Source organism: Klebsiella sp. 54, from assembly GCF_018223875.1.
Lineage (GTDB): Bacteria > Pseudomonadota > Gammaproteobacteria > Enterobacterales > Enterobacteriaceae > Klebsiella > Klebsiella quasipneumoniae.
In genome coordinates this window covers 112611-219121 of sequence record NZ_JAGRRA010000015.1, presented here as the reverse complement: position 1 = coordinate 219121, position 106511 = coordinate 112611, and the positions used below count along the sequence as shown (strand labels likewise).

The 106511-nt window shown below is 57.9% G+C and carries 97 protein-coding genes, 2 tRNA genes, 3 other RNA genes and 1 other annotated feature (1 of these 103 only partly in view); of the genes, 61 read left to right on the top strand and 41 right to left on the bottom strand.

The window, feature by feature from the left end; all coding sequences use genetic code 11:
- The 3 genes from nirB to KHQ24_RS23760 form a co-directional block, all read left to right on the top strand.
- A partial coding sequence (nirB, locus tag KHQ24_RS23770; RefSeq protein ID WP_211777507.1) for a nitrite reductase large subunit NirB occupies positions 1-3576 on the top strand: 3576 nt, incomplete at its 5' end.
- Positions 3576-6182, top strand: a complete 2607-nt coding sequence (locus tag KHQ24_RS23765) for a nitrate reductase (RefSeq protein ID WP_126065618.1) — start codon at positions 3576-3578, stop codon at positions 6180-6182. The genes nirB and KHQ24_RS23765, both read left to right, overlap by 1 nt.
- A gap of 153 nt (positions 6183-6335) precedes the next feature.
- Positions 6336-7718 carry a YchO/YchP family invasin gene (locus KHQ24_RS23760; RefSeq protein ID WP_057215924.1) on the top strand — a complete coding sequence of 461 codons (1383 nt, stop codon included), beginning with the start codon at positions 6336-6338 and terminating at the stop codon, positions 7716-7718.
- Here KHQ24_RS23760 and narL read toward each other — a convergent pair.
- Positions 7715-8365, bottom strand: coding sequence for a two-component system response regulator NarL (narL, locus tag KHQ24_RS23755; protein ID WP_002910198.1), 651 nt, complete (start codon positions 8363-8365; stop codon positions 7715-7717). The genes KHQ24_RS23760 and narL overlap by 4 nt on opposite strands.
- Before the next feature lie 10 nt (positions 8366-8375).
- Positions 8376-10154 (bottom strand): nitrate/nitrite two-component system sensor histidine kinase NarX, encoded by a 1779-nt coding sequence (gene narX, locus KHQ24_RS23750; protein WP_017900764.1) that lies wholly within the window; start codon positions 10152-10154, stop codon positions 8376-8378.
- A 311-nt stretch (positions 10155-10465) separates the two neighbouring features.
- Between narX and KHQ24_RS23745 the strand changes: the two genes are divergently transcribed.
- The 5 genes from KHQ24_RS23745 to narI all read left to right on the top strand — a co-directional run bounded on the left by KHQ24_RS23745 (position 10466) and on the right by narI (position 18918).
- Complete coding sequence (locus tag KHQ24_RS23745; protein ID WP_017900765.1) at positions 10466-11854, top strand: NarK family nitrate/nitrite MFS transporter; 1389 nt, start codon at positions 10466-10468, stop codon at positions 11852-11854.
- A gap of 404 nt (positions 11855-12258) precedes the next feature.
- Positions 12259-16002 (top strand): nitrate reductase subunit alpha, encoded by a 3744-nt coding sequence (locus KHQ24_RS23740; RefSeq protein ID WP_023318562.1) that lies wholly within the window; start codon positions 12259-12261, stop codon positions 16000-16002.
- Complete coding sequence (narH, locus tag KHQ24_RS23735) at positions 15999-17534, top strand: nitrate reductase subunit beta (protein ID WP_004203183.1); 1536 nt, start codon at positions 15999-16001, stop codon at positions 17532-17534. Before KHQ24_RS23740 ends, narH begins: the two co-directional genes overlap by 4 nt.
- Positions 17531-18241 (top strand): nitrate reductase molybdenum cofactor assembly chaperone, encoded by a 711-nt coding sequence (narJ, locus tag KHQ24_RS23730; protein ID WP_004203182.1) that lies wholly within the window; start codon positions 17531-17533, stop codon positions 18239-18241. The genes narH and narJ overlap by 4 nt, the downstream gene beginning before the upstream one ends.
- Positions 18241-18918 carry a respiratory nitrate reductase subunit gamma gene (gene narI / locus KHQ24_RS23725; RefSeq protein WP_002910189.1) on the top strand — a complete coding sequence of 226 codons (678 nt, stop codon included), beginning with the start codon at positions 18241-18243 and terminating at the stop codon, positions 18916-18918. The genes narJ and narI overlap by 1 nt, the downstream gene beginning before the upstream one ends.
- Here narI and KHQ24_RS23720 read toward each other — a convergent pair.
- Entirely contained in the window at positions 18915-19811 is an 897-nt protein-coding gene (locus KHQ24_RS23720) for a DMT family transporter (protein WP_211777506.1), read from the bottom strand. The two genes, narI and KHQ24_RS23720, sit on opposite strands and share 4 nt — an antisense overlap.
- Positions 19812-19918: 107 nt before the next feature.
- Here KHQ24_RS23720 and KHQ24_RS23715 point away from each other — a divergent pair, with 107 nt between their 5' ends.
- Positions 19919-20362 carry an Lrp/AsnC family transcriptional regulator gene (locus KHQ24_RS23715; RefSeq protein ID WP_004203179.1) on the top strand — a complete coding sequence of 148 codons (444 nt, stop codon included), beginning with the start codon at positions 19919-19921 and terminating at the stop codon, positions 20360-20362.
- 116 nt (positions 20363-20478) lie between these two features.
- Here the strand turns inward: KHQ24_RS23715 and KHQ24_RS23710 are convergent.
- The 6 genes from KHQ24_RS23710 to KHQ24_RS23685 all read right to left on the bottom strand — a co-directional run bounded on the left by KHQ24_RS23710 (position 20479) and on the right by KHQ24_RS23685 (position 22540).
- A non-coding RNA gene (locus tag KHQ24_RS23710) (RtT sRNA) lies at positions 20479-20610 on the bottom strand.
- 43 nt (positions 20611-20653) lie between these two features.
- A non-coding RNA gene (locus KHQ24_RS23705) (RtT sRNA) lies at positions 20654-20785 on the bottom strand.
- Between the two features lie 43 nt (positions 20786-20828).
- Positions 20829-20913: transfer RNA gene (locus tag KHQ24_RS23700), tRNA-Tyr, on the bottom strand.
- Positions 20914-20952: 39 nt separating this feature from the next.
- Positions 20953-21037 (bottom strand) — tRNA-Tyr (locus tag KHQ24_RS23695).
- 159 nt (positions 21038-21196) lie between these two features.
- Positions 21197-22039, bottom strand: a complete 843-nt coding sequence (gene purU / locus KHQ24_RS23690) for a formyltetrahydrofolate deformylase (protein WP_004203178.1) — start codon at positions 22037-22039, stop codon at positions 21197-21199.
- 42 nt (positions 22040-22081) lie between these two features.
- On the bottom strand, positions 22082-22540 hold the full coding sequence (locus KHQ24_RS23685) for a YchJ family protein (RefSeq protein ID WP_211777505.1): 459 nt from the start codon (positions 22538-22540) through the stop codon (positions 22082-22084).
- Between the two features lie 112 nt (positions 22541-22652).
- On the opposite strand from KHQ24_RS23685, the gene rssA reads away from it, so the two are divergent.
- The 3 genes from rssA to galU all read left to right on the top strand — a co-directional run bounded on the left by rssA (position 22653) and on the right by galU (position 25758).
- A complete protein-coding gene (rssA, locus tag KHQ24_RS23680; RefSeq protein WP_053810222.1) occupies positions 22653-23555 on the top strand; it encodes a patatin-like phospholipase RssA in 903 nt (300 codons plus the stop codon).
- Positions 23556-23644: 89 nt separating this feature from the next.
- Complete coding sequence (gene rssB, locus KHQ24_RS23675; protein ID WP_004203169.1) at positions 23645-24658, top strand: two-component system response regulator RssB; 1014 nt, start codon at positions 23645-23647, stop codon at positions 24656-24658.
- Positions 24659-24855: 197 nt separating this feature from the next.
- The gene (gene galU / locus KHQ24_RS23670; RefSeq protein ID WP_043519787.1) at positions 24856-25758 is read left to right on the top strand and encodes a UTP--glucose-1-phosphate uridylyltransferase GalU; all 903 of its coding nucleotides are present in this window, start codon (positions 24856-24858) and stop codon (positions 25756-25758) included.
- 121 nt (positions 25759-25879) lie between these two features.
- Here galU and hns read toward each other — a convergent pair whose 3' ends face one another.
- Entirely contained in the window at positions 25880-26287 is a 408-nt protein-coding gene (gene hns, locus KHQ24_RS23665) for a histone-like nucleoid-structuring protein H-NS (RefSeq protein WP_002910103.1), read from the bottom strand.
- Positions 26288-26847: 560 nt separating this feature from the next.
- Here hns and tdk point away from each other — a divergent pair.
- Positions 26848-27465: a thymidine kinase gene (gene tdk, locus KHQ24_RS23660; protein ID WP_025999297.1), complete on the top strand. Its 618-nt coding sequence runs from the start codon at positions 26848-26850 to the stop codon at positions 27463-27465.
- Between the two features lie 146 nt (positions 27466-27611).
- Here the strand turns inward: tdk and adhE are convergent, their stop codons facing one another.
- A complete protein-coding gene (gene adhE / locus KHQ24_RS23655) occupies positions 27612-30287 on the bottom strand; it encodes a bifunctional acetaldehyde-CoA/alcohol dehydrogenase (protein ID WP_004203165.1) in 2676 nt (891 codons plus the stop codon).
- Between the two features lie 77 nt (positions 30288-30364).
- Here adhE and KHQ24_RS23650 point away from each other — a divergent pair, with 77 nt between their 5' ends.
- From KHQ24_RS23650 to KHQ24_RS23615, 8 genes are all read left to right on the top strand, one after another.
- The gene (locus tag KHQ24_RS23650) at positions 30365-30550 is read left to right on the top strand and encodes a hypothetical protein (protein ID WP_032425908.1); all 186 of its coding nucleotides are present in this window, start codon (positions 30365-30367) and stop codon (positions 30548-30550) included.
- A 213-nt stretch (positions 30551-30763) separates the two neighbouring features.
- On the top strand, positions 30764-31411 hold the full coding sequence (locus tag KHQ24_RS23645) for a YchE family NAAT transporter (RefSeq protein WP_002910095.1): 648 nt from the start codon (positions 30764-30766) through the stop codon (positions 31409-31411).
- A 743-nt stretch (positions 31412-32154) separates the two neighbouring features.
- Positions 32155-33789: an oligopeptide ABC transporter substrate-binding protein OppA gene (gene oppA / locus KHQ24_RS23640; protein WP_004203164.1), complete on the top strand. Its 1635-nt coding sequence runs from the start codon at positions 32155-32157 to the stop codon at positions 33787-33789.
- An 85-nt stretch (positions 33790-33874) separates the two neighbouring features.
- A complete protein-coding gene (gene oppB, locus KHQ24_RS23635) occupies positions 33875-34795 on the top strand; it encodes an oligopeptide ABC transporter permease OppB (RefSeq protein ID WP_002910089.1) in 921 nt (306 codons plus the stop codon).
- A gap of 14 nt (positions 34796-34809) precedes the next feature.
- On the top strand, positions 34810-35718 hold the full coding sequence (oppC, locus tag KHQ24_RS23630) for an oligopeptide ABC transporter permease OppC (protein WP_004145396.1): 909 nt from the start codon (positions 34810-34812) through the stop codon (positions 35716-35718).
- Between the two features lie 11 nt (positions 35719-35729).
- Entirely contained in the window at positions 35730-36743 is a 1014-nt protein-coding gene (locus KHQ24_RS23625) for an ABC transporter ATP-binding protein (protein ID WP_004151853.1), read from the top strand.
- Entirely contained in the window at positions 36740-37744 is a 1005-nt protein-coding gene (gene oppF / locus KHQ24_RS23620) for a murein tripeptide/oligopeptide ABC transporter ATP-binding protein OppF (protein ID WP_211777504.1), read from the top strand. Before KHQ24_RS23625 ends, oppF begins: the two co-directional genes overlap by 4 nt.
- Positions 37745-37798: 54 nt before the next feature.
- Entirely contained in the window at positions 37799-38626 is an 828-nt protein-coding gene (locus KHQ24_RS23615) for an ion transporter (RefSeq protein WP_004203160.1), read from the top strand.
- A gap of 63 nt (positions 38627-38689) precedes the next feature.
- Here KHQ24_RS23615 and KHQ24_RS23610 read toward each other — a convergent pair whose 3' ends face one another.
- Together KHQ24_RS23610 and cls are read right to left on the bottom strand one after the other, a co-directional pair.
- Positions 38690-39019 (bottom strand): HI1450 family dsDNA-mimic protein, encoded by a 330-nt coding sequence (locus KHQ24_RS23610; RefSeq protein WP_002910079.1) that lies wholly within the window; start codon positions 39017-39019, stop codon positions 38690-38692.
- A gap of 34 nt (positions 39020-39053) precedes the next feature.
- Positions 39054-40514, bottom strand: coding sequence for a cardiolipin synthase (gene cls, locus KHQ24_RS23605; protein WP_004203158.1), 1461 nt, complete (start codon positions 40512-40514; stop codon positions 39054-39056).
- A gap of 143 nt (positions 40515-40657) precedes the next feature.
- Between cls and KHQ24_RS23600 the strand changes: the two genes are divergently transcribed.
- Positions 40658-40831: a YciY family protein gene (locus tag KHQ24_RS23600; protein WP_023290120.1), complete on the top strand. Its 174-nt coding sequence runs from the start codon at positions 40658-40660 to the stop codon at positions 40829-40831.
- Between the two features lie 278 nt (positions 40832-41109).
- Here KHQ24_RS23600 and KHQ24_RS23595 read toward each other — a convergent pair whose 3' ends face one another.
- Both KHQ24_RS23595 and KHQ24_RS23590 read right to left on the bottom strand, forming a co-directional pair.
- Complete coding sequence (locus tag KHQ24_RS23595) at positions 41110-41757, bottom strand: YceI family protein (protein WP_074404044.1); 648 nt, start codon at positions 41755-41757, stop codon at positions 41110-41112.
- A 680-nt stretch (positions 41758-42437) separates the two neighbouring features.
- Positions 42438-42734, bottom strand: a complete 297-nt coding sequence (locus KHQ24_RS23590) for a YciI family protein (protein ID WP_002910042.1) — start codon at positions 42732-42734, stop codon at positions 42438-42440.
- A 210-nt stretch (positions 42735-42944) separates the two neighbouring features.
- Between KHQ24_RS23590 and tonB the strand changes: the two genes are divergently transcribed.
- Entirely contained in the window at positions 42945-43697 is a 753-nt protein-coding gene (gene tonB, locus KHQ24_RS23585; RefSeq protein ID WP_065904576.1) for a TonB system transport protein TonB, read from the top strand.
- 43 nt (positions 43698-43740) lie between these two features.
- On the opposite strand, the gene KHQ24_RS23580 is transcribed toward tonB, so the two are convergent.
- From KHQ24_RS23580 to pfkB, 3 genes are all read right to left on the bottom strand, one after another.
- Positions 43741-44613: a fructosamine kinase family protein gene (locus KHQ24_RS23580; protein ID WP_004203150.1), complete on the bottom strand. Its 873-nt coding sequence runs from the start codon at positions 44611-44613 to the stop codon at positions 43741-43743.
- A 105-nt stretch (positions 44614-44718) separates the two neighbouring features.
- Positions 44719-45003 carry a type V toxin-antitoxin system endoribonuclease antitoxin GhoS gene (gene ghoS, locus KHQ24_RS23575; RefSeq protein ID WP_064149766.1) on the bottom strand — a complete coding sequence of 95 codons (285 nt, stop codon included), beginning with the start codon at positions 45001-45003 and terminating at the stop codon, positions 44719-44721.
- Positions 45004-45096: 93 nt separating this feature from the next.
- A complete protein-coding gene (gene pfkB / locus KHQ24_RS23570; protein WP_004203145.1) occupies positions 45097-46029 on the bottom strand; it encodes a 6-phosphofructokinase II in 933 nt (310 codons plus the stop codon).
- Positions 46030-46385: 356 nt separating this feature from the next.
- Here pfkB and KHQ24_RS23565 point away from each other — a divergent pair, with 356 nt between their 5' ends.
- The 10 genes from KHQ24_RS23565 to ihfA all read left to right on the top strand — a co-directional run bounded on the left by KHQ24_RS23565 (position 46386) and on the right by ihfA (position 55247).
- On the top strand, positions 46386-47144 hold the full coding sequence (locus KHQ24_RS23565) for a DUF481 domain-containing protein (protein WP_004203142.1): 759 nt from the start codon (positions 46386-46388) through the stop codon (positions 47142-47144).
- Positions 47145-47413: 269 nt separating this feature from the next.
- Positions 47414-47647 carry a hypothetical protein gene (locus KHQ24_RS23560; protein ID WP_004203141.1) on the top strand — a complete coding sequence of 78 codons (234 nt, stop codon included), beginning with the start codon at positions 47414-47416 and terminating at the stop codon, positions 47645-47647.
- Between the two features lie 431 nt (positions 47648-48078).
- The gene (gene thrS, locus KHQ24_RS23555; protein ID WP_017900777.1) at positions 48079-50007 is read left to right on the top strand and encodes a threonine--tRNA ligase; all 1929 of its coding nucleotides are present in this window, start codon (positions 48079-48081) and stop codon (positions 50005-50007) included.
- 3 nt (positions 50008-50010) lie between these two features.
- Complete coding sequence (gene infC / locus KHQ24_RS23550) at positions 50011-50553, top strand: translation initiation factor IF-3 (protein WP_004189469.1); 543 nt, start codon at positions 50011-50013, stop codon at positions 50551-50553.
- Between the two features lie 92 nt (positions 50554-50645).
- Positions 50646-50843 (top strand): 50S ribosomal protein L35, encoded by a 198-nt coding sequence (rpmI, locus tag KHQ24_RS23545; protein WP_001124225.1) that lies wholly within the window; start codon positions 50646-50648, stop codon positions 50841-50843.
- Positions 50844-50893: 50 nt separating this feature from the next.
- Positions 50894-51250 carry a 50S ribosomal protein L20 gene (gene rplT, locus KHQ24_RS23540; RefSeq protein ID WP_000124850.1) on the top strand — a complete coding sequence of 119 codons (357 nt, stop codon included), beginning with the start codon at positions 50894-50896 and terminating at the stop codon, positions 51248-51250.
- 118 nt (positions 51251-51368) lie between these two features.
- Positions 51369-51493, top strand: a sequence feature (Phe leader region).
- The gene (gene pheM, locus KHQ24_RS23535) at positions 51374-51418 is read left to right on the top strand and encodes a pheST operon leader peptide PheM (protein WP_001386830.1); all 45 of its coding nucleotides are present in this window, start codon (positions 51374-51376) and stop codon (positions 51416-51418) included. It overlaps the preceding feature by 45 nt.
- Before the next feature lie 63 nt (positions 51494-51556).
- On the top strand, positions 51557-52540 hold the full coding sequence (gene pheS / locus KHQ24_RS23530; protein ID WP_002909105.1) for a phenylalanine--tRNA ligase subunit alpha: 984 nt from the start codon (positions 51557-51559) through the stop codon (positions 52538-52540).
- 15 nt (positions 52541-52555) lie between these two features.
- Positions 52556-54943, top strand: a complete 2388-nt coding sequence (gene pheT, locus KHQ24_RS23525) for a phenylalanine--tRNA ligase subunit beta (protein ID WP_017900778.1) — start codon at positions 52556-52558, stop codon at positions 54941-54943.
- 4 nt (positions 54944-54947) lie between these two features.
- Positions 54948-55247, top strand: coding sequence for an integration host factor subunit alpha (gene ihfA, locus KHQ24_RS23520; RefSeq protein WP_002909098.1), 300 nt, complete (start codon positions 54948-54950; stop codon positions 55245-55247).
- A gap of 52 nt (positions 55248-55299) precedes the next feature.
- Here the strand turns inward: ihfA and KHQ24_RS23515 are convergent, their stop codons facing one another.
- From KHQ24_RS23515 to KHQ24_RS23505, 3 genes are read right to left on the bottom strand one after another with little or no spacing between them, the layout of a single operon-like run.
- On the bottom strand, positions 55300-55653 hold the full coding sequence (locus tag KHQ24_RS23515; RefSeq protein WP_004203134.1) for a RidA family protein: 354 nt from the start codon (positions 55651-55653) through the stop codon (positions 55300-55302).
- The gene (locus KHQ24_RS23510) at positions 55650-56915 is read right to left on the bottom strand and encodes a D-amino acid dehydrogenase (RefSeq protein ID WP_322966467.1); all 1266 of its coding nucleotides are present in this window, start codon (positions 56913-56915) and stop codon (positions 55650-55652) included. The genes KHQ24_RS23515 and KHQ24_RS23510 overlap by 4 nt, the downstream gene beginning before the upstream one ends.
- A gap of 37 nt (positions 56916-56952) precedes the next feature.
- A complete protein-coding gene (locus tag KHQ24_RS23505) occupies positions 56953-57867 on the bottom strand; it encodes a LysR family transcriptional regulator (RefSeq protein WP_004203130.1) in 915 nt (304 codons plus the stop codon).
- 276 nt (positions 57868-58143) lie between these two features.
- Here KHQ24_RS23505 and KHQ24_RS23500 point away from each other — a divergent pair, with 276 nt between their 5' ends.
- Both KHQ24_RS23500 and btuC read left to right on the top strand, forming a co-directional pair.
- A complete protein-coding gene (locus tag KHQ24_RS23500; RefSeq protein WP_004203129.1) occupies positions 58144-59577 on the top strand; it encodes a hypothetical protein in 1434 nt (477 codons plus the stop codon).
- Between the two features lie 121 nt (positions 59578-59698).
- A complete protein-coding gene (gene btuC / locus KHQ24_RS23495) occupies positions 59699-60676 on the top strand; it encodes a vitamin B12 ABC transporter permease BtuC (protein ID WP_004203127.1) in 978 nt (325 codons plus the stop codon).
- A 45-nt stretch (positions 60677-60721) separates the two neighbouring features.
- On the opposite strand, the gene KHQ24_RS23490 is transcribed toward btuC, so the two are convergent.
- Positions 60722-61522 (bottom strand): MetQ/NlpA family ABC transporter substrate-binding protein, encoded by an 801-nt coding sequence (locus tag KHQ24_RS23490; RefSeq protein ID WP_004203125.1) that lies wholly within the window; start codon positions 61520-61522, stop codon positions 60722-60724.
- 236 nt (positions 61523-61758) lie between these two features.
- Here KHQ24_RS23490 and KHQ24_RS23485 point away from each other — a divergent pair, with 236 nt between their 5' ends.
- From KHQ24_RS23485 to selO, 4 genes are all read left to right on the top strand, one after another.
- Positions 61759-62310 (top strand): glutathione peroxidase, encoded by a 552-nt coding sequence (locus tag KHQ24_RS23485; RefSeq protein ID WP_004203124.1) that lies wholly within the window; start codon positions 61759-61761, stop codon positions 62308-62310.
- A complete protein-coding gene (gene btuD / locus KHQ24_RS23480) occupies positions 62310-63059 on the top strand; it encodes a vitamin B12 ABC transporter ATP-binding protein BtuD (RefSeq protein ID WP_004203123.1) in 750 nt (249 codons plus the stop codon). The genes KHQ24_RS23485 and btuD overlap by 1 nt, the downstream gene beginning before the upstream one ends.
- Before the next feature lie 81 nt (positions 63060-63140).
- Positions 63141-63605 (top strand): NlpC/P60 family protein, encoded by a 465-nt coding sequence (locus KHQ24_RS23475; RefSeq protein ID WP_002909082.1) that lies wholly within the window; start codon positions 63141-63143, stop codon positions 63603-63605.
- 113 nt (positions 63606-63718) lie between these two features.
- A complete protein-coding gene (gene selO / locus KHQ24_RS23470) occupies positions 63719-65161 on the top strand; it encodes a protein adenylyltransferase SelO (protein WP_043519800.1) in 1443 nt (480 codons plus the stop codon).
- A gap of 29 nt (positions 65162-65190) precedes the next feature.
- On the opposite strand, the gene hemP is transcribed toward selO, so the two are convergent.
- From hemP to KHQ24_RS23450, 4 genes are all read right to left on the bottom strand, one after another.
- Entirely contained in the window at positions 65191-65370 is a 180-nt protein-coding gene (hemP, locus tag KHQ24_RS23465) for a hemin uptake protein HemP (protein ID WP_023290103.1), read from the bottom strand.
- Positions 65371-65524: 154 nt separating this feature from the next.
- On the bottom strand, positions 65525-66571 hold the full coding sequence (gene aroH, locus KHQ24_RS23460) for a 3-deoxy-7-phosphoheptulonate synthase AroH (RefSeq protein WP_004203118.1): 1047 nt from the start codon (positions 66569-66571) through the stop codon (positions 65525-65527).
- Between the two features lie 154 nt (positions 66572-66725).
- Positions 66726-67559 (bottom strand): pyruvate, water dikinase regulatory protein, encoded by an 834-nt coding sequence (locus KHQ24_RS23455; protein ID WP_002909061.1) that lies wholly within the window; start codon positions 67557-67559, stop codon positions 66726-66728.
- A gap of 144 nt (positions 67560-67703) precedes the next feature.
- A complete protein-coding gene (locus KHQ24_RS23450; protein ID WP_004203117.1) occupies positions 67704-67823 on the bottom strand; it encodes a hypothetical protein in 120 nt (39 codons plus the stop codon).
- Between the two features lie 75 nt (positions 67824-67898).
- Here KHQ24_RS23450 and ppsA point away from each other — a divergent pair, with 75 nt between their 5' ends.
- Entirely contained in the window at positions 67899-70277 is a 2379-nt protein-coding gene (gene ppsA, locus KHQ24_RS23445) for a phosphoenolpyruvate synthase (protein ID WP_004203115.1), read from the top strand.
- 85 nt (positions 70278-70362) lie between these two features.
- Here ppsA and rprA read toward each other — a convergent pair.
- Both rprA and ydiK read right to left on the bottom strand, forming a co-directional pair.
- Positions 70363-70470: antisense sRNA RprA (gene rprA / locus KHQ24_RS23440), an RNA gene on the bottom strand.
- Positions 70471-70660: 190 nt separating this feature from the next.
- Positions 70661-71773 carry an AI-2E family transporter YdiK gene (ydiK, locus tag KHQ24_RS23435; RefSeq protein WP_211777503.1) on the bottom strand — a complete coding sequence of 371 codons (1113 nt, stop codon included), beginning with the start codon at positions 71771-71773 and terminating at the stop codon, positions 70661-70663.
- Positions 71774-71991: 218 nt separating this feature from the next.
- Here ydiK and KHQ24_RS23430 point away from each other — a divergent pair, with 218 nt between their 5' ends.
- The 3 genes from KHQ24_RS23430 (at position 71992) to KHQ24_RS23420 (ending at position 75906) form a co-directional block, all read left to right on the top strand.
- Entirely contained in the window at positions 71992-75048 is a 3057-nt protein-coding gene (locus KHQ24_RS23430) for an FAD-binding and (Fe-S)-binding domain-containing protein (protein ID WP_211777512.1), read from the top strand.
- Positions 75045-75455 (top strand): 1,4-dihydroxy-2-naphthoyl-CoA hydrolase, encoded by a 411-nt coding sequence (menI, locus tag KHQ24_RS23425; RefSeq protein WP_004203111.1) that lies wholly within the window; start codon positions 75045-75047, stop codon positions 75453-75455. The genes KHQ24_RS23430 and menI overlap by 4 nt, the downstream gene beginning before the upstream one ends.
- A gap of 202 nt (positions 75456-75657) precedes the next feature.
- Entirely contained in the window at positions 75658-75906 is a 249-nt protein-coding gene (locus KHQ24_RS23420; RefSeq protein ID WP_004203110.1) for a GlsB/YeaQ/YmgE family stress response membrane protein, read from the top strand.
- Positions 75907-76004: 98 nt separating this feature from the next.
- Here KHQ24_RS23420 and KHQ24_RS23415 read toward each other — a convergent pair whose 3' ends face one another.
- The gene (locus tag KHQ24_RS23415; protein ID WP_043519802.1) at positions 76005-76313 is read right to left on the bottom strand and encodes a hypothetical protein; all 309 of its coding nucleotides are present in this window, start codon (positions 76311-76313) and stop codon (positions 76005-76007) included.
- A 597-nt stretch (positions 76314-76910) separates the two neighbouring features.
- Between KHQ24_RS23415 and KHQ24_RS23410 the strand changes: the two genes are divergently transcribed.
- Positions 76911-77888, top strand: a complete 978-nt coding sequence (locus KHQ24_RS23410; RefSeq protein ID WP_211777502.1) for a DUF1852 domain-containing protein — start codon at positions 76911-76913, stop codon at positions 77886-77888.
- 23 nt (positions 77889-77911) lie between these two features.
- Positions 77912-78943 carry a methionine synthase gene (locus KHQ24_RS23405; RefSeq protein WP_004203106.1) on the top strand — a complete coding sequence of 344 codons (1032 nt, stop codon included), beginning with the start codon at positions 77912-77914 and terminating at the stop codon, positions 78941-78943.
- 64 nt (positions 78944-79007) lie between these two features.
- On the opposite strand, the gene KHQ24_RS23400 is transcribed toward KHQ24_RS23405, so the two are convergent.
- From KHQ24_RS23400 to KHQ24_RS23380, 5 genes are all read right to left on the bottom strand, one after another.
- Positions 79008-80240, bottom strand: a complete 1233-nt coding sequence (locus tag KHQ24_RS23400) for an MFS transporter (RefSeq protein ID WP_060656019.1) — start codon at positions 80238-80240, stop codon at positions 79008-79010.
- Positions 80241-80251: 11 nt separating this feature from the next.
- On the bottom strand, positions 80252-81013 hold the full coding sequence (locus KHQ24_RS23395) for an ABC transporter ATP-binding protein (protein ID WP_004203103.1): 762 nt from the start codon (positions 81011-81013) through the stop codon (positions 80252-80254).
- Entirely contained in the window at positions 81013-82050 is a 1038-nt protein-coding gene (locus KHQ24_RS23390; RefSeq protein ID WP_211777501.1) for a FecCD family ABC transporter permease, read from the bottom strand. The genes KHQ24_RS23395 and KHQ24_RS23390 overlap by 1 nt, the downstream gene beginning before the upstream one ends.
- Positions 82050-83048, bottom strand: a complete 999-nt coding sequence (locus KHQ24_RS23385; protein WP_004203100.1) for an ABC transporter substrate-binding protein — start codon at positions 83046-83048, stop codon at positions 82050-82052. Before KHQ24_RS23385 ends, KHQ24_RS23390 begins: the two co-directional genes overlap by 1 nt.
- Positions 83049-83205: 157 nt before the next feature.
- Positions 83206-84117: a LysR family transcriptional regulator gene (locus KHQ24_RS23380; RefSeq protein ID WP_032456255.1), complete on the bottom strand. Its 912-nt coding sequence runs from the start codon at positions 84115-84117 to the stop codon at positions 83206-83208.
- Between the two features lie 96 nt (positions 84118-84213).
- Between KHQ24_RS23380 and KHQ24_RS23375 the strand changes: the two genes are divergently transcribed.
- From KHQ24_RS23375 to KHQ24_RS23360, 4 genes are all read left to right on the top strand, one after another.
- Positions 84214-85209, top strand: coding sequence for an NAD-dependent epimerase/dehydratase family protein (locus KHQ24_RS23375; protein ID WP_065904596.1), 996 nt, complete (start codon positions 84214-84216; stop codon positions 85207-85209).
- Between the two features lie 97 nt (positions 85210-85306).
- A complete protein-coding gene (locus tag KHQ24_RS23370; RefSeq protein WP_114508247.1) occupies positions 85307-85921 on the top strand; it encodes a TetR/AcrR family transcriptional regulator in 615 nt (204 codons plus the stop codon).
- Positions 85922-85995: 74 nt separating this feature from the next.
- Positions 85996-87105, top strand: coding sequence for an efflux RND transporter periplasmic adaptor subunit (locus KHQ24_RS23365; RefSeq protein WP_048324723.1), 1110 nt, complete (start codon positions 85996-85998; stop codon positions 87103-87105).
- On the top strand, positions 87102-90203 hold the full coding sequence (locus KHQ24_RS23360) for an efflux RND transporter permease subunit (RefSeq protein ID WP_211777500.1): 3102 nt from the start codon (positions 87102-87104) through the stop codon (positions 90201-90203). Before KHQ24_RS23365 ends, KHQ24_RS23360 begins: the two co-directional genes overlap by 4 nt.
- Positions 90204-90258: 55 nt before the next feature.
- Here the strand turns inward: KHQ24_RS23360 and lldD are convergent, their stop codons facing one another.
- The 4 genes from lldD to KHQ24_RS23340 all read right to left on the bottom strand — a co-directional run bounded on the left by lldD (position 90259) and on the right by KHQ24_RS23340 (position 92978).
- The gene (gene lldD / locus KHQ24_RS23355; RefSeq protein WP_017900850.1) at positions 90259-91443 is read right to left on the bottom strand and encodes an FMN-dependent L-lactate dehydrogenase LldD; all 1185 of its coding nucleotides are present in this window, start codon (positions 91441-91443) and stop codon (positions 90259-90261) included.
- Between the two features lie 272 nt (positions 91444-91715).
- A complete protein-coding gene (locus KHQ24_RS23350; RefSeq protein ID WP_032456249.1) occupies positions 91716-92348 on the bottom strand; it encodes a TetR/AcrR family transcriptional regulator in 633 nt (210 codons plus the stop codon).
- Positions 92345-92740, bottom strand: a complete 396-nt coding sequence (locus KHQ24_RS23345) for a DoxX family protein (protein ID WP_032456248.1) — start codon at positions 92738-92740, stop codon at positions 92345-92347. The genes KHQ24_RS23350 and KHQ24_RS23345 overlap by 4 nt, the downstream gene beginning before the upstream one ends.
- Positions 92741-92858: 118 nt before the next feature.
- Positions 92859-92978 carry a hypothetical protein gene (locus KHQ24_RS23340; protein ID WP_032456247.1) on the bottom strand — a complete coding sequence of 40 codons (120 nt, stop codon included), beginning with the start codon at positions 92976-92978 and terminating at the stop codon, positions 92859-92861.
- On the opposite strand from KHQ24_RS23340, the gene KHQ24_RS23335 reads away from it, so the two are divergent.
- The 8 genes from KHQ24_RS23335 (at position 92977) to ldtE (ending at position 100265) form a co-directional block, all read left to right on the top strand.
- Entirely contained in the window at positions 92977-93174 is a 198-nt protein-coding gene (locus KHQ24_RS23335; RefSeq protein ID WP_004203090.1) for a hypothetical protein, read from the top strand. The two genes, KHQ24_RS23340 and KHQ24_RS23335, sit on opposite strands and share 2 nt — an antisense overlap.
- A 480-nt stretch (positions 93175-93654) precedes the next feature.
- Positions 93655-94032 (top strand): Fe-S cluster assembly scaffold SufA, encoded by a 378-nt coding sequence (gene sufA / locus KHQ24_RS23330; RefSeq protein ID WP_004203089.1) that lies wholly within the window; start codon positions 93655-93657, stop codon positions 94030-94032.
- 2 nt (positions 94033-94034) lie between these two features.
- Positions 94035-95522 carry a Fe-S cluster assembly protein SufB gene (sufB, locus tag KHQ24_RS23325; protein ID WP_002908877.1) on the top strand — a complete coding sequence of 496 codons (1488 nt, stop codon included), beginning with the start codon at positions 94035-94037 and terminating at the stop codon, positions 95520-95522.
- A 16-nt stretch (positions 95523-95538) separates the two neighbouring features.
- Entirely contained in the window at positions 95539-96285 is a 747-nt protein-coding gene (gene sufC, locus KHQ24_RS23320) for a Fe-S cluster assembly ATPase SufC (RefSeq protein ID WP_163619462.1), read from the top strand.
- A complete protein-coding gene (gene sufD / locus KHQ24_RS23315) occupies positions 96260-97534 on the top strand; it encodes a Fe-S cluster assembly protein SufD (RefSeq protein WP_087832277.1) in 1275 nt (424 codons plus the stop codon). The genes sufC and sufD overlap by 26 nt, the downstream gene beginning before the upstream one ends.
- Positions 97531-98751 (top strand): cysteine desulfurase SufS, encoded by a 1221-nt coding sequence (gene sufS / locus KHQ24_RS23310; RefSeq protein WP_043519813.1) that lies wholly within the window; start codon positions 97531-97533, stop codon positions 98749-98751. The genes sufD and sufS overlap by 4 nt, the downstream gene beginning before the upstream one ends.
- Before the next feature lie 11 nt (positions 98752-98762).
- The gene (gene sufE, locus KHQ24_RS23305; RefSeq protein WP_004203081.1) at positions 98763-99179 is read left to right on the top strand and encodes a cysteine desulfuration protein SufE; all 417 of its coding nucleotides are present in this window, start codon (positions 98763-98765) and stop codon (positions 99177-99179) included.
- Between the two features lie 99 nt (positions 99180-99278).
- A complete protein-coding gene (gene ldtE, locus KHQ24_RS23300) occupies positions 99279-100265 on the top strand; it encodes a L,D-transpeptidase LdtE (RefSeq protein WP_004203079.1) in 987 nt (328 codons plus the stop codon).
- Between the two features lie 61 nt (positions 100266-100326).
- Here the strand turns inward: ldtE and KHQ24_RS23295 are convergent, their stop codons facing one another.
- Positions 100327-100563, bottom strand: a complete 237-nt coding sequence (locus KHQ24_RS23295; protein ID WP_002908860.1) for a major outer membrane lipoprotein — start codon at positions 100561-100563, stop codon at positions 100327-100329.
- 313 nt (positions 100564-100876) lie between these two features.
- Complete coding sequence (gene pykF, locus KHQ24_RS23290) at positions 100877-102289, bottom strand: pyruvate kinase PykF (RefSeq protein WP_004203076.1); 1413 nt, start codon at positions 102287-102289, stop codon at positions 100877-100879.
- A 137-nt stretch (positions 102290-102426) separates the two neighbouring features.
- Here pykF and KHQ24_RS23285 point away from each other — a divergent pair, with 137 nt between their 5' ends.
- Together KHQ24_RS23285 and fumD are read left to right on the top strand one after the other, a co-directional pair.
- A complete protein-coding gene (locus KHQ24_RS23285; protein WP_004217210.1) occupies positions 102427-102558 on the top strand; it encodes a hypothetical protein in 132 nt (43 codons plus the stop codon).
- A gap of 236 nt (positions 102559-102794) precedes the next feature.
- Positions 102795-103007, top strand: coding sequence for a fumarate hydratase FumD (gene fumD / locus KHQ24_RS23280; RefSeq protein ID WP_004203074.1), 213 nt, complete (start codon positions 102795-102797; stop codon positions 103005-103007).
- Between the two features lie 17 nt (positions 103008-103024).
- On the opposite strand, the gene KHQ24_RS23275 is transcribed toward fumD, so the two are convergent.
- A complete protein-coding gene (locus KHQ24_RS23275) occupies positions 103025-103663 on the bottom strand; it encodes a TetR/AcrR family transcriptional regulator (protein ID WP_048324593.1) in 639 nt (212 codons plus the stop codon).
- Positions 103664-103789: 126 nt separating this feature from the next.
- Here KHQ24_RS23275 and KHQ24_RS23270 point away from each other — a divergent pair, with 126 nt between their 5' ends.
- Together KHQ24_RS23270 and KHQ24_RS23265 are read left to right on the top strand one after the other, a co-directional pair.
- A complete protein-coding gene (locus KHQ24_RS23270) occupies positions 103790-105643 on the top strand; it encodes a bifunctional sugar phosphate isomerase/epimerase/4-hydroxyphenylpyruvate dioxygenase family protein (protein ID WP_048324591.1) in 1854 nt (617 codons plus the stop codon).
- Positions 105644-105714: 71 nt separating this feature from the next.
- Positions 105715-106511 carry the 5' portion of an MFS transporter gene (locus KHQ24_RS23265; protein WP_004203068.1) on the top strand. Its footprint extends 526 nt past the window's final position, so 797 of the gene's 1323 nt are visible here — the first part of the coding sequence; its start codon is at positions 105715-105717; its stop codon lies off the right edge, out of view.

Sequence of the window (106511 nt, the reverse complement as noted above, 5' to 3'; positions counted from 1 at the left end):
GAGGTCACTCTCCTGCATCGCGGCGGCGGATTAATGGCGCCGCTGACCGACGCTTTTGCCGCCGATGAGCTCAGGCAGCAGCTTGAAGCGCGCGGCATTCGCTGTGTGCTGGAGTGCCGGATCGCCGCCATCGACGCCGACGGCGTGCGGCTGGCGGATGGGCGGGTATTCCGCGCCAACAGAGTGGTGCTGGCGACCGGCGTGCAGCCCAACAGCCGTCTGGCGGCGCAGTCCGGTGTGCTGTGCCAGCGGGGGATCGTGGTTGACCGCCAGATGGCCGCCTCGCTGCCGGGGATCAGCGCCATTGGCGAATGTTGCGAAATTGACGGCCAGACCTGGGGGCTGGTGGCTCCCTGCCTGCGCCAGGCCGAAGTGCTGGCGGATCGCCTGTGCGGCGTCCCCGGCGCGGGCTTTGTCTGGCAGGACGCCGGCACCCGGCTGAAGGTCACCGGCATTGAACTCTTTAGCGCTGGCGAGCAGCAGGCCGGCGAACAGGATGACATTTTTACCAGCTGGGACCCCATCGACCGCCACTATCGTCGCCTGCTGCTGCGCGACGGCCGCCTGCGCGGCGTGCTGCTGATGGGCGATTGCACTGCCGCCGCCGCGCTCACCGCGCGCCTGGAAAGCGACGTGCCCGCCACCGCGGACTGGCTTTTTGATCCTTCTTCAACGCAGCCGCAGGCTGCAGGAATAATGACGATGACGAAACCTGTATTAGTGCTGGTGGGACATGGCATGGTCGGCCACCATTTTCTCGAACAATGCGTGAGCCGCAACCTGCATGAGCAATATCGTATCGTAGTGTTTGGCGAAGAGCGTTACGCCGCCTACGACCGGGTGCACCTCTCCGAATATTTCGCCGGACGCAGCGCCGAATCGCTGTCGCTGGTGGCCGATGATTTCTTTCACCGGCACGGCATCGAACTCCGCCTCGGCAAGGCGGTGGCGACGATCGACCGCGACGCGCGGCTGGTGCGGGACGCCGAGGGACATGAAACCCACTGGGATAAACTGGTGCTGGCGACCGGCTCCTATCCCTTTGTTCCGCCTGTCCCTGGTAGCGATCTCGACGGGTGCTTTGTCTATCGCACCCTTGACGATCTCGACCGCATCGCCGCCCATGCCGCCGCGGCGAAGCGCGGGGTGGTGATCGGTGGCGGCCTGCTCGGGCTGGAGGCCGCCAACGCCCTGAAACAGCTGGGGCTGGAGACGCACGTGGTGGAGTTTGCCCCGAACCTGATGGCCGTCCAGCTGGATAACGGCGGGGCGGCGATGCTGCGGGAGAAGATCGTCGCCCTCGGCGTGGGGGTGCATACCAGCAAAGCCACCACCGCCATCGTGAGCGAGGCCGACGGCCTGCGGCTGAACTTTGCCGACGGTGGCACGCTGTTGACCGACATGGTGGTCTTCTCGGCGGGGATCCGCCCGCAGGACGCGCTGGCCCGCGGCTGCGCGCTGCAGGTCGGCGAGCGCGGGGGGATTGGCATTGATGGCCAGTGCCGCACCTCTGACCCGGACGTGCTGGCGATAGGCGAATGCGCCCTGTGGGATAATAAAATTTACGGCCTGGTGGCGCCGGGCTATCAGATGGCGCGGATCGCCGCAGCCACCCTCGCAGGAGAGGACGCCTGCTTTAGCGGTGCCGACATGAGCACCAAACTGAAGCTGCTGGGGGTTGACGTGGCCTCGTTTGGCGATGCGCAGGGGCGCACGCCGGGCTGCCAGAGCTATCAATGGACCGACGGTCCGCAGCAGGTTTACAAAAAAATCGTCGTCAGTCAGGACGGCAAAGCCCTGCTTGGCGGCGTGCTGGTGGGGGACACCAGCGACTATGCCACGCTGCTGCAGATGATGCTGAACGGCATGGCGCTGCCGCCGCGTCCGGAGAGCCTGATCCTGCCGGCGCTGGAGGGGGCCGCGCCGAAGGCGCTGGGGGTGGCGGCGCTGCCCGACAGCGCGCCGATCTGCTCCTGCCATAGCGTCAGCAAAGGCGATATCTGCCAGGCGGTGAACAATGGCGCGGGGGATATGGCGGCGATAAAAAGCTGCACCAGAGCGGCCACCGGCTGCGGCGGCTGCAGCGCGCTGGTGAAACAGGTGATGGAGTACCAGCTGGCGGCGCAGGGCGTCGAAGTGAAAAAAGATGTCTGCGAGCATTTCCCGTGGTCGCGCCAGGAGATCTACCACCTGGTGCGGGTCAACCATATCCATACCTTCGAGCAGCTGATTAGCCGCTACGGCCAGGGGCACGGCTGCGAGGTTTGTAAACCGCTGGTGGCCTCGGTGCTGGCCTCCTGCTGGAACGAATACCTGCTGAAGCCGGCGCACCTGCCGCTGCAGGATACCAACGATCGCTATTTCGCCAACATTCAGAAGGACGGAACCTATTCGGTGGTGCCGCGGATGGCGGCGGGGGAAGTGACGCCGGACGGGCTGATCGCCATCGGGCAGATCGCCAAACGTTATCAGCTCTACAGCAAAGTGACCGGCGGCCAGCGCATCGACCTGTTTGGCGCGCGGCTGGAACAGCTGCCGGCTATCTGGCGCGAGCTGGCCGACGCCGGGTTTGAAACCGGCCACGCCTATGGCAAGTCGCTGCGCACGGTGAAGTCCTGCGTCGGCGCAACCTGGTGTCGCTACGGCGTGCAGGACTCCACCGGGCTCGCGGTGCGGCTTGAGCATCGCTATAAAGGGCTACGCGCCCCGCACAAGATCAAGATGGCGGTCTCTGGCTGCACCCGCGAGTGCGCCGAAGCCCAGGGCAAAGATATCGGAGTGATTGCCACCGACAAAGGCTGGAATCTCTACGTCTGCGGCAACGGCGGAATGAAACCGCGTCACGCCGACCTGTTTGCCAGCGATCTCGACGAAGCGACGCTGATCCGCAGCATCGATCGTCTGCTGATGTTCTATATCCGTACCGCCGACCGCCTGCAGCGCACCAGCACCTGGATGGACAACCTGGAGGGCGGCGTCGCCTACCTGCGGCAGGTGGTGCTGGAGGATAGCCTCGGCATTGGCGAGGAGCTGGAGCAGGAGATGGCCCGCATCGTCGACAGCTACCAGTGCGAGTGGCAGACCACCCTCAACGATCCGCAGCGTCTGGCGCTGTTCCGCTCCTTCGTTAACAGCGACCAGCCCGACGAGGCGGTGCAGCGCCACGATCTGCGCGGTCAGCCGCAGCCGTTGCCTGCTGAAGCGTTGCCCGAAGGCGAACTCCCATCCCGGCCGTGGCAGGCGATTTGCGACCTTGACGCCATTCCGGCGCAGGCGGGGATCGGCGCCCGGTTAGGCGAGCGGCAGATCGCCCTGTTCCGCTTCGGCGATCGGGTGTATGCCCTGGACAACCGCGAGCCGGGCAGCGCGGCCAACGTGCTGTCGCGGGGGCTGTTAGGGGACGTCAGCGGGGAACCGGTGGTGATCTCCCCGCTGTACAAACAGCGGATTCGCCTGCGCGACGGCTGGCCGTGCGACGGCGGTGAACAGGCGGTGCGCGCCTGGCCGGTGAAAGTGGAAAACGGCAAAGTGTGGGTAGGCAGCCAGCAGCTGCTGGCGCGAGCGGAGGCCTCCTGATGAAGACCATCCGAACGACCTGTCCCTACTGCGGCGTAGGCTGTGGGGTGCTGGCGAGCGTAGATGACGCGGGGCGGGTGAGCGTGCGCGGCGACGACCAGCACCCGGCCAACCTCGGCCGTCTGTGCGTCAAAGGGGCGGCCCTCGGGGAGACCACGGGCCTGGCGGGGCGGCTATTGGCGCCGGAGGTGGACGGCCAGAAGGTGACCTGGCCTCAGGCGCTGGCGGAGACCGCTTCTCGCCTGCAACAGGTTATCGACCAGCACGGCCCGCAGGCGGTGGCCTTCTACGCCTCCGGCCAGCTGTTAACCGAGGATTACTATGCCGCCAACAAGCTGATGAAGGGGTTTATCGGCGCGGCGAACATCGACACCAATTCGCGGCTATGCATGTCGTCGGCGGTGACCGGCTACAAGCGGGCCTTTGGCGCCGACGTGGTGCCCTGTAGCTATGAGGATGTGGAAAACAGCGATCTGGTGGTGCTGGTCGGCTCAAACGCTGCCTGGGCGCATCCGGTGCTGTACCAGCGTCTGGCGCAGGCGAAGCGGGACAATCCCCGGTTGCAGATCGTGGCGATCGATCCCCGACGCACCGCCACCTGCGAGATCGCCGATCGCCATCTGGCGCTGGCGCCGGGAAGCGACGGCGGGCTGTTCGTGGGGTTGCTTAACGCCCTGGCGCAGGCTGGAGCCTGCGTCGACGGTTTTCGCGATGGCGCGCAGGCGCTGGCCGAAGCGAGTGGCTGGGACGTGGCGAAAGTAGCTGATTTTTGCGGCCTGGCTGCCGATGAGGTGGCGGGTTTCTATCGCGATTTTATCGCCGCCCCGCGGGCCATCACCCTCTACACCATGGGAATTAACCAGTCAGCCAGCGGCAGCGACAAATGTAATGCCATCATCAACGTCCATCTGGCTAGCGGAAAGTATGGCCGCCGCGGCTGCGGCCCCTTTTCGCTGACCGGTCAACCCAACGCCATGGGTGGGCGCGAAGTCGGCGGGCTGGCGACGATGCTGGCGGCGCACATGGATTTTGTGCCGGCCGATCTGCAGCGGCTGGCCCGCTTTTGGGGAACCGAGCGGCTGGCGCAGACTCCGGGGTTGACCGCCGTGGAGCTGTTTGCCGCCATCGGCCGCGGCGAGGTGAAAGCGGTCTGGATCATGGGCACCAATCCGGTGGTGTCCCTCCCCGACAGCCACGCGGTGAGCCAGGCGCTGGCCGGCTGTCCGCTGGTGATCGTCTCGGATGTCGCCGCTGAGACGGATACCGGACATTTCGCCCACATCCGTTTTCCGGCGCTGGCCTGGGGCGAGAAAAATGGCACGGTCACCAACTCGGAGCGGCGCATCTCCCGTCAGCGCAGCTTTCTGCCGCCGCCGGGGGAGGCGAAAGCGGACTGGTGGATCATCGCCCGAGTGGGGCAGGCGCTGGGATATCGCGAGGCGTTTGCCTGGCAGCATCCGCATGACGTTTTCCGCGAGCATGCGGCGCTGTCCGGTTTCGAAAACGACGGCCAGCGGGCGTTTGATATCGGCGCGCTGGCGGATCTCAGCCGCGAGGCGTGGGACGCCATGGCGCCGGTCCGCTGGCCAGTCAGCCGCCGCCGCGCCGACCTGGATGTCACGCGCGGCTGGCATCGCGATGGCCGGTTGCGAATGGTGCCGGTGACGCCTCAGCCGACCCGGGCGGCAACCGATGTCTTTTATCCGCTGATCCTCAACAGCGGGCGGATCCGCGATCAGTGGCACACCATGACCCGCACCGGTGCTGTGCCGCGGCTGATGCAGCATATCGCGGAGCCGGTGGTGGAGGTGGCGCCGCAGGACGCCGTTCGCTACCAGCTTGTCGCCGATGGGCTGGCGCGGATCTGGTCGCGCCATGGGGTGATGGTGGCGAAAGTGGCGATCAGCGAAGGCCAGCGCCCCGGCTCGCTGTTTGTCCCCATGCACTGGAACAATCAGTTCGCCCGCCAGGGGCGGGTGAATAACCTGCTGGCCGCCGTCACGGACCCGCATTCCGCCCAGCCGGAGAGTAAACAGGCGGCGGTGGCCATCGCCGCCTGGCAGCCTGCCTGGCACAGCGAACTGTTTTGTCGCGAACCGCTGCCATTTCCTGCGGCCTGGCACTGGCGGCGGCGGGCGGCGACAGGAGTGCTGCACTACTCGCTGGCCGGGGAGGCGTCAGCCCGCCAGTGGCTCAGGGTCTGGTGCGAGCAGCGCGGCTGGCAGCTGCAGATAGCAGACGGCGGCGCAGTGTGGAACCTACTGGCGTGGCATCAGGGGAGGCTGATGCTGGGCTGGTGGAGCGATGCGCGCGAGCCGGCGGTGGATAGCGCAGGAGTAAGCGCCGCCTTCGCCACGCCGCCGTCCGATGCCGCCCGGCGCCATGCGCTGCTCAGCGGCCGACCGGACGCCGCCGCCGCGCTGCCGGGGCGGATTGTCTGCAGCTGCTTTGGGGTCGGCGAGCGGGCGATCGGCGAGGCCATCGCCAGCGGCTGCGCCAGCGTCGGGGCTTTGGGCGCCAGGCTGAAGTGCGGGACCAACTGCGGCTCCTGCGTGCCGGAGCTCAACGCGCTGCTGGCGACGCAACCGGCCCGCGCCGGGGCCTAACGGCGCGGCGATATCTTCTGTGGTTGGGCGACTGATTGCCCAACCGGTTTCAGCATATTCCTGGAATTGTCCGCAGGGCTGCGGGAGAGGGGAAAAAACGATAAACTAAAACCATCTTCCAATTTTTTCTGCGAGCCCGCGCAAAACCAGTTGATGCCTGTGTCGTACCGTTTGCTGCCATCCCTGATCATTCTCCTGCTGCTGCCGGGCGTTCCCGTCTGGGCGCTGACCGCCAGCCACACCACTCTTACTCCCCAGGAAGAACCTTCCTTGCCCGATTTGGGGATCGCCCCGCAGGTCGATGACGACGCCAGACACTTTGCCGAAGTGGCTAAGAAGTTCGGCGAGGCCAGCATGAGCGATAACGGACTGACGGCGGGCGAACAGGCGCAGATGTTCGCCATCAACAAACTCGGCAATGAAGTGAGCCACCAGCTGGAGAGCTGGCTCTCGCCATGGGGCAACGCCAATGTCGACCTGCTGGTCGATAAAGAGGGGAAGTTCACTGGCAGTAAAGGGAGCTGGTTCGTGCCGTTGCAGGATAACGATCGCTACCTGACGTGGAACCAGTATTCGGTAACCCGGCGCGAGAACGATCTGGTGGGCAACATTGGGCTTGGCCAGCGCTGGCGGGTCGGCGGCTGGCTGCTGGGCTATAACTCGTTTTATGACAAGGTGCTGAGCGAAAGCCTGGCTCGCGGCAGCGTCGGCGCCGAGGCGTGGGGAGAATATCTCCGCCTGTCGGCGAACTACTACCATCCGCTGGGCGACTGGCAGCTGCGGGAGAATCAAACCCAGGAGCAGCGGATGGCCGCAGGGTATGACGTTACCGCCCAGGCGCGACTGCCGTTTTATGAGCACATCAACACCAGCGTCAGCGTCGAACAGTACTTCGGCGACAGCGTCGATCTGTTTCACACCGGCACTGGCTACCATAACCCGGTGGCCGTCTCCGTCGGGCTCAATTACACCCCGGTCCCGCTGGTCACCGTAACCGCCAAACATAAGCAAGGGGAAAATGGCGTCAGTCAGAATAACGTTGGCCTGAAGCTCAACTACCGCTTTGGTGTGCCGCTCAAGCAGCAGCTGGCGGCGGACGAGGTGGCGTTCAGCAACTCGCTGCGCGGCAGCCGCTTCGACAGCCCGGAGCGGGATAATCTGCCGGTAGTGGAGTATCGGCAGCGCAAAAATCTGACGGTCTATCTGGCCACGCCGCCCTGGGATCTACAGTCCGGGGAGACGGTGCAGCTGAAGCTGCAGATCCATAGTCTGCACGGTATCAAGTCGCTGCACTGGCAGGGAGACACCCAGGCGCTCAGCCTGACGCCGCCGGTGGATGCCCGCAGTCCCGATGGCTGGAGCGTGATTATGCCGGTGTGGAACAGTGAACCGGGCGCCGCGAACCGCTGGCGCCTGTCGGTGGTGGTAGAGGATAAACAGGGGCAGCGCGTCTCATCCAATGAGATCGCCCTGGCGCTGACCGAGCCGCTGGTCAAGTTCACCGCGCCAGGCGTCTCCTGGACGGACTCGCCTTAAAAAATTCGCTCCTGGTGGACCCATACCGCGGCTTCCACCCGGGATTTGAGCTTCATTTTCTTCAGCATGTGCTTGACGTGCACTTTGACGGTGCTTTCGGTGATATCCAGTCGGCGGGCGATCATTTTGTTCGGCAGCCCCTGGGCGATCAGCTTGAGGATGTCGCGCTCGCGCGGGGTCAGCTGGCTGATGTCGCGATCGGAGGTGGCGCGGTTGGCGCGCAGGCTGGCGGCCAGCACCGGGGTTAACGCTTCGCTTAATACCATTTCTCCGGCGGCCGCCTGCTGCAGCGCTTTCAGCAGATCTTCCGGCTCCATGTCTTTCAGCAGATAGCCATCGGCGCCGCGCTTGAGGGCGGTAACAACGTCCTCTTCATGGTTAGAGACGCTGAAGACCACCACCCGCCCAGACAGCGATTTCTCACGCAGTTTGTCCAGCGTTTCCAGGCCGTTCATGCCCGGCATATTGAGGTCCAGCAGGATCAGATCCGGATCCAGCGACTCCGCCAGCTCGATACCTTGCGCGCCATTGCTGGCTTCGCCAATCACCTGGATGTCCGGCGCCATGCTAATCAATTGTTTCACGCCGGTGCGCAGCATCGGATGGTCGTCAATGAGAAGGATGGTTGCCCGTTCCTGTTGACTCATGGGGGTCTCCTTATTGGATGGAAAACGTTTTTTCCGGGATAAACGTGACGATCACTTCGGTCCCGCCGGTTTCCCGGCGCCGAACCTGACAGTCGCCGCGCAGGCTTTGCGCGCGATCCCGCATAATAATTAAACCGTAATGGTTACTCCGCTCGGCGTGGTCCGGCACGCCGCGGCCGTTATCCGCCACCACCAGACGGACCTGGTTATCGCGTTGTGACACTGTCACGGTCACTTCCGTCGCGCTGGCATGCTTCAGGGCGTTGCTTAACGCTTCGCGGGCGATCTGCAGCAGGTGTATGGCCTGATGCGACGGCACAAAGCGCGGCGGAAGCTGATAATCAAGTTGCACCGTAAAGCCGAAGTGGGCGCTGTACTCCTGACAGCTGGCCTCCAGCGCCGGGCGCAGGCCCGGCTCGGTCAACTGCAGGCGGAAGGTGGTTAACAGCTCCCGCAGTTGGGCCCACGAGGTATTCAGCTCGTTACGAATTTGCCCCAGCAGCTGGCGGCTCTCCGCCGGCAAAGCGTCGCCCTGCATCTGCAGGCAGCTGACCTGCATCTTCATACAGGATAGCGACTGGGCGATGGAGTCATGCAGCTCGCGAGCGATAGTGGCCCGCTCTTCCATGACGATCAGCTGCTGCTGTTTCTCCTGATGGCGGTCCAGCGCCAGAGTGCTGGTCAGTTGTTCAACCAACGTATCCACCAGCTGCTGCTGATCGTGGCTGAGATGACGGCCAACCGGCAGCGTCGCCAGCAGGATGCCGTACTGATTATGCGCATCCGACAGCCGCCACTTCAGCGTTGTGCCGCCATCCGGTAGCGGCGGCAGGTTGCGTGGGCAGAGGTAGCAGCCCATGTCATCACATTCATTATCCGAGTGGCAGGTAAACTCCTGATGGTTGTCTTCATCTTCCAGATCGTAGACCCGCACCTCGATATCGCGCAGCAGCGTCAGACCCTGCAGACCGTTCAGCACCGGCGAAATGCGTTCGCAGAGCGGGGCGTTGGCGTGCAGCCGGCGGTTGGCCTGCCATAAGAAGGCGAGGATCTCGTTCTTCTGTTCCAGCCCGGCGGTCTTCTCCTGCACCCGGCGCTCCAGCACGGCGTAGCTTTCCGCCAGCTCTTCCGACATGTTATTTAGCGCCATGCCAAGAGTCGCCATTTCGTTGCGCCCGCTGATGTGTGCCCGCTGGGTGAAATCACGCTGGCTCACCGCTCGCGCCATGCTCAGCAGCTGTTTCCATGGCCGCAGCAGTCGGGCGCGTAGCCAGATGATGGTGAAGATCAGCAGTAGCGCCATGCCGATGGCGAGGAGGCGATGGATCCAGACTACCCGTTCGATACGCTGCTCGGTGGTATGGTCGAATGCGGTCACCAGCTGGTCGATACGATCGACAAAGTCGGCGACATCCTGGGCGACCTCCGCCTGGTTGACCGCGCGCTGCATGCCGGGAGCCAGCGCCAGCTGCCAGTACTGCTGCAGGGCCTGCAGCTGGCGCTCCTGTCCGTCGCGGCGGGCGGAGTTTTGCAGCTCCGGACTAAAGACGGTGGCGGTCATATCATCGACCAGCTTTTGATCGTGTTCATTCAGCGGGATCGCCGCCAGCAGCCGGTAGCTCTGCATGCGTAATGACCCAGCTTTGTTAATGGCGTGCGCGCTGCCCTGCACGCCGTTGACCAGGCGCGCGGAGATCGCCATGCCGGCGACGCCTGTAAGGGTGGCAAGCAGGACGATCAACGCCAGTTGATTGACCAGCGTCAGCGGGGTAAAAAGACGTTTTAACATGGAATGCGTGGCTCCTGACCGGTCGTGTCTCCGGGAGTGGCGCTTATTCTCGGCTATCCCCTGGAGTATACCCATACCCCCAAAGAGTTACTCCTTAATTGTCGGTGGTAGGCACCGTTGGGAGAGGGGTTATACGCATCCCGGCAGCCGTGTGAAAAACCACACTTTTTTTCCCACCATTCTCTACTCACTTCGGAGCATGGTCTATTTTTGCACAAATTAGTCCGCGCTTTTCCTTTGATTTATATCAACTTACCGCCCCGGGCAACCCCTAAGGTAGCGGCAGGAAATATGAATAATCAGAGGTATCTATGAGTCAATCTTCCCTCCCGGAGAAGGCTAATCGCTCGGTCATTACCGACTGGCGGCCTGAAGATCCTGAATTCTGGCAACAGCGCGGCCACCATGTGGCGAGCCGCAATTTATGGATCTCCGTTCCCTGTCTGTTATTGGCGTTCTGCGTATGGATGTTGTTCAGCGCCGTTGCCGTTAACCTCAACAAAGTGGGCTTTCAGTTTACGACCGATCAGCTGTTTATGCTGACCGCGCTGCCGGCGCTCTCCGGCGCGTTGTTGCGCGTGCCGTACGCCTTTATGGTGCCGCTGTTCGGCGGCCGTCGCTGGACGGCGTTCAGCACCGGGATCATGATTGTGCCGTGCGTGTGGCTGGGCTTTGCGGTCCAGGATACTTCCACGCCGTTTAGCGTCTTCGTCATCATCTCTCTGCTGTGCGGCTTCGCCGGGGCCAACTTCGCCTCCAGTATGGCCAACATCAGTTTTTTCTTCCCGAAAGCGAAGCAGGGCGGGGCGCTGGGCGTCAACGGCGGCCTCGGCAATATGGGCGTCAGCGTGATGCAGCTGGTCGCACCGCTGGTGGTGTCGGTCTCGGTGTTTGCCATTTTTGGCGGGACGGGCAGCCAGCAGCCGGATGGCTCGATACTGTATCTGGAAAACGCCGCGTGGATCTGGGTACCTTTCCTGATTATCTTCACCCTGGCGGCGTGGTTCTTTATGAACGACCTGTCCGCTTCCAAAGCCTCGCTGAGCGAACAGCTGCCGGTGCTTAAACGCCTGCATCTGTGGATCATGGCGCTGCTCTATCTGGCGACCTTCGGCTCCTTTATCGGTTTCTCCGCCGGTTTTGCCATGCTGTCGAAAACCCAGTTCCCGGACGTGCAGATCCTGCACTACGCTTTCTTCGGTCCGTTTATTGGCGCGCTGGCGCGTTCGATGGGCGGGGCGATCTCCGACCGTCTCGGCGGTACCCGCGTGACGCTGGTGAACTTCGTGGTGATGGCTGTCTTCTGCGCGCTGCTGTTCCTGACGCTGCCGACCAATGGCCAGGGCGGCAACTTCATCGCCTTCTTTGCAGTGTTTATGGTGCTGTTCCTTACCGCCGGGCTGGGCAGCGCCTCCACCTTCCAGATGATCTCCGTGATCTTCCGTAAGCTGACCATGGACCGGGTGAAGGCCCAGGGCGGCAGCGAAGCCCAGGCGATGCGCGAGGCGGCGACCGATACCGCGGCGGCGCTGGGCTTTATTTCCGCCATTGGCGCAATCGGCGGCTTCTTTATTCCGAAGGCGTTTGGTATCTCGCTGGATCTGACCGGCTCGCCGGCCGGCGCGATGAAAGTCTTCCTGATCTTCTATATTGCCTGCGTAATCATCACCTGGGCGGTATACGGCCGTAAGCGTCAGTAATTCGCCATAGTCGATGTCGCTTCATAAAGGCGCACTCCTGAGGGAGGCGCCTTTTTTACTGGCTTAATTAGTTACAACATACTATTGAGCGTTTTTATTCATTTTGGCCACTGAGCCGGGGAGGGACGGCTTGCCAGCGTCACCGCTCTACCCCTTAATACCTCCCTGGTGAGCCATCCCGCGTCTGGCGAGCTATTTTTCGCTAAAAAACCTTAAAAAACATCAAATTAAAAAGATGAGTTTTGTACCACCTTGGTGGTAATTGCCAATTTGCGCCACGTTAACAAGCCAGTCCGTATTGATCGCTATCAATTCCCGCCCGCTTTCATGGCGTTACCTTCGCTGCAAATCCAGCAATGTCGATTTATCAGAGAGCCGTCAGGCTCCATATCAGGAGAAACCCGATGAGTAAATTCCTGGACCGGTTTCGCTACTTCAAACAGAAGGGTGAAACCTTTGCCGATGGGCACGGCCAGCTTCTAAACACCAACCGGGACTGGGAGGATGGATACCGTCAACGTTGGCAGCATGACAAAATTGTGCGTTCCACTCACGGTGTTAACTGCACCGGTTCATGCAGCTGGAAGATTTATGTCAAAAACGGGCTGGTGACCTGGGAAACCCAGCAAACGGACTATCCGCGCACCCGTCCGGACCTGCCAAACCACGAACCGCGCGGCTGCCCGCGCGGCGCCAGCTACTCCTGGTATCTGTACAGCGCGAACCGCCTGAAATACCCGCTGATGCGCAAACGCCTGATGAAGATGTGGCGGGAGGCGAAGGTTCAGCATAGCGATCCGGTCGCGGCATGGGCCTCGATTATCGAAGACGCCGACAAAGCCAAAAGCTTCAAACAGGCTCGCGGTCGCGGCGGGTTTGTCCGCTCCTCATGGCAGGAAGTGAACGAGCTGATTGCCGCCTCCAACGTCTATACCGTGAAAACTTACGGTCCGGACCGCGTGGCCGGCTTCTCGCCGATCCCGGCGATGTCGATGGTCTCCTACGCCTCCGGCGCCCGTTACCTGTCGCTGATCGGCGGCACTTGCCTGAGCTTCTACGACTGGTACTGCGACCTGCCGCCGGCCTCGCCGATGACCTGGGGCGAGCAGACCGATGTGCCGGAATCCGCCGACTGGTACAACTCCAGCTATATCATCGCCTGGGGCTCCAACGTGCCGCAGACCCGTACCCCGGATGCGCACTTCTTTACCGAAGTTCGCTATAAAGGGACCAAAACCGTGGCCATCACTCCGGACTACGCCGAAATCGCCAAGCTCTGCGATCTGTGGCTGGCGCCGAAGCAGGGTACCGATGCCGCGATGGCGCTGGCGATGGGTCACGTGATGCTGCGTGAGTTCCATCTTGATAAGCCGAGCCAGTATTTCACCGATTACGTGCGTCGCTACACCGACATGCCGATGCTGGTGATGCTTGAGGAGCGCGACGGCTATTACGCCGCCGGCCGCACGCTGCGCGCGTCCGACCTCGTAGATTCCCTTGGTCAGGAAAAGAATCCGGAATGGAAGACCGTCGCCTTTGACGAGAAAGGCGATCTCACCGTGCCGAACGGTTCCCTCGGATTCCGCTGGGGCGATAAAGGCAAATGGAACCTCGAACAGCGCGATGGCAAAACCGGCGAAGAGATTGAGCTGCGTCTGAGTCTGCTCGGCAGCCATGACGAGGTGGCGGACGTTGGCTTCCCGTACTTCGGCGGCGAAGGTTCTGAGCACTTCAACAAAGTCGCTCTTGAAAACATTCTACTGCACAAACTGCCGGTCAAACGCCTGCAGCTGGCCGACGGCTCCAGCGCGCTGGTGACCACCGTGTACGATCTGACCATGGCCAACTATGGCCTGGAGCGCGGTCTGAACGATGACAACTGCGCCGCCAGCTATGATGAAGTGAAAGCCTACACCCCGGCCTGGGCGGAGAAAATTACCGGTGTCTCCCGCGCGCATATCATCCGTACCGCCCGCGAGTTTGCCGATAACGCCGATAAAACCCATGGTCGCTCGATGATTATCGTCGGGGCGGGTCTCAACCACTGGTTCCACCTCGACATGAACTACCGCGGTCTGATCAACATGCTGATCTTCTGCGGCTGCGTCGGCCAGAGCGGTGGCGGTTGGGCGCACTATGTGGGCCAGGAAAAACTGCGTCCACAGACCGGCTGGCAGCCGCTGGCGTTCGCCCTTGACTGGCAGCGTCCGGCACGCCATATGAACAGCACCTCGTACTTTTACAACCACTCCAGCCAGTGGCGCTATGAAACCGTGACCGCGCAGGAGCTGCTGTCGCCGATGGCGGATAAATCCCGCTACAGCGGCCATCTGATCGACTTCAACGTCCGCGCCGAGCGGATGGGCTGGCTGCCGTCGGCGCCGCAGCTGGGCGTTAACCCGCTGCGCATCGCCGATGAGGCGAAAAAAGCCGGCATGACGCCGGTGGATTACACCGTCAAATCCCTGAAAGAGGGATCGATTCGCTTTGCGGCGGAGCAGCCGGAAAACGGTAAAAACCATCCGCGTAACCTGTTTATCTGGCGTTCCAACCTGCTGGGCTCCTCCGGTAAAGGCCATGAGTACATGCTCAAGTACCTGCTGGGTACGGAGAACGGCATTCAGGGTAAAGACCTTGGCAAGCAGGGCGGCGTGAAGCCGGAAGAAGTCGAATGGCGAGATAACGGCCTCGACGGCAAGCTGGATCTCGTGGTGACTCTCGACTTCCGTCTGTCGAGCACCTGTCTCTACTCAGACATCGTGCTGCCGACCGCCACCTGGTATGAAAAAGACGACATGAATACCTCGGATATGCATCCGTTTATTCATCCGCTGTCGGCGGCCGTTGACCCGGCCTGGGAATCGAAGAGCGACTGGGATATCTATAAAGGTATCGCGAAGAAATTCTCTGAACTGTGCGTGGGTCACCTCGGTAAAGAAACCGACGTCGTTACGCTGCCGATCCAGCATGATTCCGCCGCGGAAATGGCGCAGCCGCTGGACGTCAAAGACTGGAAGAAGGGCGAATGTGACCTGATTCCGGGGAAAACCGCACCGCATATTATTCCGGTCGAGCGTGATTATCCGGCGACTTACGAGCGCTTCACCTCTATTGGCCCGCTGCTGGAAACCATCGGCAACGGCGGGAAAGGCATCGCCTGGAATACCCAGAGCGAAATGGACCTGCTGCGTAAGCTCAACTACACCAAGGCGGAAGGCCCGGCGAAAGGTCAGCCGAAGCTGGAGACGGCCATTGACGCCGCGGAGATGATCCTCACCCTGGCACCGGAAACGAACGGTCAGGTGGCGGTGAAGGCGTGGAAAGCGCTGAGCGAGATCACCGGCCGTGAGCACGCGCACCTGGCGCTGAACAAAGAAGACGAGAAGATCCGTTTCCGCGACATTCAGGCGCAGCCGCGGAAAATTATCTCCAGCCCGACCTGGTCAGGTCTGGAAGACGAACACGTCTCCTATAACGCCGGATACACCAACGTTCACGAGCTGATCCCATGGCGTACCCTGTCCGGTCGTCAGTCGCTGTATCAGGATCACCAGTGGATGCGCGACTTTGGCGAAAGCCTGCTGGTTTATCGTCCGCCGATTGACACCCGCTCGGTGAAAGCGGTGATGGGCGAGAAGTCCAACGGCAACCCGGAGAAGGCGCTGAACTTCCTGACCCCGCACCAGAAATGGGGTATCCACTCGACCTACAGCGATAACCTGCTGATGCTGACCCTGTCACGCGGCGGACCGATCGTCTGGATGAGCGAGGCGGATGCGAAAGATCTGGGGATCGAAGATAACGACTGGATCGAAGTGTTCAACGCCAACGGCGCCCTGACGGCGCGCGCCGTGGTGAGCCAGCGTGTGCCGGCCGGGATGACCATGATGTACCACGCGCAGGAACGCATCGTGAACCTGCCTGGCTCTGAAGTTACCGGCCAGCGCGGCGGGATCCACAACTCGGTTACCCGTATTACGCCGAAACCGACCCATATGATCGGCGGCTATGGCCATCTGGCCTATGGCTTTAACTACTACGGCACCGTCGGCTCCAACCGCGATGAGTTTGTGGTGGTACGTAAGATGAAGAACATTAACTGGTTAGACGGCGAAGGCAATGACCAGGTACAGGAGAGCGTAAAATGAAAATTCGTTCACAAGTCGGCATGGTGCTGAATCTCGATAAGTGCATCGGCTGCCACACCTGCTCGGTCACCTGTAAAAACGTCTGGACCAGCCGGGAAGGGATGGAGTACGCCTGGTTCAATAACGTGGAGAGTAAGCCTGGCGTCGGTTTTCCGAACGACTGGGAAAACCAGGAGAAATGGAAGGGCGGCTGGATCCGCAAAATCAACGGCAAGCTGCAGCCGCGCATGGGCAACCGCGCGATGCTGTTAGGTAAAATCTTCGCGAACCCGCATCTGCCGGGCATCGATGATTACTACGAGCCGTTCGATTACGACTACCAGAACCTGCATAACGCCCCGGAGAGTAAGCACCAGCCGATCGCCCGTCCGCGCTCGCTGATCACCGGCCAGCGGATGGACAAGATCACCAGCGGTCCGAACTGGGAAGAGATCCTCGGCGGCGAGTTTGAAAAGCGCGCCAAAGACCAGAACTTCGACAACATGCAGAAGGCGATGTACGGCCAGTTCGAGAACACCTTTATGATGTATCTGCCGCGCCTGTGCGAGCACTGCCTGAACCCGGCGTGCGTCGCGACCTGCCCGAGCGGCGCCATCTATAAGCGTGAAGAAGACGGCATCGTGCTCATCGACCAGGACAAGTGCCGCGGCTGGCGGATGTGCATCACCGGCTGCCCGTACAAGAAAATCTACTTCAACTGGAAGAGCGGAAAGTCCGAGAAGTGCATCTTCTGCTACCCGCGTATTGAATCCGGAATGCCGACGGTATGCTCCGAAACCTGCGTGGGCCGAATCCGCTATCTCGGCGTCCTGTTGTATGACGCGGATGCGATCGAAAATGCCGCCAGCACCGAGAACGAGAAAGATCTCTATCAGCGTCAACTGGACGTGTTCCTCGATCCGAACGACCCGAAAGTGATTGAGCAGGCGCTGAAAGATGGCGTACCGCAGGGGGTGATTGAAGCCGCGCAGCAGTCGCCTGTCTGGAAAATGGCGATGGACTGGAAGCTGGCCCTGCCGCTGCACCCGGAATATCGCACCCTGCCGATGGTCTGGTACGTGCCGCCGCTGTCGCCGATTCAGTCCGCCGCCGATGCCGGCGAACTGGGCAGCAATGGGATCCTGCCGGACGTGGAAAGCCTGCGTATTCCGGTGCAGTATCTGGCGAACCTGCTGACCGCCGGCGATACCCAACCGGTCCTGTTGGCCCTGAAGCGGATGCTGGCGATGCGTCACTATAAGCGGGCGGAAACCGTTGACGGCGTTGTCGATACCCGCGCGCTGGATGAGGTGGGCTTAAGCGAAGCGCAGGCTCAGGAGATGTACCGCTACCTGGCGATCGCTAACTACGAAGATCGTTTCGTGGTGCCAAGCAGCCATCGTGAACAGGCGCGGGAAGCGTTCCCGGAGAAAAACGGCTGCGGCTTTAGCTTTGGTGACGGCTGCCACGGCTCTGACAGCCAGTTCAACCTGTTCAACAGCCGTCGCATCGACGCCATCGACGTGACCAGCAAAACGGAGCCGCACGCATGATTGAACTTGTGATTGTGTCGCGCCTGCTCGAATACCCTGACGCTGCCTTATGGCAGCATCAGCAGGAGATGTTCGAGGCGCTTGCGTCATCAGAGAAACTCAGCAAAGAGGATGCTCACGCGCTGGGCGTTTTTCTGCGCGATCTGCTGACTCAGGATCCGCTGGATGCCCAGGCGGCCTATAGCGAACTGTTTGACCGCGGCCGGGCCACCTCGCTGCTGCTGTTTGAACACGTGCACGGCGAATCCCGCGATCGCGGGCAGGCGATGGTTGATCTGATGGCGCAGTATGAGCGCCACGGTCTGCTGCTCGATAGCCATGAGTTGCCGGATCATCTGCCGTTGTATCTGGAGTATCTGGCGCAGCTGCCGGAAGAGGAAGCGCTTGGCGGCCTGCGGGACGTTGCGCCGATCCTCGGCCTGCTCAGCGCGCGGCTGCAGCAGCGCGAGAGCCGCTATGCGGTGCTGTTCGAACTGCTGCTGAAGCTGGCAAACACTCAGGTCGACAGCCAGAAGGTGGCGGAGAAGATTGCCGACGAAGCCCGCGACGATACGCCGCAGGCGCTGGACGCGGTCTGGGAAGAAGAACAGGTGAAATTCTTTGCCGACCAGGGCTGCGGCGAGTCGGAGATTTCCGCTCACCAGCGTCGTTTTGCCGGAGCCGTGGCCCCGCAATATCTGAATATCTCTAACGGAGGACAGCAATAATGCACTTCCTGAATATGTTCTTCTTTGACATTTATCCGTACATTGCGGGTTCAGTGTTCCTGATCGGCAGTTGGCTGCGCTACGACTACGGTCAGTACACCTGGCGCGCCGCCTCCAGCCAGATGCTGGACCGTAAGGGAATGAACCTGGCGTCGAACCTGTTCCATATCGGCATCCTCGGCATTTTCGCCGGCCACTTCCTCGGCATGCTGACCCCGCACTGGATGTATGAATCCTTCCTGCCGATCGACGTCAAGCAGAAGATGGCGATGATCGCCGGCGGTGCCTGCGGCGTGATGACCCTGGTGGGCGGTTTACTGCTGCTTAAGCGTCGTCTGCTCAGCCCACGCGTGCGCGCCACCACCACCGGCGCGGATATTCTGATCCTCTCCCTGCTGATGGTGCAGTGTGCGCTGGGTCTACTGACGATCCCATTCTCTGCCCAGCATATGGACGGCAGCGAAATGATGAAGCTGGTCGGCTGGGCGCAGTCGGTGGTCACCTTCCACGGCGGTGCGTCGCAGCACCTGGATGGCGTGGCGTTTATCTTCCGCGTCCACCTGGTGCTGGGTATGACCCTGTTCCTGCTGTTCCCATTCTCTCGTCTGGTTCATATCTGGAGCGCGCCGGTAGAGTACCTGACGCGCAAATACCAGATTGTCCGCGCCCGTCGCTAACTGGCCCGCGACCGCTGACTGACCCCGCCCTGGCGGGGTTTTTTTTCGCCCCAGCCGAGGTTATTCCCGGCGGCGGCAAATAGAATAAGCATCCCGCCGAGCAACTGCATAGGGGTTAACGCATGATGGAAGACCAGATAGTCGACCCCCATCGCCATCAACGGATAAATAAAGGAGAGCGAACCGGTAATGGGCGTCGGCAGCTTCTGTATCGCGCTATATAAAAGCTGATACATGATCCCGGTATGGACGACACCGAGGATCAGCAGATAGCGCCAGGGGAAGCTGGCAGAAAAGTCGGGCATTTGCACCAGCGGCGGCAGCATCACGACGCCGACGAGCACCTGAATAAAGGCAATATGCTGAGCAGGGAGCGGATGCAGTTTGCGGGCGATGATGGCGGTCAGGGCATAGAAAAATGCCGCGCCTAATGCCAGCAAAACGCCGGCCGTGAGACTTTCGCCGTGCGTCGGGGCAAGCTCGCTTGACAGCAGGATCACCACGCCGCCGAAGGCCAACAGTAACCATCCCCATTTTACGGCGCTGACCCGTTCCCCCAACACCATGCCCATCAGCACCAGCATAAACGGCTGGGTGTTGTAGATCACCGTGGCCATGCCAATTGAAATACGCGAGTAGGCGGCAAACAGCAGCAGCCAGTTGATGACCAGCGCGATGCCGCCAAGTACCGCGAGGGCGAGGGTGAAGCGCGTGAGACGACTGAAGGGCTGGCGGCTGAGAACGATAAACAGCAGCAGGGTGAGCGCGCCAATCAGGCAGCGCCAGAACACCACATCAATTACCGGCAAACCAGAGAGCAGCACGAACGCGCCGATCGAGCCAGAAATTATCATCGCCAGGCTCATTTGCCAGACGCCGCGGGTAATTTGCATATTTCACCTCCAGAAGTTTTCCAGTATTGTGCGAAAAATCCTGACAGCCTGACATGGCTGAATTAAGGCAAACAGGGGGAAATCCCTTTCATAATTAGGTAAAAAACATGAATGACGTACTTGATGAAATTGACCGGGCGATCCTTACTTGCCTGACTCAGGATGCCAGAGTCTCGTTGAAGGTATTGAGCGCGCGGGTGGGGCTGACCTCGCCGAGCATCGCCGAGCGGGTGAAGCGCCTGGAGGAGCGGGGCGTGATTCAGGGCTATGGGGCGCGGGTGAATCTCGCCGCGCTGGGCTACAGCCTGCAGGCGCTGGTGCGGGTTCGGCCGCTGCCTGGTCTACTGCAGAAGGTGGATAAATATATCCAGGCGATGCCGGAGTGCATCGAAAGTGACAAAGTGACCGGAGAGGATTGTTTCGTGATGCGACTGGTGGTGCGTGATATTGCCCAGCTGGATACGCTACTGGACGGCCTGGCCGAATTTGCGCAGTGCAATACCTCGGTGGTGAAAAGTTCGCCGGTGAAGAGGCGACTGCCCCCGCTGTGAGTTTTCCCGGAGGCGGTGCGGCGCACCTGACCGGACTACCAGACGGCACACCTGTAGCCTCGCTAAGCGAAGCGCGAGCGAGGAGATAGCAGAACAGGTGGCTGACGAGAGTGCAACAGCGGTGGGGGAAGGATGACTCGGCGCTAAAGCGCCTCGCCCTTCGGACCGTTGCCTTCGGCAACGTTCTCTCGCTACGCTCGAGTCGAACCTTAGTCGAAGCTTCTCATCCTTCCCCGTAGGGCAGAATATAGAGTATCGCAAGTGGAGTAAGCTGGGTAATACATGAAGGGATGGTGGTGGGGGAAGGATAACTCGGCGCTAAAGCGCCTCGCCCTTCGGGCCGTTGCCTGCGGCAACGTTCTCTCGCTACGCTCGAGTCGAACCTTAGTCGAAGCTTCTCATCCTTCCCCGTAGGGCAGAATATAAAGTATCGCAAGTGGAGTAAGCTGGGTAATACATGAAGGGATGGTGGTGGGGGAAGGATTCGAACCTTCGAAGTCGATGACGGCAGATTTACAGTCTGCTCCCTTTGGCCGCTCGGGAACCCCACCAGGGGTAAAATCACATTGTAGGCTATTCAGCAAAATGAATGGTGGTGGGGGAAGGATTCGAACCTTCGAAGTCGATGACGGCAGATTTACAGTCTGCTCCCTTTGGCCGCTCGGGAACCCCACCACGGGGTAGTGCTTAATACTGGCCTGCTTCCTTCTCGGGAAGCGGGGCGCATCATACCAAATGATGCGCCCCTGTAAAGCATTCCTTTGACAAAAATAAACTGGTTGCCTGATTTTTACCCGTAACGCCGTAAAGCTAACCAATTCATTTCTCAGTCGATTAAAGAATAATCGTCCGGTTGCCGTAGACGAAGACGCGCTGCGCCAGTACCTGATACAGCGCCCGGCTCAATACGTTTTTTTCGACATCGCGCCCGGCACGCATCATATCTTCTGCGGTATAAGTATGATCGACGTGAATGACGTCCTGCATAATGATGGGGCCTTCGTCCAGATTATCATTCACGTAGTGGGCGGTGGCGCCGATGATCTTCACGCCACGCTCATAGGCCTGATGATACGGACGCGCGCCGATAAACGCCGGCAGGAACGAGTGGTGAATGTTAATGATCTTGTTCGGGAAACGGGCGACAAATTCCGGCGTAAGCACGCGCATATACTTGGCCAGCACCACGTAATCCGGCTCGTGGGCGGCAATCGCGTCGCCCATCTGTTTGTCGTGCTCTTCGCGGCTCAGCCCTTCATGGCTGACCAGTTCAAACGGGATGCCAAAACGTTCCACCAGCGGGCGCAGGGTGTCATGGTTACCAATAACCGCGGCAATATCGACATCCAGCCCGCCGTAATTGGCTTTCATCAGCAGATCGCCGAGGCAGTGGGCCTCTTTCGTCACCAGAATCACCACCCGGCGGCGGCCTGCCGGATTGAGTTCACGAATCGAGCCTTCCGGCAGGGCGCTGTCCAGATCGGCCAGCAGAATAGCGTCGTTGAAAATGCCTTCCAGTTCGGTGCGCATAAAGAAACGACCGGTACGGTGGTCAACAAATTCGTTGTTCTGCACAATGTTAAGTTCGTGCTTGTAGCAGATATTGGTGATACGCGCGATGAGGCCTTTCTGATCAGGGCAAATAGTGCGTAGTACTTTACGTTGTAATGAATGCATCGCGAGGAAAATCCTGTAGTGTTTGCAAGCGCTGCGGCAGCGTTACTGGCCGCAGCATTTTTTAAATTTTTTACCTGAACCGCAAGGGCAGGGGTCGTTACGGCCAATCAGCGGTCGTGTCCCGTCGATATAGTACCACTGTCCATTTTCTTTTAAGAATCTGGAACGTTCAATAATGGCGCCCCGGCGGTTATTGTCATTAAAGCGGGCGATAAAGCTGACAAAGCCTTCATTTGCGGCTCGTCCTTCATCGCTGGCGAACAGGGTTAAGCCCAGCCATTCTGTGTGGGCAAAGCCTTTCTCCAGTTCGGCGCGAAACTGCCGCGCCTGACAGGACGGATGCCAGGTTTTGATCAGATAGTCGGCATCTTTCATGACGAACGCGCTGTAACGGGAGCGCATAAGCTGTGACGGGCCTGGCGCAAGCTCAGCGCCGGACAGATATCGCTGGCAACATGAGCTATACTCCAGTGCGCTGCCACAGGGGCATAATTGCGACAAAACTGCCTCCATGGAAGAATGAGTAACGGCGGTTCTACGCCAAAGGGCTTTATGTTAACTGAGCCGTGACAATGTTGCCACGCTCAGAGTGGAAGGATAGTTATCAGTACTAATGAGAAAGCTTAAAATTGGTCTGGCGTTAGGAGCGGGTGCCGCCCGCGGATGGTCGCATATTGGCGTCATCAACGCCCTCCAGCAGGCCGGCATTGAGATTGATATCGTGGCCGGTTGCTCTATCGGTTCGCTGGTAGGGGCGGCGTATGCCTGTAACCGGCTCCCGGCCCTTGAGTCCTGGGTCTGCTCTTTCAGCAACTGGGACGTTCTGAAACTGATGGACCTCTCCTGGCGCCGCGGTGGACTGTTGCGGGGTGAAAAGGTATTCAATCATTATCGCCGCATCATGCCCGTGACCGATATCGAACACTGCGAACGGCGATTTGCCGCCGTCGCGACAAATTTAAGCACTGGCAGGGAGCTGTGGTTTACCGAAGGCGATCTGCATTTAGCGATTCGAGCCTCCTGCAGTATGCCGGGGTTAATGTCGCCGGTAAGGCATAATGGTTACTGGCTGGTCGATGGCGCGGTGGTCAATCCGGTTCCCGTGTCGCTTACGCGGGCAATGGGGGCCGATATCGTGATTGCCGTGGATCTGCAACATGATGCCCACCTTATGCAGCAGGATTTATTCTCCCTCGAAGCGCCGCGGCGGGAAGCCGAAGCGAAGGAGGGGCCATGGCATACTCGTCTGCGCGCACGCTTGACGCAAATGAGTTCCCGCCGGACGGCCGTGACGCCGACGGCGATGGAGATCATGACCACTTCTATCCAGGTCCTGGAGAATCGTCTTAAACGCAATCGTATGGCGGGTGACCCGCCGGATATCCTGTTGCAACCGTACTGTCCACAAGTCTCGACGCTTGATTTCCATCGCGCCGGCGAGGCGATTACCGCAGGGCAGCTGGCGGTAGAAAAGAAAATGGATGAATTATTACCCTTAGTGCGTACCGCGATTTGACGCACGAGTACCTGACTTAAGCAAATTCTGACAGGCGATAGTGAGAATAGCGTGCCACTATTGAATTATCGTCAGCCAGGGGAGATATCATGACGCAGCCATTGGCGGGAAAACAGATTCTGATAGTTGAAGACGAACCCGTTTTCCGCTCACTCTTGCATGGATGGCTGACCTCGCTGGGAGCAACGACCTTCCAGGCAGAAGATGGCAAGGATGCCCTGCATAAAATGACGGAGGTGCATCCGGACCTGATGATTTGCGACATTTCGATGCCGAGAATGAACGGTCTGGAGCTGGTGGAGACGTTGCGTAATCGCGGCGAGCAGCTACCGATCCTGATGATTTCTGCTACCGAAAACATGGCCGATATAGCCAAAGCGTTGCGGCTTGGCGTTCAGGACGTGTTGTTAAAGCCAGTAAAAGATTTCAATCGCCTGCGTGAAACCGTTTATGCGTGCCTCTATCCTGCGATGTTCAGTTCACGTGTGGAAGAGGAAGAGCGTCTATTTGAGGACTGGGACGCGCTGGTCAGTAATCCTACCGCCGCCTCACGATTACTGCAGGAATTACAGCCGCCGGTGCAACAGGAAATGTCGCACTGCCGCATTCATTATCGCCAGCTGGTGTCGGCGGATAAACCCGGTCTGGTACTCGATATCGCGCCGCTCTCGGACAATGATTTGGCCTTCTATTGTCTGGATGTCACACGAGCAGGAGATAATGGCGTACTGGCAGCTTTATTATTGCGCGCGTTGTTCAATGGCTTGTTACAGGAGCAACTGGCGCATCAGGGACAACGGCTTCCAGAAATGGGGAGTCTGCTAAAACAGGTGAATCAGCTGCTGCGTCAGGCAAACCTTCCCGGTCAGTTTCCTTTGTTAGTGGGGTATTACCACAGCGGACTGAAAAATTTAATTCTGGTGTCGGCGGGGCTCAATGGCACGCTGAATACCGGTGAGCATCAAATTCAGATTAGTAATGGCGTTCCTTTGGGAACGTTGGGTAATGCTTACCTTAACCAAATTAGCCAGCGTTGTACCTCATGGCAGTGCCAAATTTGGGGGGCTGGAGGGCGTTTACGCTTAATGTTGTCTGCGGAATGAGCAATTACGGTTATATCTAAGCAGACGGGATTACCCGTTGCCCTTTAGCGGTGGTAACATCGAGCAGTTTTATGCGTAAAAGTCCTAATTCGAGGCTATCGGAAGCTTTTCAGACCAGTGAATACGCGGTTGACTGATATACTCGACACGTTATTTGTAACGAGAAGTTTAAAAAACAAACAGTCCAGGAGATTTCAATGGCTGCCCTTAATTCTAAAGTCAGAAAAGCGGTTATCCCGGTTGCGGGATTAGGCACCAGGATGCTGCCGGCCACCAAAGCGATTCCAAAAGAAATGCTGCCGCTGGTAGATAAGCCGTTAATTCAGTACGTTGTTAATGAATGTATCGCTGCAGGAATTACTGAAATTGTTCTGGTAACGCACTCGTCCAAAAACTCTATCGAAAACCATTTCGATACCAGTTTTGAGCTGGAAGCGATGCTGGAAAAACGTGTGAAACGCCAGCTGCTGGAAGAAGTGCAGTCTATTTGTCCGCCACACGTAACCATTATGCAAGTTCGTCAGGGCCTGGCAAAAGGTCTGGGACACGCGGTGCTTTGCGCCCATCCGGTGGTGGGTGATGAGCCGGTCGCAGTTATTCTGCCAGACGTTATTCTGGATGAATATGAATCCGATCTGAGCCGCGATAACCTCGCGGAGATGATCTCTCGTTTCGATGAGACCGGCGCCAGCCAGATTATGGTTGAGCCTGTCGACGACGTGACCGCCTATGGCGTGGTTGACTGCAAAGGTGAGTCTCTGCAGCCGGGCGAAAGCGTACCGATGGTGGGTGTGGTAGAGAAGCCGAAAGCTGACGTCGCGCCGTCCAACCTGGCGGTGGTGGGGCGCTATGTCCTCAGCGCCGATATCTGGCCGCTGCTGGCGAAGACACCTCCGGGTGCCGGTGATGAAATTCAGTTGACTGACGCGATTGATATGCTGATCGAAAAAGAGACGGTCGAAGCTTATCATATGAAAGGCAAGAGCCATGACTGCGGTAATAAGCTTGGCTACATGCAGGCGTTCGTCGAATATGGTATTCGCCACAAAACGCTGGGTGACGATTTTAAAGCCTGGCTGGAAACCGCGGTTGCGAAGTAATCCGCAGCGCTGCTGAAAGCACAAAACCGGGAGTCGCAATGCGCTCCCGGTTTTTTATATCGGCCCCTGGGGGCAAAAAAAATCCCGCCGCAGCGGGATTTTTATATCGTAACAACGGAGATTAGATCAGGAAATCGTCCAGTGATTTACCTTGCTCATCCATTGCTTTTTTGATCACCGCCGGGGTACGGCCCTGGCCGGTCCAGGTTTTGGTTTCGCCGTTTTCGTCGACATAGCTGTATTTAGCCGGACGTGCAGCACGCTTGGTTTTGGTACCGGCTTTAACGGCTGCCATGGTGCTCAGCAGTTCATTCGGATCAATACCGTCAGCGATCAGCATTTCACGATATTGCTGCAGCTTACGCGTACGTTCTTCAATTTCTGCCGCGGCGGCGTTTTCTTCTTCACGGCGCTCGTTAACAACGACTTCTAATTTTTCCAGCATTTCTTCGAGCGTTTCCAGGGTGCATTCTCTTGCCTGCGCACGAAGAGTACGGATGTTGTTCAAAATTTTAAGTGCTTCGCTCATTGTAGTAATCTCAAACTTATATTGTGGGGTGGTTTGTTGAACTAATAATAGAGCGATAAAATGCGTTGTGCAATAGGGGGGAATGTAAGGAATTCAAAATTACTGGTTATTTGTCGCGAGAATTAATTAATTTAAGTTAAAATTCCCGTGCCGCTTCACATCTTTCATCCTTATAGCGATGAGGAGAAGGTAAGCTAAAACACTGAGACGGTATGCTTTTTCTGAGCTACGGTGAGAAAAATTATCCTTTACATGGGTAAATAACCCTCGTCAGTATTAGCGCATTTTTGGTTACGAGACTTAATATAAAACAACGTGCGGCCCAGCTTATAGCCCATAGTTAACCGCCCTATAAGCACGAAAAGACAATGGTTACCCCGCCAGTAGCGTAACGGGGCGCACAAATAATGGCCCTGTAAATTCAATTCATCCTCTTAATCCTTTGGCTTTGCAGGCTCTTCGGCTGCGATACAATACCCCTGCTAAACGGGCGGCTGTACGCATAAAATATGGTATAATCGCCGCCGCGATAAAACACTTTGATTGGGGTCACGCAGCCGATGGCACAACTTTATTTCTACTACTCTGCAATGAATGCAGGTAAGTCGACCGCTCTGTTGCAATCTTCGTACAATTACCAGGAGCGGGGGATGCGTACCGTCGTTTATACCGCTGAGATTGATGACCGCTTTGGCGCCGGAAAAGTTAGCTCGCGTATCGGTCTCTCGTCGCCGGCCCGTTTGTATAATCCACAGACGTCGCTATATAACGATATTGCCGCAGAGCACAAGTTAAAACCGATTCACTGCGTGCTGGTGGACGAAAGCCAGTTTCTGACGCGCGAGCAGGTTCATGAGCTGTCTGAAGTTGTCGATACGCTGGACATTCCGGTGCTTTGCTATGGCCTGCGGACAGACTTTCGCGGTGAGCTCTTCACCGGTAGCCAGTATTTGCTGGCCTGGTCAGATAAGCTGGTGGAGCTAAAAACCATCTGTTTCTGCGGACGAAAGGCTAGCATGGTGCTGCGCCTCGATCAGGAGGGGCGTCCTTATAATGAGGGCGAGCAGGTCGTCATCGGCGGTAATGAACGGTACGTTTCAGTCTGTCGTAAGCATTATAAAGAAGCGCTGAGCGTCGGCTCGTTAACCCAGGTACAAAACCTGCACCGCCCCTGCTAATACGCGCAGAAGCTCGTCCAGGCGCCTGTAGGCGCCTTTTTTATTGCCTGCGCTCCGTTGGGTTAGCAGGGTTAAAGCATGGCTGACGGCAGGCAAAAAAAAGCCCCGTCAGATGACGGGGCTTGCAGAACGTTTATGCTTGTTGATTAAGCGGATTTTTTCGCTTTTTTCTCAGCTTTCACTGGTGCCGCTTCGGCTTTCGCGGCGGCTTCGCCTTCGACGAACTCGCGACCGTAGTAGGTATCCAGCAGGATCTGTTTCAGTTCGGAGATCAGCGGGTAGCGCGGGTTAGCGCCGGTGCACTGGTCATCGAATGCATCTTCAGACAGCTTATCAACGTGGGCCAGGAAGTCAGCTTCCTGAACGCCAGCTTCGCGGATAGATTTCGGAATACCCAGCTCAGCTTTCACGCTTTCCAGCCATGCCAGCAGTTTCTCGATTTTCGCTGCGGTGCGGTCGCCCGGTGCGGAGAGACCCAGGTGATCGGCGATTTCAGCGTAGCGACGACGAGCCTGCGGACGGTCGTACTGGCTGAACGCGGTCTGCTTGGTCGGGTTGTCATTCGCGTTGTAGCGGATAACGTTGCAGATCAGCAGGGCGTTGGCCAGACCGTGCGGGATATGGAACTGGGAACCCAGTTTGTGCGCCATGGAGTGGCACACGCCGAGGAAGGCGTTAGCAAACGCAATACCGGCGATGGTAGCGGCACTGTGTACGCGCTCGCGGGCAACCGGGTTCTTGGAACCTTCGTGGTAGGACGCCGGCAGGTACTCTTTCAGCAGCTTCAGCGCCTGCAGAGCCTGGCCGTCAGAGAACTCAGAAGCCAGAACGGAAACGTAAGCTTCCAGGGCGTGGGTCACTGCATCCAGACCACCGAACGCACACAGCGATTTCGGCATATCCATCACCAGGTTGGCATCGACGATGGCCATATCCGGGGTCAGCGCGTAGTCCGCCAGCGGATATTTCTGACCTGTCGCGTCGTCGGTCACAACGGCGAACGGCGTAACTTCAGAACCGGTACCGGAGGTGGTAGTGATCGCCACCATCTTGGCTTTAACGCCCATTTTCGGGAACTTGTAGATACGTTTACGGATATCCATAAAGCGCAGGGCCAGTTCTTCGAAGTGGGTTTCCGGATGTTCGTACATGACCCACATGATTTTCGCCGCATCCATCGGGGAACCGCCGCCCAGCGCGATGATCACGTCTGGTTTGAAGGAGTTCGCCAGTTCAGCACCTTTACGTACGATGGTCAGCGTCGGGTCAGCTTCAACTTCGAAGAAGACTTCAGTTTCCACACCCGCAGCTTTCAGTACGGAGGTGATCTGATCGGCATAACCGTTGTTGAACAGGAAGCGGTCAGTCACGATCAGCGCGCGTTTGTGACCATCAGTAATCACTTCATCCAGTGCGATAGGCAGGGAGCCACGACGGAAGTAGATAGATTTCGGAAGTTTGTGCCACAACATGTTTTCAGCTCGCTTAGCAACGGTTTTCTTGTTGATCAGGTGTTTCGGACCAACGTTTTCAGAGATGGAGTTACCACCCCAGGAACCACAACCCAGAGTCAGGGAAGGAGCGAGTTTGAAGTTGTACAGGTCACCGATACCACCCTGAGAAGCCGGGGTGTTGATCAGGATACGCGCCGTTTTCATCATCTGGCCGAAGTAAGCCACGCGAGCCGGCTGGTTATCCTGGTCGGTGTACAGGCAAGAGGTATGACCGATACCGCCCATGGCGACCAGTTTTTCTGCTTTGGTCACGGCGTCTTCGAAATCTTTCGCACGGTACATCGCCAGCGTCGGAGACAGTTTTTCGTGAGCAAACGGCTCGCTTTCGTCAACGTCGGTGACTTCGCCAATCAGGATTTTAGTCGTGGCCGGTACGGTGAAGCCTGCCAGTTCAGCGATTTTCGCTGCAGGCTGACCAACGATAGCGGCGTTCAGCGCGCCATTTTTCAGGATAATGTCCTGAACGGCTTTCAGCTCTTTACCCTGCAGCAGGTAGCCGCCGTGGCTGGCGAAACGTTCGCGAACCGCGTCATAAACGGAATCAACCACCACAACGGACTGCTCAGAAGCACAGATAACGCCGTTATCGAAGGTTTTAGACATCAGAACGGAAGCAACGGCGCGTTTGATGTCAGCCGTTTCATCAATCACCACCGGGGTGTTACCGGCACCTACGCCGATAGCAGGTTTACCGGAGCTGTATGCTGCTTTCACCATGCCTGGACCACCGGTTGCAAGGATCAGGTTGATATCCGGGTGGTGCATCAGGGCGTTAGACAGCTCAACAGACGGCTGATCGATCCAACCAATCAGGTCTTTCGGTGCGCCGGCAGCGATGGCAGCCTGCAGGACAATGTCAGCCGCTTTGTTAGTGGCTTCTTTAGCACGCGGGTGCGGAGAGAAAATGATGGCGTTACGCGTCTTCAGGCTGATGAGCGATTTGAAGATGGCTGTTGAAGTCGGGTTCGTGGTCGGAACGATACCGCAGATGATGCCGATAGGTTCAGCGATAGTGATGGTACCAAAAGTGTCGTCTTCTGACAGGACGCCACAGGTTTTTTCGTCTTTATAAGCGTTGTAGATGTATTCGGAAGCGAAGTGGTTTTTGATCACTTTGTCTTCAACGATGCCCATGCCGGATTCGGCAACGGCCATTTTGGCGAGAGGGATTCGAGCATCTGCAGCGGCCAGCGCGGCGGCGCGGAAGATTTTGTCGACTTGTTCTTGAGTGAAACTGGCATATTCACGCTGGGCTTTCTTGACACGCTCAACAAGCGCGTTCAGTTCAGCGATATTAGTAACAGCCATAATGCTCTCCTGATAATGTTAAACTTTTTTAGTAAATCAGTCGCTCGATTCGACATTATAGACAGGCTGTAAACAGCTTGCATGTAAATGTTTATGTAGGAAAATCAGGACGCTGTTTTACCGATTTACTAAAAAAGCTTTATCTTTTTAACTTTCAGGTACTGCTGCCTTCCACTCTGTTGGTGTCATCAAGATTACTCACTTCTGAGTACAAATTACGTGATTTAGATCAAGTATTGGCACTGCTGATACCTTTCAGCTGACTGCTTTTTGACCGGTTCGATCAAGTGTAATGGGAGGGTTTTGAAATTAAAAAAACGATTAGCATTAAAACTACAAATAGCTAACATTCGATACATATCACCGGGTTATGCATATTTATAATGAATATTGCATGCAAAAAGCGTATGTTTCGCGCAGTTATTTTATGCTGTTAACAGTCAACCGCCAATTTTGATGATGCTGCGGAGCCCATTGTGACTCAATCACTGTTCGATTTTTCTGCATATTTCAAGTTTTTCATCGGCTTATTTGCTCTGGTTAACCCGGTGGGCATTATTCCGGTGTTCATTAGTATGACCAGCTACCAACCGGCAGCAGTGCGCAATAAGACCAACCTGACCGCCAACCTGTCGGTGGCGATCATCCTCCTGACGTCATTGTTTCTCGGCGATGGCATTCTGCAGATTTTTGGTATCTCCATTGATTCATTCCGTATCGCCGGCGGCATCCTGGTGGTGACCATCGCGATGTCGATGATCAGCGGTAAGCTCGGTGAAGATAAGCAGAACAAGCAGGAGAAGTCGGAGACGGCGGTGCGGGAGAGCATCGGCGTGGTTCCTCTCGCGCTACCGCTGATGGCCGGACCGGGGGCAATCAGTTCCACTATCGTGTGGGGTACGCGGTATCACTCCTGGGTGCACCTCGTCGGTTTTTCACTGGCGATTGCCGTCTTTGCCCTCTGCTGCTGGGGGATTTTCCGCATGGCGCCGTGGCTGGTGCGTCTGCTAGGGCAGACAGGGATCAACGTTATCACCCGTATTATGGGCCTGCTGCTGATGGCCCTTGGCATTGAGTTTATTGTGACGGGGATTAAAGCGCTCTTTCCGGGGCTGCTGAGTTAGCTGGTTGCCACGCAGGCGGGTAGGTTCCCTTCTCGCCTGCGCGATTATTAGCAAAACCTATTAGCCAGCGCGTAACCGGCGGTAGGAATAACATTTTGCGATATCGCTATTAATTCCATAATTTTCATTAATATATGAAATATTTCTCTTAACATTCCCCTCACGTCTCCCCATCCTGTGATGTTATTTTCTTCACATCATTCTCTGGTACTTGCTGTCGGATCATCGAAATGATATTAGTAATTTTAACAAGGCTGTAGATGAATGTGCTAAAAAGTAATCTATTGTTAAATTTTTGTACAAAAAATCATCTTGCGGTCGTTGATCAGTATGTTGGCTGGTGAAAGTGTCATAACTAAATGATTAATAATGATATTTTTCTATCGGCGTTTTGTGACAACCGCGAGTAACGCTGGCAAAGCCGGCAATAAAAGAGAATCCGGTAACATATTTGCAAATTGCATTGGCGGAGGTGTTTACCTTTTGGTACTTTCCGCCGTTATCGTCTGCTGAATTATGTGCGTAAATGAGAATCATTTTTAATGATCTCGCTATGCCGGAACTGCCCCCCAGCGAGGGGGAACGAATCGACGTTAAGACTGCCGTTCGAGCGGTCGTAATAAATAAGTCGGTGATAGCAATCTGCCAATCGCAAACACTCCTGCGCTGGACAGATCCCCTAAACGGGAAAAAAACAGGCTGGTTAAAAAACCAGTAATTATAATGACTGGAGTTACAACACAATGACCATCATCACTAAAAAACGTTTGATCGCCGCAGGAGTGCTATCCGCACTCATGGCCGGCAATATGGCTATGGCAGCGGATGTCCCGGCCGGTGTGCAGCTTTCGGATAAGCAAACGCTGGTGCGAAATAGCGGCGCCGAACCGCAATCGCTGGACCCGAATAAAATCGAAGGGGTGCCTGAGGCGAATATTAGCCGCGACCTGTTCGAAGGCTTGCTGAATACCTCGCCGAAAGATGGCCACCCGATCCCTGGCGTGGCAGAGAGCTGGGATAATAAAGATTTCAAAGTCTGGACTTTCCATCTGCGTAAAGATGCGAAATGGTCTAACGGCGAGCCGGTGACCGCCCAGGACTTCGTTTATAGCTGGCAGCGTCTGGTGGATCCGAAAACCGCGTCTCCTTATGCCAGCTATCCGCAGTATGGTCATATCGTGAACGTCGACGAAATCATTGACGGCAAGAAAGCTCCGAGCGAACTGGGCGTAAAAGCCATTGACGACCACACGCTGGAAGTCACCCTCAGCGAGCCAGTACCCTATTTTTATAAACTGCTGGTTAACCCGGCGATGTCTCCTGTCTACAAACCAGCGATTGAAAAATTTGGCGAGAAGTGGACGCAGCCTGGCAATATCGTCACCAATGGCGCGTACACCCTGAAAGACTGGGTGGTCAACGAACGTATCGTCATGGAGCGCAACCCACATTACTGGGATAATGCCAAAACCGTTATTAACACTGTCACCTGGCTGCCGACCTCTTCTGAAGTGACCTATGTTAACCGTTACCGTAGCGGTGAGCTGGATATGACCTATAACCAGCTGCCGATCGAGCTCTTCCAGAAACTGAAAAAAGAGATCCCGAACGAGCTGCACGTTGACCCGTATCTGTGTACTTATTACTACGAAATTAACAATCAGAAAGCACCGTTCACCGACGTGCGCGTACGTACCGCGCTGAAGCTGGGTCTGGACCGCGACATTATTGCCAATAAGGTAAAAGGACAGGGCGATCTGCCGGCCTACGGCTACACCCCGCCGTATACCGATGGCGCGAAACTGACCGAGCCGGAATGGTTTACCTGGTCGCAGGAAAAACGGAATGAAGAAGCGAAAAAACTGCTGGCCGAAGCCGGCTATAGCGCCGATAAACCGTTGACCTTCAACCTGCTGTATAACACCTCTGATTTGCACAAGAAGCTGGCGATTGCCGCCGCCTCGCTGTGGCGTAAAAACCTGGGCATTGACGTGAAGTTAGTCAACCAGGAGTGGAAAACGTTCCTCGATACCCGTCATCAGGGTACCTATGACGTGGCGCGTGCAGGCTGGTGCGCCGACTATAACGAGCCAACCTCATTCCTGAATACCATGCTTTCAGACAGCTCAATGAACACTGCGCACTATAAGAGCCCGGCGTTCGATAAGATTATGGCTGAATCCGTGAAAGCATCCGATGAAGCGCAGCGCACTGCAGCCTATGCGAAAGCAGAGCAGCAGCTGGACAAAGACAGCGCGATCGTACCGGTCTATTACTACGTTAACGCCCGCCTGGTGAAACCGTGGGTCGGTGGCTACACCGGTAAAGACCCGATGGATAACGTCTATACCAAAGACCTTTACGTTATCAAACATTAATGGCAATACGTGGAGCGGGCCTGTGCTCGCTCCATCGTGTCTTATTTGAGAGCAGTGCAAAGGCACACGCCAGAAGGTACGGGCAATGTTAAAATTTATCTTACGTCGCTGTCTGGAAGCGATTCCGACGCTATTCATTCTTATTACCATTTCATTCTTCATGATGCGTCTGGCTCCGGGAAGTCCTTTTACCGGGGAACGCACGCTACCGCCGGAAGTCATGGCGAATATTGAAGCAAAATACCATTTAAACGACCCCATCATGACGCAGTACTTCAATTACCTGAAGCAGCTGGCGCATGGCGATTTTGGTCCCTCCTTTAAATACAAAGATTATTCGGTCAACGATCTGGTGGCGGCCAGCTTCCCGGTTTCGGCGAAACTGGGCTTCGCTGCCTTTTTGCTGGCGGTAGTGATCGGCGTCGCTGCGGGCGTTATTGCCGCTTTGAAGCAGAATACCCGCTGGGACTATGCGGTGATGGGGGTAGCCATGACCGGCGTGGTTATTCCGAGCTTTGTGGTGGCGCCTCTGCTGGTGATGATCTTTGCTATTACCCTGCACTGGCTGCCGGGCGGCGGCTGGAACGGCGGGGCGTTGAAATTTATGATCCTGCCGATGGTGGCGCTTTCCCTGGCCTATATCGCCAGCATCGCGCGAATTACCCGCGGCTCAATGATTGAAGTGCTGCACTCTAACTTTATCCGCACCGCGCGGGCGAAGGGGCTGCCGATGCGCCGCATTATTTTGCGCCATGCGCTGAAGCCGGCGCTGCTGCCGGTGCTCTCCTATATGGGGCCGGCTTTCGTGGGCATCATTACGGGCTCAATGGTCATTGAAACCATTTACGGCCTGCCGGGGATTGGCCAGCTGTTCGTTAACGGGGCGCTTAACCGCGACTACTCGCTGGTGCTCAGCCTGACGATCCTCGTGGGTGCCCTGACTATTCTGTTCAACGCCATCGTTGACGTGCTTTACGCCGTTATCGATCCGAAGATTCGCTACTGAAGCCGGAGTTCGCCATGATGTTAAGTAAGAAAAATAGCGAGGCGCTGGAAAACTTCAGTGAGAAGCTGGAAGTGGAGGGGCGTAGCCTCTGGCAGGATGCGCGTCGCCGCTTTATGCATAACCGCGCCGCGGTCACCAGCTTGATTATGCTGGTGCTCATTGCGCTGTTCGTGACCTTCGCGCCGATGGTGTCGTCATTCTCCTATTTCGATACCGACTGGGGCATGATGTCCAATGCCCCGGACATGGCCTCTGGCCACTACTTTGGGACCGACTCCTCCGGTCGCGATCTGCTGGTGCGCGTGGCGATCGGCGGGCGTATTTCGCTGATGGTTGGGGTGGCGGCGGCGCTGGTGGCGGTGATCCTCGGCACGCTGTACGGTTCGCTTTCCGGGTATCTCGGCGGCAAAGTGGATTCGGTGATGATGCGTCTGCTGGAGATCCTCAACTCCTTCCCGTTTATGTTCTTCGTTATCCTGCTGGTGACCTTTTTTGGTCAGAATATCCTGTTGATTTTTGTCGCTATCGGCATGGTCTCCTGGCTGGACATGGCCCGTATCGTACGCGGACAGACCTTGAGCCTGAAGCGCAAAGAGTTTATTGAGGCGGCGCAGGTCGGCGGGGTCTCCACAGCGAGCATCGTGCTGCGCCATATCGTTCCTAATGTGCTGGGTGTGGTGGTGGTGTACGCCTCGCTGCTGGTCCCCAGTATGATCCTCTTTGAATCCTTCCTCAGCTTCCTGGGGCTGGGGACGCAGGAGCCGCTCAGCAGCTGGGGGGCATTGCTCAGCGATGGCGCCAACTCAATGGAGGTCTCGCCCTGGCTGTTGCTGTTCCCGGCGGGTTTCCTGGTGGTGACCCTGTTCTGTTTCAACTTTATCGGCGATGGTCTGCGTGATGCCCTCGACCCGAAAGACCGCTAAGGAGCGCTGCCATGACCATGATTGAAACGGCAAAAGCGCCGCAAGCGCAGAGTCACAGCGGCCTGCTGCTGGACGTGAAAGATCTTCGCGTCACCTTTAAAACGCCGGATGGCGATGTCACCGCCGTCAATGATCTGAACTTCACCCTCCAGGCGGGCGAAACGCTCGGTATTGTCGGGGAGTCCGGCTCCGGTAAATCGCAGACCGCCTTCGCCCTGATGGGGCTGCTGGCGGCCAACGGTCGCATCGGGGGTTCTGCCACCTTTAACGGTCGGCAAATCCTCAATTTGCCCGAGCGTGAGCTGAACAAACTGCGCGCCGAGCAAATCTCGATGATTTTCCAGGATCCGATGACCTCTCTGAACCCATATATGCGGGTGGGAGAGCAGTTAATGGAAGTCCTGATGCTGCATAAGGGGCTGAGCAAAGCCGAAGCATTTGAGGAGTCGGTCAAGATGCTCGACGCGGTGAAAATGCCGGAAGCGCGCAAGCGCATGAAGATGTTCCCGCACGAGTTCTCCGGCGGGATGCGCCAGCGCGTGATGATTGCCATGGCGCTACTGTGCCGGCCGCGGCTGCTGATTGCCGATGAGCCGACCACCGCTTTGGACGTCACTGTGCAGGCGCAGATCATGACGTTACTGAATGAGCTGAAACGCGAATTTAATACGGCCATCATTATGATCACCCATGACCTCGGAGTCGTGGCGGGGATCTGCGATAAAGTGCTGGTGATGTATGCGGGCCGCACCATGGAGTACGGTCAGGCGCGCGATGTCTTCTATCAGCCGTCGCACCCATACTCTATTGGGCTGTTGAATGCGGTTCCTCGTCTGGATGCCGAAGGCGATGCGTTATTGACCATTCCGGGCAACCCGCCGAACCTGCTGCGTTTGCCGAAAGGCTGCCCATTCCAGCCGCGCTGTCCGCATGCAATGGAACAGTGCAGCAGCGCGCCGCCGCTGGAGTCTTTCGCGCCAGGTCGCCTGCGCGCCTGCTTTAAACCGGTGGGGGATCTGCTATGAACGCCGTAACTGAACAACGAAAAGTCCTGCTCGAAATTGCCGACCTGAAGGTGCATTTCGATATTAAAGATGGCAAACAGTGGTTCTGGCAGCCGTCGAAAACGCTGAAAGCCGTAGATGGCGTGACGCTGCGTCTCTATGAAGGCGAGACCCTCGGCGTGGTGGGGGAGTCAGGCTGCGGTAAATCGACTTTCGCCCGCGCCATCATTGGCCTGGTGAAGGCCACCGATGGCAAAGTGGCCTGGTTGGGTAAAGATCTGCTGGGCATGAAGCAGGAAGAGTGGCGCGACGTGCGCAGCGATATCCAGATGATCTTCCAGGATCCGCTGGCCTCGCTGAACCCGCGTATGACCATCGGAGAAATCATCGCTGAACCGCTGCGTACCTATCATCCGAAGATGCCGCGTCAGGAAGTGCGCGATCGCGTGAAGGCGATGATGATGAAAGTCGGGCTGTTGCCTAACCTGATCAACCGCTATCCGCACGAGTTCTCTGGCGGTCAGTGTCAGCGCATCGGCATCGCGCGGGCGCTGATCCTCGAGCCGAAGCTGATTATCTGCGATGAGCCGGTGTCCGCACTTGACGTGTCCATCCAGGCCCAGGTGGTCAACCTGCTGCAGCAGCTGCAGCGTGAAATGGGACTGTCGCTGATATTTATCGCCCACGATCTGGCGGTAGTTAAGCACATCTCCGATCGCGTACTGGTGATGTATCTGGGCCATGCGGTGGAGCTGGGAACCTACGATGAGGTGTACCATAATCCGCTGCATCCCTATACCAAAGCGCTGATGTCGGCGGTGCCGATCCCCGATCCGGACCTCGAAAAAACGAAAACCATCCAACTGCTGGAGGGCGAATTACCCTCGCCGATTAATCAGCCTTCGGGCTGTGTCTTCCGCACCCGCTGTCCGCTCGCTGGACCGGAGTGCGCCAAAACCCGTCCGGTGCTGGAAGGCAGCTTCCGCCATGCGGTTTCCTGCCTTAAGGTAGACCCGTTATAATCTCAGGGGCTGACGCAGGTCAGCCCTTTTTTTTGCGAGGTTAACGAAGTGGGTATGCTTTCTGCCGCTCGCCTGCGGCTTTATCATTTGCTTTTCGATCAAAACCGACGTTCCGGCCGCCGCTTCGAAGGTCTGTGCGGACTTTTCGCATTGCTCAGCGTGGTGGTGATATTTGTCGAGTCGGGGCTGGGCACGCAATATCATCTGACATTAGATGAATGGCATATTTTCGTCTGGCTGGAGCTGCTGGTGACCGCGGTCTTTACCCTGGAGTATCTGCTGCGTATTGCGACATGGCCCAATCCGCTCCACTACATTTTCAGCTTCTGGGGGTTTATTGACTTAGCGACCATCCTGCCGCTGTACGTGATGTGGCTGTGGCCGGAAATTAGCCTCAATTATGTCTTTGCCTGGCGGGCAATGCGGGCGATCCGCGCGTTGCGTATTCTCAAACTGTTGCGCTTTATGCCTTCGCTCAATGTGTTCTGGCGGGCGATTGTCAGCGCGCGCCATCAGCTGATCCTGTTCTATTCGTTTATCGCCATTGTGATGGTGATTTTCGGCTCGTTAATGTACCTGATAGAAGGGCCAGAGTATGGTTTTACCACGCTCAACGCTTCGGTCTATTGGGCCATTGTAACCATCACTACCGTCGGCTACGGGGATATCACGCCGCATACACCGCTGGGCCGCATCCTGGCCTCCATTCTCATCCTGATCGGATACTCCATTATTGCCATTCCGACCGGGCTTATCACCACCCATATGACCAGCGCCCTGAACCGGCGGCGTCAGCAGCGGGTATGCCCGCAATGCCAGCAGGGCCACCATGACGATAACGCCCGGTTTTGTCACGCCTGTGGCCATGCGTTACCGCAGTAAACCCTCGGCATAAAAAAAGCCTGCCGGGAGGAACGCGGCAGGCTTTTCACTGGCTGGTCAGCGTTATTCACGCCACAGAATATGACACAGCTTATGATCTTTCTCGCGGCACAGCAGTACGCGGGCGAAGATATCATTGATTTCCCCGCCGTCGGTATCCGCCAGGCCAATCACCACTTCGGCGAAGAAATCCGGGTTCAGATCGTAATCCACATGCTCTTCCCAGTCTGCAGACGGGTCGAACAGCTCGGCGCCGCCGCGCTCCTCAAACTGCAGGTTAAACAGAATGATGTCCGCCGGGTCGAGGTTATCGGCCGCCAGTTCGAGGAAGATGTCGTATGCCTGCTCAAGCGTTTCGTCTTCGGTCAGACGGTTGTTTAAATCCATATCCATGATTGCTACTCATTCGGTATCTGATGGGCACGTTTTACAGCAACGGGCTGAAGAAGTAAAACAGTCGCTCGGCGATCCGCTGCCACAGCGGACGTTTTAACCAGCGACGGGCGTCCAGCAGGCGCGAGCGCGAGATATAGTCATCCTGGACCGCCGCCAGATCGCTGCCGAAGCCGGCGTCATCGATGACCAGCGTGATTTCAAAATTGAGCCACAGGCTGCGCATATCCAGATTCACGGTACCCACCAAACTCAGTTCGCCATCGACCAGCACACTCTTGGTATGCAACAGGCCGCCTTCGAACTGGTAAATCTTCACCCCTGCTGCCAGCAGCTCGGTGAAAAAGGCCCGGCTGGCCCAGCCCACCAGCAGCGAATCGTTCTTGCGCGGTAAAATAATACTCACGTCCACGCCGCGCTGGGCGGCGGTACAGATCGCGTGCAGCAGGTCGTCGCTGGGTACGAAGTAGGGTGTGGTCATGATCAAATGCTCTTTCGCCGCGTAGGCGGCGGTGAGGAGAGCCTGATGAATCAGATCTTCCGGAAAGCCCGGTCCGGAGGCGATCGTGTGAATAGTATGTCCGCTGGCCTCTTCGAACGGCATGATATTGACGTCCGGCGGCGGCGGCAGAATGCGCTTGCCGGTCTCGATCTCCCAGTCACAGGAGTAGACGATGCCCATCGAGGTCGCCACCGGGCCTTCCATGCGCGCCATCAGGTCAATCCACTGTCCGACCCCTGAGTCCTGTTTAAAGTAGCGGGGATCAACCATATTCATGCTGCCGGTGTAGGCGATATAGTTATCGATCATTACCATTTTGCGATGCTGACGCAGGTCCATCCGGCGCAGAAACACACGCATCAGATTGACCTTGAGAGCCTCGACCACTTCAATGCCGGCGTTACGCATCATTGCTGCCCATGGGCTGCGGAAAAAAGCCACACTGCCCGCGGAGTCGAGCATCAACCGGCAGTGAACCCCGCGACGGGCGGCGGCCATCAGCGATTCGGCGACGCTGTCGGCCATGCCGCCTGGCTGCCAGATATAGAAGACCATCTCAATGTTATGGCGAGCCAGTTGAATATCGCGGATCAGGGCCTGCATGACGTCGTCAGATTCCGTCAGCAGCTGCAGCTGGTTGCCTTTTACGCCGCCAATGCCCTGGCGCCGTTCGCACAGCTTGAACAGGGACTCGGCCACCGGGCTGTTATCTTCCGCGAAGATATGTTTGCAGGCTTTGAGGTCGTTTAACCATTTGGCCGTGGAAGGCCACATCGCCCTCGCGCGTTCTGCCCGCCGCTTGCCAAGATGCAGCTCGCCAAAGGAGAGATAGGCGATGATCCCCACCAGCGGCAGAATATAAATGATCAATAACCATGCCATCGCGGACGGCACAGCGCGGCGTTTCATTAGAATTCGTAATGTTACACCGGCGATCAACAGCCAGTACCCCAGAATGACCAGCCAGTTCACCACCGTGTAAAAGGTTGTCATAGATGTAAAATCCTTTTGAATGACGTTATGTGATGAGTTTACGCATCAGTATTTTTCTGGCAAATAAAAACGCAGCGAAAGCGGTGGTCAGCCGCAGGCAGAGGTTTATAATGGGGGCTGTTTTCACTCGTAGAGTCGTTGCAATGAAGCGTAGTAGAACGGAAGTAGGGCGCTGGCGCATGCTGAGACAGGTGAATCGCCGTAAAGCGCGCTGGCTGGAAGCCCAATCACGCCGCAATATGCGGATCCTCGCCATCAGAAAGGGGCTGGTGAAACGGCAGCGTCATGCTCTGCTGTTTATTTTCCCCGACTGTTAAGCGAGCAGGCTAACGGCACCGTGCGCGGTGCCGTTGTCGTTTTCTCAGCCCTGCGCCGAACTCCCTTTTAACATCGCCAGGTGGCCTAATGAAATATCTATGCGATGTCTGTCAGGGTATGACGGGGAATTACCGACAGAACTCCTTATTCTGCGACAGACATTAACCGCCCTGCAGAAGCCTGAACAGGGCGCGGGGTTGTCGATCGTTTTTCAATTTCATGCTAACTATCGGGGTGACCACTCTGATTAAAATGCACCGCTTTTGTGGGTGTAAATTTATTTGGCATAGGCTTCCGTAGATAACGTGATGGTCACGTTATCACTCACCGCCGGAACATATTTATCAAGCTTGAAGTCTGAACGTTTTATTACCCCAGTGGCATCAAAACCAATGGCCTCTTTTTTCACCATCGGATGCATGTCCTGCTTGTTCAGGGTGGCATGCAATACTACCGGTTTGGTGATGTCTTTAATGGTCAGGTTACCTTCAACATCATATTTATTGCCGCCTTTACTTTCCACCCGGGTGCTCTGAAAGGTTGCCTCAGGATACGTTTTGACATCGAAGTACTCTTTGCCTAAAAACTCATCCGTTAACGCTTTGACATGCGTATCAATGGTTTTGACTGGCAGCGTGACGTGCACAGAGGATTTCTCTGGGTTGTCTTTGTCAAAAGAGAGTTTACCTGAAACATCAGAGATATAGGCGGTAGGGTTAGAGAAACCAAAATGGTTCCAGGCAATAACAACCGAAGTATGCTGTGGATCCAGGCTATATTCTGTGGCAGCGGCCTGTGATACAGGAATATATAAGGCAAGCAGAGAAAATAATGCGGTTTTTTTCAGGGTGTTCATACAAAAATCCTCATAAGCGTCAGGTGCATAAATGGTAGCCCAAAAAAATGCAGGGCTTATTGAAAACATTTGTTATTCCCGTTCAAATATTTTAACCAACCAATAATAACCCTACAATCACTCCGCGTGAATTTTACCTAACGAAATTAATAGGCATTAAAAAAATCCTCTGTAACGTAAATCTGGTCACGTGATCTTTATACGTTCATCCCTATGGGATGTGCCTGGATCAGCGCATTTTTTTATTTCCGGTTGCTTTCCAGACACCGCGATCCTGAATGCAGCAAGATAGGCGATATTTGGTCCTATGTCAGCTGAACCGGATATACATGCTTATTTACTCCAGGCGTTAATATCTGTTGCTGAGAATCCCTCTCTCTTTAACGATCTTCTTTCAACTGTGTTTAAGATTTACCAGGCGATGTCGGGATGCGCTGGCATGCAAAGCAAGCGATAGATCCATGCAAGATCTCTGTCACAGACTTATTCAATATATTAGCCATTCAATATCATGCCCGGCGTCGACGTTTGGTCGGCATTTTCTGTTGCCGCAAAAGGCGAGGTGATGGTCGATGATGTCGTCGCTGGGGAAGAGATGTGCTCATCTTCCAGGCATCTCAGGCGGATAACAGCCAGCGCTTTCGTGCGGTTAAAAAGGGCGGCATTTTAATGTTGTGTAGAAAAATGCGCCCTTTCATCTGATGGCCTGGTGTGTTTTTGCGGTTAACCAGAAAAAGAAAAGGGTATTTTCAAAATACTTTCTTATATGGCTTAACAGAGACCTGGCGGTAGACGCCAGCTGCAATGTACGGATCGTCATTGGCCCAGGCCTGAGCCGCTTCCAGCGATTCAAACTCAGCGATTACCGTTGAGCCGCTGAATCCGGCTGCGCCCGGTTCGTTGCTGTCAACGGCCGGCATTGGTCCGGCGGTAAGCAACCGACCTTCATCATGTAAAAGTTGTAGACGCGCAAGATGCGCGGGGCGAACCGAGAGCCGCTTTTCCAGAGAATCGGCGATATCTTCAGCGTAGATAACGTAAAGCACGGCAAAGCTCCTTATCAATAAACAGGCGAATTACGTTAAGTTAAACGACGATGGACTGCAATGCAAAGATGCGCCCCGGCGCCGAATGCCCTGCCGACGCGGCTTTTTTCCGCAAATGGCGGCAAAAATTGACTCAGGTTAAGACGGCTTATTGAATATGATTGCTATTTGCATTTAAAATCGGAGCATCATTTTTCAACAGAAACGACTATGAGCGCAATGACCCTTGATTTACCTCGCCGCTTCCCGTGGCCAACGCTGCTGTCCGTGGCTATCCACGGTGCCGTTGTGGCGGGGTTGCTTTATACCTCGGTACATCAGGTTATTGAACAGCCTTCCCCGACGCAGCCGATAGAGATCACCATGGTGGCGCCGGCCGATCTTGAGCCGCCCCCGGCGGCGCAACCCGTCGTGCAGCCCGTTGTTGAACCCGAACCAGAGCCGGAACCTGAGGTGGTCCCTGAGCCGCCGAAAGAGGCGCCGGTGGTGATCCATAAACCGGAACCTAAGCCGAAGCCAAAACCTAAACCTAAACCGAAGCCCAAGCCGGAGAAAAAGGTTGAACAGCCGAAGCGGGACGTCAAGCCGGCAGCGGAGCCGCGTCCGGCTTCACCGTTTGAAAACAACAATACGACGCCAGCGCGCACCGCGCCGAGCACCTCCACCGCAGCGGCCAAACCCACCGTCACTGCCCCGAGCGGCCCGCGGGCCATCAGCCGTGTCCAGCCGACCTATCCGGCGCGCGCTCAGGCGCTGCGCATTGAAGGGACGGTGCGGGTGAAGTTTGACGTTACGCCAGATGGCCGAATTGATAATTTGCAGATCCTCTCCGCCCAGCCGGCGAATATGTTCGAGCGCGAGGTGAAAAGCGCGATGCGCAGATGGCGTTACGAGCAGGCAAGACCGGGAACCGGCGTGACGATGACCATTAAATTCCGCCTCAACGGCGTCGAGATTAACTGATAATGCAGGGCGGCGGACCGGTGAGGTCCGCCGTAAACCTTGTCTAACGCGTTTTTTCCATCAGGACATCGTCCAGCGCCTGCTGGACTGTCACCAGGTGCTGGCCACCGAACAATATCGCCCGGTTCAGCAGGGTATAAAGCTGGTAAATCGGCTGACGCTCGAGAAAACCAGCCGGTAGCGGCGAGACGGACTGATAGCCGTCATAGATCTGCGGGGGTTGTTCCGGGTGCATCGGCAGCATTGCTAAATCACACTCGCGGTCGCCCCAGTAGCAGGCCGGGTCGAAGATGTAGGGGCCATCCGGCCCTAAGGCGCAGTTGCCGGACCACAGGTCCCCGTGCAGCAGCGAAGGTTGCGGCTGATGGTTGGCCAGCCGCTGCTGTACCACATCGACTAAGGTATCGATATCGCCAAAGTGCAACCCTTTCTCCGCCGCCAGCTCCAGCTGCCAGCCGATACGCTGCTCGGCAAAAAACACCGACCAGCGACGCTGCCAGGCGTTGGGCTGCGGCGTGGTGGAAAGATCGTTATCAAAATCCAGACCGAACTGCGGCTGATCGCTCCACCGATGCAGGTGGGCTAACTGCTGGCCAAGCAGGAAAGCGTTATGCGCATCCAGCGGACGGGGAGGGAGGTATTCCATGACCACGAAGCTGTAGTCGCGATCGCTGCCGACGGCAAAGACCTGCGGTACGCGAACGGTTTTGCTTCGCGACAGCAGCTCCAGCTGATCGGCCTCGGCGGTGAAGATAGGCAGGAGTTCCCGTTCGTCGCATTTCACGAAGTAATCTTTGCCGCCGAAGCGCAAATGCCAGGCGGAATGGATCTCTCCGCCGGGCAGCTCGGTTTTCAGTTCGATTTCAGCGTCTTCGGTATGCCAATCGCGTAAAAGAGTACTGATTGCTTGCCACATGCTGTCTCTCCCCATGTTTTCCACCATATCATAAGGTTAGCGCATTACTACCGGGTAAACCTGGAACTGACGCACAACTGACGCTTTCCGTTGCGCTAAACGCATTTATTGAGCTTTTAACCACTCGGCGAATGTGCTGACGGCGATTTCTGCCGGACGGCCAAGGGCCGATTCCGCCAGGCCGGCGCTGAGAGCTTTCACTTCCTCGGCTGTTTGGGCGCTCAGCAGGCCAAAGGTATTGGTGCCCAGCTCATGGGGCGTGCCCTCTTCATCATTGAGCGTTAGTACAAACCCGGCACGGGTAAAATGGTTGCTGACCTCATTGATCTCCGTCAGCGCCTGCTCATGGAAGGTTACGCTGACGACCCAGGCGGTAATTTCATTGCTCATCTCGACACCCCGTTGTTATGTATGGCCTTTCCAGCATAGACCATCCTGCAAATCTCGCGGCTCCCCTCCGCCGGCGCGGAGGGGCAGGGGAAATCAACGTCCGCAGAGATAATCGTAGATTTTTTGCGTATTGGCCTGCGAACAGAGGCGGGTACCCTGGTTGATGGTCGCGGCACTACCGGCGGCGACGCCAAAGCGTACCATGTCTTCGAGGCTGGCGTTTTCCGCCAGACGCAAGGTCATGGCGCCCACCATGCTGTCGCCGGCGCCGACGGTGCTCTGGCTTTTCATTGGCGGCGGCACCACCTGAACGCTGCCGCTGGCGTCAACCCCTAACGCCCCCTGCGGACCGAGGGAGACCACCACCCGGCGCACTTTACCGGACTGGATCAACGACTGAGCGGCAAGGCGGACGTCATCAGGCTGGCTCAGATCGCGCTGCACGAGGGCGCTGAGCTCTTTCTGGTTTGGCTTCACTAATTCAATATTGCCGACGTCCAGCGCGGCGGCCAGCGCATCGCCGGAGCTGTCGATAATGCAACGCAGGCCTTGCTGTTGCGCATTTTTAACCAGCTGCATCAGATTTTCGACGCTGATACCTGGCGGCAGGCTGCCGCTGATCACCAGCAGTGAGCCGGGGTCGATGGTCAGGACTTTTTCTTCCAGGCGGCGGAATTCATCGTCTGTCAGCGCGGCGCCGGGCATCACAAAGCGATACTGTTCGCCGCTGGCGGCCACGTGAACGTGCAGGTTCTGTCGCGTCCAGTCGCGGGTTTCGACGGTCTCGATCGGCACCTGCTCATCGGCCAGCAGGGCGGCAAGGTGCTCGCCGGTGGCGCCGCCAATCGGGAAAATGGCGGTGGCTTTGCCGCCGAGAAAGGTCACGGCGCGGGCGACGTTGATCCCGCCGCCGCCGGGTTCAAATACCGGCGCGCTGCAGCGGAGTTTCCCTTCCGGGTAGATCTGCGGGGTCTGGGTGGCGCTATCCAGCGAGGGGGCCAGCGTGAGCGTATAAATTTTGGTCATTCCTTCTCCTCCTTAATACGGCGACTGTGCTTTATTTAAGCATGGCACGATGATTCAGGGAGGGAAAGTGCTGTCCCTGAGAGATTTGCAAAGAAGCCTGTATTTTCATTATGAAATAAAGATTGTTTCCGGAGCTGTCTTATTCAAAAAACGAAAGAGTAAGTGATTGCTATGTTATTCGTGCTTTTTTATAATTTGCTACCTTTCTTAGGACCTGCACTCCGCGATCCTCGCGAAAGTTTCCGGGACCCACAGGTCTCTTTTATGTTGTACGGACGCTAAATTCAATGAGCCGGCATGGTTAGGCCTGTTCATCATTTGTACTGTCCTAAAAAAATGTATTTTAGAGAGTTATAATGAAGCTTTTAAAGACAGTACCCGCAGCGGTCATGCTGGCGGGGGGGCTTTTTGCGTCTGTTGGCGCAATGGCCGATGATTCTGTATTTACCGTCATGGATGACCCTTCCGCTGCCAAAAAACCGTTCGAAGGGGTGGTCAACGCAGGTTACCTGGCGCAGTCCGGCAACACCAAGAACTCCTCAATGACGGCTGATTCCACCCTGACCTGGTATGGCAACACCACCGCCTGGTCCCTGTGGGGCAACGCCAGCAACACCTCGTCCAACGATGAGCGCTCCTCAGAGAAATATGCAGTCGGTGGTCGTAGTCGCTATAACCTGACCGATATGAACTACGTCTTTGGGCAGGGCAGTTGGCTAACCGACCGTTATAACGGCTATCAGCAGCGCGATGTCCTGACGGCGGGCTATGGTCGTCAAATCCTCAACGGACCGGTGCACAGCCTGCGGTTTGAATTTGGTCCTGGCGTCCGCTATGACGAATACACCGACGGGGATACCGACACTCAACCGCTGGGCTACGCCTCCGGAACCTGGGCCTGGCAGATGACCGATAACGCCAAATTTACCCAAGGGGTATCGGTATTTGGCGCCGAGGACACCACGGTCAACTCAGAGAGTGCGTTAAACGTGGCGATTAACGCCCACTTTGCGTTGAAAGTGGCGTACAACGTCACCTGGAACTCGGAGCCGCCGGCGTCTGCGCCGGAGCATACCGATCGCCGGACCTCGCTCTCCCTCGGGTATAAAATGTAATATTTTCAGGCCGGGTTTCCCGGCCTGATCGTTTTAGATTTAGCAATAAGTGACATTATTTTTTCTGGCAATTCGTTTTAGTTTTTATAAAAAGAAACTGGCCTCCATTTTTTCTCCATTATTCTCCATTTGCTGACAAATATTCATTCTATTTGACACGAAAAGCTAAATATTCGACGGACAAATATGTGATCTGGATCTATACTAACAGCCACTGACCGAATGGAGACATTGTTCGGTCCGTCTTCCGTAATAAGAGAATAAACATCATGAAAAAAAGCCAATTTACCATCGCAGCCCTGGCGCTGTGCGTGCTTTCCTTTGGCGCATCGGCCGCCACGCCAGTTCCGCCGTCGGGTAACCAGGACCATACGCAGGTAGGTATCGCCAAAGCTACCGACGTTGAGGCCGGATCGAATATTGCCCCCGGTTCCCGTAGCACCGGACAATCCATGAGCGATGCCTTTAATGTGCATACGCTGGTGGCAGGCGAGTGGTCTTAATATCGCAGGCTACTGCTTCACGGGCAGTCTATTAAGCCGGGTAAAGTGGTACCGGTTTAACGACCCGCGCTAAACATCACGCAGGCAATATCAACGCGTCTCTTTTAGTTTGTCCGCATAATATCGTCCGGCTTCGCTGGTGATTATTATCGCCCCTTCCTGGCGGATATTCTGCTTTTATCCGCGCCGCTCTTGTTTTCTCCGCATTCCGCCATCATTTATGCTATTGCGGCTTTAATCACGTACCAATGATGTGTAAACTACTCCCCGGTGTTATCAGCAGGCGGCAGCAGGCGGGAACGATCGCTCCGGTCGTGCTCCTCTTTTCGCAGAGTGAAGCGGGAACTGCGCCTTAACCTGATGATAATGATGATTATATTGTTTTGTATGTGCTCTTTCGTGTGGGGCACCACTGCAAATAAGGACATAAAATGCCTGTAATTACGCTTCCTGATGGCAGCCAACGCCATTTTGATCACGCCGTCAGCCCGATGGACGTCGCGCTGGATATCGGCCCAGGCCTTGCGAAAGCCACCATCGCCGGGCGGGTAAACGGTGAACTGGTAGACGCTTGCGACCCGATCGAAACCGATTCCACCCTCTCTATTATCACGGCTAAAGATGAAGAAGGGCTGGAGATCATTCGTCACTCCTGCGCGCACCTGTTAGGCCATGCTATCAAACAGCTGTGGCCCAACACCAAAATGGCTATCGGTCCGGTTGTTGATAATGGCTTCTACTATGACGTAGACCTCGACCACACCCTGACTCAGGAAGATATCGACGCGCTCGAAAAACGTATGCATGAGCTCGCCGAGAAAAACTACGATGTCATCAAGAAGAAAGTGAGCTGGCACGAAGCGCGTGAAACCTTCGTGAAGCGCGGCGAAAGCTATAAAGTTTCTATTCTTGACGAAAACATTGCTCATGATGACAAGCCTGGCCTGTATCATCATGAAGAATATATCGATATGTGCCGCGGTCCGCACGTGCCGAACATGCGTTTCTGCCATCACTTCAAGCTGATGAAAACCGCAGGCGCGTACTGGCGCGGCGACAGCAACAACAAGATGCTGCAGCGCATTTATGGTACCGCGTGGGCCGATAAGAAAGCCCTGAACGCCTACCTGCAGCGCCTGGAAGAGGCCGCGAAGCGCGACCACCGTAAAATCGGCAAGCAGCTCGACCTGTACCACATGCAGGAAGAAGCGCCGGGTATGGTCTTCTGGCATAACGACGGCTGGACTATCTTCCGTGAACTGGAAACCTTCGTGCGCTCCAAGCTCAAAGAGTACCAGTACCAGGAAGTGAAAGGTCCGTTCATGATGGACCGCGTGCTGTGGGAAAAAACCGGCCACTGGGACAACTACAAAGATGCGATGTTCACCACCTCTTCTGAGAACCGTGAATACTGCATTAAGCCGATGAACTGCCCGGGCCACGTGCAGATCTTCAACCAGGGGCTGAAATCCTACCGTGACCTGCCGCTGCGTATGGCGGAGTTTGGTAGCTGCCACCGTAACGAACCATCAGGCGCGTTGCACGGTCTGATGCGCGTTCGCGGCTTTACCCAGGATGATGCGCATATCTTCTGTACTGAAGATCAGGTTCGCGATGAAGTGAACGCCTGTATTCGTATGGTCTACGATATGTACAGCACCTTTGGCTTCGAGAAGATCGTTGTCAAACTGTCGACTCGCCCGGAAAAACGTATCGGCAGCGACGAGACCTGGGATCGCGCGGAAGCGGATCTGGCGGTGGCGCTGGAAGAAAATAATATCCCATTTGAATATCAACTGGGTGAAGGGGCGTTCTACGGCCCGAAAATTGAATTTACCCTGTATGACTGCCTCGATCGTGCATGGCAGTGCGGTACGGTACAGCTGGACTTCTCTCTGCCGCAGCGTTTAAGCGCCTCCTATGTGGGCGAAAACAACGAGCGTCAGGTGCCGGTCATGATCCACCGTGCGATTCTCGGTTCTCTGGAGCGCTTCATTGGCATCCTGACCGAAGAGTTCGCTGGCTTCTTCCCAACCTGGATTGCGCCAGTGCAGGTGGTGGTCATGAATATCACCGATTCTCAGGCTGAATACGTTAACGAATTGACGCGTAAACTACAAAATGCGGGCATTCGTGTAAAAGCAGACTTGAGAAATGAGAAGATTGGCTTTAAAATCCGCGAGCACACTTTACGTCGTGTCCCGTATATGTTGGTCTGTGGCGACAAAGAAGTCGAAGCCGGCAAAGTGGCCGTGCGCACCCGTCGCGGGAAAGACCTCGGCAGCATGGACGTAAATGAAGTGATCGAGAAGCTGCAACAAGAGATTCGCAGCCGCAGTCTTCAACAACTGGAGGAATAAGGTATTAAAGGCGGAAAACGAGTTCAAACGGCACGTCCGAATCGTATCAATGGCGAGATTCGCGCCCAGGAAGTTCGCTTAACAGGTCTGGAAGGTGAGCAGCTGGGTATTGTGAGTCTGAGAGAAGCTATCGAAAAGGCTGAAGAGGCTGGAGTAGATTTAGTTGAAATCAGCCCTAACGCCGAGCCGCCAGTTTGTCGTATCATGGACTACGGCAAGTTCCTTTATGAAAAGAGTAAGTCTTCTAAGGAACAGAAGAAGAAGCAGAAAGTTATCCAGGTTAAGGAAATTAAATTCCGCCCTGGTACTGATGAAGGTGACTATCAGGTAAAACTCCGCAGCCTGATTCGCTTTCTCGAAGATGGCGATAAGGCCAAGATCACGCTGCGTTTCCGCGGTCGTGAGATGGCCCACCAGCAGATCGGTATGGAAGTGCTTAACCGCGTGAAAGACGATCTGGTTGAACTGGCAGTAGTCGAATCCTTCCCAACGAAGATCGAAGGCCGCCAGATGATCATGGTGCTCGCTCCTAAGAAGAAACAGTAAGGCCATCAAGAAACATTTCCGGTGGGCTTCGGCTCACTGGTTTTGTTCGCCTTTGTTTCGTTTATTAACAATGCGAAGTGGAAGTTATTAAAATGCCAAAAATTAAGACCGTACGCGGTGCTGCTAAGCGCTTCAAAAAAACCGGTAAAGGTGGTTTTAAGCACAAGCACGCTAACCTGCGTCACATTCTGACTAAAAAAGCTACCAAGCGTAAACGTCACCTGCGTCCGAAAGCCATGGTTTCCAAAGGCGATCTGGGCCTGGTTATCGCGTGCCTGCCGTACGCATAAGTCGTTAACGTTTAACTTTTTTAACTTAGAATAGATACAGGAGAGCACACATGGCTCGCGTAAAACGTGGTGTAATTGCACGTGCACGTCACAAGAAAATTTTGAAACAAGCTAAAGGCTACTACGGTGCGCGTTCTCGCGTATACCGCGTTGCCTTCCAGGCTGTTATCAAAGCTGGTCAGTACGCTTACCGTGACCGTCGTCAACGTAAACGTCAGTTCCGTCAACTGTGGATTGCACGTATCAACGCAGCAGCACGTCAGAACGGTATTTCTTACAGCAAATTCATCAATGGCCTGAAAAAAGCCTCTGTTGAAATCGACCGTAAGATCCTGGCTGACATCGCCGTATTCGACAAAGTAGCGTTCACCGCTCTGGTCGAAAAAGCGAAAGCAGCTCTGGCATAAGCCAGTTGAAAGAGGGAGCTTGTCTCCCTCTTTTCGTTTCAACACCATCAATACATTGACTTTTATCGGCGCAGGCTTTTCAATACAGGTCTGACGTTTCTTACCAGACAAGGTAATGCAAGCATGAATGCTGCTATTTTCCGCTTCTTTTTTTACTTTAGCACCTGAACTCAGGAGGCTAGCGCGTGAAAGAAGAAACGGAAAACAGCGCCAGAAAGCCTCCCCTGTGGAGGCTTTTTTCGTATATGGATTCGGAATATTAATTTCACTATAACCGGTGTCTGCACCGACATAATGAGGAAAACCATGTCACATCTCGCAGAGCTGGTTGCCAGTGCCAAGGCAGCCATTAACGAGGCATCAGATGTTGCTGCGCTGGACAACGTCCGCGTGGAATACCTGGGTAAGAAAGGGCATCTGACCCTGCAAATGACCACCCTGCGTGAGTTGCCGCCGGAAGAGCGTCCGGCAGCCGGTGCGGTCATCAACGAAGCGAAAGAGCAGGTACAGCAGGCGCTGAATGCGCGCAAAGCCGAACTGGAAGGGGCGGCGCTGAATGCTCGTCTGGCTGCAGAGACCATCGACGTCTCGCTGCCGGGTCGCCGCATTGAAAATGGCGGCCTGCATCCGGTCACCCGCACCATCGACCGTATTGAAAGTTTCTTCGGTGAGCTCGGCTTTACCGTGGCGACGGGCCCGGAAATCGAAGACGATTACCACAACTTCGATGCGCTGAATATCCCGGGTCACCATCCGGCGCGCGCTGACCACGACACTTTCTGGTTCGATGCCACTCGCCTGCTGCGCACCCAGACCTCCGGCGTGCAGATCCGCACCATGGAAAACCAGCAGCCGCCGATCCGTATTATCGCGCCGGGACGCGTCTATCGTAACGACTACGATCAGACCCACACCCCGATGTTCCACCAGATGGAAGGTCTGATCGTTGATAAAAACATCAGCTTCACCAACCTGAAAGGAACCCTGCACGATTTCCTGAACAACTTCTTTGAAGAAGATCTGCAGGTACGCTTCCGTCCGTCTTACTTCCCCTTCACCGAACCGTCCGCGGAAGTCGACGTGATGGGTAAAAACGGCAAATGGCTGGAAGTGCTGGGCTGCGGGATGGTGCACCCGAACGTGCTGCGCAACGTGGGTATCGATCCGGAAGTGTATTCCGGCTTCGCCTTCGGCATGGGCATGGAGCGTCTGACCATGCTGCGCTATGGCGTCACCGATCTGCGCGCGTTCTTCGAAAACGATCTGCGTTTCCTCAAACAGTTTAAATAAGGGCAGGACAGAACAATGAAATTCAGTGAACTGTGGTTACGCGAGTGGGTTAACCCGGCGATCGACAGCGAAGCGCTTTCCGATCAGATCACCATGGCGGGCCTCGAAGTGGACGGCGTTGAGCCGGTTGCCGGCAGCTTCAACGGCGTCGTTGTTGGTGAAGTCGTGGAGTGCGGTCAGCACCCGAACGCCGACAAACTGCGCGTCACTAAAGTCAACGTCGGCGGCGAACGCCTGCTGGACATCGTCTGCGGCGCGCCAAACTGCCGTCAGGGGCTGAAAGTCGCCGTGGCGACCATCGGCGCCGTGCTGCCGGGCGATTTTAAAATCAAGGCTGCGAAGCTGCGCGGCGAACCGTCAGAAGGGATGCTGTGCTCCTTCTCCGAGCTGGGCATTTCCGACGATCATAGCGGAATTATCGAGCTGCCGGCGGATGCGCCGATCGGTACCGATATTCGCGAATACCTTAAGCTAGACGATAACACCATCGAGATCAGCGTCACCCCGAACCGCGCCGACTGCCTGGGCATCATCGGCGTCGCGCGCGACGTGGCCGTGCTGAACAAGGCGCCGCTGAACGCGCCGGAAATCACCCCGGTTGCCGCCACCATTGACGATGTGCTGCCGATTCAGGTTGATGCCCCGCAGGCGTGCCCGCGCTATCTGGGCCGCGTGGTGAAAGGCATCAACGTCAAAGCGCCGACGCCGCTGTGGATGAAAGAGAAACTGCGCCGCTGCGGGATCCGCTCCATCGACGCGGTGGTTGACGTAACCAACTATGTGCTGCTTGAGCTGGGCCAGCCGATGCACGCCTTTGACCGCGACCGTATCGAAGGCGGGATCGTGGTGCGTATGGCGAAAGAGGGCGAAACCCTGGTCCTGCTTGATGGCTCCGAAGCGAAGCTCGACAGCGATACCCTGGTCATTGCTGACCACAACAAAGCGCTGGCAATGGGCGGGATCTTCGGCGGGGAGCACTCCGGCGTTAACGACGAAACCCAGAACGTGCTGCTGGAGTGTGCCTTCTTCAGCCCGCTGTCCATCACCGGCCGCGCGCGCCGTCACGGCCTGCACACCGATGCCTCTCATCGCTATGAGCGCGGCGTCGATCCGGCCCTGCAGTATAAAGCGCTGGAGCGCGCCACGCGTCTGCTGATCGACCTCTGCGGCGGCGAAGCCGGCCCGGTGATCGACGTGACCAACGAAGAGACTCTGCCAAAACGCGCCACCATCACTCTGCGTCGTAGCAAACTGGATCGCCTGATTGGCCACCATATCGACGACGCGCAGGTCACCGACATTCTGCAGCGCCTCGGCTGCGAAGTGACGGTGGGCGAAGGCGAATGGCAGGCGGTGGCGCCGAGCTGGCGTTTCGACATGGAGATCGAAGAGGATCTGGTCGAGGAAGTGGCTCGCGTTTATGGCTACAACAACATTCCTGATGAGCCGGTGCAGGCGGGTCTGATCATGGGTACCCACCGTGAAGCCGACCTGTCGCTGAAGCGGGTGAAAACGCTGCTGAATGACAAAGGCTATCAGGAAGTGATCACCTACAGCTTCGTCGACCCGAAAGTCCAGCAGCTGATCCACGCCGGTGAAGAGGCGCTGATCCTGCCAAGCCCGATCTCCAGCGAAATGTCGGCGATGCGCCTGTCGCTGTGGACTGGCCTGCTGGGGACCGTGGTCTACAACCAGAACCGTCAGCAGAGCCGGGTACGCATCTTTGAGAGTGGTCTGCGCTTTGTGCCGGACACCAATGCGCCGCTGGGCATTCGTCAGGATGTGATGCTGGCCGGGGCCATCTGCGGCAACCGCTACGAAGAGCACTGGACACTGGCGAAAGAGACGGTCGATTTCTATGATCTGAAAGGCGATCTGGAAGCCGTTCTGGATTTAACCGGAAAATTAGCGGATATCGAATTCCGTGCTGAAGCGACCACTGCGCTGCATCCGGGGCAATCCGCAGCGATTTATCTTAAAGGTGAACGCATTGGTTTCATTGGGGTTGTTCATCCTGAGCTGGAACGTAAACTGGATCTGAACGGTCGCACTCTGGTGTTTGAACTGGAGTGGAACAAGCTCGCAGACCGCGTGGTGCCTCAGGCGCGCGATATTTCCCGCTTCCCGGCGAACCGTCGCGACATCGCGGTGCTGGTCGCGGAAAACGTGGCTGCCGCCGATGTTTTAGCCGAATGTAAGAAAGTTGGCGTAAATCAGGTAGTTGGCGTAAACTTATTTGACGTGTACCGTGGTAAAGGTGTGGCGGAAGGGTATAAGAGCCTTGCGATTAGCCTGATCCTGCAGGATACCAGCCGTACACTCGAAGAAGAGGAGATTGCCGCTACCGTTGCCAGATGTGTAGAGGCATTAAAAGAGCGATTCCAGGCATCATTGAGGGATTGAACCTATGGCGCTTACAAAAGCTGAAATGTCAGAATATCTGTTTGATAAGCTTGGGCTTAGCAAGCGGGATGCCAAAGAACTGGTCGAGTTGTTTTTCGAAGAGATCCGTCGTGCTCTGGAAAACGGAGAACAGGTCAAACTCTCCGGGTTCGGCAACTTCGATTTGCGGGATAAAAACCAACGCCCGGGACGTAACCCGAAGACGGGGGAGGATATTCCCATTACAGCCCGGCGCGTGGTGACCTTCAGACCCGGTCAGAAGCTGAAAAGCCGTGTCGAAAACGCGTCGCCTAAAGACAAATAATCTGAACTAATTAAAAAGGCCGCATCGCGGCCTTTTTCTTTTCTGTCGAAACTTACGCTTTAACGGCAGTGAGCATGATCTCCACCAGGATTTCTGGTCGCGCCATCTCCGCCTGCACGGCCGCTCGCGCCGGGCTATGGCCGTCCGGCATCCACTCCACCCACGCCTCATTGAACGCAGCAAAGTCACGTTCGATATTTTTCAGCCAGATCTGCGCGGAGAGAATGTGCCGCTTATCGCTCCCGGACTCTGCCAGCAGGGCGTCGATCTTCTCCAGCACTTCGCGGGTCTGCAAGGTGATCTCCTCCTCGTTGCTTTTCGGCGTCTGTCCGGAGAGGAACAGCAGATTGCCATACTCAACGCTGGCGGAAAGACGAGGTTGTGGATGATTGCGAATAATTGTCATGCGGTTTGTTTCCATGTGAGACCTTCTAAAGAAATGTCTGGCATCTGATTGTCGATTAACGCGCCCAGCACCACCGCGCTGCCGGCGGCGAGGGTAAAGCCGAGGCTTCCCTGGCCGAGGTTCATCCACAGGTTGGGGTAGCCGGCGCGTCCCAGCAGCGGTGGGCCGGCTGGCGTTGAGGGGCGCATGCCGGTCCAGGCTTCGGCCTTGTCCAACCCCTCGAGTTCGGGAAAGCTACGGGCGACGATGCTCTTCAGCGCCTGAATGCGGCTTTCGCGCAGTTCGTCGCCGTCGTAGCCGATGTCCACCATCGCTGCGATGCGCAACTGCTGGCCAAGGCGGGCATAGACAATTTTGTGCCCATAGTCGGTAACGCTGATGTCCGGCGCAATGCCCGTCTGTTGGGGATAGGGAAGGGTCAGGCTATACCCCTTCAGGGCGCAGAGCGGCACGCGAACGCCCAGATGTCCCAGCAGCGGGCCGCTGCCGTTTCCGGCGGCGACGACATACTCATCGCCGGTGATGCTCCCGCGGCTGGTCTCCAGGGCGCTGACGCGTCCGCCGCGCTTAGTGAGCTGCAGCACCTCACAGTGGGTCAGCAGGCTGAAGCGGCTGCTGGCGGTGAGCTTGTCGAGCAGCGCAAGGCAAAACTGATGGCAATCCGCCGTTTCATCCCCCGGCGAATAAATGCCGCCCTGTAGCGAAGGGCTGATATGTTTTAGCGCCGGCTCCAGCCGCAGGCAGGCTTCAGCATTCAGCACCTGCTGATATTGAGGATCTATCCCTTTTGCCGCTTTAGTAAAATCGTATTCCCGGCGATGGATAATTAATTTTCCGCTGCGTCGCCAGTGAAAATCGGCAAGCCTATCCTCTTCCCGCCACGACTGCATAACCTGCCGGCTGAGCAGCGACAGACGCAATATATGGTCGCCGTTTATTTTATTGGTCTGGCTATTACAGGCGCGCAGGAACTGCAGCAGCCAGCGCCACTGCTGAAAAGAGATATTGAGACGCATATTGAGCGGCGAATCGGCTTTACCCATCCATTTCATCCCCTGCAGGGGAACGCCGCTGTCGGCAAGGGGAGCGACGTAGCGGTAACTTAATTGTCCGCCGTTGGCAAAACTGGTGGCGCTGGCCGGTTCGCCATTGCGCTCCAGTAATTGCACCTGATGGCCGCGCTTAATCAGTTCCCAGGCCGTGGCCAGACCGACCACGCCGCCGCCGATAATGACAATGCGTTTGTTCATAACCCGATATATCCACCGCTGATCAATTTATCGGGTTATGTCAAAGCATTTACCCCAGCGGCGCAATTGACTTTTTATGGTCAGGGTATAACCGCAGGTTAATCTCCTTGAGCTGCTGGCGCAGGCGCTGGCAGAGAAAATCGACGAACTTTTGCGCCATCGGGCTCAGGGAAACGTCGGCCCGCCGTAACAGGCAGAGGTTAATCGCGATCGGCGGCGTAATGGGATGGATCATCTCGGGAGAAAGGTTGTGCTGGGCGGAAAAGATATCGGTAATGCTGCAGCCCATGCCGCGCTTCACGAACTCGGTGGCCATATAGTAGGTCTGGACGTTTAGCCGGGTAGTGGAAAAGTCGCGACGGGTGGCGATGGCGGCGGAGAGCGAGTGCGGCCCCGGCGAGATCCACCGCTGCTGGTCGATCTCGCTGATGTCCACCGCACCCTGACGATAATGACGGTCGATATATACCAGCGGCACTTCGGCAATCAGGGTGGTAAGGATCTCTCCCTGCTGCACCGGCTGCAGCGTCAGCGCTAAATCTATCTCGCGTAAATCCAGTTTTCTAACCAGCGTCTCGGTGTGTTCTGTGGTGAGCGTCATTACCAGGTTGCTGTTTTGTTGATAAAAATCGGTCACCAGCTCCGGTACCAGGCTTAACCCCAGGCTCGGCAGGCAGCCTAAGGTGATTTTAGCGCGCGGATCGCGGGCCAGGTTATCGGCCAGCAGGCGCAGGTTATCGAGGTCCTGATAAATAGTCTGCGCTTTTTCGAAAAGTGTGATCGCCTCGCTGGTCGGCAGCAGCTTGCCGCGCACCCGCTGAAAGAGGGTAAAGCCCAGCTTCAGCTCGGCGCTTTTTAACGCTTTGCTGGCCGCTGGCTGGGAGATATTGAGCGATTCCGCAGCCCGCGACAGAGAGCCGCAGGTCATGACGGCATAGAAGATTTCCAGATGACGCAGTTTCATGAACAGTTAACTCAGGGTTATAGCCTACCGATAAAAAGTCATTTTCTACTAACACTAAGTTAACATAAATTTAATCACCAATCAGCGCATTGGTTACATATTGTGCTGCTGGCCCCGCCTGATGGCGGAATAAAACGCTCTCAGAATCGTTTCCTTTGTACCCCACCAGACCCTCAGGCCGCGGCCAATAATGAAAAAGAGGGAGGATATTTTCTGAGCAGGCCCCAATACACCACCTGACCTTTACGGTCGGATTGATTGGCATTAAGGAGTGTTATGAGTGACTCAACGCTCGCAGGCAATACGCCTGTCAGACGAAATATCACGCGAAAAAACGTTATTACCGGTCTGTTATTGCTGCTGTTCGTGTTGATTGCGCTGTGGTGCCACGGTCGACCGGGCAGCGAGCTTGGCCTGCTGGGATTTACGCCGCTGGTGGCGTTAGCGATATTATCGCTGATCGGCGTCGATATTGTGCTGGCGGTCATCTCCTCGATTATTATCGCCATGATCATGACCTCAACCGGTCTGCCGGAAATGGGCGTGATGTTGGCGAAATCCACCGGGTCATTTATTGCCACCGTCGGGCTTATCATTATGCTCGGCGCCGGCGTGGGGGAGGTAGCCACCCGCACCGGCGCGGCGGTTGAGCTGGTGAAATTCGTGGTCCACCGTATTGGGCTGTCGAGCCAGACGCGGGTCAAGTTCGGCATTGTGGTGTCATCGATTTTAATTTGCGGTTCGCTGGGCACCATGGCCGGCGGCAACGCGATTATTGTCGCAGTGATTATCCCCGTAGCGGCGGCGGTACGCTTAACGCCGCCGACGGTGGCCGCGCTGATGATGACCGCCGGTTCCGTTGGACTCTTTACCGGGCCTTTCACCCCCAGCACCGTGACGATCCTCAGCCTTGGCGGACTGAGCTATCCGGATTATCTGCTGTATGTCGGCCTGCCGATGAGCGCCGTCACCCTGTTAGCCGGCTGGATCATGGCGGGACGTATCCAGAAGATGACCGAAGGCAAACTGTGCTATGAGGTCGATCTCTCGGAAAAGCCGCAAGAGGAACTTAACGCCGCGCAGCAGCGCCGGCGTAAATTAAGCGCGCTGGCTTTCGCCGCGACCATCATCGTGATGGCGGTAGTTGGAGTGGTGATTAAAGCCGGCTTTAGCTTTGCAATTATCGTCATGCTGCTGGTGGCGCTGATGACCGGGCTGGTAGGCGGCCTGCGGCCGACGCAGATCCTGCAGGCCCTCTATCACGGCTGCGGTCGTCTGGTGTGGATGTTTATTCTCTACTGGCTGTACAACCCGATCCTTGAGCTGATGGATGGCCTGCACGCCTATCAGGGGCTGCTGGAGTATACCCAGCCGTTGCTGGAGGGGATCTCCCCGGCCTGGCTGTGCTTTAGCATCTTCGCGTTCAATATTATCGGCCATGTGCCTGGCGCGGCGGTGGCCCAGATGACCTTTACTCATAAAATCTTTGGCCCAATGCTGATGGCCGCCGGCGTGCCGCCGCAGGGGACCACCGCGGTGCTGCTGGCCTCGTCTCAGGTGGACTGGTTCGGGCCGTTCCCCTCATCGGACATGTTCGGCCAGATGGGGCTGGCACAGTCTACTCATCTGAAATACATGCTCTATAACGGCTGGGCAATCGTGGTGGCGAACATCATTCTCTTCGCGCTGCTGTTTCAGATCCTGGTGTAAAGCGGGATGGTCGACGCGGGGGAGCCTCCTCCGCGTCGACGTTTGGCTGTGAGGTTTTCCTTTTCTCACCGCGACAGCCACCGTAAAATCAGCCTCTTGTTCCCAGTGCGTAATGGAATCTATGCTGACTCTCGCCCATCTCCAACAGCGCCGCAGCCGGCGTTGGCTCTTTGGTTTAACGCTGTTGCTGCTGGTCACCCTGCTGATCAGTCTGTGCGCGGGGGATCAATGGATCCCGCCCGGCGAGTGGTTCAGCGCCAAGGGGCAGCTGTTTATCTGGCAGATCCGCCTGCCTCGGACCCTGGCGGTGTTGCTGGTGGGGGCGGCGCTGGCGCTCTCCGGGGCGATAATGCAGGCGCTGTTTGAAAATCCGCTGGCGGAACCGGGTCTGCTGGGCGTCTCCAACGGCGCGGGCGTCGGGCTGATTGCCGCCGTCCTGTTGGGCAAAGGCCTGTTACCAGGCTGGGCGCTTGGGCTGTGCGCGATCCTCGGCGCGCTGCTGATCACCTTTATTCTGCTGCGTTTCGCCCGCCGCCATCTTTCCACCAGCCGTCTGCTGCTGGCGGGGGTGGCGCTGGGCATCATCTGCAGCGCCCTGATGACCTGGGCGGTGTACTTCTCCACCTCTTTTGACCTGCGGCAGCTGATGTACTGGATGATGGGCGGGTTTGGCGGCGTCGACTGGCAGCAGCTGTGGCTGATGATAGCCCTCCTGCCGGTACTCTGCTGGGTCTGTCTGCAGTCACAACCCCTGAATTTACTGGCGCTGGGCGAAGTCTCCGCCCGTCAGCTCGGGCTGCCGCTGTGGCTGTGGCGCAAGCTGCTGGTGGTGGCGACCGGCTGGATGGTCGGCGTGAGCGTGGCGCTGGCGGGGGCGATTGGCTTTATCGGCCTGGTGATCCCGCACATTCTGCGGCTATGCGGCTTGAGCGATCACCGGGTGTTGCTCCCGGCCTGCATGCTGGCGGGGGCAAGCGCTTTGCTGGGGGCGGATATTATCGCCCGGCTGGCGCTTTCCGCCGCTGAGCTGCCGATTGGCGTGGTGACGGCGACGCTGGGCGCGCCGGTCTTTATCTGGTTGCTGCTGCGCTCGCGGTGACGGGGATAGCGCGACGCCGTCTGCAGGGACGGCGCCGGCTCGGGCTTACCAGCCTTTGATCGCGTCGCCTTTGTAGACTTCCTTCGCTTTTTCCGCGACTTCACTGGTCTGGAAGGCGGCTTTCAGTTCCTGAATTTTCTTGCTGTCCTTGTTATCCTCGCGGGCGACGATCGCATTCACGTAAGGGGAATCCGGTCCCTCCATGAACAGGCCGTCGCGGGCGGCCGACAGGCCAGCCTGGGCGGAGAAGTTGGTGTTAATGATTGACAGGCTGACGTTCGGGTCATCCAGAGTACGAGTCAGCTGCGGGGTATCCACCTCCACAATTTTCAGCTGTTTTGGGTTGTCGATGATATCCAGCGTGGTGGGTAAATAGCCGACGCCCGGTTTCAGCTTGAGCAGTCCCTGCGCCTGCAGCAGCAGCAGGCTGCGGCCCAGGGTGGTGGTTTCATTAGAGATGGTCACTGTCGCCCCCTCAGGGAGCTCGCTGATATTTTTGATGCGATGTGAATAGGCGGCGATAGGGAAGACAAAGGTTTTACCCACCACCGCGAATTTATAGCCGCGCTCCTTCGACTGCGCCTCAAGGTAAGGCAGGGTCTGGAAGGCGTTGGCATCCACATCTTTGTTGTTCAGCGCTTCGTTAGGCAGCACGTAATCATTGAAGGAGACCACTTCGACGTCGAGGTGATATTTATCCTTCGCTACCTGCTCCACTACTTTCCAGATGGCTTCGTCCGGCCCGGTATTGATAGCGACTTTCACTTTATTATCTTCATCCGGAGAGCAGGCGCTCAGCAGGGCGACAGAGGCGGCGATTAACGCCAGGCTAAACAACTTCTTCATCAATAAAACTCTCTTAAATTAACAAGTAACAAAACCATATTACATTCATGGAACACTGTACACGGAAATGGTTGCCTGCCCAATTGAGAGGATTTCATGTTGCCGACGGGCAGCGAAGCGCTGTTACATCATGCGACAACTCGCGGGGATTGGCAGTAGAATGGCGGGCGCTGAATCCGCTACAGTAGATAGGGATCACCTTCACCGGAAACCGGTTTATCCATTGAGGACAGGCTATGCAACATGACATTCTGAATACCGAAGTGACGACCATTGATGGCGAGAAAACCACCCTGGCATCCTTTGCCGGCAAGGTACTGCTGATCGTCAATGTGGCCTCCAAATGCGGCCTGACGCCGCAGTACGAGCAACTGGAGGACCTGCAAAAGCAGTTTGCCGGCGAGGGCTTCAGCGTCCTGGGCTTCCCCTGCAACCAGTTCCTCGGCCAGGAGCCGGGCAGTGAAGAAGAGATTAAGACCTTCTGCAGCACCACCTACGGCGTCACCTTCCCGCTGTTCAGCAAGATTGACGTCAACGGCGAACATCGCGCGCCGCTCTATCAAAAGCTGGTTGCCGCCGCGCCGAAGGCGGTGGCCCCGGAAGGCAGCGGTTTTTATGAGCGGATGGCCAGCAAGGGCCGGGCGCCGCTGTACGTGGACGACATTCTGTGGAATTTCGAAAAATTCCTCGTCGATCGCCAGGGCAACGTCATTCAGCGCTTCTCTCCGGACATGACGCCGGACGATCCGCAGCTGGTGGCGGCGATTAAAGGAGCGCTGGCGAAATAATGTCGTTTCTGATGCAGCTACAGGATGTAGAAGCGGCGGGGCGTTTGGCCCCGTTTTCTGCGGCCTTTCGCGCCGGGGAGATCGTCCACCTGGTGGGGCCTAACGGCGCAGGGAAGAGCACGCTGCTGGCCCGCATGGCGGGACTGTCCGACGGCCCCGGTACGATTCATTTTAACGGACGACGGCTTGACGAGTGGCCGGCGACGGAGCTGGCGCGCCGTCGCGGATATCTGTGTCAACACCAGACCCCGCCGTTCGCCATGCCGGTGTGGCACTACCTGGCGCTGCATATGCAGCAGCAGGGTGATAGCGCCCGTCTGAGCGATATCGCGGCCCGGCTTGGTCTGGACAATAAGCTGGGCCGTCCGGTCAATCAGCTGTCGGGCGGCGAGTGGCAGCGCGTGCGGCTGGCGGCAGTGATCCTGCAGATCGATCCCTTAAGCAATCCCGTGGGTCAACTGCTGCTGCTGGATGAGCCGATGAACAGTCTGGATGTGGCCCAGCAGGCGGCGCTGGATCGGCTGTTACGCGAGCTAAGCGCGGCGGGAATTGCGGTGGTGATGAGCAGTCACGATCTCAACCACACTTTGCGCCATGCCCGACAGAGCTGGCTGCTCTGCCAGGGGGAAGCCATCGCCTGCGGGGAGACCGCCGAGGTGCTGAATGAGGAAAATTTAACCGCCGCCTATGCGATCCCGTTCCAGCGCGTGGAGGTGGCCGGTCATATTATGCTCATCGCGTCACAGTAGCACGCAGTTATCTTGTCACTATATTGATAAACAAGCTAAATTATTGCGATAAAGAGACTAGGGACAGAGGGATCATCTGAAATGCGCTTCTGGTTCATGTTGGCGGCGGCGTTAATTTTAGCCGGCTGCAGCAGCCATCGGGCACCGCCGCCGAATCCTCGGCTGGCTGACTCCATTACGGTGGTGGCGAATCTGAACGAGCAGCTGCGCAGCTGGCGCGGCGCACCGTATCGCTACGGCGGCATGACGCCGCGCGGCGTCGACTGCTCCGGCTTTGTGGTGCGCACGTTTCGCGATAAATTTGCCCTCCAGCTGCCGCGCGAAACCCGCGAGCAGGCGGAAATCGGTACCCGGATTGATAAGCGCGATCTGCTGCCTGGCGATCTGGTGTTCTTCAAAACCGGCTCAGGCGAAAGCGGCCTGCACGTCGGCATCTACGATACCGATAACCAGTTTATACATGCCTCCACCAGTCAGGGCGTCACCCGTTCCTCGCTGGATAACGTCTACTGGAACAAAAAGTTCTGGCAGGCGCGGCGTATCTGACGTCATTCAGCGGCCTGAGGGAAGCGAGCGCTTCCCTTTTTTATGCCGATAACCCTGCACTCCGCCCGTGTTAATCCGCTGTTCCAGGCACTACACTGGAGAGAGGAGGAACCATGACCCTTTCTTTTACCACCCACTGGCGGGATGAACTGCCGGACTTTTACACTTCCCTGTCACCAACGCCGCTGGATAACGCCCGACTTATCTGGCGCAACGCCCCGCTGGCGCAACAGCTGGGCGTCCCTGACGCGCTGTTTGCGCCTGAAAGCGGGGCCGGCGTCTGGGGCGGGGAAGCGCTGCTCCCGGGCATGTCCCCGCTGGCGCAGGTATACAGCGGCCATCAGTTTGGCGCCTGGGCCGGCCAGCTGGGCGACGGCCGCGGGATCCTGCTCGGCGAGCAGCAGCTGGCGGATGGCCGTCGTTACGACTGGCATCTGAAAGGCGCCGGCCTGACCCCCTATTCGCGGATGGGAGACGGCCGCGCCGTGCTGCGCTCGACGATCCGGGAAAGTCTGGCGTCAGAGGCGATGCACGCCCTGGGGATCCCGACGACGCGCGCCCTGGCGATGGTGACCAGCGATACGCCGGTCTACCGCGAGCGCGTGGAGCCTGGCGCGATGCTGATGCGGGTGGCCGAGAGCCATGTCCGCTTTGGCCATTTCGAACATTTTTACTATCGTCGCGAGCCGCAGAAGGTCCAGCAGCTGGCCGACTATGTCATTCGCCACCACTGGCCGCAACTGCAGGATGAGGCGGACAAGTACCTGTTATGGTTCCGTGACGTTGTCACGCGTACCGCGCAGACCATCGCCAGCTGGCAAACCGTGGGCTTTGCCCATGGGGTGATGAATACCGACAACATGTCGATTCTCGGTTTGACCATCGACTACGGCCCGTATGGCTTCCTTGACGATTTTCAGCCGGACTTCATCTGCAACCACTCCGACTATCAGGGGCGCTACAGTTTTGAAAACCAGCCGGCGGTGGGGCTGTGGAATCTGCAGCGTCTGGCCCAGTCGCTGTCGCCGTTTATCAGCGCCGAAGCGCTGAATGCGACGCTGGATGAGTATCAGCACGCCTTGCTGACCGCCTATGGCCAGCGGATGCGCGACAAGCTTGGCCTGTTCAGCCAGCAGAAAGGGGATAACGACCTGCTCGACGGTCTGTTTGCCCTGATGATCCGCGAGAGAAGCGACTATACCCGAACGTTCCGCCTGCTGAGCCACAGCGAACAGCTCAGCGCCGCCTCGCCGCTGCGCGACGAGTTTATCGACCGTGCGGCTTTCGACAGCTGGTTCGCTGGATATCGCGCGCGGCTGCGTGATGAACAGGTGGGGGATGCCCAGCGCCAGCAGCGGATGCAGGGCGTCAACCCGGCGCTGGTATTACGTAACTGGCTGGCGCAGCGGGCGATCGAGCAGGCTGAGGCTGGCGATATGGGGGAGCTGGAGCGTCTGCATGCCGCGCTGGCCGATCCTTTCACCGATCGCGAGGACGACTACGTCCGCCGGCCGCCGGACTGGGGGAAACGTCTGGAAGTCAGCTGCTCGAGCTAACTCGCCTCGCCCCGCGCACCGCGGGGCGACTATTTGGTCAGGATCAACTTCCCGGCGTGGGTCTGGCGCAGCAGATAGCGCTGGCCGCCATGCTCAATGACTACCCGTCCTTCGCTGCCTAACAGAACCCGACTGCTGATCTGTCTGTCCGTCGCCACGGGATAGGGGGCATTGTCTTTTGGTTTTTCAGCTGTGGCAGTGTTATCCATACGCGTCATAGCTCTCAAAATAAAAATCAAAGCAACAATGATAATCATTATCAATAATGTTGTTTTTGACGGCAAGCGTTATTTATCGTGTTACCGAATTTGGTAGGGAATGTCAGAAGGGGTTCGCCCACCGCATGCGCGGCGGGCGGAGCGGTCACAGACGGGTGGCCGTGGCGGCCGCCAGCTCACTCAATAAACGTTCGCTGTCTTCCCAGCTCAGGCAGGGATCGGTGATCGACTGGCCCCAGGCCAGCGGCTGGCCGGGAACCACTTTCTGGGTCCCTTCCTGCAGGAAGCTCTCCGCCATAATGCCGGCGATGGCGGTAGAGCCCGCGCGAATTTGCTGACAGATATCGGCGCACACCTCCAGCTGACGGCGATGCTGCTTCTGGCAGTTGCCATGGCTGAAGTCGACCACCAGCTGCTCCGGCAGATCGAATTCCCGCAGCGCCTCGCCGGCGGCGGCGATGTCCTCGGCGTGATAGTTCGGCCGTTTGCCGCCGCGCATAATGATATGCCCGAACGGGTTGCCGCTGGTCTGGTAAATCGTCATCTGCCCCTGCTTGTCCGGGGAGAGGAACATATGGCTGGCGCGGGAGGCGCGGATGGCGTCCACGGCGATGCGCGTATTGCCGTCGGTGCCGTTTTTAAACCCGACCGGGCAGGAGAGCGCCGAAGCCATTTCACGGTGGATCTGACTTTCAGTGGTGCGCGCCCCGATGGCTCCCCAGCTGATGAGATCGGCGATAAACTGACCGGTCACCATATCGAGAAACTCGGTGGCCGTCGGCACCCCCAGCTCATTGACCTGCAGCAGCAGGCGCCGTGCCAGCTCAATCCCGTGGTTGACCCGGTAGCTGCCGTTGAGATCCGGATCGGAGATTAAGCCTTTCCAGCCCACCACAGTACGGGGTTTTTCAAAGTAGGTGCGCATCACGATCTCCAGCTGCGGCTGGTAGCGCTCGCGCATGGTCTGCAGGCGGCGGGCATACTCCATCGCCGCGTCGGTGTCGTGAATGGAGCAGGGGCCGATAATCACCAGCAGGCGGCGGTCTTCGCCGTTGAGGATTTTTTCAATTCGGCGACGGGAGGCCGAGACGTGGGCGGCCACGTCGGCCGTAACGGGATGGCGCTGGGCCAGCTCCGCGGGCGTTACCAGGCTTTCAATGCGCGCGGTACGCAATTCGTCTGTTTTATTCATTGGGGTCTCAAAAATCTGTTTCTTCGCCAGCGAAAATGCCGGGAAGTGATGCGCATCACGATAAACCAATCCCTGCTTATTGCAAGAGCAGGGCATGATCCTGTATAGGCCACGGGTGATAGCATAAACAAATTTTTAATAATGTACTAGTGTATTAGTACATCCTGCGATTCAGCCCCATGATGTCCATGATTTTTGTCGCTATTTCCTCAACGGAATAGTTGGTGCTGTTCAGGCAGGGGATTTTATTCTTGCGATACAGCGCCTCCACTTCGGTCACTTCCATCCGACACTGGCGCAGCGAGGCGTAGCGGCTGTTCTCCCGGCGCTCCTCGCGGATCGCCGCCAGACGTTCCGGATTGATGGTCAGGCCGAACATCTTATGCTGCAGGGGTTTCAGCGAGGCCGGCAGAACCAGATTGTCCATATCGTCGGCGATAAACGGATAGTTGGCGGCGCGAATGCCGTACTGCATGGCGAGGTACAGACTGGTGGGCGTCTTGCCGCAGCGCGACACGCCGAGGAGGATCACCTGCGCCTGGTCAAGGTTGCGCAGCGAGATGCCATCGTCATGGGCGAGGGTGTAATCGATGGCGGCGATACGCGCATCGTATTTGATCAGGTTCCCGGGGTTCAGGCCGTGGGTGCGGTGCGCCACCGGGGTCGGGTCGAGGTTGAGCTCCTGCTGCAGCGGGGCCACCAGCGCCTGAACGATATCCTGACAAAAGCCCTCGCTTTGCAGAATGATATCGCGGATCTCCGGAATGACGATGGAATAGAACACCAGCGGGCGGATGCCCGTTTGCTGATAAATCGCGTCAATCTGCTCTTTCACCGCCCGCGCACGGCTGATATTTTCCACAAACGGCAGGGTCACGCTGCTGATGGCGACCGGGAATTGCGACATGACGGCATGTCCCAGCACCTCCGCCGTAATGGCGGTACCGTCAGAAATATAAAATACGTGGCGATCTACAGCACTTTCCATTTTGACCATCCGGTATAATGAGTTTAATTGCCTGAAAGCGGATATTAAATTTAAGCATATCCCTGTTTGATTTGTCTCTTGTTAAAATTGAAACACTATTTTTGTTTTTTATGAAAAGGGTGGTTCATTTTCTTTTTTTTGCCGTTATTTCCAGCGTTTCTCGTCATAATTCCTAAAAATCATCAAGTTATCTATATCAGAGGAACAGTCCGAAAAAAGAAAAAATAATTTGCTTGAACGATTCACCGTTTTTTTCAGCACCATAAATATGTCAGGATAATCTTGCAGTCGATCGTGAAATTTTTTTCACTGGTATTAAATCACAAAAGGATTGTCTCGATGTCCAACAATGGCTCGTCACCGCTGGTGCTTTGGTATAACCAACTCGGCATGAATGATGTAGACAGAGTTGGGGGCAAAAATGCCTCCCTTGGTGAAATGATTACGAATCTGTCCGGTATGGGTGTTTCCGTACCTAACGGGTTTGCCACCACCGCTGATGCTTTCAACCAGTTCCTGGACCAAAGCGGTGTTAACCAGCGCATCTATGCGCTGCTGGATGAAACCGACATTGACGACGTTTCCGCATTAGCGAAAGCGGGCGCGCAGATCCGACAGTGGATCATCGATACCCCCTTCCAGAGCGAACTGGAAAACGCGATTCGCGATGCTTATGACCTGCTGTCCGCCGATGACGCCGAGGCCTCATTCGCCGTGCGCTCTTCCGCCACCGCGGAAGATATGCCGGACGCCTCCTTCGCCGGGCAGCAAGAGACATTCCTCAACGTGCAGGGCTTTGACGCCGTGCTCGTTGCCGTGAAGCACGTATTTGCTTCACTGTTTAACGATCGCGCGATCTCCTATCGCGTGCATCAGGGTTACGATCATCGCGGCGTGGCGCTCTCCGCCGGGGTGCAGAGGATGGTCCGCTCCGATCTGGCCTCCTCCGGCGTCATGTTCTCCATCGATACCGAATCCGGCTTTGACCAGGTGGTGTTTATCACCTCGGCGTGGGGTCTGGGCGAGATGGTGGTGCAGGGCGCGGTGAACCCGGACGAATTCTACGTCCACAAACCGACGCTGGCCGCTGGCCGCCCGGCGATCGTGCGCCGCACTATGGGCTCGAAAAAGATCCGCATGGTTTACGCGCCGACCCAGGAGCACGGCAAGCAGGTGCGTATCGAAGATGTGCCGCAGGCGCAGCGCGATATCTTCTCGTTAACCAACGAGGAGGTGCAGGAGCTGGCGAAGCAGGCGGTGCAGATCGAGAAGCACTACGGCCGTCCGATGGATATCGAGTGGGCGAAAGATGGCCACACCGGTAAGCTGTTTATCGTCCAGGCGCGTCCGGAAACCGTGCGTTCCCGCGGCCAGGTGATGGAGCGTTATACCCTCCACGCTCAGGGGCAGATCATCGCCGAAGGGCGCGCCATCGGCCATCGCATTGGCGCCGGTCCGGTGAAGGTGATCCACGATATCAGCGAGATGAACCGCATTGAGCCGGGCGACGTGCTGGTTACCGATATGACCGACCCGGACTGGGAACCGATCATGAAGAAAGCCTCGGCGATCGTCACCAACCGCGGCGGCCGTACCTGCCACGCGGCTATCATCGCCCGTGAGCTGGGTATTCCGGCGGTGGTCGGCTGCGGCGATGCCACCGATCGCATTCAGGAAAACCAGAACGTGACCGTCTCCTGCGCCGAAGGCGATACCGGCTATGTCTACGCCGAGCTGCTCGACTTCAGCGTCAAGAGCTCCAGCGTCGGCGACATGCCGGATCTGCCGCTGAAGGTGATGATGAACGTCGGCAACCCGGATCGCGCCTTCGACTTCGCCTGCCTGCCGAACGAAGGCGTGGGTCTGGCGCGGCTGGAGTTTATCATCAACCGCATGATTGGCGTGCACCCGCGCGCGCTGCTGGAGTTTGACGACCAGGAGCCGGGCCTGCAGAACGAAATCCGCGAGCTGATGAAAGGCTACGATTCGCCGAGAGAGTTCTACGTTGGCCGCCTGACCGAAGGGATCGCCACCCTTGGTGCCGCTTTCTATCCGAAACGGGTGATCGTGCGTCTGTCGGACTTCAAGTCGAACGAATACGCCAACCTGGTAGGCGGCGAGCGCTATGAGCCGGAAGAAGAGAACCCGATGCTCGGCTTCCGCGGTGCCGGACGCTACGTTTCCGAAAGCTTCCGCGACTGCTTCGCGCTGGAATGTGAAGCCATGAAGCGCGTGCGTAACGACATGGGGCTGACCAACGTTGAAGTGATGGTGCCGTTCGTCCGTACCGTTGCCCAGGCGAAAGCGGTGGTCGAAGAGCTGGAGCGTCAGGGGCTGAAGCGCGGCGAGAACGGGCTGAAGATCATTATGATGTGCGAGATCCCGTCGAACGCATTGCTGGCGGAGCAGTTCCTCGAATACTTCGACGGCTTCTCCATCGGTTCGAACGACATGACCCAGCTGGCGCTCGGTCTGGACCGCGACTCCGGCGTGGTCTCTGAGCTGTTTGATGAACGCAACGACGCGGTGAAAGCCCTGCTGTCGATGGCGATCCGCGCCGCGAAGCAGCAGGGTAAATACGTCGGCATCTGCGGCCAGGGGCCGTCTGACCATGAAGATTTTGCCGCCTGGCTGATGGAGGAGGGGATCGATAGCCTGTCCCTCAACCCGGACACCGTGGTGCAAACCTGGTTAGGTCTGGCGGAACTGAATAAATAAGTTCGCCCTGACAACACCGATCCCCGGCAGCGATGCCGGGGATTTTTTTTGCCTGTGTCAGAGCGCCAGGTGTCGTGAGCGCAGGACAAAAAAAAGCCCATCGTGGGAGATGGGCAAAGACTACACACAGCAATTCGTTGTTTCACTCAGGGGATTTCCATGCTTATAAATCAAGGTGTTGATTTATAACCGTGAGCTAATAGTAGGCAGCGGGGCCTTTGCCGTCGATCAGATTCCTCTCAATAGTTAAATTGTTGTGAAGGTCCGGAAGGTGAAACGCGGGTGAGGGGCTTACAAGTCTGGCGTTGAGCCGGCGATCAATAAATTTTGCTTAACAATTGTGCTGGCGGGGAAACAGGCGGGTCTCCCCGCCTGACAATGCATTACTTGCGCCCGGCCTCCAGCTCGCTGAGCTCTTCGAGCACGACGTCGGGATCTTTCGGCGGCGGCGGCACTTCGTGCACCCAGGCGTCATACAGGCGCCAGGAGACGGCCAGCAGCACCGGACCGATAAACAGACCGATCATGCCGAAGGCGATCAGGCCGCCAATGACGCCGGTAAGAATGAGGATCATCGGCAGGTCGGCGCCCATGCGGATAAGCACCGGGCGGATAACGTTGTCCATGGTGCCGACCACGCAGCTCCACACCAGCAGCACGGTGCCCCAGGTGGTGTCCCCGCTCCAGTAAAGCCAGATAATCGACGGCACCAGAACCGGCAAAGGTCCGAGCTGGACCAGACAGGTAAAGATCATCACCACGGTCAGCAGAGCGGCGTAAGGCACGCCGGAGATGGCAAGGCCGATACCGCCCAGCACCGCCTGGGTGAGGGCTGTCACCACCACGCCCAGCGCCACGGCGCGCACGGCCTGGCCGGCCAGCAGCACGGCGGCGTCACCGCGTTTAGCCGCCAGGCGCGTGGCGAAATAGCGGAAACCGTAGGCCACCTGCTCACCGCGCCAGTAGAGCAACGCGCTGAACAGCAGCATCAAACCGCAGTAGACCAGAAGCTTGCCGATGTGCGCCGCCTGACCGACAAACCAGCTGGTAGTGGTGCCAATATAGGGGCGAACCTTGGCCATAATCGCCGAGCCGCCCATATCCAGCAGGCCATGCCAGGCGGAGTAGAGCTTATCGCCCACCAGCGGCACGCTGTTGAGCCAGGCGAAATCCGGCAGCGTCACATTTCCGCTGCTGATGAGTTTGATCAGCGGAACGCTGTTATCCACCAGGCTGTTGACCAGCAGAGCGATAGGAATAACGAATAGCAAAAACAGCAGCAGGGTCATCGCCAGCACCGCCAGCATCCGTTTGCCGAACAGCACACGCTGCAGACGCAGCAGCACCGGCCAGGTGGCGATCACCACGGTGCCGGCCCAGGCGAAGGACAGAATAAACGGCTGCACAACCCACAGGCAGGATATGATAATCAGGGCCAGGAACAGCACCGACAGCAGTATTTGCGGTATGTCCCGAGGCTGATGGGGGTTAATCATAGATAAATTTTACCTTTCCAGTCGCGCCAAAAAGCTGGCGCCGCGTAAATCCATGTACTGATAATAATATCAATAATTTTGCCGGGCTGATTTTGCACAGAAAACACGTGGGCGCATATGAAAAAAATGTGATAAAAAGTTGAATGCGCTACGCAAACGTTTAGTTAGCACCAAGACAATATTTTCAAACACAACATAGTCAGGCAGGGTCAAGTGTGATGATCCCACAAATTTCTCAGGCGCCAGGGGTAGTTCAGCTGGTGCTGAATTTTTTGCAGGTACTGGAGCAACAGGGTTTTACCGGCGATACCGCCACCAGCTATGCCGACAGGCTGACGATGGCCACCGACAACAGCGTCTATCAGCTGCTGCCGGATGCGGTCCTTTTTCCACGTTCCACGGCAGACGTCGCGCTACTGGCGCGCGTCGCCGCCGAACCACGCTTTAAATCGCTGATCTTCACCCCGCGCGGCGGCGGCACCGGCACTAACGGCCAGGCGCTGAACGGCGGAATTATCGTCGATATGTCCCGCTATATGAACCGCATTATCGAAATCAACCCCGAAGAGGGTTGGGTGCGCGTTGAAGCCGGAGTCATCAAAGATCAGCTGAATCAGTTTCTCAAGCCCTATGGCTATTTCTTTTCCCCGGAGCTCTCCACCAGCAACCGCGCTACCCTGGGCGGGATGATTAACACCGACGCGTCCGGACAGGGATCGCTGGTGTACGGTAAGACGTCGGATCACGTGCTTGGCCTGCGGGCGGTGCTGATGGGCGGTGATATCCTCGATACCCAGGCGGTGCCGGTGGCGCTGGCGGAGACGCTGGGCAATACGCCCTCGACGATCGGCCGGATCTACAACACGGTCTACCAGCGCTGCAAGGCGCAGCGCGAGCTGATCATGGATAAGTTTCCCAAACTCAACCGCTTCCTCACCGGATACGATCTGCGCCACGTCTTTAACGATGAGATGAGCGAGTTCGACCTGACCCGGATTTTAACCGGTTCGGAAGGGACGCTGGCGTTTATCACCGAAGCGCGGCTGGATATTACCCGCCTGCCGAAGGTGCGCCGGCTGGTCAACGTCAAATATGACTCCTTTGACTCTGCGCTGCGTAATGCACCCTTTATGGTGGAAGCCAAGGCCCTGTCGGTGGAGACCGTCGACTCTAAAGTCCTCAATCTGGCGCGCGAGGATATCGTCTGGCACTCGGTGAACGAACTGATCACCGACGTACCTGATAAAGAGATGCTCGGGCTGAATATCGTCGAATTCGCCGGGGATGACGCGGCGCTGATTGACCAGCAGGTCACCACCCTGTGCCAGCGGCTGGACGATCTGATGGCCCGCAGCGAGGCGGGAGTCATCGGCTGGCAGGTTTGTCACGATCTTGATGGCGTGGAGCGCATCTATGCCATGCGCAAGAAGGCGGTAGGCCTGTTGGGTAATGCCAAAGGTGCCGCCAAGCCGATCCCCTTTGCCGAGGATACCTGCGTCCCGCCCGAACACCTGGCGGATTATATCGTCGAGTTCCGCGCGCTGCTCGACAGCCACGGCCTGAGCTACGGCATGTTTGGCCACGTCGACGCCGGGGTGCTGCATGTGCGCCCGGCGCTGGACATGTGCGATCCGCAGCAGGAGGTGCTGATGAAGCAGATCTCCGACGATGTGGTGGCGCTGACGGCGAAGTATGGCGGCCTGCTGTGGGGGGAACATGGCAAAGGCTTTCGCGCGGAGTACAGCCCGGCCTTCTTTGGCGAGGCGCTGTACGGCGAACTTAGGAAGATCAAAGCGGTCTTCGATCCCGATAACCGCCTGAACCCAGGGAAAATCTGCCCTCCGGAAGGGGTCGACGCGCCGATGATGAAAGTCGACGCGGTGAAGCGTGGCACCTGGGATCGGCAGATCCCCATCGCGGTGCGCAGCAGCTGGCGCGGGGCGATGGAGTGTAATGGCAACGGGTTGTGCTTCAACTTTGACGTAAAAAGTCCGATGTGTCCGTCGATGAAAGTCAGCAACCAGCGCATCCACTCGCCGAAAGGGCGGGCGACGCTGGTCCGCGAATGGCTGCGTCTGCTGGCGGATCGCGGCGTCGATCCCAATCAGCTGGAGAAGGCGCTGCCGGAGCAGGGCGTTAGCCTGCGCTCGCTGGTGGCGCGCACCCGTAACAGCTGGCATGCGCGCAAAGGGGAATATGACTTCTCGCACGAGGTCAAAGAGGCGATGTCCGGCTGTCTGGCCTGCAAAGCCTGTTCGACCCAGTGCCCGATCAAAATCGATGTCCCGGAGTTCCGCTCGCGCTTCCTGCAGCTGTATCACAGCCGCTATCTGCGTCCGGTGCGGGATCATCTGGTGGCGTCGGTGGAGTCCTATGCGCCGCTGATGGCCCAGGCGCCGAAGACCTTTAACTTCTTCATTAACCAGCCGTGGCTGAAAAAGCTGTCGGAGAAGCATATCGGGATGGTCGATCTGCCGCTGCTCTCGGCGCCGTCGCTGAAGCAGCAGATGGCCGGCCACCGCTCCGCCAATATGACCCTTGAGCAGCTCGAAGCGCTGAGCGACGAGCAGAAGGCGAAGATGGTGCTGGTGGTGCAGGATCCCTTCACCAGCTATTACGACGCTCAGGTGGTGGCTGACTTTATCCGTCTGGTCGAGGCCTTAGGCTATCAGCCGGTGCTCCTGCCGTTCTCGCCGAACGGCAAGGCGCAGCATATTAAAGGATTCCTGACCCGCTTCGCGCGCACCGCGCAGAAAACGGCAGACTTCCTTAACCGCGTGGCGCAGCTGGGGATGCCGCTGGTCGGCGTCGATCCGGCGCTGGTGCTTTGCTACCGCGATGAATATAAGCAAACGCTCGGCGACAAGCGCGGCGATTTCCAGGTCATGCTGGTGCATGAGTGGTTGCCGAAGGCCCTGCCGACCGACGCCCGTCCCGATCTCGGCGGCGAGCCCTGGTACCTGTTCGGTCATTGTACGGAAGTGACCGCGCTGCCGGCGGCGACAAAGCAGTGGGCAGAGATTTTTGCCCACTTCGGCGCGAAGCTGGAAAACGTCAGCGTTGGGTGCTGCGGGATGGCAGGCACCTATGGTCATGAAGTGAAAAACCATGCCAACTCGCTGGCCATTTACGCGCTCTCCTGGCAGCAGGCGATGCAGCGGCTGCCGCGTAACCGCTGTCTGGTGACGGGCTACTCCTGCCGCAGCCAGGTGAAGCGCATTGAAGGCAGCGGCGTTCGCCACCCGCTGCAGGCGTTACTGGAGATAATCGGATGATTTGGAAACGTCAGACCACGCTGGAGCAGCTCAACCGGCTCGGTGAGGGAAACATGGTAGGGCTGTTGGATATTCGCTTTGAGACGTTTACCGACGATACGCTGGAGGCCACCATGCCGGTGGATGGCCGCACCCAGCAGCCGTTTGGTCTGCTGCACGGCGGGGCGTCGGTGGTGCTGGCGGAGACGCTGGGGTCGGTAGCGGGTTATCTGTGCAGCGAAGGCGAACAGAAGGTGGTGGGGCTGGAGGTTAACGCCAACCACATCCGTTCAGCGCGTGGGGGCCGGGTGCGGGGCGTGTGCAAAGCGCTGCACGTCGGGACTCGCCATCAGGTCTGGCAAATTGAAATCTTCGACGAACAGTCGCGATTGTGCTGTTCATCGCGGCTAACCACCGCGGTAATATAAACCGTAAGGGGGAGGCGAATAGCCTCCCTTTTTTCAAGGTAATAAGCGGCAAAGGGCCTGGCAGCGCGAGAGATGGCGTGAGAACACTACCGCGCAGCGGCAAGAAATTATCTAATAAATAGATTATTACCGATCCAATCTCGTTATATATGCTACTCTTTTCAATACGAAATGCATAAAGGTAACAAGAGGACGGTTAACCATGGGTATTCTTTCCTGGATCATTTTTGGACTTATTGCCGGTATTTTAGCCAAGTGGATTATGCCGGGGAAAGACGGCGGCGGGTTTATTGTAACCATTATTCTGGGGATCATCGGCGCCGTGGTCGGCGGCTGGATCAGTACCTTCTTTGGTTTTGGCAAAGTCGACGGGTTTAATTTCGGCAGCTTCGTGGTGGCGGTAATCGGTGCGCTGGTTGTGCTGTTTATCTACCGTAAAGTGCGCAGCTAATTCTCTGCATTCTGTTTTATTCAAGTTAACAAAAGCTGCCGCGATAAGCGGCAGCTTTTTTATTATCGCAGGACTCAGGCAGCGTACCCACGCCAGGGCTATTGCCCGTCGGCATCCTCCGCAACCGGCACCACCTCAACGTGAACTTCGTAGTGCTTCGCCTGACCGGTCGGGATCAGGGCGGTTAGTTTGTTAATGGTTTCCGCCGGCGTATCGGTCGCGACCGTTGCTGAAAACAGCACCGGCTTGCGCGGCGGAAACGGCGGCAGGGGACCATGACCCATCTCCAGCGGAGGACGGCCGCCGTTGTCGACAGCGGGCGTCGGAGCGTCGGTTTTATCAGCCGCAAAAGCGCTGGCGGCGGCCACGGCAGCAATAGCGAACAGCGCAAAGAGAGCTTTTTTCATCTGGTTATCCTCGATAAGCAAGTGCATAAAGAGTAGAGGGCGGCGGCAGGCGGGACAATGCCGTGCGGCGCGAATCCTCTGAATCTCCTTTATTCCTCGCGAATGTGAAGGTCAGATGAGAGCGGGTGTCATTGTGTTCGGGAGCCTCTTAATTCAGCAGTACGCTCATAATCAGCAGCACGGCCATGCACATCGACATAATACTGATATCAACAATCATTCTTTACGACAAAAGCTCCAGCAAACGGGTACGGCGGCCAGGTCACAGCACGTATTATAGTGGTTAAAGATTGTACCCTGCATGCATTCCCTGGACAAACGATTATTAGCCTGGCGTTGCCTGAACTGCCGCGCCTGACCATGGCTTCATGATGATACCGCGAACCGCACCTTGCGCTTAGCGGAGCAACATGAGGATAGCTCATGTTGCAATGAATTTAAGTCGCTTTCCCTCCATCACCGACTCTGGCAAAAATAGACCCATTAACGAATCAACAACATTTACCGGTTGAAGCGCGCCAGGTCTGACTCTGCGTCGCCAGTGGAGAGTACTCCGCTTATTCCGCTTTATACCCGACACCAGGATGGACAATCGCCATGAATAACGAATTTACCTATACGATTAAGCGCAGCCGGTTTGATGAAAATTATAACCCTGCGGAAAATACGCGTATTACCACCAATTTTGCCAATTTGGCGAGAGGGGAGAGCCGTCAGGACAATCTGCGCAATACGTTAATCATGATGAATAACCGGTTTAATACCCTGGCGCACTGGGATAATCCCTACAACGATCGCTATGCGGTGGAACTGGATATTATTTCTGTCGAGATGAAAATTGCTGATGCCGCCAGTTTTCCGGTGATAGAGATCCTGCAAACGCATATTGTCGATAAAAAAACCGGTGAGCGCCATGCCGGTATCGTCGGCAATAACTTCTCTTCCTGGGTACGGGATTATGATTTTAGCGTGCTGCTGCTGGAGCATAATAAAGACCAGAGCCGCTTCAGCGTGCCCGAAAACTTTGGCGAGCTGCACGGCAATATCTTTAAGGATTTCGTGCAATCCAGCGCCTATAAGACCAGTTTCAGCAAGGCGCCGGTGATTTGTCTGAGCGTATCCAGCAAAGATGTTTATCGTCGCACCGGTAACGAACATCCGGTTCTCGGTATTGAATATGCCCAGGAAGGCGTCTCGCTGACCGAGCGCTATTTCAGCAAAATGGGGCTGCAGGTGCGCTATTTTATGCCGAAACACAGCGTCGCGCCGTTGGCCTTCTATTTTTCCGGCGATCTGCTCAGCGATTACACCAGCCTGGAGCTGATCGCGACCATCAGCACGATGGAGACGTTTCAAAAAATATATCGTCCGGAGATTTACAACGCGAATTCCGCGGCGGGGCAATACTATCAGCCCAATCTCAATCACCTGGATCATTCCGTCACCAAAATTGTGTATGACCGGGAAGAGCGCAGCCTGTTGGCGATAGAGCAGGGTAAATTTACACAACAACATTTTATCGACCCGCACAAGACGTTGCTTGAGCAATGGTCTGCTAACTTCGCGCGTTGCTAAACCAATATAAAAGGCTACTTATTATGAAAACATGGCTTCCGACCTCCACCGCTGGCAGTTTACCGAAACCTTCCTGGCTGGCGCAGCCAGAGACCCTGTGGTCGCCCTGGAAACTGTCCAGCGAAGAATTACTGGCCGGCAAGCGCGACGCCCTGCGTTTGTCCCTCGATGACCAGCTGCGGGCCGGGATCGATATTGTCAGCGACGGCGAGCAAACGCGACAGCACTTTGTCACCACCTTTATTGAACACCTCAGCGGCGTTGATTTTGCCAAACGCGAGATCGTGAAAATTCGTAACCGCTATGAGGCCAGTGTTCCAACCGTGGTGGGCGCCGTAGAGCGCCAGAAACCGGTCTTCGTTGAGGACGCGCGCTATCTGCGTCAGCTCACCAGTCAGCCGATTAAATGGGCGCTGCCGGGCCCCATGACCATGATCGACACACTGTATGACAACCACTATAAAAGTCGGGAAAAGCTGGCCTGGGAGTTCGCCAAAATCCTCAATCAAGAAGCGAAAGAGTTAGAGGCTGCCGGGGTCGATATTATTCAGTTCGATGAGCCGGCCTTCAACGTCTTCTTCGATGAGGTGAACGACTGGGGGATCGCCGCGCTGGAACGAGCCACCGAAGGGCTGAAGTGCGAGACGGCGGTGCATATCTGCTACGGCTACGGCATCAAGGCCAATACCGACTGGAAAAAAACGCTGGGCTCAGAGTGGCGTCAGTATGAGGAGGCCTTCCCGCAGCTGCAGAAATCGTCCCTCGATATTATCTCTCTCGAGTGCCACAACTCGCGGGTACCGATGGATCTGCTGGAGTTGATCCGCGGTAAAAAGGTGATGGTCGGGGCGATCGATGTCGCCAGCCATGCGATTGAAACTCCGGAAGAGGTGGCTGCTACCCTGCGCAAGGCGCTGGCGTTCGTCGATGCCGACAAGCTCTACCCCTCCACCAACTGCGGTATGGCGCCGCTGCCGCGCCAGGTCGCGACCGGCAAACTGCACGCCTTAAGCGCCGGTGCCGAGATCGTTCGCCGCGAGCTGGCGGTAAAATAAGGCGGACTGGCTTTCGTGCGCTTCTCCCGGTTAACCTCCTGAGCGGGCCGTTACCCGCTCAGCGTCAGGTTGCCGCAAGCGGGCGGCAGATCGCCCGCAGGGCCACGGCACTGCACAACGGAAACAGCGCCAGCAGAAGCCAGGGATAGACCGCCTGCGGCGAGGGGGTGAGCGCCTGGTCAAGCAAATGGCCGAGCAGCAAATTCCCGGCTAACACCGCGCACCCACCCGCAGTGGCGAGCGCCCCGTAGTGGGCGCCCAGCGTCGACTCCTCGGCAAACAGCGGGATCAGATCCTTGGCTGAAGGCACCAGCAGCATCTGGCCGAGGGTGAGCAGTGTGACAAAGCAGGCCGACGGCAATAATCGCAGCCAGCCGGCGGCGGGCGGCGAGGCGGCGAATAACGCCACGCTGACGAAGGAAGCCGACAGCAGCAGAAAGCCCACCGGCAGAATGCGCACGGCGCCAATACGACGGGCGAAGCGGGCGAGAGGAAGCTGTAGGGTAATAATCAACAGCGAGGCCAGCATAAAAAGCGGCGCCAGATCCTGCTCACGGCCGCCTGCGCGTTGGATCTCCACCGGCAGGGCGAGATACAGCTGGTTGTAGCTCAACAGCCATGAACTGTAGGCAATAATAAACGCGACAAAGCGCGGCTGGCGCAAAGGGGTCCACCACGGAACCCGGCTGCGCGTTTGGGGCCTCTGCCCGTCGGCGGGCAGACAGAAAAAGAGCACCAGCAGCGCCAGAAGAAATATCCCCGCACCGGCGAGGGCGATATGCCGAAAGCCGATCCCGCTCAGTAACCCTCCGGCCACCGGGCCGATAACCGCCCCCAGCTCACCGCACACCGCAAACAGCGCAAACCACTCTGCGCGGCTGCGTTTTCCGTTGGCCTGGCTGTGGGTCCCGGTTCGCGCCAGCAGGGCCTCGATCGACGGGGAAAACAGCGCCCCGCCGACGCCGGTCAGGCAGGCGCCGAGGATAATCGGCTCCAGCGTTGTGCCGCACGCCAGCAGCAGATAGCCGGCAACGCGGACCACGCAGCCGGCGAGGATGATCGCCTTAGCGCCGTAGCGGTCGGCCAGCGTCCCGCCGATGATAAACATGCCCTGCTGAGAGAAGGTGCGCAGCCCGAGGATCAGGCCGATAAGCCCGCCGGAAAGCAGCATCTCGTCGCGCAGGAAGAGGGCAAGGAAAGGGACGACCGCATAAAAGCCAATATTAAAAACGAACTGGCTTCCCAGTAAAACGGGAGGCCAGAGGGTCGCGGCAGGGCGCAGGGGGAAGAGAGGCATACTCGCCCAACCTAAACGATGAAATGAATGTGCTTTTTACCGTGGTACGGGGAGATCTCGATTTTGGTTTTCACCCGGAAAACGTCCCACAGCAGCGCTTCGGACAAAATCTCCTCCGGCGTCCCGTTGGCGAGGATCTGCCCCTGCTGCATCACGATCAGCGAATCGCAGAACATCGCGGCATGGTTAAGATCGTGAATGGCCACAATGCTGGTCACCGGCAGTTCGCTGATCAACTGCATCAGCTGCATCTGATGGTGAATATCCAGATGGTTGGTAGGTTCATCCAGCAGGATCTCACTCGGGTTCTGCGCCAGCGCGCGGGCGATATGCACCCGCTGCCGCTCGCCGCCGGAGAGGCTCAGCCACCCCTGGTCGCTTTTCTCCAGCATCGCCACCCGCTGCAGCGCGGCGGTGACCGCCTCGTCATCCTGAGCGCTCCAGTTGGAGAACGGCGAGTGGTGCGGAATACGTCCCAGCCGCACGACGTCGCGCACCCGCATATTGGCCTCGGTCATGCCGTGTTGCTCGACGAACGCCACCCGGCGGGCGAGCTGCTTTTTCGCCATCCGGGCGATGTCGTGGCCGTCGAGGGTGACGCGACCCGCATCCGGGCGGCGCAGGCCCGCCAGAACCCGCAGCAGCGAGGATTTGCCGCAGCCGTTGGGGCCCAGCAGACCCACCGTTTCGCCGCGCGACACCCGCAGCGAGACATTATTGACGATGACCTTTTTGCCTGCCTTCCAGGTGATATTTTCAGCGCAAATACTCATCACTTATTCCTTGAGCGGTAGATAATCACGGCAAAGAAAGGCACCCCAAACAGGGCGGTCACCACTCCGACCGGCAGACTCTGCGGGGCAATCAGCAGGCGCGAGGCAATGTCCGCCAGCACCATCAGGATCGCCCCCGCCAGCGCGCTGGCGATCAGCAACGTCCGGTGCAGCGGGCCAAAGAAGAAGCGCATCACGTGCGGCACCACCAGGCCGACAAAGCCGATCGAGCCGGCCATGCTGACGATGGTGGCAGTAATCACCGCCGCGGTGGTGAAGAGAATCAGGCGCACGCGCGGCACGGCAATGCCCAGCGAAGCGGCGGCATCGTCGCCGAAGGTGAACGCGTCCAGCGCCCGGGCATACCACAGGCAGACCGCCAGGCCCGCGAGGACCACCACCAGAACCAGCTGGAATTCGGGCCAGCGGACGCCGCTGAAGCTGCCCAGCAGCCAGAACATCACATCGCGCGCCTGCTGCGCGCTGGCGGAGGTGCTGATGGTGTAGGCCGTGAGGGCGTTAAATAACTGCGAGGCGGCGACGCCCGCCAGGATGGTGCGCTCATTGCCGCCGCGCGCGCCGTTGGTCAGAAAGGCAACAAAGGCGAAGGCGGCGAAGGCTCCGGCAAACGCCCCGACGGAGAGGGAGATCGCCCCGGCGCCAAGGCCCAGCACCACAATCGATACCGCGCCGGTGGAGGCCCCGGCGGAGACGCCGAGGACGTAAGGTTCCGCGAGGGCGTTCTTCAGCAGGCTTTGCAGCACGGCGCCGCAGATAGCGAGGCCGGCGCCGCAGCAGGCGGCGACCAGCGCGCGGCTGAGGCGGAAATCCCAGATAACGCTCTCGGAGATACGATTGAGAGGCACCGCGGTTAAGCCGGTTTTATTGCTGATAGCGTAAAAGACGTTCTGCAGCGGGATGGGCAGTTCGCCGACGCTGACGCCCACCGCAATCACCAGCGCCAGCACGCACACGGCGACGACACACCAGCCGGTGAGCAGCATGCTGCGGCGCGTCTGCAATACGGCGGCGCTCATCAGTTAAGCCCCATTTTTCTCAGCTGTTCGCCCACCTGCTCCGCGCCGTAAAGGGTGCGGATGGTCGGATTCATCGCCTGGCCGTCCATCACCACGATATGGCCTTTTTTCACCGCCTCCAGCTGGCTGACGGCGGGATCGCTTTTGAGGAATTTAATCTTCTCCTCGGCCTTATCCAGCGCCCAGCGGTTACGATCCAGGCTCGAGACCACGATCACATCCGGGTTGGCGGCAATGATGCTCTCCCAGCTCACCGTGGGCCACTCGGTCTCGGAGGTTATCGCATTATGACCGCCCAGCACGTTGGCGATAAAGCCGGAGGCGCTGTTTTTACCGCCGACATAGGCATCGGCCGATGGCGAGGCGCTGGAGAACCAGAAGACGAAGGAGAGATCTTTTTTGCTTTTACCGAACTCCTGACGCAGGTCGGCTTCACGTTTTTTGAAATCGGCGATCAGCGCCTGGCCACGATCTTCGACGTTGAAAATGCGGGCGAAATCGCTAATTTCCTGATACAGCCAGGTCATGTCCCACAGCTTCTGCCGGCTGCCGTACATATCGCCGGTAGCCTTTTTGGTGGCGCACATCCCCGGCGACACGTAGCTGTTCACGCCAACGGTGGCAAGATCTTCACGCCTGGCGACTTTGCTTTCCGGCCCCAGCAGCAGCGGCAACTGGGCGGGAACGAAATCGGGATTTTGCGCCAGCACGGATTCCAGGCTCGGGATTTCCACCGTCAGGGTTTTAATCTTCGCGTTTTGCTCAGCCAGCTGGGGTAATACCGTAGTCGGCCAGAAGGCGCTGGCCACCACCTGCTTTTGCAGCCCAAGCAGCAGCAGGATTTCGACCGTATTTTGCCCCAGCGCGACCACGCGCTCCGGCGGCCGGGTAAAGGTCTCCTGATAGCCACAGTTTTCAATCGTCAGGGGGTAGGTTGTTGCCAGCCCGGAACTGACGGCGGTGAACATCAAGCCTAACGCGCAGAGGACCTTCTTCATTAAACGCTATCCTTGTAAACAGGCGAGTAAATGACCAGCAAATGGGAGGAATGCAAATGAAACTCATTATTGGGGCGGGGTTTTATACAATGCCGTATTTACAGTGTCAATGAGTGACTATTTCAGCAGGGAAGGGATTACCCGCAAGGCGGGTGGGTCAGCGCGCCAGAGGGCCGCGAATATACGTCTGCAACCCCTCGGCGAGGAAATTAAATACCCGCTTACAGGCGGGGCTATGGCGCAGGTCCTCATGCATCACCAGCCAGGTATCGAGATACAGAGAAAAGTCTGCCGCCAGCACTCGCTGCAGGGGAATAATGCCGTCGGCGAGGGGCGCCTGGCAGATGCCGATCCCTGCCCCGGCGCGGATCAGGTTCAGCTGGGCGAGGTCGCTATCGGTGCGCATCGCGAAGGCCTCGCGCTGAAAACGGGGATAGCGCGCAAGAGCCCGGCGAACGAGGGGCGTGGCGCTGTCGAAACCAATCAGCGCGTGGCCGTCAAGCTCCTCAGGCGTAGCGGGCCGACCCTGGCGGGTCAGATAGGCATCGGTAGCATGCAGCCCAAGCTCGATCCTGCCGAGACGCCGCGCGATAAGCTGCTCCTGCTGCGGAGCGACCATCCGCACCGCGATATCCGCCTCCCGGTGAAGCAGATCCTGAAACCGATTGGAGAGCATCAGTTCGATGACGATACTCGGGCACGCTTGCCTGAGCCGGGCAATCAGCGGCGGCAGCACCTCGGCGCCGACCACCTCGCTGGCGGCCACCCGCACCACGCCACGCAGATCGGTGCTGTCGCGACTAAAGTTAGCCGCCGTGCGTTCCAGCGCCCGGGCGGTGTTGGCCATTGTCTCGGCGTGCGCCTGCAGCGCCAGCGCCGCGTCGGTCGCCAGCAGGCCGGTTTGCGAGCGGGTAAATAAGGCCTGGCCGAGGGCGGCCTCCAGGCCGGCGATATGGCGACCCGCCGTCGGCTGAGTGATGTTCAGGGTGCGCGATGCGCCCGATAAAGAGCCTTCCTGCAGGACGGCGAGAAAGGTTCGGTACCACTCCCAGGGAATAGAGGTATTCATACAAAAATGTATAGCCGCTCGATGATGGTATGCAATTTCATTTGATATGAGCCGCAGGTAGGCTGTCAAGCATCCATTAGCGAACGGGGAAAGACGATGAACAGCAGCGGCAAAGTCCTGATTTTGGGAGCAAGCGGGGGCATAGGCGGGGAAGTGGCGCGTCGGCTGGCGGCGGACAACTGGCAGGTTCGGGCGCTGAAGCGCGGCGCCCAGCTTCGTGCGCCCGAAGAGGGCATGCAGTGGATTGCCGGGGACGCGCTGGATGCCGGGCAGGTGGCGGCGGCGGCTGCCGGTTGCGACGTGATCGTCCATGCGGTCAATCCGCCGGGCTACCGGCACTGGCGGCAGCAGGTACTACCTATGCTGCGCAACACCCTGCAGGCCGCCGCCCAGCAGCGGGCGTTAGTTGTCCTGCCCGGCACGGTTTACAACTATGGATCGGATGCCTTTCCGCTGATTGCTGAAGCGGCCGCGCAACGGCCGGTGACCCGCAAAGGCGCCATTCGGGTGGAAATGGAGCAGGCGCTGGAGGATTACGTACAGCGCGGCGGCAGGGCGTTGATTGTCCGGGCGGGCGATTATTTTGGTCCGCGCGCCGGAAACAACTGGTTTTCCCAGGGGCTGGTCAAGCCAGGTCAGCTTCCCCGGACTATCAGCCTACCAGGGGCGATCGGCGTGGGGCATCAGTGGGCCTGGCTGCCCGACGTTGCCGCCACCATCGCCGCACTGCTGGCACGCAGGCATGAGCTTGAGCCGTTTGCCCGCTTTCATATGCAGGGCCACTGGGACCCGGACGGCAGCGAAATGAGCCAGGCGATCCAGCGGGTGGTCGCCCGCTATGGCGGCAGGGCGGTAGTGAAGTCCTTTCCCTGGTGGCTGGTGAAGCTGGCGGCGCCCTTCAACGCCACCCTGCGCGAAATGGTCGAGATGCACTATCTCTGGCGTCTACCGGTACGCCTGCGCAACGATAAGCTGGTGGCTTTTTTAGGCGCGGAGCCGCATACCCCGCTCGATCGCGCCGTACATCTGACGCTGCAAGGCCTGGGCTGTCTGCCCGCCGGCGCGATTAACCATGAGGCGCGTGAGGCATAACGCGGCGAGAGAGGTGAGCAGGGTGGGGCGTTATTGTGACCAAATCATAATAACGTCACTCGTTGTCAAACGATAGCGATCGCATTAAGCTAAACGGATGACGAAAAATACCCCCACCCCAGCAAGCCGTGGCCCCGTTGACCACAGCGTTCGGGACCAGATTCTTGACGCGGCCATGGCGCACTTCAGTCGCTATGGCTATGAAAAGACCACGGTCACCGATCTCGCCAAAGCAATAGGCTTTTCCAAAGCCTATATCTACAAGTTTTTTGACTCCAAGCAGGCGATTGGCGAGGCAATCTGCGCCAGCCGGCTGGAGAAGATCATGGTGGCCGTCAGCGAGGCCATCGCCGATGCACCCTCCGCCAGCGAGAAGCTGCGCCGCCTGTTCCGGGCGCTGACCGAGGCCGGCAGTGAACTGTTTTTCGAGGATCGCAAACTGTACGACATCGCCGCCGTCGCGGCGCGCGATAAATGGCCCTCAACGGAGCAGTATGCCGGTCATCTGCAGCAGCTGGTTGGTCAAATTCTGGTCGAAGGCCGCCAGGCGGGTGAGTTCGAGCGCAAAACCCCGCTGGATGAGGCGACCCTGGCGGTCTATATGGTGATGTGTCCTTTCATCAACCCGGTGCAGCTGCAATACAATCTCGACACCGCGCCCACCGCGGCGGTGCTGCTTGCCTCCCTGATCCTGAGAAGTCTCTCCCCCTGATTTGTGACCATTGACTTTATTGGTCACTAGTCTGAGAATGCAGTCACCAACCGGTCTTTTCATTAAGGTGACCTATGCTCAGGCCCAACGCCGTCCATCTTGCCGTCTGCTTTCTGCCGCTGGCCCTCGCGGGCTGCGGCGAACCTGCCGATCATGACGATCCCCGCACCCGGCCGCCGCTGGTGCGGGTGGCGACCGTCGAGCGCGCGGAGGCCAGCTCGCGGGCCTTTACCGGCGTGGTGGTCGCTCGTACCCAAAGCGATCTCGGCTTCCGGGTATCGGGGAAAATCCTTGCCCGGCTGGTGGAGACCGGGCAGAGCGTCCGGCGCGGTCAACTGCTGCTGCGCCTGGATCCGGCTGATCTAACCTTGCAGGCGCAGTCCCAACAGCGGGCGGTCGACGCCGCGCGGGCGCGAGCCAAAAAAGCGGCCAACGATCTGGCCCGCTATCGCGGCCTGGTGGCCAGCGGCGCCGTCTCGGCGGCGGAGTTCGACCAGATCAACGCGACGGCAGAGGCAGCGAGAGCCGACCTCAGCGCGGCCCAGGCGCAGGCAAACGTGGCGCAAAACGCCACCGACTATGCCGGACTGCTGGCGGATGCCGACGGCGTGGTGGTGGAAACGCTCGCCGAGCCGGGACAGGTGGTCAGCGCCGGGCAGGTGGTGATCCGCCTGGCGCGGGCAGGGCAGCGCGAAGCGCGGGTGCAGCTTCCGGAGACGCTGCGCCCAGCGGTCGGCAGCGAGGCGCTGGCGACACGCTATGGCAGCGAATCTCAGCCGGTCACCGCGACCCTGCGGCTGCTTTCGGACGCGGCTGACGCCGCCACCCGCACCTTTGAAGCGCGCTATGTGCTGAACGGCGCGCTGGCGAATGCGCCGCTGGGGTCTACCGTGACCCTGCGTATCAGCAGCGACCAGGGGCCAGGCGAGGTGCTGGAGGTGCCCCTGGCGTCGGTCTACGATCCGGGCAACGGCCCTGGCGTCTGGCGCATTGCGTCGCGCCCGGCCACCGTCTCCTGGCAACCGGTGACGGTGATCGGCCTGAATGATGAAACGGCGCGGGTGACCGGCCCGCTGAAGCCCGGGGAGCCCATCGTCGCCCTGGGCGCCCATCTTCTGCACCAGGGCGAGACGGTGCGTCTGGCGGACCGACGCGAGCATGATGCCGACGGGAGTCAGCCATGAGCGGCGGGCGTTTTAATCTCTCCGCGCTGGCCGTCCGCGAGCGGTCGGTAACCCTGTTTTTGATTATCCTTATCTCGGTCGCCGGGCTGGTGGCCTTTTTCGGGCTCGGTCGGGCGGAAGATCCGCCCTTTACGGTCAAGCAAATGACGGTCATCACCGTCTGGCCGGGCGCCACCGCGCAGGAGATGCAGGATCAGGTCGCCGAGCCGCTGGAAAAACGGCTCCAGGAGCTGAAGTGGTACGATCGCACCGAGACCTATACCCGTCCCGGGATGGCGTTAATCACCTTATCGCTGCAGGATCAGACGCCGCCTTCCGAGGTGCCGGAGCAGTTTTATCAGGCGCGCAAAAAGCTCGGGGATGAGGCGAATAACCTGCCTGCCGGCGTCTCCGGCCCGATGATGAATGACGAATTCGCCGATGTCACCTTTGCCCTCTTTGCCCTGAAAGCGCGGGGAGAGCCGCCGCGGCAGCTGGTGCGTGACGCTGAAGCCCTGCGCCAGCAGCTGCTGCATGTACCTGGGGTGAAAAAAGTGAATATTCTCGGCGAACAGGCGGAGCGCATTTATCTCTCCTTTTCTCATGACCGTCTCGCCACCCTGGGGCTCTCGCCGGAGGCGATTTTTGCCGCGCTGAACAATCAGAATGTGCTGACCGCCGCCGGGGCCATTGAGACCCGTGGCGGGCAGATCTTTATCCGCCTCGACGGGGCGTTCGACCGCCTGCAGCAGATCCGCGACACGCCGATTATTGCCGGGGGCAGAACGCTGAAACTCGCCGATGTCGCCACGGTTGAGCGGGGGTATGAAGATCCTGCTACCTTCCTGATCCGCAATCAGGGCGAACCGGCGCTGCTGCTGGGGGTGGTGATGCGCGAGGGCTGGAATGGTCTGGCGCTGGGGAAAGCGCTGGACGCCGAAACGGACAGCATCAATCAGAGCCTGCCGCTCGGCATGTCGTTGGCCAAAGTGACCGATCAGTCGGTGAATATCAGCGCGGCGGTCGATGAGTTCATGATCAAATTTTTTGTCGCTCTGTTGGTGGTGATGGCGGTGTGCTTTGTCAGCATGGGCTGGCGCGTGGGGGTGGTGGTCGCGGCGGCGGTGCCGCTCACCCTGGCCGTGGTGTTTGTGGTGATGGCCGCCACCGGTAAAAACTTCGACCGCATCACCCTCGGCTCGCTGATCCTCGCCCTGGGGCTGCTGGTGGATGATGCCATTATCGCCATTGAAATGATGGTGGTCAAAATGGAGGAGGGGTATGACCGCCTCAAAGCCTCCGCCTATGCCTGGAGCCACACCGCGGCGCCCATGCTGGCCGGCACCCTGGTGACGGCCGTGGGTTTTATGCCTAACGGGTTTGCGCAATCCACCGCCGGGGAGTATGCCAGCAACGTGTTCTGGATCGTCGGTATCGCGCTGATTGCCTCCTGGATCGTGGCGGTGATTTTTACCCCCTGGCTGGGCGTACACCTGTTACCGGAGAGGAAGTCCGCGGCGGCAGGCCACGCCGCGCTGTATGACACCCCGCGCTATCAGCGCTTCCGCCGGCTGCTGACCCGGGTTATCGCCGGCAAATGGCGCGTGGCCGCCGGGGTGGTGGTGCTGTTTATGGCGGCGTTACTGGGAATGAGCGTGGTGAAAAAGCAATTTTTCCCCACCTCCGACCGCCCGGAAGTGCTGGTTGAGGTGCAGATGCCTTACGGGTCGTCGATTATCCAGACCAGCGCCGCGACGGCGAAAATTGAGCGCTGGCTGCAGCAGCAGCCGGAGGCGAAGATTGTCACCAGCTATATCGGCCAGGGCGCGCCGCGCTTTTACCTGGCGATGGCTCCGGAATTGCCCGATCCCTCATTTGCCAAGCTGGTGGTATTGACCGACGGTCCGGCCTCGCGCGAGGCGCTTAAGCTGCGGCTGCGGGAGGCGGTGGCCAATGGCCTTGCGCCGCAGGCGCGGGTGCGCGTCACGCAGTTGGTCTTTGGCCCTTATTCGCCTTATCCAGTCGCCTGGCGGGTGATGGGGCCCGATCCGCACACCCTGCGCGACATCGCCGATCGGGTGAAAGCGGTGCTGCAGGCCAGTCCGCTGATGCGCACCGTCAATAGCGACTGGGGGTCGCGGGTACCGGTGATGCATTTCAGCCTCAATCAGGACCGGCTGCAGGCGAGTGGGCTCAGCTCCCAGGCCGTCGCCCAGCAGCTGCAGTTCCTGCTGTCAGGGATCCCCATCACCACCGTCCGGGAGGATATTCGCGCGGTGCAGGTCATCGGCCGCGCGGCGGGCGATATCCGTCTGGACCCGGCGAAAATCGCCGACTTCACTCTCGTAGGCAGCGGCGGGCAGCGGGTTCCTTTGTCGCAGATCGGTGAAGTCGACGTCAGGATGGAAGAACCCCTGCTCCGTCGTCGCGACCGCACGCCGACCATTACCGTCCGGGGAGATGTCGCAGATAACCTGCAGCCGCCGGATGTCTCCAGCGCGCTGATGAAGCCGCTGCAGCCCATTATCGACTCCCTGCCGCCTGGGTATCGCATCGAGACGGCGGGGTCGATCGAGGAGTCAGGCAAAGCCACCCGGGCAATGGTGCCGTTATTTCCGATCATGATCGCCCTCACGCTGCTGATCATTATCCTGCAGGTACGTTCCCTGTCGGCGATGGTCATGGTTTTCCTGACCGCGCCGCTGGGGCTGATTGGCGTGGTGCCGACGCTGCTGCTGTTCAATCAGCCGTTTGGCATCAATGCCCTTGTGGGCCTGATCGCCCTGTCAGGGATCCTGATGCGAAATACGCTGATCCTGATTGGTCAAATCCACCATAACCAGCAGGCGGGGCTCGATCCGTTCCATGCGGTGGTGGAGGCGACGGTGCAGCGAGCCCGTCCGGTTCTGCTGACCGCGCTGGCGGCGATCCTGGCGTTCATTCCGCTGACGCATTCGGTTTTCTGGGGGACGCTCGCCTATACGCTGATTGGCGGGACGCTGGGGGGAACCATCATGACCCTTATCTTCCTGCCGGCCATGTATGCGATCTGGTTCCGCATCCGCCCCGAGCGACCGGCTGACGCAGCGCAACGTCCGGCGCTGGACCCTCAGGGGTAATTCCCCCTTGCCGGACCGGGCCAGGACACGCGGTCAGGCCCGGCCCCGGGCTGCGTCAGGCAGATAAGGATACCGGGACCGCACGGCTGCGCTGTTGATCTTTTTCCAGCCGGTCGAGGCAATCGAGGCTGATGGCCGAGGGCGAGGTGGCGCCGGTGAGGGTCATGGTGACCTTCATATCCTCGGCAAATAAGCGCAGCAGGTGCGCCACCCCCGCTTCGCCTGCGGCGGCGAGGGCATAAATATAGGCCCGACCAAGCAGGACTCCCTTCGCGCCGAGGGCCAGCAGGCGAATAACGTCCACGCCGGAGCGCACTCCGGAGTCGGCAAGGACCGTCAGATCGTCGCCGACCGCATCCGCCACCCGCGGCAGCGCCCGGGCGGTGGGGATGGCGCCATCGAGCTGTCTGCCGCCGTGATTGGAGACCACAATGCCATCGGCGCCCAGCCGCACGGCATTGCGCGCATCGTCGGCATCGAGGATCCCTTTAATGATCAGCTTTCCTGGCCAGCTGTCGCGGATCCACTCCAGATCGTGCCAGGCGATGGACGGGTCGAAGTTGTTGCTGATGAACCCCATATAGTCATCCATGGTCATTTTGTGGCCGGTATAGGCTTCGATGTTACCGAACGACAGGGGTCTGCCCGCCAGGCCGACGTTCATTGCCCAGCGCGGGTGGGTGCAGGCCTGAAGATACTGTCGCAAGGTGGCGTGCGGCCCGGACATCCCTGAACGGTTATCGCGATACCGTGAGCCGGGGATCGGCATATCGACAGTGAATACCAGGGTTTTCATGCCGGCAGCCCAGGCGCGTTCCAGGGCATTACGCATATAGCCGCGATCTTTCAGTACGTACAGCTGGGACCAGAGCGCGCCGCTGGCGTGGCTCGCCACCTCCTCAATGGAGCAGACCGACACGGTGGACAGAGTGTAAGGGATCCCGGCGCGGGAGGCGGCGCGGGCCGCCTGGACTTCGCCGCGGCGGGCGTACATTCCGGTGGCCCCGACCGGCCCCAGCGCCACGGGCATCGCCCATGGGGCATCAAGGATGGTGGTGGCCAGCGTCGGCTCACCCGCTCCGCACAGCACGCGCTGGCGAAGGGCTACCGAGGCGAGCTCGGCGGCATTAGCGTTCATGGTATTTTCCGCCACCGCGCCACCGTCAATATAGTCAAAAAGGAAACGTGGCAGACGGCGACGAGCGGCTTCGCGATAATCGCTGGGGGCTGAAACAATCATGATTATATCCTTATGTCTTTTAACCTAAGTGGATGTTCTGCAGGCAAAAAAACTATAGGCTTCTAAAAGGCGGTGGGGAAATGAAATATTAGCATCCAAGCCATTCCCTAACGGAATAAACTGGATTTGTCGCTTAAATGGTTATTTCTTTTTTTTGCCTTGGGCACGCGCGTTATTTTTATTTATTTCCGCGAAGCGTGAATTCGGGCCAAATAAAAGACCCGATGTGGTGCGACAGCGTTTTGCGCTATCGCCATAGCAAGGAAGCGTGGTCAGCTCGGCGCCTGCGAATAGGCGCGTAGAAAAACCTCCAGCGCGCGCTCAACCCGCAGTTTGATTTCGTCGTCGGATAAAGGCCGTCTTGCGCCAAGCTTTATTGCCAGGCTGGTCATCCCCAACCATAAACCGGCCAGATCGTCGGCAGCCTCCTGCGGATCGCATGCCCGCAGAGCACCGGCTTCGATTGCCTCGGCGATAATCACCTCCAGCATCTGCTGTGCCCGCCCCGGCCCGGCGGCGTAAAAGCGGCCGGGCAGTTCAGGATGACGCAGGGCGGCGGAGGCAATCAGCCGGTCCCAGCCGGTCAGTTCCCGCTGATTGATAAAGCGGACAAAGCGATTGCCAAATGCGGTCAGCACCTCGACCAGCGGCAGGTGATGGCGCTGGGCGAAATCGTGGTCGCTGATGGTGAGATCTGATTCCCGGCGCAATACCGCCTCTATCAATTGTTCTTTATCGCTGAAATTGGCATACAAGGTGGCTTTCGCCACCCCTGCCACCCGGGCGATTTCAGCCGTCGTTACCTCCAGGCCTTGTTCAAGGAACAATTTACGGGCGGCCTGAAGGATGGCCTGCATTTTCAGCGGATCTTTTGGCCGTCCTTTCTGACGAGGGGTATCGCTCATCGCCGATAACCTGCAAACAACGCGCTCATGATTAATCCTCCCACCACGGTAATGTGTTCAAGCGCAACGTGGAATTCCTCTGTGCGCCGGGGCTCGCTAAAGGCCCAGAAAGCGTGTCCCAGCGGAATGGTGAGTAATGTAAACACAATCAGCATCAGCGATCCAATCCAGCCGTAGCCGGCAGGATTAAAAACGATCAGCGCGGAGCCCGCCAGCTGGCAACCAATCGTACCAACCGCGAACAATACTGGCCATGGCAGGCCAACGGCCAACATCTCCCGAACGATCTCCGTGAAATGAAAGACGCCGTAGACGCCAGCCATCCAGAAGAAAAAAGTCACCAGGACGCGGGAGAGACAGAGAGTAATGAAAAATGAGGTTGAATTAGTCATGAGATTTTACGCAAATGTGAATTAACAGACCGCGGAGTCTAAGAAATAATTATAAGACTAACAAGTCTGTTAATTGTCCGTGAGTGTTATTTTATTTAAATCAACAAATTAGTTTGAATTATCCAGGCCGTGATGCCTTTCGCGCACTTTTCTCATGGCGTAAAGAAGGTGATTTTGAAATTGAGCAGATGCTATCTTTTGCTAGCCTTTCTGAGGAGGACAGACGGAGCGACACCATGAAAGATAAAGATGAACAAACGGCATTGATTGGCATGGCTATCGGCGCGGCGGTCATTAGCTTAGTGGCGACCCAAAAGCAGATTAATCAGGGGAGTATCGTGGATGAGCTGGTGCGGCTGGGCAGACAGAAGGGGGATGGGGTGGAGGATGAAGTTTTTGTCCAGGCCGCCCGCCTGGTGAGAAAAGGAACTTAGCCAACCGATAGCCTTCCTGGCTACCCGCTTTATCGCGGTTTATCTCCCCCCGATCGCGGCCACGTCCCCCGCCAGGCCGCGACCGCCCCTGCCGAAAGCGTTGCGCCTTGACGCTTTCTGTTTACGCTTTCTCATTCCGCAGGCCAGCGCCTGTTCAGCGCGCATGGCTGCTCAGTGACGCCGTCACTTTTTTGGTTTCTACGACAAGGTTAATCAGGAAGGTGGTCTGCTGCTATCGCATAAATCGGTATTTTCGATACATCTTTGCCATTGCGTGCGGTGATAGAACGATATCAGAATTAAATATTATAAATCATATGATTAGGTTCAACTTGCGCACCCTGATAATCCCCGGGCAAGGGTCTATGCTTATAAAAAGCGCTAATTGGGGCAATACCCCTGCTGGAGAAGGGTTGAAGTGATAATCATTATCACTAACATGGCGGTATGCCTTGATGGCGCCAACCTGGAGGTCTATCGATGGAAGTACAAGCAGGAACCTTTAATCCCGCCGATTTCAGCTGGCAGGGACTGACCATGACGCCGGCCGCTGCCGCGCATATTCGCGATCTGATGCGCAAGCAACCGGATAAAAAGGGGCTACGGCTGGGTATTAAAACCAGCGGCTGCGCCGGTTTTGGCTATGTGCTCGAAATGATTGCCGAGCCGGCGCCCGACGATCTGCTCTTTGAATCTGAAGGGGCGAAGCTGTACGCGCCGCTGCAGGCGATGCCGTTCATTGACGGTACGGAGCTGGATTACGTCCGGGAAGGATTAAATGAAATCTTTAAATTTCATAACCCGAAAGCGCAGCACGAATGCGGCTGCGGCGAAAGTTTTGGGGTGCAGGCGGAGTAACTATGTCGCGTAATACTGAAGCAACAGACGATGTCAAAACCTGGACCGGCGGCCCGCTCAATTATAAAGAGGGCTTTTTCACTCGCCTGCAGACCGATGAGCTGGCCAAAGGCATTAATGAAGAAGTGGTTCGCGCCATCTCCGCCCGCCGCAATGAGCCGCAGTGGATGCTGGAGTTCCGGCTCAATGCCTACCGGGCGTGGCTGGAGATGGAAGAGCCGCACTGGCTGAAGGCGCATTACGATAAGCTGAATTATCAGGATTACAGCTACTATTCCGCCCCCTCCTGCGGCAACTGCGATGAGACCTGCGCCTCCGAGCCCGGCGCGGTGCAGCAGACCGGGGCCAACACCTTTCTGACCAGCGAGGTGGAAGAAGCCTTTAACCAGCTGGGCGTACCGGTGCGCGAAGGGCGCGAGGTGGCGGTGGACGCGATATTCGACTCGGTGTCGGTGGCGACCACCTACCGTGAAAAGCTGGCGGAGCAGGGGATCATCTTCTGCTCTTTCGGCGAGGCGATCCACGATCATCCGGAACTGGTGAAAAAGTATCTGGGTACCGTGGTGCCGGGCAATGACAACTTCTTTGCCGCGCTGAACGCCGCGGTGGCTTCGGATGGCACCTTTATCTATGTGCCGAAGGGCGTCCGCTGTCCGATGGAGCTATCGACCTATTTCCGCATCAACGCCGAAAAGACCGGCCAGTTTGAACGTACCATTCTGGTGGCCGATGAAGGCAGCTACGTCAGCTACATCGAGGGCTGCTCGGCGCCAGTGCGCGACAGCTATCAACTGCATGCCGCGGTGGTGGAGGTCATCATCCATAAAGACGCGGAAGTGAAATACTCCACGGTGCAGAACTGGTTCCCGGGGGACAACAACACCGGAGGGATCCTCAACTTTGTCACCAAGCGCGCCCTGTGCGAAGGGGAGAACAGCAAAATGTCATGGACCCAGTCGGAAACCGGCTCGGCCATCACCTGGAAATACCCCAGCTGCATCCTGCGCGGCGATAACTCGATCGGCGAATTCTTTTCGGTGGCGCTGACCAGCGGCCATCAGCAGGCGGACACCGGCACGAAAATGATCCATATCGGCAAGAACACCCGCTCGACCATCATCTCGAAAGGGATCTCCGCCGGACACAGCCAGAATAGCTATCGCGGGCTGGTCAAAATCATGCCGACCGCCACGAATGCCCGCAACTATACCCAGTGCGATTCAATGCTGATCGGCCCGGACTGTGGGGCGCATACCTTCCCCTATGTCGAATGTCGCAACAACAGCGCTCAGCTGGAACACGAAGCGACCACCTCACGGATCGGTGAGGACCAGCTGTTCTACTGCCTGCAGCGCGGGATCAGCGAAGACGATGCCATCTCGATGATCGTCAACGGCTTCTGTAAAGACGTCTTCTCCGAACTGCCGCTGGAGTTCGCCGTAGAGGCGCAAAAATTGCTGGCCATTAGCCTTGAGCATAGCGTCGGCTGATAATTAAGGAAAAAAGATGTTAAGTATTCAAGATTTACATGTCGCCGTCGAAGATAAAGCGATCCTGCGCGGGCTGAACCTTGAGGTGCGTCCGGGGGAGGTCCACGCCATTATGGGGCCAAACGGCTCGGGGAAAAGTACGCTTTCGGCCACTCTGGCCGGGCGCGAAGATTACGAGGTCACCGGCGGCAGCGTCGAATTTAAGGGCAAAAACCTGCTGGAGCTCGCCCCGGAAGATCGCGCTGGGGAAGGCATCTTTATGGCCTTCCAGTATCCGGTGGAGATCCCCGGCGTTAGCAACCAGTTCTTCCTGCAGACTGCGCTGAATGCCGTACGCAGCTATCGCGGCCAGGAGCCGCTGGATCGCTTCGATTTCCAGGACCTGATGGAAGAGAAAATTAAGCTGCTGCAGATGCCGGAAGATCTGCTGACCCGTTCGGTGAACGTGGGTTTCTCCGGCGGCGAGAAAAAGCGCAACGACATTCTGCAGATGGCGGTGCTTGAGCCGGAGCTGTGCATTCTCGATGAATCGGATTCCGGGCTGGACATTGATGCTCTGAAAATCGTCTCCCAGGGCGTGAACGCGCTGCGCGACGGCAAACGCTCCTTCATCATCGTCACCCACTATCAGCGCATCCTTGACTATATCAAGCCGGACTATGTCCATGTGCTCTATCAGGGGCGGATTGTGAAGTCGGGGGATTTCACCCTCGTCAAACAGCTGGAGGAGCAGGGCTATGGCTGGCTTACCGAACAGCAGTAACGCGCTGCAGCAGTGGCACCATCTGTTTGAAGCGCAGGGCGACCAGCGTACGCCGGAGGCCAGCCAGCATCTGCAGCAGCTGTTGCGCCTGGGGCTGCCGACGCGCAAGCAGGAGGACTGGAAATACACCCCGCTGGACGCGCTACTTAACGGCCGCTTCGTCGCCGAGGAGGGGGCGTCGCTCAGCGCCGAACAGCGTGACGCGCTGGCGCTGCCGCTGGACGCCTGGCGTCTGGTGTTTATCGACGGCCGCTATCATCCTGAGCTGAGCGACGATCTCGCCGCCAGCGGCGTGGAGGTTAGCGTTGATAACCAGCGCCAGCATCTGCCGGATGCCCTGCAGCCGGAAGTGTTTCTCCATCTGACCGAAAGCCTGGCGCAGTCGGTGACCCGCCTTCGCGTGCCGCGCAACCGTCGCCTGGATAAGCCGCTGCTGCTGATGCATATCACCCGCGGCCTGGCCGGCGATGCGCTGAATACCGCCCACTATCGTCACCATCTGACGCTGGAGAGCGGGGCGGAGGCGACGATTGTCGAGCATTACCTCAGTTTCGATGAGCAACCGCACTTCACCGGCGGGCGGCTGACCATGACGGTGGCTGACAACGCACACCTGCAGCACATCAAGCTGGCGTTCGAGAACGCGCATAGCTACCACTTCGCCCATAACGACCTGCAGCTGGGCCGCGACGCCTCGGCCTTCAGCAGCAGTTTCCTGCTCGGCGGCCAGGTGCTGCGTCACCACACCAGCACGCGTCTGGGCGGCGAAAATAGCGACCTGCGCCTTAATTCGCTGGCGATGCCGGTAAAAAATGAGGTCTGCGACAGCCGCACCTGGCTGGATCACCAGGTGGGGTACTGCACCAGCCGCCAGCTGCACAAAACCATCGTCAGCGATAAGGGCCGGGCGGTGTTTAACGGGCTGATCAACGTCGCGCCGCACGCGCTGAAAACCGACGGCCAGATGACCAACAACAATCTGCTGCTCGGGCGGCTGGCGGAAGTCGACACCAAACCGCAGCTGGAGATTTACGCCGATGACGTGAAATGCAGCCACGGGGCGACGGTCGGGCGCATAGACGAAGAACAGCTGTTCTATCTGCGCTCGCGCGGAATTGAACAGCAGGCGGCGCAGCAGATGATCCTCTACGCCTTCGCCGCCGAGCTTACCGAAGCTATCCGCAGCGACGCACTCAGAGAGCAGGTGCTGGCGCGAATTGGAGAGCGTTTGCCGGGAGGCACAGCATGACATTTTCAGTAGAACGGGTTCGCGCCGATTTTCCGGTACTGAGCCGGGAGGTCAACGGCCAGCCGCTGGTCTATCTTGACAGCGCCGCCAGCGCCCAGAAACCGGAGGCGGTGATCGGCGCCGAAGCGGAATTCTATCGTCACGGCTACGCGGCGGTGCATCGTGGGATCCATACCCTCAGCGCGGAAGCCACCGCGCGGATGGAAGCGGTGCGCCAGCAGGCGGCCACTTTCCTTAACGCCGGATCGGCGGAGGAGCTGGTATTCGTGCGCGGCACCACCGAGGGCATCAACCTGGTGGCCAACAGCTGGGGAAATGCCAACGTCGGCGCTGGGGATAACATCATCATCAGCGAGATGGAGCACCACGCCAACATCGTACCGTGGCAGATGCTCTGCGCCAGGGTGGGGGCTGAGCTGCGGGTGATCCCCCTCAACCCGGACGGCACCCTGCAGCTGGACGTGGTTCCCGGGCTGTTTGACCAGCGTACCCGCTTGCTGGCGATCACCGAAGTCTCCAACGTGCTGGGCACCGAAAACCCGCTGTCGGCGCTGATTGCCCTTGCGCATCAGCATGGCGCGAAAGTACTGGTGGACGGTGCTCAGGCGGTGATGCACCACCCGGTGGACGTTCAGGCGCTGGGTTGTGATTTTTATGTCTTCTCCGCCCACAAATTGTATGGTCCGACCGGGATCGGCGTGCTCTACGCCCGGGCCGAGCTGCTGCAGACCATGGCGCCTTGGGAAGGGGGCGGGTCGATGATCGCCACCGTCAGCCTGACGGAGGGCACCACCTGGAACCAGGCGCCGTGGCGCTTTGAAGCCGGCACGCCGAATACCGGCGGGATCATTGGCCTCGGCGCCGCGCTGAGCTACGTCAGCCAACTGGGACTGACGCAGATCGCCGAATACGAACAGACGCTGATGCGCTACGCGCTGGAGGCCCTGCGCGCGGTGCCGGACCTGATCCTCTACGGTCCGGCGCAGCGCAAAGGGGTGATTGCCTTTAACCTCGGCCAGCATCACGCCTATGACGTCGGCAGCTTCCTCGATAACTACGGGATCGCCGTGCGGACCGGGCACCACTGCGCCATGCCGTTGATGGCCCGCTATCAGGTACCGGCCATGTGTCGGGCGTCGCTGGCCATGTACAATACCACGGAAGAGGTGGACCGCCTGGTGGTCGGCCTCCAGCGGATCCACAAATTATTAGGGTAAAGGACGTGACGATGACGGCATTACCGGACAAAGATAAACTGTTGCGCAATTTTAGCCGTTGCGCCAACTGGGAAGAGAAGTATCTCTATATCATTGAGCTGGGCCAGCGGCTGGCGCCGCTGAGCGACGCGGAGCACAGCCCGCAGAATATTATTCAGGGCTGTCAAAGCCAGGTATGGATCGTGATGGCGCAGGATCCTTCCGGCGTTGTCACCCTGCGCGGCGACAGCGATGCGGCGATTGTCAAAGGGCTGATTGCGGTGGTGTTTATCCTTTATGACCGGATGACCGCCCAGGACATCGTCGAGTTCGACGTCCGCCCGTGGTTTGAAAAAATGGCTCTCACCCAGCATCTTACCCCCTCCCGCTCGCAGGGCCTCGAAGCCATGATCCGCGCGATACGCGCGAAAGCCGCAAATATTAGCTAGAATAAACAGGTAGATTTCATTCTGTTACGTCCGGCAGGGCGCTGACCCTGCCGCCGTTCAGTCTCCTGGCGTTTTATCAGCGAAAGAAGGAATCTCAGTATGAAACGCAAAACGATGATCACCTTAGCCCTTCTCAGCGCCCTTGGCGCCTCCCCGGCCGCCTGGGCCGTCGACTACCCGCTGCCTCCGGCTAACAGCCGGCTGATTGGCCAGAACCAGTACTGGACGGTTCAGGAGAGCGATCGCAACCTGCAGGCGATTGCCCGCCATTTCGATACCGCGGCGATGCTGATCCTCGAAGCCAACGATACCATTGCGCCGGTGCAGCCGAAGCCCGGGACCCAGGTGCTGATCCCTTCGCAGATGCTGCTGCCTGACGCGCCGCGGGAGGGGATTGTCGTCAACCTCGCGGAGCTGCGGCTGTACTACTTCCCGCCGGGAGAGAATCAGGTCCAGGTTTATCCCCTGGGCATCGGCCAGTTAGGACTGGAAACCCCGGAGATGACCACCCGCGTCGGGCAGAAGATCCCTAACCCGACCTGGACACCCACCGCCGGCATCCGTGCGCGCTCGCTGGAGAAAGGGGTGACGCTGCCGGCGGTGGTGCCGGCCGGGCCGAATAACCCGCTGGGTCGCTATGCGCTGCGTCTGGCCTACGGTAACGGCGAATATCTCATCCACGGGACTAACGCCCCGGACAGCGTTGGGCTGCGCGTCAGCTCGGGCTGTATGCGGATGAACGCTGATGACATCAAGGCGCTGTTCAGTCAGGTGAAAACCGGGACGCCAGTGCGGATCATCAATCAGCCGGTGAAGTTTGCCGTCGAACCGGATGGTAAACGCTACGTAGAGGTCCACAGGCCGCTGTCGCAGACGGAAGGGGAAAACACCCGGACCATCGCTTACACGCTGCCAGCGGCGTTTCACGCCTTCGCAGAGGATAAAGCGGTGGATGACCAGCAGTTGAAAAAAGCGATGTCGAGAAGGGCGGGCTATCCGGTGGTGGTATCGACGGGGGCGGGGAGCGCGGCGACGTCGCTGTCGGCGCAGAACAGTTCGTCTGATAACGGCCTGCTCACCCAGTAGCCGTCAGCGCGAGGGCAAAAAAAATGGCGCACTGAGTGCGCCATTTTTATTACCAGAACTCTTACTTACGGTAAGAGTGAGCCTGGTTGTCCAGACGCTGGTTAGCGCGAGCTGCGTCGTCTTTAGCAGCCTGAACGTCGGAACGCATTGCGTTCACGTCGTTGCTCAGCTGGTCAACTTTAGCGTTCAGAGTCTGAACGTCAGAAGACAGCTGATCGATTTTAGCATTGCTGGAGCAACCAGCCAGCAGAGTAGAACCCAGGATTACCGCGCCCAGTACCAGTTTAGTACGATTCATTATTAATACCCTCTAGATTGAGTTAATCTCCATGTAGCGTTACAAGTATTACACAAACTTTTTTGGGATGAGAATATTTTTTTTACCTGAACGCACTTATTTTTGATCGTTCGCTCAAAGAAGCATCGAATTGGTCAAAATCGCTGAAAAAGGCGAGTGAAAACAGCGCGCTTCCATCGGATTCATCTTAGATAATCTCTTATTAAATAGTAAATTCCGATTTGCATTTTTAATAGGAAGAGCTAGCCGGTGAATAAAAAAAAAGCGCCCGGAGAGGCGCTTTATTAAAAAAAACCAATTAACCTGTAAATTATTACAGCACGTGCACGGAAGCGGTATTAGTGGTGCCGCTCGGGACTAATGCGCCAGAGACCATCACCACCACGTCGCCTTTGCGCGCGAGGCCGCTCTTCAGCGCCAGATCTTTGCCCAGGTGATAGAAGTCATCAGTAGAGGCAATCTCTGTCACCAGCTGCGGCACAACGCCTTTGCTCAGCACCAGCTGGCGAGCGGTGGTTTCGTTGGTGGTCAGCGCCAGGATGGTGGCATCCGGGAAATATTTGCGCACAGCGCGTGCGGATTTACCGCCCTGGGTGGCGACGACGATCAGCGGCGCTTCCAGTTTCTCAGCGGTTTCTACCGCGCCGCGGCACACCGCTTCGGTGATGCGCAGTTTACGGTTGTCGTTGTTGAAATCCAGACGGCTGGTCATGACGCGGTCGGTACGTTCGCAGATAGTCGCCATGATGGTGACTGCTTCCAGCGGGTATTTACCTTTCGCGGATTCGCCGGACAGCATCACCGCATCGGTGCCGTCGAGGATGGCGTTGGCCACGTCGCCGGCTTCAGCGCGGGTCGGACGCGGGTTCTTGATCATGGAGTCAAGCATCTGGGTGGCGGTGATAACCACTTTGCGCGCGCGGATACATTTTTCGATGATCATTTTCTGCGCGAAGATAACTTCTTCAACCGGGATCTCAACGCCCATGTCGCCACGAGCAACCATGATGCCGTCAGAGGCTTCGAGGATTTCGTCGAAGTTGTTCAGGCCTTCCTGGTTTTCGATTTTGGAGATGATCTGGATATTTTCGCCACCGTGGGCTTTCAGGTGCTCACGGATCTCGACGACGTCGGAACGCTTACGGATGAAGGAGGCCGCGACGAAGTCCACGCCCTGTTCGCAACCGAAGATCAGATCCTGTTTGTCTTTTTCCGCCAGCGCCGGCAGGGCGATAGAGACGCCCGGCAGGTTCACGCCTTTGTTCTCGCCAAGGTCGCCGTTGTTCAGCACTTTACAGATAACTTTGTTGCCTTCGATCGCGGTCACTTCCATGCCGATCAGGCCATCGTCCACCAGAACGGTGTTGCCGACGCTCAGGTCAGAGGTGAAGCCTTCATAGGTTACCGCTACGATTTCGCTGTTGCCGATAACGGATTTATCGGTGGTGAAGGTGAAAGTCTGGCCCGCTTTCAAGGAGACGTCGTTGCCGCCTTCCAGCTTGATGGTACGAATTTCCGGTCCTTTGGTGTCCAGCAGAATAGCGGCTTTCTTACCGGTTTTGCTCATCACATTGCGCAGGTTCTGGATGCGCTGACCGTGTTCCGCATAGTCACCGTGAGAGAAGTTCAGACGCATCACGTTCATGCCGGCTTCCAGCATTTTGGTCAGCATCTCTTCAGATTCGGTTTTCGGACCGATGGTGCAAACAATTTTGGTCTTTTTCATGACAGTTTTAGTCTTTAAGTTGTGAAGGATATGGAATTCTCGCTCCGCGGGCGCACTGCCGGGGAGCCAAACCTGTATTACGAAAGTTGCTAAGCCACGCCCTAAGGATAGGTGACAACCCTGAAGCGTGCAGAAGAATGTGTGCTGGCGGTTCAGCCCATGAAATGTGGCAAGGTGTTATGCGTTTTATCATGCAGTCCAATGCGCTGAAACCATTCAAGAAAGAATCGAAGCGCATTATACGCTGCCGAAATCAAAAAGGAAAATAAAAACCTCGTTTCAAATTATGGACAAAACGCGTAACAAAACCGGCACGTTATGCATAAAACTACGCAACACAATATTTCATCAGGCGGCATGAAAAGGGGCGTAAGAAAGGGATTTTACTGACATCATGAGGCGCTAAAATACCCCATTGAGCCGTTAACGGTGTGATGATTTGCGTTGCCGGAAAAATCTATCAATAATGATTTGATTGATAATGAGAAAATGCGAGCCAGACTCAATGGGAAATAAAGCGAAAGACGACGAGCTGTACCAGGAAATGTGCCGCGTGGTGGGCAAAGTGGTGCTGGAGATGCGTGACCTTGGTCAGGAGCCAAAACACATTGTCATCGCCGGCGTGTTGCGCACCTCGCTGGCGAACAGCAAAATCCAGCGTTCACCGCTCACCGAGGAGGCGATGGCGAAGGTCATTCACGCCCTCTCCGGACACTGACGCCTTTCGCCGGCGGGTCAGGAAATCACAAAGCGGACCACCGCCCGGACGGCAATGTCGCAGTGGTGGGCCACCATCGCTTCATCGTCAATGGCGGGCAGCGGATCGTCAAGGTACAGACTGCTGAAGGTGTAGAAATTTGACACCTGATAAAAGCTGAAGCTGCTGATCAACCGGTGGACATCGCGCGCTTCCAGCCCCGCCTGAAAGACGCCCTGCTGTTGGCCGCGTTGCAAAATGTCTTCCAGAATCGACAGGGCGGTTCGATTCAGCGGCTTCAGATCCCCTGAGGCCTTCAGCCACTTGCCGCGCTGCATGTTCTCCATGCAAATCACCCGCATATAGTCCGCATGGGTGGCGTGATAGCGCACGCTCCAGCGCACCAGCCGCACCAGCGCCTCTACCGGCGGCACATTCTCCAGCCCCAACTGCTGCTCGGTTTCGCGGATCCGCGCATACACATGCTGCAGCACCTCCTGATAGAGCTGCTCTTTGCTTTTGAAGTAGTAGACCACCATGCGCTTGGTGGTCTGCGCCTCGGTGGCGATCTGCTCCATGCGGGCGCCTGACAGCCCGTGTTCGGCAAAGACGGCGATAGCGGCGCTGAAGATCCGCTCCTTCAGAGATTGTGCTTCATCATGAGCAACGACGGTCATGGCAACTCCTTTTTCTTGGGTGACAAAAAATACACATAATGATCACAATTTAGCAACCTGGTATGGCGCAAATGAACCAAATGATACATATTCAAGACTCACGTCAGCTATTGACCCGAGGACCTTATGCTGCGCTCTATCGCCACCGTTTCGATTTCCGGCACCCTGCCAGAGAAGCTGCACGCTATTGCGGCGGCGGGCTATCAGGGTGTGGAAATTTTCGAGAACGATCTGCTCTATTATACGGGGACGCCGGCGGAAATCCGCCAGCTGGCCGCCGATTTAGGGTTAAAAATCACGCTTTTTCAACCCTTTCGCGATTTTGAAGGCGCCAGCCGGGCGCAGTTTGCGGCCAATATGACCCGCGCCAGACGCAAATTTGCGCTGATGCGCGAGCTGGGCTGCGACACGCTGCTGTTGTGCAGCAATGTGCAGCCGGACTGCTCGGCGGATAGCGAACTGCAGGTGGCGGACCTGCGGGCGCTGGCCACGCTGGCGGAAGAGGAGGGGATCGTAATCGGCTATGAGGCGCTGGCCTGGGGAACCCATGTGAACCGCTGGCATCAGGCCTGGGAGCGGGTGCAGCAGGTGGACAGCCCGGCGCTGGGCCTGGTGCTCGACAGCTTCCATATCCTGGCCCGGGGCGACACCCTCGACGCGCTGCCATCGGTGCCGGTGGAGAAAATCACCTTCGTTCAGCTCGCCGATGCGCCGTATATGAAAATGGATCTCCTGGAGTGGAGTCGCCATTTCCGCTGCTTCCCCGGGCAGGGGGAGCTGCCGCTGGAGGCGTTTGCCGAGCAGATCACCCGCTGCGGCTATCGCGGTCCCTGGTCGCTGGAGATCTTTAATGACGGTTTTCGCGCCTCGCCAAACGGCGCGACGGCCAAAGATGGTTATCGTTCGCTGCTGTGGCTGGAGGAGCAGACTCGACGCCGGCTCCCGGCGTGCGATGCCGATCTGTTTTCACCGCCGCCGTTGCCGAACTATCACGGGCTGGAGTTTACTGAATTCGCCGCCAGCGTCGCCGAGGCGCAGCGCCTGGGGCAGCATCTGCAGGCTTTGGGTTTTCAGCACGAGGGAAGCCACCGCTCCAAACAGGTCACGCTGTGGCGCAACGGCGGGGCGCGGATCGTGATTAACCATCAGCCCCACAGCTGGGCCGATCACTTTTATCAACGCCATGGGGTATCGCTCTGTGCGATGGCGCTGCGGGTCGACAGCAGTGCGCCGATTGTCGCTCGCGCCCGCGCGCTGGGGTATGCCACCTGGCAGGGCGACGCCGGGCCGAACGAGACGCCGATCCCGGCGATCTGCGCCCCTGACGGCAGCCTGGTCTATCTGATCGACGCCGGAGAGGCGATCTACGAGCGCGATTTTCTCCTGCGCGACGGTTTGACGGTGCGCGAAGATTACCTCGGTATCGACCATCTGGCGCTGGGGATGGAGGCAGACAGCCGCGACAACTGGGTGATGTTCTTCCGCACGGTGTTTGGCTTTACCCTTGAACATGAGCAGATGCTGCCGGACCCCTATGGACTGGTGCGCAGTCTGGCAGTGCGCAGCCCGCAGGGCGATATCCGCCTGGCGCTGAATATCTCCCAGAGCCGGGCGACGCAGATCGCCCGATCGGTCGCCTGCTACCAGGGGGCAGGGCTGCAGCATGCCGCCTTTGCCTGCCGCGATCTGCCGGCCACCTGCGACCAGCTCGCCGCGGTTGCCGTCCATGCGCTGCCGATCCCGGCCAATTACTATGACGATCTGCTGGCGCGTTTTGGCGGCGAGTTGGACGTCGGGCAGCTCCAGCGGCGGCAGCTTCTCTACGACCGCGATCCGCAGGGCGGGGCGTTCCTGCACCTGTATACCCGGCCCTTCACCGCCGGGCGCTTCTTCTTTGAATTAACCGAACGACGGGCAGGCTACGCGCTCTATGGCGCGGCGAATGCGGCCGTCCGCCTGGCGGCGATGCAGTATTGTTAGCCTGAATCAAATGGTTCATTATGCCTGAAACACAATAACAACACCCTCTGTACCCGAGACAGGAACCGACTATGAGCTCATATAGCCCTAACCCGACGGCTGCCGCCCAGCCGGCCGTCACCGCGCGCCGCTCCCGGCGGCGCATCGGCATTCTTGCGCTGCTGGCCATCGGCACCATGATCAACTACCTCGACCGCACCGTGCTGGGGATCGCCGCCCCAAAGCTCACCGCTGAGCTGGGGATCGACCCGGCGATCATGGGGATACTTTTCTCCGCTTTCGCCTGGACCTACGCCCTGGCGCAAATCCCCGGCGGGCTGTTTCTTGACCGCTTTGGCAACAAAGTCACCTATTTTCTGTCTCTGACCCTGTGGTCGCTCTTTACCCTGTTCCACGGCATGGCGGTGGGGCTGAAAACGCTGCTGCTGTGCCGTTTCGGGCTTGGCGTCAGCGAAGCGCCGTGCTTTCCGGTCAATAGCCGGGTGGTCAGCGCCTGGTTCCCGCAGCAGGAGCGCGCGAAGGCCACGGCGGTGTACACCGTGGGGGAGTATCTTGGGCTGGCCTGCTTTGCCCCGCTGCTGTTCTGGATCATGGATGGCTTCGGCTGGCGGGTGCTGTTCGTCAGCGTCGGCGCCGTCGGCATTCTGTTTGCCCTGGTGTGGTGGCGCTGCTACCGCGAACCGCATGAAGATCCTCGTCTCAGCCAGCAGGAGCGTGAGCATATCGAAAACGGCGGCGGCCTGAGCGCCCCGACGGACCAGCAGGTGGCGTTCAGCTGGCCGCTGGTCCGCCAGCTGCTGAGCAAACGCCAGATCATCGGCGCCAGCATCGGTCAGTTTGCCGGCAATACCGTGCTGGTGTTCTTTCT

Coding starts and splice junctions, on each gene's coding strand:
- KHQ24_RS23765 (WP_126065618.1), top strand. CDS start 3,576: ATGAAGACCATCCGAACGACCTGTCCCTACTGCGGCGTAGGCTGTGGG.
- KHQ24_RS23760 (WP_057215924.1), top strand. CDS start 6,336: ATGCCTGTGTCGTACCGTTTGCTGCCATCCCTGATCATTCTCCTGCTG.
- narL (WP_002910198.1), bottom strand. CDS start 8,365: ATGAGTCAACAGGAACGGGCAACCATCCTTCTCATTGACGACCATCCG.
- narX (WP_017900764.1), bottom strand. CDS start 10,154: ATGTTAAAACGTCTTTTTACCCCGCTGACGCTGGTCAATCAACTGGCG.
- KHQ24_RS23745 (WP_017900765.1), top strand. CDS start 10,466: ATGAGTCAATCTTCCCTCCCGGAGAAGGCTAATCGCTCGGTCATTACC.
- KHQ24_RS23740 (WP_023318562.1), top strand. CDS start 12,259: ATGAGTAAATTCCTGGACCGGTTTCGCTACTTCAAACAGAAGGGTGAA.
- narH (WP_004203183.1), top strand. CDS start 15,999: ATGAAAATTCGTTCACAAGTCGGCATGGTGCTGAATCTCGATAAGTGC.
- narJ (WP_004203182.1), top strand. CDS start 17,531: ATGATTGAACTTGTGATTGTGTCGCGCCTGCTCGAATACCCTGACGCT.
- narI (WP_002910189.1), top strand. CDS start 18,241: ATGCACTTCCTGAATATGTTCTTCTTTGACATTTATCCGTACATTGCG.
- KHQ24_RS23720 (WP_211777506.1), bottom strand. CDS start 19,811: ATGCAAATTACCCGCGGCGTCTGGCAAATGAGCCTGGCGATGATAATT.
- KHQ24_RS23715 (WP_004203179.1), top strand. CDS start 19,919: ATGAATGACGTACTTGATGAAATTGACCGGGCGATCCTTACTTGCCTG.
- purU (WP_004203178.1), bottom strand. CDS start 22,039: ATGCATTCATTACAACGTAAAGTACTACGCACTATTTGCCCTGATCAG.
- rssA (WP_053810222.1), top strand. CDS start 22,653: ATGAGAAAGCTTAAAATTGGTCTGGCGTTAGGAGCGGGTGCCGCCCGC.
- rssB (WP_004203169.1), top strand. CDS start 23,645: ATGACGCAGCCATTGGCGGGAAAACAGATTCTGATAGTTGAAGACGAA.
- galU (WP_043519787.1), top strand. CDS start 24,856: ATGGCTGCCCTTAATTCTAAAGTCAGAAAAGCGGTTATCCCGGTTGCG.
- hns (WP_002910103.1), bottom strand. CDS start 26,287: ATGAGCGAAGCACTTAAAATTTTGAACAACATCCGTACTCTTCGTGCG.
- tdk (WP_025999297.1), top strand. CDS start 26,848: ATGGCACAACTTTATTTCTACTACTCTGCAATGAATGCAGGTAAGTCG.
- adhE (WP_004203165.1), bottom strand. CDS start 30,287: ATGGCTGTTACTAATATCGCTGAACTGAACGCGCTTGTTGAGCGTGTC.
- oppA (WP_004203164.1), top strand. CDS start 32,155: ATGACCATCATCACTAAAAAACGTTTGATCGCCGCAGGAGTGCTATCC.
- oppB (WP_002910089.1), top strand. CDS start 33,875: ATGTTAAAATTTATCTTACGTCGCTGTCTGGAAGCGATTCCGACGCTA.
- oppC (WP_004145396.1), top strand. CDS start 34,810: ATGATGTTAAGTAAGAAAAATAGCGAGGCGCTGGAAAACTTCAGTGAG.
- KHQ24_RS23625 (WP_004151853.1), top strand. CDS start 35,730: ATGACCATGATTGAAACGGCAAAAGCGCCGCAAGCGCAGAGTCACAGC.
- oppF (WP_211777504.1), top strand. CDS start 36,740: ATGAACGCCGTAACTGAACAACGAAAAGTCCTGCTCGAAATTGCCGAC.
- KHQ24_RS23615 (WP_004203160.1), top strand. CDS start 37,799: ATGCTTTCTGCCGCTCGCCTGCGGCTTTATCATTTGCTTTTCGATCAA.
- KHQ24_RS23610 (WP_002910079.1), bottom strand. CDS start 39,019: ATGGATATGGATTTAAACAACCGTCTGACCGAAGACGAAACGCTTGAG.
- cls (WP_004203158.1), bottom strand. CDS start 40,514: ATGACAACCTTTTACACGGTGGTGAACTGGCTGGTCATTCTGGGGTAC.
- KHQ24_RS23600 (WP_023290120.1), top strand. CDS start 40,658: ATGAAGCGTAGTAGAACGGAAGTAGGGCGCTGGCGCATGCTGAGACAG.
- KHQ24_RS23595 (WP_074404044.1), bottom strand. CDS start 41,757: ATGTTTTCAATAAGCCCTGCATTTTTTTGGGCTACCATTTATGCACCT.
- tonB (WP_065904576.1), top strand. CDS start 42,945: ATGAGCGCAATGACCCTTGATTTACCTCGCCGCTTCCCGTGGCCAACG.
- KHQ24_RS23580 (WP_004203150.1), bottom strand. CDS start 44,613: ATGTGGCAAGCAATCAGTACTCTTTTACGCGATTGGCATACCGAAGAC.
- ghoS (WP_064149766.1), bottom strand. CDS start 45,003: ATGAGCAATGAAATTACCGCCTGGGTCGTCAGCGTAACCTTCCATGAG.
- pfkB (WP_004203145.1), bottom strand. CDS start 46,029: ATGACCAAAATTTATACGCTCACGCTGGCCCCCTCGCTGGATAGCGCC.
- KHQ24_RS23565 (WP_004203142.1), top strand. CDS start 46,386: ATGAAGCTTTTAAAGACAGTACCCGCAGCGGTCATGCTGGCGGGGGGG.
- KHQ24_RS23560 (WP_004203141.1), top strand. CDS start 47,414: ATGAAAAAAAGCCAATTTACCATCGCAGCCCTGGCGCTGTGCGTGCTT.
- thrS (WP_017900777.1), top strand. CDS start 48,079: ATGCCTGTAATTACGCTTCCTGATGGCAGCCAACGCCATTTTGATCAC.
- rpmI (WP_001124225.1), top strand. CDS start 50,646: ATGCCAAAAATTAAGACCGTACGCGGTGCTGCTAAGCGCTTCAAAAAA.
- rplT (WP_000124850.1), top strand. CDS start 50,894: ATGGCTCGCGTAAAACGTGGTGTAATTGCACGTGCACGTCACAAGAAA.
- pheS (WP_002909105.1), top strand. CDS start 51,557: ATGTCACATCTCGCAGAGCTGGTTGCCAGTGCCAAGGCAGCCATTAAC.
- pheT (WP_017900778.1), top strand. CDS start 52,556: ATGAAATTCAGTGAACTGTGGTTACGCGAGTGGGTTAACCCGGCGATC.
- ihfA (WP_002909098.1), top strand. CDS start 54,948: ATGGCGCTTACAAAAGCTGAAATGTCAGAATATCTGTTTGATAAGCTT.
- KHQ24_RS23515 (WP_004203134.1), bottom strand. CDS start 55,653: ATGACAATTATTCGCAATCATCCACAACCTCGTCTTTCCGCCAGCGTT.
- KHQ24_RS23505 (WP_004203130.1), bottom strand. CDS start 57,867: ATGAAACTGCGTCATCTGGAAATCTTCTATGCCGTCATGACCTGCGGC.
- KHQ24_RS23500 (WP_004203129.1), top strand. CDS start 58,144: ATGAGTGACTCAACGCTCGCAGGCAATACGCCTGTCAGACGAAATATC.
- btuC (WP_004203127.1), top strand. CDS start 59,699: ATGCTGACTCTCGCCCATCTCCAACAGCGCCGCAGCCGGCGTTGGCTC.
- KHQ24_RS23490 (WP_004203125.1), bottom strand. CDS start 61,522: ATGAAGAAGTTGTTTAGCCTGGCGTTAATCGCCGCCTCTGTCGCCCTG.
- KHQ24_RS23485 (WP_004203124.1), top strand. CDS start 61,759: ATGCAACATGACATTCTGAATACCGAAGTGACGACCATTGATGGCGAG.
- btuD (WP_004203123.1), top strand. CDS start 62,310: ATGTCGTTTCTGATGCAGCTACAGGATGTAGAAGCGGCGGGGCGTTTG.
- KHQ24_RS23475 (WP_002909082.1), top strand. CDS start 63,141: ATGCGCTTCTGGTTCATGTTGGCGGCGGCGTTAATTTTAGCCGGCTGC.
- selO (WP_043519800.1), top strand. CDS start 63,719: ATGACCCTTTCTTTTACCACCCACTGGCGGGATGAACTGCCGGACTTT.
- hemP (WP_023290103.1), bottom strand. CDS start 65,370: ATGGATAACACTGCCACAGCTGAAAAACCAAAAGACAATGCCCCCTAT.
- aroH (WP_004203118.1), bottom strand. CDS start 66,571: ATGAATAAAACAGACGAATTGCGTACCGCGCGCATTGAAAGCCTGGTA.
- KHQ24_RS23455 (WP_002909061.1), bottom strand. CDS start 67,559: ATGGAAAGTGCTGTAGATCGCCACGTATTTTATATTTCTGACGGTACC.
- KHQ24_RS23450 (WP_004203117.1), bottom strand. CDS start 67,823: ATGGTGCTGAAAAAAACGGTGAATCGTTCAAGCAAATTATTTTTTCTT.
- ppsA (WP_004203115.1), top strand. CDS start 67,899: ATGTCCAACAATGGCTCGTCACCGCTGGTGCTTTGGTATAACCAACTC.
- ydiK (WP_211777503.1), bottom strand. CDS start 71,773: ATGATTAACCCCCATCAGCCTCGGGACATACCGCAAATACTGCTGTCG.
- KHQ24_RS23430 (WP_211777512.1), top strand. CDS start 71,992: ATGATCCCACAAATTTCTCAGGCGCCAGGGGTAGTTCAGCTGGTGCTG.
- menI (WP_004203111.1), top strand. CDS start 75,045: ATGATTTGGAAACGTCAGACCACGCTGGAGCAGCTCAACCGGCTCGGT.
- KHQ24_RS23420 (WP_004203110.1), top strand. CDS start 75,658: ATGGGTATTCTTTCCTGGATCATTTTTGGACTTATTGCCGGTATTTTA.
- KHQ24_RS23415 (WP_043519802.1), bottom strand. CDS start 76,313: ATGAAAAAAGCTCTCTTTGCGCTGTTCGCTATTGCTGCCGTGGCCGCC.
- KHQ24_RS23410 (WP_211777502.1), top strand. CDS start 76,911: ATGAATAACGAATTTACCTATACGATTAAGCGCAGCCGGTTTGATGAA.
- KHQ24_RS23405 (WP_004203106.1), top strand. CDS start 77,912: ATGAAAACATGGCTTCCGACCTCCACCGCTGGCAGTTTACCGAAACCT.
- KHQ24_RS23400 (WP_060656019.1), bottom strand. CDS start 80,240: ATGCCTCTCTTCCCCCTGCGCCCTGCCGCGACCCTCTGGCCTCCCGTT.
- KHQ24_RS23395 (WP_004203103.1), bottom strand. CDS start 81,013: ATGAGTATTTGCGCTGAAAATATCACCTGGAAGGCAGGCAAAAAGGTC.
- KHQ24_RS23390 (WP_211777501.1), bottom strand. CDS start 82,050: ATGAGCGCCGCCGTATTGCAGACGCGCCGCAGCATGCTGCTCACCGGC.
- KHQ24_RS23385 (WP_004203100.1), bottom strand. CDS start 83,048: ATGAAGAAGGTCCTCTGCGCGTTAGGCTTGATGTTCACCGCCGTCAGT.
- KHQ24_RS23380 (WP_032456255.1), bottom strand. CDS start 84,117: ATGAATACCTCTATTCCCTGGGAGTGGTACCGAACCTTTCTCGCCGTC.
- KHQ24_RS23375 (WP_065904596.1), top strand. CDS start 84,214: ATGAACAGCAGCGGCAAAGTCCTGATTTTGGGAGCAAGCGGGGGCATA.
- KHQ24_RS23370 (WP_114508247.1), top strand. CDS start 85,307: ATGACGAAAAATACCCCCACCCCAGCAAGCCGTGGCCCCGTTGACCAC.
- KHQ24_RS23365 (WP_048324723.1), top strand. CDS start 85,996: ATGCTCAGGCCCAACGCCGTCCATCTTGCCGTCTGCTTTCTGCCGCTG.
- KHQ24_RS23360 (WP_211777500.1), top strand. CDS start 87,102: ATGAGCGGCGGGCGTTTTAATCTCTCCGCGCTGGCCGTCCGCGAGCGG.
- lldD (WP_017900850.1), bottom strand. CDS start 91,443: ATGATTGTTTCAGCCCCCAGCGATTATCGCGAAGCCGCTCGTCGCCGT.
- KHQ24_RS23350 (WP_032456249.1), bottom strand. CDS start 92,348: ATGAGCGATACCCCTCGTCAGAAAGGACGGCCAAAAGATCCGCTGAAA.
- KHQ24_RS23345 (WP_032456248.1), bottom strand. CDS start 92,740: ATGACTAATTCAACCTCATTTTTCATTACTCTCTGTCTCTCCCGCGTC.
- KHQ24_RS23335 (WP_004203090.1), top strand. CDS start 92,977: ATGAAAGATAAAGATGAACAAACGGCATTGATTGGCATGGCTATCGGC.
- KHQ24_RS23340 (WP_032456247.1), bottom strand. CDS start 92,978: ATGGTGTCGCTCCGTCTGTCCTCCTCAGAAAGGCTAGCAAAAGATAGC.
- sufA (WP_004203089.1), top strand. CDS start 93,655: ATGGAAGTACAAGCAGGAACCTTTAATCCCGCCGATTTCAGCTGGCAG.
- sufB (WP_002908877.1), top strand. CDS start 94,035: ATGTCGCGTAATACTGAAGCAACAGACGATGTCAAAACCTGGACCGGC.
- sufC (WP_163619462.1), top strand. CDS start 95,539: ATGTTAAGTATTCAAGATTTACATGTCGCCGTCGAAGATAAAGCGATC.
- sufD (WP_087832277.1), top strand. CDS start 96,260: ATGGCTGGCTTACCGAACAGCAGTAACGCGCTGCAGCAGTGGCACCAT.
- sufS (WP_043519813.1), top strand. CDS start 97,531: ATGACATTTTCAGTAGAACGGGTTCGCGCCGATTTTCCGGTACTGAGC.
- sufE (WP_004203081.1), top strand. CDS start 98,763: ATGACGGCATTACCGGACAAAGATAAACTGTTGCGCAATTTTAGCCGT.
- ldtE (WP_004203079.1), top strand. CDS start 99,279: ATGAAACGCAAAACGATGATCACCTTAGCCCTTCTCAGCGCCCTTGGC.
- KHQ24_RS23295 (WP_002908860.1), bottom strand. CDS start 100,563: ATGAATCGTACTAAACTGGTACTGGGCGCGGTAATCCTGGGTTCTACT.
- pykF (WP_004203076.1), bottom strand. CDS start 102,289: ATGAAAAAGACCAAAATTGTTTGCACCATCGGTCCGAAAACCGAATCT.
- KHQ24_RS23285 (WP_004217210.1), top strand. CDS start 102,427: ATGTGTGCTGGCGGTTCAGCCCATGAAATGTGGCAAGGTGTTATGCGT.
- fumD (WP_004203074.1), top strand. CDS start 102,795: ATGGGAAATAAAGCGAAAGACGACGAGCTGTACCAGGAAATGTGCCGC.
- KHQ24_RS23275 (WP_048324593.1), bottom strand. CDS start 103,663: ATGACCGTCGTTGCTCATGATGAAGCACAATCTCTGAAGGAGCGGATC.
- KHQ24_RS23270 (WP_048324591.1), top strand. CDS start 103,790: ATGCTGCGCTCTATCGCCACCGTTTCGATTTCCGGCACCCTGCCAGAG.